This window comes from Algoriphagus locisalis, assembly GCF_900116615.1.
Classification (GTDB): Bacteria; Bacteroidota; Bacteroidia; order Cytophagales; family Cyclobacteriaceae; genus Algoriphagus; species Algoriphagus locisalis.
Genome location: NZ_FPBF01000006.1, coordinates 288,358 through 403,700 on the forward strand (window position 1 = coordinate 288,358; position 115,343 = coordinate 403,700).

100 protein-coding genes (2 of these 100 only partly in view) are annotated in these 115,343 nt (G+C 41.9%); 50 read left to right on the forward strand and 50 right to left on the reverse strand.

All coding sequences use genetic code 11. From position 1 onward, the window contains the following. The 3 genes from BM386_RS17310 to purU form a co-directional block, all read left to right on the forward strand. Positions 1 to 259, forward strand: the 3' end of a protein-coding gene (locus tag BM386_RS17310; protein ID WP_091696566.1) for a shikimate dehydrogenase family protein. The gene continues 479 nt to the left of window position 1, outside the view; the window shows 259 of its 738 coding nt (coding positions 480-738); its start codon lies beyond the left edge, outside the window; the stop codon is at positions 257 to 259. Positions 260 to 385: 126 nt separating this feature from the next. Then, on the forward strand, positions 386 to 658 hold the full coding sequence (locus tag BM386_RS17315; protein ID WP_091696568.1) for a DUF6966 domain-containing protein: 273 nt from the start codon (positions 386 to 388) through the stop codon (positions 656 to 658). A 94-nt stretch (positions 659 to 752) separates the two neighbouring features. Then, positions 753 to 1,607 (forward strand): formyltetrahydrofolate deformylase, encoded by an 855-nt coding sequence (purU, locus tag BM386_RS17320; RefSeq protein ID WP_091696569.1) that lies wholly within the window; start codon positions 753 to 755, stop codon positions 1,605 to 1,607. Here purU and alr read toward each other — a convergent pair. Further along, entirely contained in the window at positions 1,604 to 2,758 is a 1,155-nt protein-coding gene (gene alr, locus BM386_RS17325; protein WP_091696571.1) for an alanine racemase, read from the reverse strand. The genes purU and alr overlap by 4 nt on opposite strands. An 89-nt stretch (positions 2,759 to 2,847) precedes the next feature. Between alr and BM386_RS17330 the strand changes: the two genes are divergently transcribed. Then, entirely contained in the window at positions 2,848 to 3,435 is a 588-nt protein-coding gene (locus BM386_RS17330) for a DNA-3-methyladenine glycosylase I (protein ID WP_091696573.1), read from the forward strand. 3 nt (positions 3,436 to 3,438) lie between these two features. Here BM386_RS17330 and BM386_RS17335 read toward each other — a convergent pair whose 3' ends face one another. The 3 genes from BM386_RS17335 to BM386_RS17345 form a co-directional block, all read right to left on the reverse strand. Then, positions 3,439 to 4,959, reverse strand: coding sequence for a sodium:proton antiporter (locus BM386_RS17335; RefSeq protein WP_091696574.1), 1,521 nt, complete (start codon positions 4,957 to 4,959; stop codon positions 3,439 to 3,441). Between the two features lie 181 nt (positions 4,960 to 5,140). Beyond that, the gene (locus BM386_RS17340; RefSeq protein WP_091696576.1) at positions 5,141 to 6,367 is read right to left on the reverse strand and encodes a Glu/Leu/Phe/Val dehydrogenase dimerization domain-containing protein; all 1,227 of its coding nucleotides are present in this window, start codon (positions 6,365 to 6,367) and stop codon (positions 5,141 to 5,143) included. A 71-nt stretch (positions 6,368 to 6,438) separates the two neighbouring features. Next, positions 6,439 to 7,512 carry an anhydro-N-acetylmuramic acid kinase gene (locus BM386_RS17345; RefSeq protein ID WP_091696578.1) on the reverse strand — a complete coding sequence of 358 codons (1,074 nt, stop codon included), beginning with the start codon at positions 7,510 to 7,512 and terminating at the stop codon, positions 6,439 to 6,441. 104 nt (positions 7,513 to 7,616) lie between these two features. Between BM386_RS17345 and BM386_RS17350 the strand changes: the two genes are divergently transcribed. From BM386_RS17350 to BM386_RS17400, 11 genes are all read left to right on the forward strand, one after another. Then, positions 7,617 to 8,333, forward strand: coding sequence for a type III pantothenate kinase (locus BM386_RS17350; RefSeq protein WP_091696580.1), 717 nt, complete (start codon positions 7,617 to 7,619; stop codon positions 8,331 to 8,333). Further along, positions 8,323 to 9,606 carry a BamG family beta-barrel-assembly machinery protein gene (gene bamG / locus BM386_RS17355; RefSeq protein ID WP_091696581.1) on the forward strand — a complete coding sequence of 428 codons (1,284 nt, stop codon included), beginning with the start codon at positions 8,323 to 8,325 and terminating at the stop codon, positions 9,604 to 9,606. Before BM386_RS17350 ends, bamG begins: the two co-directional genes overlap by 11 nt. 93 nt (positions 9,607 to 9,699) lie before the next feature. Then, on the forward strand, positions 9,700 to 11,001 hold the full coding sequence (locus BM386_RS17360) for a hypothetical protein (RefSeq protein WP_091696762.1): 1,302 nt from the start codon (positions 9,700 to 9,702) through the stop codon (positions 10,999 to 11,001). Between the two features lie 82 nt (positions 11,002 to 11,083). Beyond that, positions 11,084 to 11,629 carry an LPS export ABC transporter periplasmic protein LptC gene (lptC, locus tag BM386_RS17365; protein ID WP_244545557.1) on the forward strand — a complete coding sequence of 182 codons (546 nt, stop codon included), beginning with the start codon at positions 11,084 to 11,086 and terminating at the stop codon, positions 11,627 to 11,629. Between the two features lie 74 nt (positions 11,630 to 11,703). Continuing rightward, positions 11,704 to 11,913: a hypothetical protein gene (locus BM386_RS17370; protein WP_091696583.1), complete on the forward strand. Its 210-nt coding sequence runs from the start codon at positions 11,704 to 11,706 to the stop codon at positions 11,911 to 11,913. 2 nt (positions 11,914 to 11,915) lie between these two features. Continuing rightward, entirely contained in the window at positions 11,916 to 13,193 is a 1,278-nt protein-coding gene (locus BM386_RS17375) for a hemolysin family protein (RefSeq protein WP_091696584.1), read from the forward strand. Between the two features lie 84 nt (positions 13,194 to 13,277). Beyond that, positions 13,278 to 15,389 (forward strand): peptidylprolyl isomerase, encoded by a 2,112-nt coding sequence (locus BM386_RS17380; protein WP_091696586.1) that lies wholly within the window; start codon positions 13,278 to 13,280, stop codon positions 15,387 to 15,389. Positions 15,390 to 15,478: 89 nt separating this feature from the next. Further along, the gene (locus BM386_RS17385) at positions 15,479 to 15,748 is read left to right on the forward strand and encodes a DUF493 family protein (RefSeq protein WP_091696588.1); all 270 of its coding nucleotides are present in this window, start codon (positions 15,479 to 15,481) and stop codon (positions 15,746 to 15,748) included. 12 nt (positions 15,749 to 15,760) lie between these two features. Continuing rightward, positions 15,761 to 15,994, forward strand: a complete 234-nt coding sequence (locus BM386_RS17390) for a 4a-hydroxytetrahydrobiopterin dehydratase (RefSeq protein ID WP_091696591.1) — start codon at positions 15,761 to 15,763, stop codon at positions 15,992 to 15,994. Further along, positions 15,991 to 16,683, forward strand: a complete 693-nt coding sequence (gene rsmI, locus BM386_RS17395; RefSeq protein WP_091696593.1) for a 16S rRNA (cytidine(1402)-2'-O)-methyltransferase — start codon at positions 15,991 to 15,993, stop codon at positions 16,681 to 16,683. The genes BM386_RS17390 and rsmI overlap by 4 nt, the downstream gene beginning before the upstream one ends. Before the next feature lie 19 nt (positions 16,684 to 16,702). Next, the gene (locus BM386_RS17400) at positions 16,703 to 17,506 is read left to right on the forward strand and encodes an inositol monophosphatase family protein (RefSeq protein WP_091696595.1); all 804 of its coding nucleotides are present in this window, start codon (positions 16,703 to 16,705) and stop codon (positions 17,504 to 17,506) included. Here the strand turns inward: BM386_RS17400 and BM386_RS17405 are convergent, their stop codons facing one another. Next, the gene (locus tag BM386_RS17405) at positions 17,507 to 18,415 is read right to left on the reverse strand and encodes an AEC family transporter (protein ID WP_091696597.1); all 909 of its coding nucleotides are present in this window, start codon (positions 18,413 to 18,415) and stop codon (positions 17,507 to 17,509) included. A gap of 103 nt (positions 18,416 to 18,518) precedes the next feature. Here BM386_RS17405 and BM386_RS17410 point away from each other — a divergent pair, with 103 nt between their 5' ends. Next, the gene (locus BM386_RS17410; protein WP_091696599.1) at positions 18,519 to 18,746 is read left to right on the forward strand and encodes a hypothetical protein; all 228 of its coding nucleotides are present in this window, start codon (positions 18,519 to 18,521) and stop codon (positions 18,744 to 18,746) included. On the opposite strand, the gene BM386_RS17415 is transcribed toward BM386_RS17410, so the two are convergent. Then, complete coding sequence (locus BM386_RS17415) at positions 18,743 to 19,117, reverse strand: UDP-glucuronosyltransferase (RefSeq protein ID WP_091696766.1); 375 nt, start codon at positions 19,115 to 19,117, stop codon at positions 18,743 to 18,745. The genes BM386_RS17410 and BM386_RS17415 overlap by 4 nt on opposite strands. Before the next feature lie 147 nt (positions 19,118 to 19,264). Between BM386_RS17415 and BM386_RS17420 the strand changes: the two genes are divergently transcribed. The 5 genes from BM386_RS17420 (at position 19,265) to BM386_RS17440 (ending at position 24,121) form a co-directional block, all read left to right on the forward strand. Then, positions 19,265 to 20,533: a serine hydroxymethyltransferase gene (locus BM386_RS17420; protein ID WP_091696600.1), complete on the forward strand. Its 1,269-nt coding sequence runs from the start codon at positions 19,265 to 19,267 to the stop codon at positions 20,531 to 20,533. A gap of 17 nt (positions 20,534 to 20,550) precedes the next feature. After that, positions 20,551 to 21,402 (forward strand): twin-arginine translocase subunit TatC, encoded by an 852-nt coding sequence (gene tatC / locus BM386_RS17425; protein WP_091696768.1) that lies wholly within the window; start codon positions 20,551 to 20,553, stop codon positions 21,400 to 21,402. 181 nt (positions 21,403 to 21,583) lie between these two features. Next, positions 21,584 to 22,021, forward strand: coding sequence for a ribose 5-phosphate isomerase B (gene rpiB / locus BM386_RS17430; protein ID WP_091696602.1), 438 nt, complete (start codon positions 21,584 to 21,586; stop codon positions 22,019 to 22,021). Between the two features lie 162 nt (positions 22,022 to 22,183). After that, positions 22,184 to 22,906, forward strand: a complete 723-nt coding sequence (locus tag BM386_RS17435; protein WP_091696603.1) for a hypothetical protein — start codon at positions 22,184 to 22,186, stop codon at positions 22,904 to 22,906. A 63-nt stretch (positions 22,907 to 22,969) separates the two neighbouring features. Beyond that, on the forward strand, positions 22,970 to 24,121 hold the full coding sequence (locus tag BM386_RS17440; RefSeq protein ID WP_170857117.1) for a DUF4249 domain-containing protein: 1,152 nt from the start codon (positions 22,970 to 22,972) through the stop codon (positions 24,119 to 24,121). A gap of 128 nt (positions 24,122 to 24,249) precedes the next feature. On the opposite strand, the gene BM386_RS17445 is transcribed toward BM386_RS17440, so the two are convergent. The 3 genes from BM386_RS17445 to BM386_RS17455 form a co-directional block, all read right to left on the reverse strand. Further along, positions 24,250 to 25,884, reverse strand: a complete 1,635-nt coding sequence (locus BM386_RS17445; protein ID WP_091696607.1) for a S8 family peptidase — start codon at positions 25,882 to 25,884, stop codon at positions 24,250 to 24,252. Between the two features lie 527 nt (positions 25,885 to 26,411). Next, entirely contained in the window at positions 26,412 to 26,831 is a 420-nt protein-coding gene (locus BM386_RS17450) for a helix-turn-helix domain-containing protein (protein WP_091696608.1), read from the reverse strand. A gap of 281 nt (positions 26,832 to 27,112) precedes the next feature. Continuing rightward, positions 27,113 to 27,502, reverse strand: coding sequence for a DoxX family protein (locus tag BM386_RS17455; protein WP_091696610.1), 390 nt, complete (start codon positions 27,500 to 27,502; stop codon positions 27,113 to 27,115). 120 nt (positions 27,503 to 27,622) lie between these two features. On the opposite strand from BM386_RS17455, the gene BM386_RS17460 reads away from it, so the two are divergent. Beyond that, complete coding sequence (locus BM386_RS17460) at positions 27,623 to 27,961, forward strand: winged helix-turn-helix transcriptional regulator (RefSeq protein ID WP_091696611.1); 339 nt, start codon at positions 27,623 to 27,625, stop codon at positions 27,959 to 27,961. Between the two features lie 135 nt (positions 27,962 to 28,096). Here the strand turns inward: BM386_RS17460 and BM386_RS17465 are convergent, their stop codons facing one another. From BM386_RS17465 to BM386_RS17570, 23 genes are all read right to left on the reverse strand, one after another. Then, positions 28,097 to 29,257: an alpha/beta hydrolase gene (locus BM386_RS17465; protein ID WP_091696613.1), complete on the reverse strand. Its 1,161-nt coding sequence runs from the start codon at positions 29,255 to 29,257 to the stop codon at positions 28,097 to 28,099. Between the two features lie 262 nt (positions 29,258 to 29,519). Beyond that, complete coding sequence (locus BM386_RS17470; protein WP_091696615.1) at positions 29,520 to 29,843, reverse strand: HNH endonuclease; 324 nt, start codon at positions 29,841 to 29,843, stop codon at positions 29,520 to 29,522. 8 nt (positions 29,844 to 29,851) lie between these two features. Next, positions 29,852 to 30,733: a restriction endonuclease gene (locus BM386_RS17475; RefSeq protein ID WP_091696617.1), complete on the reverse strand. Its 882-nt coding sequence runs from the start codon at positions 30,731 to 30,733 to the stop codon at positions 29,852 to 29,854. A gap of 176 nt (positions 30,734 to 30,909) precedes the next feature. Further along, positions 30,910 to 34,854 (reverse strand): eCIS core domain-containing protein, encoded by a 3,945-nt coding sequence (locus tag BM386_RS17480; RefSeq protein WP_091696618.1) that lies wholly within the window; start codon positions 34,852 to 34,854, stop codon positions 30,910 to 30,912. Between the two features lies 1 nt (position 34,855). Next, positions 34,856 to 35,035 (reverse strand): hypothetical protein, encoded by a 180-nt coding sequence (locus BM386_RS17485; RefSeq protein WP_091696620.1) that lies wholly within the window; start codon positions 35,033 to 35,035, stop codon positions 34,856 to 34,858. A 95-nt stretch (positions 35,036 to 35,130) separates the two neighbouring features. Further along, complete coding sequence (locus tag BM386_RS17490) at positions 35,131 to 36,480, reverse strand: ATP-binding protein (RefSeq protein WP_091696621.1); 1,350 nt, start codon at positions 36,478 to 36,480, stop codon at positions 35,131 to 35,133. After that, complete coding sequence (locus BM386_RS17495) at positions 36,474 to 38,036, reverse strand: contractile injection system tape measure protein (RefSeq protein WP_091696623.1); 1,563 nt, start codon at positions 38,034 to 38,036, stop codon at positions 36,474 to 36,476. The genes BM386_RS17490 and BM386_RS17495 overlap by 7 nt, the downstream gene beginning before the upstream one ends. After that, complete coding sequence (locus BM386_RS17500; protein WP_091696625.1) at positions 38,036 to 41,686, reverse strand: carboxypeptidase-like regulatory domain-containing protein; 3,651 nt, start codon at positions 41,684 to 41,686, stop codon at positions 38,036 to 38,038. Before BM386_RS17500 ends, BM386_RS17495 begins: the two co-directional genes overlap by 1 nt. Positions 41,687 to 41,697: 11 nt before the next feature. After that, positions 41,698 to 45,933, reverse strand: a complete 4,236-nt coding sequence (locus tag BM386_RS17505) for a hypothetical protein (RefSeq protein WP_139235940.1) — start codon at positions 45,931 to 45,933, stop codon at positions 41,698 to 41,700. An 8-nt stretch (positions 45,934 to 45,941) separates the two neighbouring features. Beyond that, positions 45,942 to 49,322, reverse strand: a complete 3,381-nt coding sequence (locus BM386_RS17510) for a ComEA family DNA-binding protein (protein WP_091696629.1) — start codon at positions 49,320 to 49,322, stop codon at positions 45,942 to 45,944. Next, positions 49,319 to 49,732 (reverse strand): GPW/gp25 family protein, encoded by a 414-nt coding sequence (locus BM386_RS17515; protein ID WP_091696630.1) that lies wholly within the window; start codon positions 49,730 to 49,732, stop codon positions 49,319 to 49,321. Before BM386_RS17515 ends, BM386_RS17510 begins: the two co-directional genes overlap by 4 nt. Before the next feature lies 1 nt (position 49,733). Further along, positions 49,734 to 50,012 carry a PAAR domain-containing protein gene (locus BM386_RS17520; protein WP_091696632.1) on the reverse strand — a complete coding sequence of 93 codons (279 nt, stop codon included), beginning with the start codon at positions 50,010 to 50,012 and terminating at the stop codon, positions 49,734 to 49,736. Positions 50,013 to 50,014: 2 nt separating this feature from the next. Next, positions 50,015 to 51,769 (reverse strand): type VI secretion system tip protein VgrG, encoded by a 1,755-nt coding sequence (gene vgrG, locus BM386_RS17525; protein ID WP_091696633.1) that lies wholly within the window; start codon positions 51,767 to 51,769, stop codon positions 50,015 to 50,017. A gap of 1 nt (position 51,770) precedes the next feature. Beyond that, positions 51,771 to 52,562 (reverse strand): CIS tube protein, encoded by a 792-nt coding sequence (locus tag BM386_RS17530; protein WP_091696635.1) that lies wholly within the window; start codon positions 52,560 to 52,562, stop codon positions 51,771 to 51,773. Between the two features lie 11 nt (positions 52,563 to 52,573). Further along, positions 52,574 to 52,729, reverse strand: a complete 156-nt coding sequence (locus BM386_RS23705; protein WP_170857118.1) for a DUF5908 family protein — start codon at positions 52,727 to 52,729, stop codon at positions 52,574 to 52,576. A gap of 3 nt (positions 52,730 to 52,732) precedes the next feature. Further along, positions 52,733 to 53,203, reverse strand: coding sequence for a phage tail protein (locus BM386_RS17535; RefSeq protein WP_091696636.1), 471 nt, complete (start codon positions 53,201 to 53,203; stop codon positions 52,733 to 52,735). A gap of 4 nt (positions 53,204 to 53,207) precedes the next feature. Next, positions 53,208 to 53,642, reverse strand: a complete 435-nt coding sequence (locus BM386_RS17540; RefSeq protein ID WP_091696638.1) for a phage tail protein — start codon at positions 53,640 to 53,642, stop codon at positions 53,208 to 53,210. Positions 53,643 to 53,680: 38 nt separating this feature from the next. Next, positions 53,681 to 55,165 (reverse strand): phage tail sheath family protein, encoded by a 1,485-nt coding sequence (locus BM386_RS17545; protein ID WP_091696640.1) that lies wholly within the window; start codon positions 55,163 to 55,165, stop codon positions 53,681 to 53,683. Positions 55,166 to 55,191: 26 nt separating this feature from the next. Further along, on the reverse strand, positions 55,192 to 56,934 hold the full coding sequence (locus BM386_RS17550) for a phage tail sheath family protein (protein ID WP_091696641.1): 1,743 nt from the start codon (positions 56,932 to 56,934) through the stop codon (positions 55,192 to 55,194). A 14-nt stretch (positions 56,935 to 56,948) separates the two neighbouring features. Then, complete coding sequence (locus BM386_RS17555; protein ID WP_091696643.1) at positions 56,949 to 58,076, reverse strand: hypothetical protein; 1,128 nt, start codon at positions 58,074 to 58,076, stop codon at positions 56,949 to 56,951. Next, positions 58,073 to 58,681, reverse strand: coding sequence for a Pvc16 family protein (locus BM386_RS17560; protein WP_091696644.1), 609 nt, complete (start codon positions 58,679 to 58,681; stop codon positions 58,073 to 58,075). The genes BM386_RS17555 and BM386_RS17560 overlap by 4 nt, the downstream gene beginning before the upstream one ends. Positions 58,682 to 58,924: 243 nt before the next feature. After that, the gene (locus BM386_RS17565; RefSeq protein WP_091696646.1) at positions 58,925 to 60,298 is read right to left on the reverse strand and encodes a hypothetical protein; all 1,374 of its coding nucleotides are present in this window, start codon (positions 60,296 to 60,298) and stop codon (positions 58,925 to 58,927) included. 125 nt (positions 60,299 to 60,423) lie between these two features. Next, positions 60,424 to 61,806 carry a hypothetical protein gene (locus BM386_RS17570; RefSeq protein WP_091696648.1) on the reverse strand — a complete coding sequence of 461 codons (1,383 nt, stop codon included), beginning with the start codon at positions 61,804 to 61,806 and terminating at the stop codon, positions 60,424 to 60,426. An 89-nt stretch (positions 61,807 to 61,895) separates the two neighbouring features. Between BM386_RS17570 and rbfA the strand changes: the two genes are divergently transcribed. After that, complete coding sequence (gene rbfA / locus BM386_RS17575) at positions 61,896 to 62,282, forward strand: 30S ribosome-binding factor RbfA (protein ID WP_091696649.1); 387 nt, start codon at positions 61,896 to 61,898, stop codon at positions 62,280 to 62,282. Between the two features lie 11 nt (positions 62,283 to 62,293). Beyond that, complete coding sequence (locus BM386_RS17580) at positions 62,294 to 63,520, forward strand: FtsX-like permease family protein (RefSeq protein ID WP_211482923.1); 1,227 nt, start codon at positions 62,294 to 62,296, stop codon at positions 63,518 to 63,520. A 13-nt stretch (positions 63,521 to 63,533) separates the two neighbouring features. On the opposite strand, the gene BM386_RS17585 is transcribed toward BM386_RS17580, so the two are convergent. Beyond that, positions 63,534 to 67,184, reverse strand: coding sequence for a hypothetical protein (locus BM386_RS17585; RefSeq protein ID WP_091696653.1), 3,651 nt, complete (start codon positions 67,182 to 67,184; stop codon positions 63,534 to 63,536). Between the two features lie 180 nt (positions 67,185 to 67,364). Here BM386_RS17585 and BM386_RS17590 point away from each other — a divergent pair, with 180 nt between their 5' ends. Together BM386_RS17590 and BM386_RS17595 are read left to right on the forward strand one after the other, a co-directional pair. Beyond that, positions 67,365 to 67,964, forward strand: coding sequence for a hypothetical protein (locus tag BM386_RS17590; RefSeq protein ID WP_170857119.1), 600 nt, complete (start codon positions 67,365 to 67,367; stop codon positions 67,962 to 67,964). A gap of 241 nt (positions 67,965 to 68,205) precedes the next feature. Beyond that, positions 68,206 to 69,993 (forward strand): ABC transporter ATP-binding protein, encoded by a 1,788-nt coding sequence (locus BM386_RS17595; RefSeq protein ID WP_091696656.1) that lies wholly within the window; start codon positions 68,206 to 68,208, stop codon positions 69,991 to 69,993. Here the strand turns inward: BM386_RS17595 and BM386_RS17600 are convergent. Beyond that, entirely contained in the window at positions 69,990 to 70,661 is a 672-nt protein-coding gene (locus BM386_RS17600; protein WP_091696658.1) for a methyltransferase domain-containing protein, read from the reverse strand. The two genes, BM386_RS17595 and BM386_RS17600, sit on opposite strands and share 4 nt — an antisense overlap. Positions 70,662 to 70,853: 192 nt before the next feature. Further along, the gene (locus BM386_RS17605) at positions 70,854 to 71,768 is read right to left on the reverse strand and encodes a universal stress protein (RefSeq protein WP_091696660.1); all 915 of its coding nucleotides are present in this window, start codon (positions 71,766 to 71,768) and stop codon (positions 70,854 to 70,856) included. A 113-nt stretch (positions 71,769 to 71,881) separates the two neighbouring features. Between BM386_RS17605 and BM386_RS17610 the strand changes: the two genes are divergently transcribed. Next, positions 71,882 to 72,424, forward strand: a complete 543-nt coding sequence (locus BM386_RS17610; protein ID WP_170857120.1) for a 2'-5' RNA ligase family protein — start codon at positions 71,882 to 71,884, stop codon at positions 72,422 to 72,424. A gap of 114 nt (positions 72,425 to 72,538) precedes the next feature. Here the strand turns inward: BM386_RS17610 and BM386_RS17615 are convergent, their stop codons facing one another. From BM386_RS17615 to BM386_RS17625, 3 genes are all read right to left on the reverse strand, one after another. Further along, entirely contained in the window at positions 72,539 to 74,047 is a 1,509-nt protein-coding gene (locus tag BM386_RS17615; protein ID WP_091696663.1) for a RagB/SusD family nutrient uptake outer membrane protein, read from the reverse strand. A 17-nt stretch (positions 74,048 to 74,064) separates the two neighbouring features. After that, positions 74,065 to 77,169, reverse strand: a complete 3,105-nt coding sequence (locus tag BM386_RS17620) for a SusC/RagA family TonB-linked outer membrane protein (RefSeq protein ID WP_091696665.1) — start codon at positions 77,167 to 77,169, stop codon at positions 74,065 to 74,067. 308 nt (positions 77,170 to 77,477) lie between these two features. Then, positions 77,478 to 77,969, reverse strand: coding sequence for a DUF6702 family protein (locus BM386_RS17625; RefSeq protein ID WP_139235941.1), 492 nt, complete (start codon positions 77,967 to 77,969; stop codon positions 77,478 to 77,480). Between the two features lie 83 nt (positions 77,970 to 78,052). Here BM386_RS17625 and BM386_RS17630 point away from each other — a divergent pair, with 83 nt between their 5' ends. From BM386_RS17630 to BM386_RS17645, 4 genes are all read left to right on the forward strand, one after another. Then, positions 78,053 to 78,634: a HupE/UreJ family protein gene (locus tag BM386_RS17630; protein WP_091696668.1), complete on the forward strand. Its 582-nt coding sequence runs from the start codon at positions 78,053 to 78,055 to the stop codon at positions 78,632 to 78,634. A gap of 57 nt (positions 78,635 to 78,691) precedes the next feature. Then, positions 78,692 to 81,019, forward strand: coding sequence for a M1 family metallopeptidase (locus BM386_RS17635; protein WP_091696670.1), 2,328 nt, complete (start codon positions 78,692 to 78,694; stop codon positions 81,017 to 81,019). Between the two features lie 373 nt (positions 81,020 to 81,392). Beyond that, a complete protein-coding gene (locus BM386_RS17640; protein WP_091696672.1) occupies positions 81,393 to 82,112 on the forward strand; it encodes a hypothetical protein in 720 nt (239 codons plus the stop codon). A gap of 135 nt (positions 82,113 to 82,247) precedes the next feature. After that, a complete protein-coding gene (locus tag BM386_RS17645; RefSeq protein ID WP_091696674.1) occupies positions 82,248 to 83,027 on the forward strand; it encodes an NIPSNAP family protein in 780 nt (259 codons plus the stop codon). 161 nt (positions 83,028 to 83,188) lie between these two features. Here BM386_RS17645 and BM386_RS17650 read toward each other — a convergent pair whose 3' ends face one another. After that, on the reverse strand, positions 83,189 to 84,313 hold the full coding sequence (locus BM386_RS17650) for an amidohydrolase (RefSeq protein ID WP_091696676.1): 1,125 nt from the start codon (positions 84,311 to 84,313) through the stop codon (positions 83,189 to 83,191). 142 nt (positions 84,314 to 84,455) lie between these two features. On the opposite strand from BM386_RS17650, the gene BM386_RS23710 reads away from it, so the two are divergent. The 6 genes from BM386_RS23710 (at position 84,456) to BM386_RS17680 (ending at position 92,893) form a co-directional block, all read left to right on the forward strand. Beyond that, entirely contained in the window at positions 84,456 to 84,632 is a 177-nt protein-coding gene (locus BM386_RS23710) for a hypothetical protein (protein ID WP_170857121.1), read from the forward strand. 10 nt (positions 84,633 to 84,642) lie between these two features. Next, positions 84,643 to 85,260, forward strand: coding sequence for a pseudouridine synthase (locus BM386_RS17660; RefSeq protein WP_091696680.1), 618 nt, complete (start codon positions 84,643 to 84,645; stop codon positions 85,258 to 85,260). Positions 85,261 to 85,559: 299 nt separating this feature from the next. Next, positions 85,560 to 86,531, forward strand: coding sequence for an AAA family ATPase (locus BM386_RS17665; RefSeq protein WP_091696681.1), 972 nt, complete (start codon positions 85,560 to 85,562; stop codon positions 86,529 to 86,531). 187 nt (positions 86,532 to 86,718) lie between these two features. Further along, positions 86,719 to 88,182, forward strand: a complete 1,464-nt coding sequence (locus tag BM386_RS17670) for a hypothetical protein (protein WP_091696683.1) — start codon at positions 86,719 to 86,721, stop codon at positions 88,180 to 88,182. A 105-nt stretch (positions 88,183 to 88,287) separates the two neighbouring features. Further along, on the forward strand, positions 88,288 to 91,164 hold the full coding sequence (locus BM386_RS17675; RefSeq protein WP_091696685.1) for a TonB-dependent receptor: 2,877 nt from the start codon (positions 88,288 to 88,290) through the stop codon (positions 91,162 to 91,164). A 511-nt stretch (positions 91,165 to 91,675) separates the two neighbouring features. Next, entirely contained in the window at positions 91,676 to 92,893 is a 1,218-nt protein-coding gene (locus tag BM386_RS17680) for a hypothetical protein (RefSeq protein ID WP_091696686.1), read from the forward strand. Between the two features lie 112 nt (positions 92,894 to 93,005). Here BM386_RS17680 and BM386_RS17685 read toward each other — a convergent pair whose 3' ends face one another. Both BM386_RS17685 and wecB read right to left on the reverse strand, forming a co-directional pair. Continuing rightward, positions 93,006 to 93,494 (reverse strand): cupin domain-containing protein, encoded by a 489-nt coding sequence (locus BM386_RS17685; RefSeq protein ID WP_091696688.1) that lies wholly within the window; start codon positions 93,492 to 93,494, stop codon positions 93,006 to 93,008. 1 nt (position 93,495) lies between these two features. Continuing rightward, positions 93,496 to 94,596: a non-hydrolyzing UDP-N-acetylglucosamine 2-epimerase gene (gene wecB / locus BM386_RS17690; RefSeq protein ID WP_091696690.1), complete on the reverse strand. Its 1,101-nt coding sequence runs from the start codon at positions 94,594 to 94,596 to the stop codon at positions 93,496 to 93,498. Positions 94,597 to 94,734: 138 nt separating this feature from the next. On the opposite strand from wecB, the gene BM386_RS17695 reads away from it, so the two are divergent. Genes BM386_RS17695 through BM386_RS17705 form a run of 3 tightly spaced genes read left to right on the forward strand, consistent with a single transcriptional unit; the run spans position 94,735 to position 97,646 of the window. Further along, complete coding sequence (locus BM386_RS17695; protein WP_091696691.1) at positions 94,735 to 95,400, forward strand: hypothetical protein; 666 nt, start codon at positions 94,735 to 94,737, stop codon at positions 95,398 to 95,400. 5 nt (positions 95,401 to 95,405) lie between these two features. Beyond that, a complete protein-coding gene (locus BM386_RS17700) occupies positions 95,406 to 97,109 on the forward strand; it encodes a capsule assembly Wzi family protein (RefSeq protein ID WP_139235942.1) in 1,704 nt (567 codons plus the stop codon). Between the two features lie 21 nt (positions 97,110 to 97,130). Next, on the forward strand, positions 97,131 to 97,646 hold the full coding sequence (locus tag BM386_RS17705) for an FKBP-type peptidyl-prolyl cis-trans isomerase (protein WP_091696694.1): 516 nt from the start codon (positions 97,131 to 97,133) through the stop codon (positions 97,644 to 97,646). A 270-nt stretch (positions 97,647 to 97,916) separates the two neighbouring features. On the opposite strand, the gene BM386_RS17710 is transcribed toward BM386_RS17705, so the two are convergent. Together BM386_RS17710 and rlmH are read right to left on the reverse strand one after the other, a co-directional pair. Continuing rightward, positions 97,917 to 98,735, reverse strand: coding sequence for a hypothetical protein (locus tag BM386_RS17710; protein ID WP_091696696.1), 819 nt, complete (start codon positions 98,733 to 98,735; stop codon positions 97,917 to 97,919). 246 nt (positions 98,736 to 98,981) lie between these two features. Next, complete coding sequence (rlmH, locus tag BM386_RS17715; RefSeq protein ID WP_091696698.1) at positions 98,982 to 99,455, reverse strand: 23S rRNA (pseudouridine(1915)-N(3))-methyltransferase RlmH; 474 nt, start codon at positions 99,453 to 99,455, stop codon at positions 98,982 to 98,984. Positions 99,456 to 99,635: 180 nt separating this feature from the next. Between rlmH and BM386_RS17720 the strand changes: the two genes are divergently transcribed. Then, positions 99,636 to 100,142 (forward strand): fasciclin domain-containing protein, encoded by a 507-nt coding sequence (locus tag BM386_RS17720; protein ID WP_091696699.1) that lies wholly within the window; start codon positions 99,636 to 99,638, stop codon positions 100,140 to 100,142. A gap of 189 nt (positions 100,143 to 100,331) precedes the next feature. Then, positions 100,332 to 100,757: a hypothetical protein gene (locus BM386_RS17725; RefSeq protein WP_091696701.1), complete on the forward strand. Its 426-nt coding sequence runs from the start codon at positions 100,332 to 100,334 to the stop codon at positions 100,755 to 100,757. 57 nt (positions 100,758 to 100,814) lie between these two features. Here BM386_RS17725 and BM386_RS17730 read toward each other — a convergent pair whose 3' ends face one another. Beyond that, a complete protein-coding gene (locus BM386_RS17730; RefSeq protein ID WP_091696702.1) occupies positions 100,815 to 101,288 on the reverse strand; it encodes a YcxB family protein in 474 nt (157 codons plus the stop codon). 149 nt (positions 101,289 to 101,437) lie between these two features. On the opposite strand from BM386_RS17730, the gene BM386_RS17735 reads away from it, so the two are divergent. After that, positions 101,438 to 101,665: a hypothetical protein gene (locus tag BM386_RS17735; protein ID WP_091696704.1), complete on the forward strand. Its 228-nt coding sequence runs from the start codon at positions 101,438 to 101,440 to the stop codon at positions 101,663 to 101,665. On the opposite strand, the gene BM386_RS17740 is transcribed toward BM386_RS17735, so the two are convergent. Continuing rightward, entirely contained in the window at positions 101,662 to 102,069 is a 408-nt protein-coding gene (locus BM386_RS17740) for a Fur family transcriptional regulator (protein WP_091696705.1), read from the reverse strand. The two genes, BM386_RS17735 and BM386_RS17740, sit on opposite strands and share 4 nt — an antisense overlap. 478 nt (positions 102,070 to 102,547) lie before the next feature. After that, positions 102,548 to 105,073 (reverse strand): zinc-dependent metalloprotease, encoded by a 2,526-nt coding sequence (locus BM386_RS17745; RefSeq protein WP_091696706.1) that lies wholly within the window; start codon positions 105,071 to 105,073, stop codon positions 102,548 to 102,550. 107 nt (positions 105,074 to 105,180) lie between these two features. Between BM386_RS17745 and BM386_RS17750 the strand changes: the two genes are divergently transcribed. Then, the gene (locus tag BM386_RS17750) at positions 105,181 to 106,296 is read left to right on the forward strand and encodes an NAD(P)/FAD-dependent oxidoreductase (protein WP_091696708.1); all 1,116 of its coding nucleotides are present in this window, start codon (positions 105,181 to 105,183) and stop codon (positions 106,294 to 106,296) included. Here BM386_RS17750 and BM386_RS17755 read toward each other — a convergent pair. Further along, positions 106,293 to 107,267 (reverse strand): UbiA family prenyltransferase, encoded by a 975-nt coding sequence (locus tag BM386_RS17755; RefSeq protein ID WP_342029148.1) that lies wholly within the window; start codon positions 107,265 to 107,267, stop codon positions 106,293 to 106,295. The two genes, BM386_RS17750 and BM386_RS17755, sit on opposite strands and share 4 nt — an antisense overlap. Before the next feature lie 123 nt (positions 107,268 to 107,390). Here BM386_RS17755 and BM386_RS17760 point away from each other — a divergent pair, with 123 nt between their 5' ends. From BM386_RS17760 to BM386_RS17770, 3 genes are read left to right on the forward strand one after another with little or no spacing between them, the layout of a single operon-like run. After that, a complete protein-coding gene (locus BM386_RS17760; RefSeq protein WP_091696711.1) occupies positions 107,391 to 108,467 on the forward strand; it encodes a type III polyketide synthase in 1,077 nt (358 codons plus the stop codon). Then, on the forward strand, positions 108,467 to 109,171 hold the full coding sequence (locus BM386_RS17765) for a methyltransferase domain-containing protein (RefSeq protein ID WP_091696713.1): 705 nt from the start codon (positions 108,467 to 108,469) through the stop codon (positions 109,169 to 109,171). The genes BM386_RS17760 and BM386_RS17765 overlap by 1 nt, the downstream gene beginning before the upstream one ends. Positions 109,172 to 109,199: 28 nt before the next feature. Next, positions 109,200 to 110,063: a mechanosensitive ion channel family protein gene (locus BM386_RS17770; RefSeq protein ID WP_091696714.1), complete on the forward strand. Its 864-nt coding sequence runs from the start codon at positions 109,200 to 109,202 to the stop codon at positions 110,061 to 110,063. Between the two features lie 53 nt (positions 110,064 to 110,116). Here BM386_RS17770 and BM386_RS17775 read toward each other — a convergent pair whose 3' ends face one another. The 3 genes from BM386_RS17775 to BM386_RS23715 are packed head-to-tail and all read right to left on the reverse strand — an operon-like array spanning position 110,117 to position 111,884. Beyond that, a complete protein-coding gene (locus BM386_RS17775; RefSeq protein ID WP_091696716.1) occupies positions 110,117 to 110,794 on the reverse strand; it encodes a nitroreductase family protein in 678 nt (225 codons plus the stop codon). A gap of 56 nt (positions 110,795 to 110,850) precedes the next feature. After that, a complete protein-coding gene (locus tag BM386_RS17780; RefSeq protein WP_091696717.1) occupies positions 110,851 to 111,681 on the reverse strand; it encodes a hypothetical protein in 831 nt (276 codons plus the stop codon). Positions 111,682 to 111,707: 26 nt separating this feature from the next. Further along, positions 111,708 to 111,884, reverse strand: coding sequence for a hypothetical protein (locus BM386_RS23715; protein ID WP_170857122.1), 177 nt, complete (start codon positions 111,882 to 111,884; stop codon positions 111,708 to 111,710). A gap of 85 nt (positions 111,885 to 111,969) precedes the next feature. Between BM386_RS23715 and BM386_RS17790 the strand changes: the two genes are divergently transcribed. The 3 genes in view from BM386_RS17790 to purE are tightly spaced (at most 44 nt apart) and all read left to right on the forward strand, a layout consistent with a single transcriptional unit that may run on beyond the window. Next, the gene (locus tag BM386_RS17790; RefSeq protein WP_244545558.1) at positions 111,970 to 113,763 is read left to right on the forward strand and encodes a MutS-related protein; all 1,794 of its coding nucleotides are present in this window, start codon (positions 111,970 to 111,972) and stop codon (positions 113,761 to 113,763) included. 44 nt (positions 113,764 to 113,807) lie between these two features. Further along, positions 113,808 to 114,953 (forward strand): 5-(carboxyamino)imidazole ribonucleotide synthase, encoded by a 1,146-nt coding sequence (locus BM386_RS17795; RefSeq protein WP_091696723.1) that lies wholly within the window; start codon positions 113,808 to 113,810, stop codon positions 114,951 to 114,953. After that, on the forward strand, positions 114,950 to 115,343 hold the 5' portion of the coding sequence (gene purE, locus BM386_RS17800; protein WP_091696724.1) for a 5-(carboxyamino)imidazole ribonucleotide mutase. It continues 122 nt past the right edge of the window; 394 of the gene's 516 nt are visible here — the first part of the coding sequence; the start codon lies at positions 114,950 to 114,952; its stop codon lies beyond the right edge, outside the window. The genes BM386_RS17795 and purE overlap by 4 nt, the downstream gene beginning before the upstream one ends.

Here is a 115,343-nt window from a genome sequence, read left to right on the forward strand (position 1 = left end):
AGCTTCAGATCCGGAAATCATGAATACCTATCATCTGATCGTGAATACCACTCCACTAGGTACATTTCCGAATGTGGAGGGTATGCCAGCCATTCCTTCGGAGCAATTGACGGCGTCTCATTTTGTGTATGATTTGGTTTATAATCCGCCAGTTACTACCCTGATGCAGGCTTGCCTGGATGCTGGAGGAAAAGCTAAAAATGGGTATGAAATGCTAATTCTTCAGGCAGAAGCTTCTTGGGAGATCTGGAATTCTTAAATGTTAATCTGATTGTCCGCAATCTTGCCAGAAACCAAAATTTCTTTGCTCACCTGGACAGAAGACCGAAGACAGGTGACCGAAGTAATGTAAATTAAAGTTTTAGGTGCAATCAACTGAAAGAAAGTGACAGAAATAAGTGAGATAGAAAGAATATTAGATAAACTAATAACCTTGTTGCATGAAGACAATCAGAAAAACTGGGCAGAATGGTTTCTTGAGGCAAAAAACTTATTAGGCGAAGATATAGAAAGCTCCGTTTCGAAGATTCTTAGAGCGTATGGTGGTATGGATTCATTTAACGACACATACTTAACGAAAATTACTCGCAATAATGAAAATTTTTCCATACTTAGAACTCAACTATGGGAATTGGCAATGGAAGTCAAAAGGGGATAAAGAAAAAATTGAAAAAGCATCTAGCACACTGTAAAAATCCATTAAATCGCATTTGACAGTAATCGTTTGCCATATCAGCCAATTTTAGCAAAACATGAAAAAAGCTATACTCATCATCCAATGTCCCGATCAAAAAGGGATTGTAGCGGAAGTGTCACGATTCCTTTATTCTTATGAAGGTAATATCCTGGAAGTAGATCAGCACGTAGATGAGGAAATGGGTATGTTTTTCATGCGAGCTGCCTGGGAGTTGGATACTTTCTCTCTGGAAAAAGATCAGATCGCGGAGCGCTTCAAGTCTGAAGTTGGAGAACGGTTTAAGATGGAATTTAAGCTTCATTTCAATTTCCCTAAGCCAAGAATGGCGATTTTTGTCAGCAAGCTTTCTCATTGCCTATTTGATATTCTGGGAAGACATTATGCTGGGCAGCTCGAAGTGGATATTCCTTTGATTGTGTCTAATCATCCTGCGCTTAAGCAAGTGGTAGAGGCCTTCGGAATTCCTTTTCACCACATTCCCATTACCTCTGAGACCAAAGCTGCTGCTGAAGCAAATCAACTGGAATTGATGAAGGCCAATCAGATTGATTTTGTTGTGCTGGCGAGATACATGCAGATCTTGTCTGCGGAATTTATTCAGCATTTCCCAAACCGGATTATCAATATTCACCATTCATTTTTGCCGGCTTTCGTAGGAGCCAAGCCATACCACGCAGCCTACGAAAGAGGAGTGAAAATCATCGGTGCAACGGCCCATTACGTCACTGAGGAGCTAGATGCGGGTCCCATCATCGAGCAGGAGGTGGCTCGGGTAAGACATCACAATACCGTTGCGGAACTAGTGCAAATCGGACAGGATGTAGAAAAAGTAGTGCTTTCCAAAGCCATTAAATATCACATTGATCGCAAGGTCATGCCGATCAATAACAAGACGGTGATTTTTTATTAAGGGATAATTATTCTGGGGATGTCTTTCGGCAAGCGCGTCAGCATTTCATAGTTCACTTGCTGGGTGGATTCTGAAAAAGATGCCACCGTGATTTCTTTTCCGCCTTGCTTCCCGATTAGCACCACCTCGTCGCCTACTTTTAAATTTTTGATTTTGCCTATGTTCACCGCGATTGCATTCATAGTGACTGTGCCTACCACTTGGCAATATTGCCCACTTATTAGTACCATTCCCTGATTACTCAACAGCCTGCTATAGCCGTGCCCATAGCCTACCGGCACGATGGCAAGACGTATATTTTCCAAAGCCATGTAGCTGTTGCCATAGCCGACAAATTCCCCCGTTTTCACGGATTTTAGACTCATAACTGTGCTCTTCCATGTAATCAGTCTTCGCAATGGGTTTTTATTTCCCTTGGGGAGGGAGTTTAGCTTCGCAAAAAAAGTCTCTTTGGTTGGCCAAAAACCATAGCCTGCTATCCCAATTCTCACCATATCCATGATCGTTTCCGGGAAAATCAATGTAGCCGCCGAACAAGCAGTATGATAGATTCTGAAACTCACTCCCTTTGCATTAAAAAAATCCTTAAACTCATGATATCTGGCAATTTGATTTTTTACACGCACAAAATTACTTACTGATTCAGCTCCCGCATAATGGGTGCAAAGTCCCTCGATAGCAATATTATCCTTATTTTCTAGTAGTAATTCTGCCAGCTTCTCCCGTTGATTCCAATCAAAACCTGTTCTATGAAATCCAGTCTCAACTTCAATGTGAACCTTTGCTTGAATACCTGTTTCGGAAGAAATGCCGATGGCTTTTTGGAGTCTTTCGAAATCAAATACGTAGAAGCTGATTCCTTTTCGGATCAACTCTTCCATTTCCTCGGGGTGAAGCATGCCAAGGATCATGATTTCAGATCCTTTCTTTGACTCTTTCCATACCTCCCAGGCTTCATCAGAACTAAAGGTACTGAAATGTCTGATTCCTGCTTTTTCGGCTATTTCTACCATTTGGGAGATTCCATGACCATAGGCATTTCCTTTCACCACAGCAGAAATTGTTGGCTCTGGGCCAATTTCTGAGCGTATGTAGCGGATATTCTGTCTGTAAGCTTTTGCGCTGATTTCGAGCGAGGAAGTGGCAATCATTCTATTCTGTCAATTGAAGTCAAAAAGTAAGGCACTCTGCCTCCTAATCCCAATTCTTGATTAATTTTATTCTTTTAAAATTGACAAAAATGAAAAAGTCCTTTCAAGTAGCTGATCAAAAGTCCCGCTGTCCCTGGTGTCTGGGTTTCGAAGAATATGTAGCCTATCACGATACAGAGTGGGGCGTTCCAGTACATGACGATAAGGTGCATTTTGAATTTTTGATTTTAGAATCTGCTCAGGCAGGCTTGAGCTGGGCTACCATATTGAAGAAGAGAGAAGGCTATCGCAAAGCCTTTGCAGACTTTGACTATAAAGTTGTTGCCGAATTTCCCGAAAGCTATGTGCAGGAATTGCTTCAGGATCCTGGAATAATCAGGAATGCCCTGAAAATCCGCGCCGCCATCAATAATGCACAGCGATTTATGGAAGTACAGCAGGAATTTGGATCCTTTTCCAAGTACATCTGGGGCTTTGTGGGCGGGAAACCGATTCAAAACCGACTCGCTTCCATGAGCGAAGCTCAGGCAACAACCAAGGAATCTGATTTGCTTGCCAAAGATTTGAAAAAACGTGGATTTAAGTTTCTCGGCAGCACCACAGTTTATGCACACATGCAGGCAACTGGGCTTTACAATGACCATCTGGAATCCTGCTTTCGATTTAGCGAGGTTTAGAACTTAAGCGAAAGCAAAGAAGACCAGCCAGACAAGAATCAGTATAGGCAAGAGAATTGGTAGGGAGAATCGGATGATATAGCCAAAGAAGGAAGGCATTTTAACGCCATTTTGCTCCGCAATAGACTTCACCATGAAGTTTGGACCATTTCCTATATAAGTCATCGCTCCGAAGAATACCGATGCGATTGCAATCGCCATCAATTCAAATGCTGAGTCATGGTATCCGTCAGCTGCAAATTGGCGAACCTCCTCGATATTACTGATGGATGCACCTTTCGATGCCATGGCTGCCGCTAGGAAGTTCAGGTAAGTGGGCGCATTATCCAGGAATCCCGAGAGAACTCCTGTGCCCCAATACAAGGTGTTATGAGTGATCATAGCAGCTCCATCTGGTGATTTGGCAAAAGCACCCACAAGCTCTAGCGCTGGCATCATGGTACCAAATATGCCCACGAAAATGAAAGCCACTTCACGAATGGGTTCGAAGTTGAATTCATTGCCTTTGATGGCTCGCTTATCAGCAAATCTATAGGAAAAGAAGGCAACAGAAAGCATGATGATTTCTCTGATGTAGGAGAATTTTTGGCCGTCATAGACGATCGCCGGAACACCCTCTATTACATTTGGATCAAGAAATACCGAGCAGATTATAATGAAAAGCCAGCCGAAGTTTTTGACTCCGATCAGTGACATTTTATTGGTATAGGTAGTTTCTTCAAGCTCAGAGTCATCAGCAGCTCTGCCAAATTTTTTGTCCACGAAATAGAATGCACTCGCGAGAAGAACTAAAGCAAATATCCATGCTGGCCAGTTATGCTCTAAAGTCCAGAAGAAAGGTATGCCTTTCAGAAAACCCAAGAAAAGTGGCGGGTCTCCGATTGGGGTAAGTGATCCGCCTATATTACTTACCATGAAAATGAAGAAAATGATATGGTAAGCCTGAATATTGCCTTTATTTAATCGGATAAATGGACGGATCAATAGCATGGAAGCTCCAGTGGTTCCGATCAGATTAGAGATCAAAGCTCCAATGAGCAATAAAGAAACATTGGCAAATGGAGTAGCTTTTTTGTCTATTTCTATCAAGATTCCTCCTGACGCTATATACAAGGATGCGAGAAGCGCTATGAATTGAATGTATTCGGCTAAGGCGTGGACCGGTGCGTGGACATTTCCAAGTATAAATAAATAGTAGAAAACGACCAGCAAGGCGAATCCAACGGCAATTTTAGGATAATTGTGGTGCCAAAAATGCTCATAAAACAACGGGCCAGTGGCAATCATCAACAGTAAAGCCACAAATGGGATTACCAGCCAAAGTGGAGCTACGTGATGCTCTTCCTCTACTGCTTCTTCCACCAGATCTTCATGGACACCGACTTGATCTGCATCTACTTGATCCACCTGCGCTAGGTAAACTGTCTCAGCGTCACTGGATTGAGCATAGGTGCGCTGCGTGTCTAGTCCACCTAAAAATAAGATTCCGAAAAGTATGGAGAAACTAAAGATAAAATTCTTCATTAGGCTAAATTGGTAAACAGGGGGTTCTTTTCGGTTAATTTAAGCAAATAATTAATTGTTGATGTCCGACGCAGGCTTCTGCTAAACTACAGATTTTGCCTGATACAGCACAATCGAAATGCGCTATCCTGATGGAATTAATCAAAAATTAACTCCATCAGGTGAAAGGGAAAGTATGATTTTACACGAGTTGTGCTAAAGCTATATTAAAGGAGTTTTCAGCTAGTTTAACTTTTTCAGGATTCTTAGCATGTACATCCATTAAGGCTTTTTCTATTGTCGAGCTGACGTCTGTAAATATGGCCATGTCGGTGACTTCTGCGTTATCAGTCATCAGATAGGCAAATACTCTTGCCATCCCACAGTTTGCAATGAAATCAGGAATGACAGAAACGCGTTGATCAGTCCAAACTCCAATAGGTCCAAAGAAAATCTCGGGATCAGCAAACGGTACATTTGCGCCACATGAAATAACTTCCAAACCTGAATTTACCATCCGCTCCGCTTGGTCTTGAGTGATCAGTCTGGAGGAAGCCGCCGGAATGAAAATTTCACTTTTCAAATCCCATATTTTTTCATTGATCTCGTCAAAGCTCAATTGATTTTCCGCTACAAGTTTATTTCCCTTTCTATTGAGGAAAAGCTCGCGCACTTCGTCCAGAGAGTACCCTTCTTCATTAATCACTCCTCCATCCCGATCGATAATCCCTACTATTTTCACTCCTTCCACTGCTAAGAAACAGGCCGCTGCTGCGCCTACATTTCCCCAACCCTGAATCACAGCGCGTTTCCCTTTGATGTCTCCTCCCCAAATAGTGTAATAGTGCCGGACGGCTTCTGCCACGCCAAATCCCGTAATCATATCTGCTACGGTATATTTTTTTGGACCATTTGGCGTAAAGTGCGGATCTTCGAGCACTTTCGATACACCCTGTCTTAGCTGTCCGATTTTCCGGATTTTTTCTGGTTCAGTCGCATGATAGTGTCCATTGACCACACCTTCCTGAGGGTGCCAAAGGCCATAAGATTCTGTAATTGGTATTACTTCATGGATTTCATCGACATTCAGATCGCCTCCAGTACCGTAATAGCTTTTCAACAAAGGAATGACAGCCTTGTACCAGCGTCGAAGCACTTCATCTTTACGCGGGTCATTCGGGTCGAAATTGATCCCTGACTTTGCCCCGCCTATGGCCGGTCCCGAAACGGTAAACTTCACCTCCATGGTTTTGGCTAGGGATTCAACCTCGCGCTTATCCAAACCTTTTCTCATTCGCGTGCCGCCTCCGGCAGCTCCACCTCTTAGAGAATTTATCACAACCCAACCTTCGGCCTCGGATTCGCTATCGCTCCACTCAAAGGTGATTTCTGGTTTCTTGTTCTCAAACTTTTTCAGTAATTCCTGCATGTAACTTGGGTTTATATCTGAGCAAAATTAAAAAAATAAACCAGTGTTGTTACATGAAGTCTGACGGGCGGTTAGCCATAGATTACTCCTCCACTGGAGTCAGTTTGGGCCCCGGTGACTGAGGCCAAGCAGTTACTTTCATTCCGAAGACGCAAAACCCCAAGAAACCCGAAAATCAAAGCTTCCTTAAATTCAATCAATTTCTGCGAGGCAACCGTTTGAACCCATTTATTATCAAGATGTTCGCCCAGTCGGTCTATGAAAAGTGAGTTGTACGCACCGCCGCCTGAAATTAGTACAGCGGGTTGTTCAGTGCTTTTTTGACTCTTGATGACTTTGGCGATCTGGAAAGCATAATGCTCCACCAATGTTCGGAGGATATCTTTTGGGGAAATTCCGCTGGAAGATATAAGAGGCATGAAATCATGCTCCAAATCCTCTCGACCTAAGGATTTTGCCTCAGATTTAGAGTAATAAGGAAGGGAATTTAAGGCCTCAAATAGTTTACTGTTAAAAGTACCCTCTCGTGCCCAGGCTCCGTTTTTGTCGTATTCAGCACCCAGCAGTTTTGCATGAGCATTCAGCAACAGATTAAAGGGGCAGGTATCAAATGCTATTCTTTCTCCGCCTGCTTCCATGCTGATATTTGCAATCCCGCCTAAGTTGATACAAAAGTCAACGGTAGGAAAAAGAAACTGGTCGCCAATGGGAACCAGCGGCGCTCCCTGCCCGCCGAGCTGCACGTCCAGCATCCGGAAATCATTGATGACTTTTTGCCCTGAAGCCTGATGAAGAGCCCAGCCATTGCCAATCTGCAGACTAAGTCCCTTTGCCGGTTGGTGAAAAACCGTATGCCCATGAGAGCATACTGCCAAGGGCTTGATTTGCTTTTCGCCACAGTATTCTTTCACTTTTTCACCCATCCATTTTCCAAAATCAACATCCAGAAGTGCGAGTTCCAGTGCCGAAAGGGTATGACAATTCATGAGCTGCTTTCCTAATTCCTTCGGAAAAGGAAAGGTAACGGCATCTAGAATCTCGTAAGACCACTGATCATAAAGTTCATAGCTGCAATAGGCAAGGTCTAATCCATCTCCGGAGGTGCCGGACATCAATCCGATCATGGTGTATTGGGTAGGGGGCATGGGTTAAAGTTTGTTAAGTAACGACTTGCTCAAAGATAAATTAACAAGTATAAAACACAGTACTTTTTTTGATTGGCTATTTTGCGAAGCGTTAACTAGACTGAATGGCTAATCTTATCATAGATATAGGAAATACGAGAATTAAGTCGGCACTTTTCGAAGGAAATTTGCTACTCAAGGAAGATGTTTTCGATAGGCTTGAAAATGCCTTAACGTGTTGGATTTCACTATCATTTGATCATTGTTTGGTCAGTTCTGTGAGATGGAGTCAGGAAGAATTACTAGACTTGATTCCCTTCCACTTTAAATACTTTACTCCAGAAACAAAGCTTAGGGTTCACAACGCCTACGGCACCCCAGCAAGTTTAGGTTTGGACCGAATTGCAGGAGCAGTTGGCGCTTGGGCAATTAGTGGAAAAGGGCCGGTTCTCGCTATAGACTTGGGAACTTGTATTACTTTTGATCTAATCGATGAAGAAAACTCCTATCTAGGTGGAGCGATCAGTCCAGGGCTGGCTATGCGTGCGAAGGCCATGCACGAACAAACGGCGAGGTTACCCCTGGTGAACCTTAGTGAAAGGCCTGCCGAGCTTATTGGCAACAATACCATCACCTGTATGCAGGTCGGTATTTGGTATGGAATTGAGTTTGAAATACTAGGCCAAATAGAAGCATACACTAAAAAATTTCCAGAAATTGAGGTCTTTGTTTGTGGTGGAGACGCCCAATCTTTTGATTCATTGGCAAAAGACCTCATATTTGTAGTCCCAAATTTGGTCCTTTACGGATTGAATTCTATTCTAAACCACAATGTTGAGTAAAATCAAATTGCAATTGCTGGGTGTACTATGCACCCTTTTCTTATTTACAGAGTCCCAGGCTCAGTCCAGTGCTTCTACTTATAGTGCGTTAGGCATAGGAGAATTTAATTATTCCGGTCTTACCAATAATCAGGCAATGGGGGGGCTTGGTATAAGTTACGGTACACTTTGGAACCCAAACACTGTCAACCCAGCTCTTTCTACCAAAAACACGATTTTTAATTTTGAAGCGGCTCTGAACTATAAAAGAATAGCTGCCAATAACGGATCAGAATCCTCGGATGTAGATGGCGGAGGCTTATCTTATTTAGCGTTTTCTCTTCCTGTGAAAGCGAATAAGTTTACCGTTGGCTTAGGCTTGAATCAAATCACCAGTGTGAACTACCGCTTGCTGATAGAAAGTCCGGTAGCGAATGCAGATGTGGAGGCATACAATTTTATCGAAGGTGACGGAGGAATTTCTGAAGCATATCTCACGATGGGGATGGTTGTTGCCAAGAACTTGAGTGTTGGCGTGACAGGATCTTATCTTTTTGGGTCAACAATTCGCACGGATCAGCTGTCACTTTTTAGTGAAGAAGGAGAGCCAGTAGGAACCACCACAGAATATTATGAAAGATTAACAGTTAGTGATATTGGGATAAAAGCGGGTGCTTATTACTTCATTCCTTTGACCGAAAAGAGCAAGCTCCATATGGGTGCCATTTATCAGCATTTAGGGGATGTTAATGGAAAAGCCTTTGCCAAGCTCGCGGCATTTGGCCAAGCTAGCGATCCGGATTCAGATGGAGACTTGATTTCCAACGACGAACCGGGCAGCATTTATATCCCTAATCGCTACGGATTCGGGGTTTCTTATGAAAAAAATAACAAATTTGTGATCGGACTGGAAGGCCAATATCAGGACTTTAAAAAGTTCAGATCTTTGCTCGATGATCCGCTGAGATTACAGGAGGCAATTAAGTTAGGTTTGGGATTCCAGTTTACACCTGATTACCTAAACATAGACAACCCACTTAAAAGAGGATTTTATAGAGTCGGGTTGGAGTATCAGCAGACGCCATATTACTTGAACGCGACTACGATCAATGACCTTGGCATTAACTTTGGAGCTTCACTTCCTGTAAATCAACTTTCGTTAGTGAATTTCGCGGTGAAGGTAGGTCAGCGGGGAACTACTGAAAATGGCCTGATCCGAGAGAACTATGTGAACGTAACTTTAGGTTTATCATTGAACGATAACAGTTGGTTCTTCAAGCGAGTATTTGAATAATTAATTAACCAAACCATAAATCAAAATGGTTAAATCCGAAATCTTGGATTTAGACATGAAGATTAAATTGTGCCGAATTAAACCATTATGAAAATGAAAATTAAATCTACAATCCTGGGCCTAGGGGCCCTGCTTCTAGCCGGCATGGTCCAAGCTCAAGAGGGATGGAATTTTCCATCTGATCCAGCTCAAGAAGCTAAAGCGAGAGAATTAAACGCAGCTTACACTGATTTCATGAATTCTGATCAACCAGTGGAAGCTACTCACCCACTTCATTGGTTGCTAGTGAACGTGCCTGAGCTGAATGAGTCCATTTACCAGAATGGCGTTAAAATATACGATGCCGCTTCTAAAGTTACAGAAGACGAAGCCCAAAAAAGAATATATCAGGACTCAGTTATTACACTCTTCAATAAGAGGGGTGAAATTTATGACAATGAGAAAAATTGGATAGAAAATAAAGCCTATTACGGTTATCAGTACTATAAAGGCGATAAGGATATGTTAGAAGGCCCTATTGCTGATTTCGAAAAGGCAATGGAGCTCAATGGTACTATTAACTATCAATTAACTGCAGCTTACTTTGACCTTGTCTATAGAAATTATGCTTATCACCAAGCTTATACAGGTGAAGAGATTCTTTCCATTTATGATAAAATCAATAAAATGCTAGATGAGGAAGCTGCTAAAGGAACTGACGTTTCCAGTCAAAAATCTACGCTTGAGACTTTACTTGTCGCTATGGAGCTAATTGATTGCGATTTCATTGAAAATACAATGGGACCAAAACTGGCAGCTGATCCTACCAATGAGCAACTTGCCGACCAGATCTTCAAATATTCTGTACAATACAAATGTTTCTCTTCCAATGCATTCTTGCAAGCATTAGAAATGAAGCATGCCAAAGAGCCTTCTTTCTCTACCTCTCAGGTAATTGCAATGAGATATATGCAGAATGATGATGCTGAAAAAGCTGAAGAAATGTGGAATCAGGCTTTGAGTCTAGCTGAGAATGATACGCAGAAGGCAGATGCTCAGATGGAGCTTTCTAAGATCTATGCCAAGCAAGGCAAAAAATCTGCTGCAAGAGCTGCGGCGAAAGAAGCTGCTAACCTTGATCCGTCCAGAACGTCAGATATATACTCCATGATTGCCGGTATGTATATGAACTCTTTCAATGATTGTAGGGCTGGTAATAGCCGTGTGAAAGATTATTCTATCTACATCGCAGCTTATAATGCCTATCAGAAAGCTGGTGATTCTTCAGGAATGGCAAATGCAAGATCAAGATTCCCTTCCAAAGAAGAGTTATTCACTGAAGGTATGCAAGTTGGCCAGACGGTAAACACCGGATGTTGGATAGGCGAGACTGTCACCTTAGCTACAAGAGATTAATATAATTAGTAAGATAAAAGGCAGTCTTCGGGCTGCCTTTTTTCATTTATAGACTAAAGCAATTTTCAAGTATCTTTGAGCCGTGAAGACTAGCATAATTTCATTTTTATTCTTGTGTTTCCTTTTTATCAACAGCTCCTGCAGGGAGGATGTGGATGCCTCTTTACTGGAAATGTATGAGGGCCCAACGAACATGAGTACCAATTTTCACCTGATACAGAGTGATTCTGCCATAGTCCGATCAGAAATCAAAGCCCCAAAGCAGCTGGAATTTGCCAATGGAAACATGGAGTTTCCTGAGGGAATAGAGATACAGATTTTTGAAAAAGATGGTCAACTCAGCACAACCTTGAGAGCTGATCGGGGCTATTTATTTAAGCAGGAAAACATCTTCAAAGGGGATGGAAATGTGCAAGTTCACAATCTGATTAAAGACCAAAAACTTCAATCAGAGGAGCTTTTTTGGGAACCGAATAAGAAAAAAATATACACAGAGAAGTTTGTAAGAGTTCAGGAGGGTGGTACATTTTTCTATGGGTCTGGAATGGAAGCTGATGATACATTTACGAAATATTCCTTAAAAAATATCCGAGATAGTCAGCTTCCAATTTCTGAAGACGGGATTTAGATGAATCAGATAGAAGCAACCTTCTTTATAAACGAAATAGAACACCGTGCTTTCTTCTCCCTATACAATTCAGCATGAAATTACTTGACGCATTATTATTATCGCTTTCACTTGCCCTTATGATAGTTGGCATTCACCAGACCGTCACCCGCGGAGTGGGAGCTTCCTATGCTATTTTTATGTTTGCGGTAGCTTTACTATTTTGGTTTCAGTACCGCAAAATGCAAAAACCCGAAGAACCTCCCACACCTAAGAAAAAGGCCAAACCCGGCAAAAAACGCTAATTATGGAAGTAAATTATCTGATTTATGTAATTCTTTCGCTTTTGTTTTCTGCCTTTTTTTCGGGGATGGAAATAGCCTTTATTTCCTCCAATAAGCTGCAGATCGAGCTTCAAAATAAGCAAGGGGATCTTACCGGGAGAATCCTAAGCGTGTTTGTGCAGCGTCCAGGGCAGTTCATCGGCACTACACTCATGGGCAACACCATCATGCTGGTGCTCTATGGTATTTTCATGGCATATCTGATGGAAGATCCGCTGAGGATGCTGCTGGATGGCTATGCCAACGATGCGATTGTACTTGTTTTGCAGACGGTGATCTCTACTATTATTGTACTGATTACCGCTGAGTTTTTACCGAAAAGTCTTTTTATGCTGAACCCAAATAGCATGTTGAATTTCTTTTCACTGCCTTTTTGGATCATTTATATCTTGTTTTATCCGGTGGTTTGGGCGGTTGTGGGCCTTTCTAGATTTTTTATTACCAAAATCCTACGCTTAGAATACAGTGAGGACAAGCCTGTTTTCACGGTCACTGACCTGAACAGCTTTGTCCAGAATCATATTCACAAAGGCAGAGAAGAAGGGCATGTGGAGATAGATACGAAGATTTTTGATAATGCCGTAGAATTCAAAACCGTCCGTGTACGTGAGTGTATGGTGCCCCGCACTGATATCGTGTCGGTGGAAGTGGATGATTCCATCGAGGAATTGAAGCAGGTGTTCGAAGAGAGTGGTCACTCCAAGGTGATCGTCTATCGGGAATCTATCGATGATGTGATCGGCTACTGCCATCAGTTGGAGCTCTTTAAAAAGCCAAAAACCATCGAGGAAATCCTCACTCCGATCATCATTGCTCCAGAGTCTGCCCTGGCAAATGAGCTGCTCATCCAGTTTATTCAGGAGCGAAAAAGCCTGGCTTTGGTAGTAGATGAGTTTGGAGGGACTTCTGGGATAGTTTCTATGGAAGATATTATTGAGGAGATTTTTGGGGAAATAGAAGACGAGTATGACTCAGATGATCTGATCGAGCAGAAAATATCTGATCAGGAATATTTGCTCAGTGCACGGCATGAAATCGACTACCTAAATGACAAATATGGCTGGGATTTGCCCATAGGAGACTTTGAGACCCTATCTGGGTTGATTCTTTCGCTTACTGAGAACCTTCCAAAGAAGGGGGAATCGGTGACGTTTGAAGCCTATAATTTTACCGTTGTGACCAAGCAAGAGCATAGAATTGAGACTGTTCGCTTGAAAATTAACAGCTCGGGAATTTTCTAGTTAAGCGTTTGATTCAGAATATATTTTGAATTTCGTTAGTAATGCTCTTATTTTGCGACTCTCTAAAAAAGCGTAGTAACAATAATGGCGTTAATTAAACAAATTAGACAACGGACTGGTCTGATGATCGGCGTGATTGCCGGCGGATTGATTTTATTCCTCTTAGGAGGAGATTTATTGAGCCCAAATTCCTCCCTTCTTGGCAGCAGCCAGAACATCGTAGGCGAGATCGCAGGTGAAGACATCACTTACGAAGAGTACATCGCTCGTGTAGAAGAATTCAAACTTGCTAATCAGCAGCGTACGGGAAGAGTTCCTTCCGAAGTAGAAATGTATTCTATCAGAGAGCAGGCTTGGCAAGCTATGATCGTAGAGCGCGTGTTCAAGGAAGAATATGAGAAGCTAGGCTTGACTATTTCTGATGCAGAATTGGTGGATATGGTTCAGGGCAAAAACATCGTTCCTGAATTACGTCAGCAATTGGTAAATCCGCAGACTGGTGAGTTTGACAAGAGTCAGTTGGTCACTTTTCTTCAGTCACTTGAAACAGCCGATCCGGCTCAGCAGGCATATTGGAACCAGCAAGAGCAACTTTTTGCAAATTCTAGATTGAGAATCAAATATGACAACATGCTGGCAACTTCTGAGTTTGCTACCGAAGCTGAAGCTAAAGAAGAGTACAAAGCAGCAAATACCATTGCTGATGCATCTATTCTTTTCGTTCCTTTCTATGCTGTATCTGATGCAGATGTGACGGTTTCCGAAAGTGAAATGCAGGCCTACCTGGATAAGAATAAAAGTAAATTCAAGTCAGGAAATGCTGCCAGTCTTGAATATGTGACATTTAGCATTCAGCCAAGCGGCGCTGATTCGGCAGAAGTTATTTCTCAAATCAATGAGTTGACTGAAGAATTGAAGAATGCAGAGAATGATTCTCTTTTCGTCTTGAGAAATTCTGAAGGTCAGTCTCCATTTTTGACAGTAAGACCAGGCGATGTATTGCCTGCTAACTTGACTAATAATGTTTCTGACATTCAGGCTGGTGAGACTTACGGTCCATTCATCACTGCCAATTCCACATACGTTTCATACAAGATCTCTGATCAATATGAGGGAACTCCGAGATTGAGAGCTTCGCATATCCTATTCAGCACAGAAGGTATGGATGATGCAGGAAAAGCTGCAGTTGAGGCGCAGGCTGAAGAAGTACTTGCTCAAGTAAAAGCTGATGGAAACTTTGAAGTTGCTGCCAGACAATACGGACAGGACGGTACTGCTCAGACTGGTGGAGATCTTGGGTGGTTTGCTAAAGCTGATTTCGTAACAGAATTTGCTGATGCTGCTTATGCTGCAAAAGCTCCTGGTATTCTTCCAAGCTTAGTAGAAACTGAATATGGCTACCATATCATCAAGGTGACTGAAATGCCGAAAACCACTTACACTAAGGTAGCTACCTTAGAGTTGGATTTGGTAGCAAGTGATGTTACTCGCAATGAGGCTTTCAGAAATGCGGATTCTTTTGCGGCTAATGCTGGCAATAGAAACGAGTTCACTGAAAATGCAACTACTGAGAATTACAGAATTCTTCAGGCAAACAATGTAGATGCCAACGCTAGAAATATCAACAATCTTCAAAACGCCAGAGAAGTAATTCGTTGGGCATTTGCTGATGGCACTTCTACAGGTGAGGTTTCTGATGTATTTGAGCTTGACAATTCCTATATCGTTGCTTCATTAGTGAGCAAGAGAGACGAAGGTGAAGTGAAGTTGGCAGATGTAAAAGAGCAGGTAGAAGCTCAGGTAAGAAATGAGAAAAAAGCTGAAGCGATCAAAGAAAAGCTTGCTGGAAAAACTTCTTTGGAAGATATGAAAGCAGTATTCCCTGACGCAGCATCTCTGAATGAGATTCCTGACTTAAAACTTAGCGCCAATGTGATTCCAGGTGTTGGATTTGCACCACGTGCCATCGGAGCGATTTTCGGAGTGAATCAAGGAGAAATAACTCAGCCTATCCGCGAGGACGTAGGTGTGATCGTGGGTAAATTGAATGCATTGACTCCAGCTGCCGAGATAGGTGACTATACGGCTTACCAAGGTCAATTGACTCAAAATGCTTCTCAGCGTACGACATATTCCGTTATGATGGCTTTGCAGGATCTAGCAGGCGTCAAGGATTATCGATATAAATTCTTTTAATAAAGAATGAAACTAGAATCGGAACCCATGCCTGACAGCATGGGTTCTTTGTTTATATTCGAAACGTAATTTGCCAATAGCAACCTACCATGGATAATAAGAAATTCGACAAGGAAAATTTTAAGGAGAAATTAGAAGCCAGTGGGGAATTTCCACAGCTTTATATGTTTAAATTTATAGTTCCTAATGGGAAAGAAAATGAAGTAGCAGCGCTATTCCCAAAGCATGAAGTGACAACTAAAGCAAGTTCTGGAGGCAAGTACATAAGCGCAACGATTCAGGCAATGATGAAAGATCCTGATCAGATCATCAAGATCTACGAGGAAGCTTCCGAAATAGAAGGATTAATCTCACTTTAAACTCATTCGATTATGTGGAAAGAAGAAGATAACAAACTCAAAAAAACATTTAAGTTCAACGATTTTCAGGAAGCTTTTGGCTTTATGACCCGTGTGGCATTTTTAGCCGAGGGCATGCAGCATCACCCGAACTGGAGTAATGTTTACAATATTGTAGAAATCGAACTGACTACCCATGATTCAGGTAATACGGTGACCGAGAAAGATCGTGAGCTGGCAAAAGCCATAGATAAAATACTTGCATGAGTGAAACCTCTCCAAACCTTTATTTAGTACCCACTCCCATCGGTAACCTGAAGGATATCACGCTTCGGGCGATTGAAGTCCTGAAAACAGCTGATGTAATCCTGGCAGAGGACACCCGCACGAGCGGACAATTGCTTAAGCATCTGGAGATCTCCAGACCGCTTCAGAGCTACCATATTTTCAACGAGCATAAAACCGTGGAGAAACTCGTGGAGCGGATGAACAGGGGCGAAGTATTTGCCTTGATCTCTGATGCCGGTACACCTGCTATTTCAGATCCTGGATTCCTGCTGGTGAGGGAAGTACTTGCAGCGGGGTTAGAGGTACAATGCCTTCCTGGAGCCACCGCCTTCGTTCCAGCTCTTGTGAATTCTGGCTTGCCAAATGACCGTTTTGTATTCGAAGGCTTTTTGCCCCACAAAAAAGGCAGAAAGACCAGAATAGATGGCCTGATGGAAGAGGTAAGAACCATCATCTTCTACGAATCACCGCATCGTCTCCTGAAAACGCTAGGACAGCTTGCTGAAGCGTTTGGAGCGGACAGACAAGCTTGCGTATCCCGGGAGCTCACCAAGCTCCATGAGGAGAACGTAAGAGGCACCTTAGCGGAGTTAATAGAATATTACCAGACCAATACACTAAAAGGGGAAATCGTCCTTACTGTGGCCGGTAAGAATCCCAAAGCCTGATTTCAACCCAACAACTTTTATGATCTCAACAGAAAAACTGACGCTACTTCTAGAGAAAACTCAAGAAATAGCAAAAGAAGCTGGAGCCTTCATCCGCAGAGAAAGACAGCATTTCAAAATGGATAAGGTAGAACACAAGGGCTTTAATGACTTGGTTTCCTATGTGGATAAGCAAGCGGAAAAGATTATTGTGGATAGACTATCCAAGGTGTTCCCGGAGGCTGGTTTTATCACCGAAGAAGGAACAAACACTACCCAAGCAGAAGAATTCAATTGGGTGATAGATCCGCTGGATGGCACGACCAATTTCATACATGGTGTTCCTATTTTTTGCGTGAGTATAGCCTTGATGGAGCATGATGAAGTAATTCTCGGAGTAGTTTATGAAGTCAATCTTCATGAATGCTTTTATGCTATGAAAGGAGGCGGAGCTTTTTGCAATGACACCAGGATAAAAGTCAGTGCTGCTCCTACGCTTGCTTCTTCACTTATAGCAACGGGTTTTCCTTATTCCGATTTTGATATGATCGATAAATACCTCGCCGTACTGAAGTCTATTATGCAGTCTTCGCATGGTGCGCGCAGACTCGGTAGTGCTGCTGCTGATCTTTGTTATGTAGCTGCCGGCCGGGTAGAGGCGTTCTTTGAATACAATCTCAATTCCTATGATGTAGCTGCAGGAGCACTCATCGTAGAAGAAGCCGGTGGAAAAGTGACGGATTTCTCAAATGGAAGGGATTTTATCTTTGGAAGGCAAATTATCGCTACCAATGAGAAAATTCATGAAGAACTATTTACTCATGTAAAAAAATCCTGGGGATAATCAGCCCAAGAAATAATACCAAAACATAATACTTAAGATCGAGATCGGAATGCCTAAGCCTGCCAGAAGCGTAGCGAGCTTAGGCCTGAGATCGTATTGAATGGCCACAATTGACCCTGTGATCATGGGCGCCATTCCACTTTCTAGAACGGTGACTTTGAACTCAAGACTGTCTTCTGGAAGAATATTTCTATAGATCAGCCAGACCATCAAGGGTGCCAGCAATAGGCGATAGCCCATTCCAAACCAATAAAATCTGGAGCTGAGCGAGTCAAAGTCAATGGAGAACTTTAAGCCGATGGCGAAAATTGCCACTGGAGCCATGGTCTTACCTATCAGAGAAACTATGGGAATTAGAAACTCCGGAGTTTGCCAGCCCAAGATGCTCATCGCCATTGTTAGCAATAGAAATCCGAACGGTGGGAATTTCAGGATTTTCAGGGGAATCTCCCTTAGATTTCCCTCTTTGTGAGAATAGATCGAGCCGACCAAAATAGAAAGGGAGGAAACTAGTAAGAAAGACCCACCTTGATCGATCAGAAGAGCGATAGGAAGTGCTTCTTTTCCATAGAGGCCTTCAACTACCGGAAATCCTAAAAAGGAGGTATTGGCTAATCCAGCGACGATCACCAAGCATCCGGTGGTTTGATTATCCCAGTTTAATACTTTGCCCAACATCCCAAAAATCAGCCAAGACAGAAGAAAAGTAAACCAAGCTGAGGAAATGGGAATGAGCAGCTCCAGCCCTGGATTTATCTGCGGTATATACAATAGCGCCAGTGCTGGCAGTACAATGTTTAGTAAGTAAGCATTGACCCATTTGGTGATTTTTTCGAGGGGTAGGTTTGGTTGCTTCTGAAGAAAAAGTCCCAGTAAAAGGCAGAAAAATGCGATAATAGCTCCTGTCATGCGGGTTTTAGTAAAACGTAATTTTTATTAACATAAAAATAATTTTGTATAATTGTACTTTGCTGATTATCAGGATACTTTTAGGTCAAATAATCCAAAGTCTATGACGAAACTTATACCAATTTTTATCAACGGAGGAAAATGGATTCAGCTTTCGCAACTTTCGAAAGAGCAATCCTCTACCTTGAAATCCTGGCTTCCTGTCAACTGTGTGAAGAAAATCATGTTTCAGGGAAATGAAATCTCTGATTGCCTAGAGTTCGAGACTTACGAATATTGGTTTCGTACCCATCAGGTTTCTATGCAAAAGCAGGCCTTACTGGATTTCTAATCCAACCCGAAGCTTTTCCTTTTTTCCTCAAAATACTTTCCTAACTCAGGGTAGAAGTCACTTTCGACTTCCGGTATTCCGTCGAGGATTAACTCCATATTACCTTCCATAGTGTCGGTATTCACCTGCATTCCTTCCAGCAAAAAGACCAATTCTTCCAAAGTCAGCGCTTCATAGCTGGACGATGGGTAAAGCATGTATTCATTTCCATAGAAATCCACCACTTCAAATTGTATTTTTCCCTCCAACCAATGGGCATAAATGCTGATTTGCTCACCCCACTGACTCTCTGGGTAATTCATTTTCACCAATAAAACAGAAGTTGTTTCCTCAGTAAAATAGCTTTCAGGGCGGAATTTGAAATCAATCATCCGCCAAAAATAGCAATTCCTTAGAATAGAAAATCTCAATCCTTTTTTTGGATTGGATAATCGGGACTTTCGGGCTATTTTTGGGCACATTTGCAGGTAGGCCTTCTGGCTACCGATCCATAAAAATTGGCTTTCAAACCCCTGATTATGAAAAGAGACTCGCTTGTTTTCGACCTTATCAACGAAGAAGAAGACAGACAAAAGAGAGGCATAGAACTGATTGCTTCCGAAAACTTCACCAGTAAGCAAGTAATGGAAGCCGCAGGAAGCGTGCTGACAAACAAATATGCGGAAGGTCTTCCGGGCAAGCGCTACTATGGCGGTTGCGAGGTGGTAGATAAGATCGAGCAGTTGGCAATTGATCGCGCTAAAGAGCTATTCGGAGCCACTTGGGTCAATGTGCAGCCTCACTCTGGCGCGCAGGCTAATGCAGCTGTGATGTTGGCTTGTCTCGAAGCAGGTGATGCTATTCTAGGTTTTGACCTATCTCACGGTGGTCACCTGACTCACGGTTCTCCTGTGAATTTCTCAGGGAAACTATATGAACCTCATTTTTACGGAGTGGAAGAAGCAACCGGAAGAATTGACTACGAAAAGCTTCATGAGAAAGCGCTGGAAGTATCTCCTAAAATGATTATATGTGGAGCTTCTGCTTACTCTAGAGATTGGGACTACGCACGATTAAGAGAAATAGCTGACGAGGTAGATGCTATTCTTTTGGCGGATATTTCACATCCGTCTGGCTTGATCGCAAAAGGACTATTGAATGATCCATTGGATCATTGCCATATTGTGACCACTACGACGCATAAAACCCTAAGAGGTCCAAGAGGTGGTATGATCATGATGCGTGAGGATTTCGACAATCCTTGGGGCATCACTACTCCTAAAGGAGAAATCAAAAAAATGTCTGCATTGCTGGATATGGGAGTGTTCCCGGGTACGCAAGGCGGTCCTTTGGAGCATGTGATCGCTGCAAAAGCGGTGGCTTTTCAAGAGTGTCTTTCGGACGAATACATGCATTATGTGCTTCAGGTGAAAAAGAATGCATCCGTAATGGCGGACAAGTTCGTAAGTCTGGGATATCAAATCATCTCAGGAGGAACAGACAATCATATGATGCTTATTGATCTAAGAAATAAAGACCTTACCGGCAAGATTGCAGAAGCAACCTTAGGTAAAGTGGATATCACCATCAATAAAAACATGGTTCCTTTTGATACCAAATCTCCGTTCGTTACTTCAGGAATGAGAGTAGGCACAGCTGCTGTGACTACCAGAGGGTTGAAAGAAGATGATATGGTAAAGATCGTCAACCTGATAGACCGCGCGTTGACAAATCATGAGAATGAAGCCGAATTGGCGAACATCCGTAGCGAAGTAAATGCTTGGATGAATCAGTTTCCATTGTACTAGAATTATACATACCACCCGTGGCGTTAGATCAATACCAAGAAGAGGAAGAAGAAGGAATGTCCTTTTTGGACCACTTAGAAGCTTTGCGCTGGCATTTGCTTCGTTCCGTAGCAGCTATTTTGATTTTGTCTGTTGCGGCCTTTCTTGCCAAAGGCTTTGTTTTCGGAATAGTTATCCTTGGGCCATCCAAGGTGGACTTTGTCACATACAGATGGCTGTGTCAACTCAGCGATGTGGTGGGTTTGCCGGCACTGTGTATTGACGAGTTGCCGTTTACGATCCAAAGTAGGCAGATGACGGGGCAGTTTACCATGCACATGACTTCTAGTTTTGTGGTGGGATTCATTGCTTCCTTTCCCTTTGTTTTCTGGGAAGTTTGGCGATTTATCAGCCCGGGTTTATACGATCAGGAGAAAAATGCCGCTAGAGGAGCTGTTTTCTTTGTAAGCTTACTCTTCTTCATGGGAGCTGCTTTCGGATACTTTATCCTTTCGCCACTTTCGATCAATTTCCTTTCAAACTATCAGTTGGATCCGTCGATTCTGAATGAATTTGACATTACATCCTACATTTCTACCTTGACGATGTTGGTGTTGGCTTCGGCCATCATGTTCCAACTACCAGTGGTCGTTTATTTCTTGGCGATGTCAGGATTGGTGACTTCCAGTATGCTAAAAGCTTACAGAAGACATGCAATTGTGGTTATCTTGATATTGTCGGCGATTATCACGCCTCCGGATGTAATTAGTCAGATTTTGATTGCAATGCCGATTCTGGTGCTTTACGAAGCTGGAATTCAGATTGCAAAACGTCTGGAGCGAAAGAGAGCTAAGAAAAGAGCTGAGGAAGAGATAGATGATGCGCTTTAAGATTAGACATTAGATTTTAGTAGCAAGTAGCTAGATATTAGAATCTAGAGTCAAGAGCCAAGATGACGGCATTGAAGCTTGATTTAAAAGAGTTAAAGATTTGAACATAAAAATTAAAGACACGATAGAAGGCATTAATTACTAATGTCTTCTTTCTAAAGTCTTGAGTCTTCAAAGAATTATGGCAAAGAAAATAGCAATAGGAGGAGATCATGCAGGTTTTGAATACAAAGCAAAAATGATCAGCAAACTGGAATCACTGGGCTACGAGGTAAAGGACTTTGGGCCTTTCTCAGATGCTTCTGTGGATTACCCGGATTATGTGCATCCCTTGAGTTCTGCCATCGAAGCAGGTGAATTTGACTTGGGCATTGTGATCTGTGGATCTGGAAATGGTGTGGCCATCACTGCAAACAAACACCAGGGAATCCGTGCCGCACTTTGCTGGAATGAAGACTTGGCAGCTTTGTGCAGACAGCATAACAATGCTAACGTATTAGCTCTTCCTGCCCGTTTTATATCGTATGAACTGGCAGAAAAGCTAGCTGAGATATTCTTGACTACCGAATTTGAAGGAGGAAGACATCAGAATCGGGTGAATAAGATTGCTTGTAGCTGAAAAGCTGAAAAGCTGGAAGACAGAGGACCGAGGACCGAAGAAGCCCAAACTTGAGAAATCAGGTTTGGGCTTTTTTAGTTTTATTCTAACGGGATGGTTTTCTATGCTTTAATTTGTTCTTTGCAGATGGAGTGAATTTACCCAGGTCTTGAAATAATAGAAATGAACCCAAAACTGGCCCTGATACTTACCATCTTTTTCCTTTTCCAAGGCTTAGAATCATTTGGTCAATCCCAGACATTTCTATCGCTTTATAAGGATCACTTGCCTTATTTTCAAGAGTTGATCACCGGTGCACAATACGAAGATCCACCCGATAATTATATCGGGCACCCGTATCACAAAAGCCCCGATTTTCAGGATGGAGTGCTTAGGATCAATGGTGTGAGCTATACTGCGGTGCCTTTATTATATAATGAGAATGAAGATGAAGTTGTCACTTTTCACCCGATCTACCAAGAGAAGATCAGGATCAAACCGGGTAAAATTGACGAGTTTGCATTTGAAGATGGAGCCCTTTTTCGGAGGTTTTCCGGAAACGAGCTTTATGCCCAGCATAAAAATGGGTTTTACGAGGTACGCTCTGATGGGAGGATAAAAGTACTGGTGAAGAACTACAAGAAAAAAACAGTTTATAGAGAACCAGGTAGGGTGACTTATACTTTTTTAGAAACTCTGGATCATTTCTATTGGTGGGATGAGGATTTTGTGGAGGTTAAAAATGGGAAGCAGGCAATCAAAGCGCTGGGACTGAACAAAAAGGATGTCAAAAAAATGGCGAAACTTCAGAAGTTAGACGCCAAAGCAGACTTGGCGGAATATATGGCAGCTTTGGTAACGATGATTGAGAATACTAGAGAAGATTTTAAGGGTTTTGTGAATTAGATGAGGACGATGACTAAATACCAATTTCTCATAGATAACCCGTTCTGTAAAGCCAACAAGTGTATGATTGGTCTGATGAGCTTACTTTTTCAATTGCTGATAATAGGGTGTAGGGAACCATTCAGTCCAGAGATTCCACCTCAGGATTTACAGGTTTTGGTAGTGGAAGGCTACCTGGATACAGAAGGTTTTCCTAGTGGTTTGAAATTAAGCTATACCAAAAGCTTGGAAACAGAGGAGGGCTCAGAGGCTATTTTTCCGGAAGGGCAAGTGTATTTAAAAGCAGAATCGGGAGGGGAGTTTCCTCTCAGCTATCTGGGGAATGGGGAATATGAATTTGCCCACAACGTCCCTGAAGATGATCAATATACGCTTCATATCTTCACCGATGATGGGAAAAACTACGCTTCAGAAATACTTAACCCAATCATAACCCCTGAAATTGAAGAGTTGGGGTTTGTAAAAGACGAGGAGGGAGTAGAAATTTTTGTTCGGACAAAAGGGGGAGATGCTGCCGAATATTTTATGTGGAACTATGAGGAGACCTATGCATTCAGACCGGCCATTCCTACTTACTTCAAATATGATGCAGCAAGCAAGGACATTGTGTATTTGGAAGAATTTGAAAGAACGGATATCTGCTATCGAGGAGGATCAAATGAAGAACTGATCTCAGAAACATCCATTAGATTTCAAGAGGGAGCAGTTTTCCGCAAAACTTTAAAGAAAATCTTAAATGGAGATGAGCGGCTTGGTATGAGGTATAGTGTGTTGGTCAGTCAAAAAGCCATATCAGAAAAAGCAGCAGAGTTTTGGGCTATCCTAAATAAAAACTCCACTGAATTAGGCTCGATCTTTAGTCCACTTCCATCTCAGATGCCTAGCAACATCGCGCAGGTTGGCAACCCAGAAGCCCCTGTGATCGGGTTTATTAGTATTGGAGTTATGCGTCAGCAGCGACTTTTTATAAGTCTAAGAGAAGTAATTCCATGGGCGATAGATGATCTTCCTGAATATTTTCAGTGTGAAGTGGCCAATGATACCATTCCAATCGCTTCTTATGAGGAGTTTTTTGGAAGTGGGAATTTCGTGCCCGCCACGCCCATATCAGTACCAGGTATTCCCTACGTGGTCGGCTATCAAGGGACAGAGCGACGCTGTGCGGATTGTACGCTAAGAGGTACAAATGTCAAACCTGATTTTTGGGATGATTGAACTGTCTGAGGTATTATTTGCACGCTCTAGTTGGTTTGAGCTATTCCAAACTCTTTCACTAAAGAAGCCCAAACTTGAAAATTCAGGTTTGGGCTTTTTTATGAACAGGGGATATCTAAGCTAGGCTTTTACAGATTTGTACTGCCATTAGCGACTTCACTAGCTAAAATCAGGGCATTGTAGAGATTGGCGATTTTGCCGGATTTGGAGATTTCTGTGAAGGATTTTTCAGGTCCTTCTTGTCCGCCTACTTGAACTTTTACCGAAGGTGAAATGCCGGAATCCATAATGACTTGCTTCACCTGTGCTGCAGTAAGATCTGGGAAATAGGAGCGAATCATCGCTGCCAAGCCCGCAACTGCCGGTGCGGCCATGGAAGTACCTCCTTGAAATTCGTAGGAATCGCCTGGCATGGTAGAGTAGATCTGATCCCCAGGGGCGAAAATGTCCACATTTTCCTTTCCATAATTAGAGAAAACGGCGATCATACCTTCTCCGAATTGAGATGTCAAAGCCCCTACAGTCAGGTAGTGATCGGAGAAATCTGCTGAAAGTCCTTCGGGGCTATCATTGGGGAAGTTTTGATTTTCCGGAGAGTCCAAGTCCATACCGTCATTTCCTGCCGCATGCACAAAGAGTACATCCTTGGAAGCTGCATAGTTTAAGGCTTCGTACACCCATTCTGAATTGGGGGAAAAACCCTTTCCAAAGCTGGCATTGATCACTTTCGCTCCGTTATCAGCCGCATAACGTATGGCCAAGGCAATATCTTTGTCGTATTCGTCTCCGTTTGGTACGGCTCTGACAGACATGATTTTCACGTTGCTGGCTACACCATCCACTCCTTTTTTATTATTTCGGGTGGCTGCGATAATCCCCGCTACGTGCGAACCATGACTTTCATCTGCGTATCTGGAATCAGGATTTCCATTTCCATAGTCCTGATCAGAATAGTCGTATGGATCATCTCCCACGGGAGTTCTGCCATTGAAGTCCACATTTAGATTGTAATTCACTTGCGCTTCATAATACTTGATCCCATCTTGAAGATCCTTGATCGCAGCTGGAATTTCTTCGCCCATGGTCATCACCTGCATCAGCATTCCCACAGTTCTTTCCTCTTGGGTGTTTTTGGGCTTATATTCTTCTAAATCAGCAAGAGAATAATTCTCCTTTCCTAAAGCTTCTTTGATGTTTTCGTCTGCCATGGTTACCATAGCCTCAATCTGCTTGAGTTGTGGAAGCGCTGCTTGAGCTTCAGGGAGTTTTGCATTCAGCTTTTTATTGGCGGCTTCCTGATAAGCCTCGTCACCGATTTTTAGGCGGAGGATTCTAGCCATTTCCATTTGCTCATTATAGGATTCGCCAAGGAAGTTATACCCATGGATATCGTCGATATAACCATTTCCATCATTGTCAATTCCATCTCCAGGCTTCTCACTAGTATTAGTCCAAAGTACGCCTTTGATGTCTTCATGATCTAGGTCTATACCTGAATCGATCACCGCAACGATCACCTCCTCGCCCTTTTTCTTTTTTAGAAGTTCGGAATAAGCACGGTCCACGCTCATACCAGGTACAGTGTCCTTTTGTAAATCTAAATGCCCCCAATGTCTAGATTGCTGATCTGAAAGTTCGGCTACTTTAGGGCTAGTGTTTGTGTAACTGATGGGAGGAGCTGTCAATACTAATGAGGAATTACATCCCATCACTAGCAGGCCAAGGCCTAGTCCTGCCAAAATTTGAATCTTGCTTTTAATCATAGTTAAAAGTAACGCCCGCGCTTCAAAAAGAGTGGATTTTTACCTGTTAAAAATGGTGAAGGGATATTGGATTTACATGAATGGCTGACTCTGGATAGCCAGAGAAAATTAAAGAAAGCTTTTTAATAGGATTCTCAGTACCGCATTTGATTAGTGCCATTCTAAACCTACTTGAGAAATAAAGTATTGCCAATCGCACAGCTTTGTAGCACACCGAATCGAAAGTTACTTCTGGGTGATAGCGAACGGCCTGTACTCCTAATAATTTCTATATCATGTGTAAAAATAAAATCAAAGTAAAATTTTAGATAAACTAGTCTATGATTATTATATGATCATATTAATATTGATTTTTGATAGATCTTAGATTGGTTTAGTATTGGTCATGGTATGGTCATAATATACTTTAAGAATAACATTTTTTAGTCAATAGTATATGGGAAGCCTTATTGAGGAGGGGAGGATTTTGCAGTTTTTGCTATGGAATAAGCTAGGTCATCTGGTTTCCTGAGATAGTTTAGGGGTAATTATTTCCCTATCAACTTCTCGAGTCTGTTCATCATTTCATCTTTCTCCTTTAGCATGCGCTCATATAAAGCGATTTTTTCTTCGTGGAGTTGGATGATTTTTTCAACTGGATGAAAATTGATTGTTCCTTTGTTGAAAGCATTATCGAAAGCGTGATCACCGAATGAATTTGATATAAAATTCACTGCCTGTTCCTCGTCAAAATTCTGGAATGCTTCTACGGGAAGCTTGAGTACTTCAGCGATCTGTGAAAGCAGACTTGCTTCGATTTCTTCTTTTTGCTCAAGCATGGAGATTTTCTTCTGGTTCCAATCCTCCCCAAGCTCATAGGCCAAAGCTTCCTGCTTGATCCCCAGCATTTCCCTAAAGCGTTTGACATTGCGGCCTTGATGGATTTGTTTGGATGGGGAGTCGGTCATGGTTTACTTATTTTTAGTATTCTCTGGGAAGTCCTGCCCTGCAGGCAAGAACAGGCTGAGATTGATTTGTGTCTTAATTCAAATTTAAACCTTTCCGGCATTAGATGCAGGAATGGAGGTTCAATTTCCTAGGTAAAATAGGGATTTGGTAGGGATAATTTATCCGATTACCCAAAAAACCGGACAAGCACTGTCGGAAGAACCATTAAAATAGTATGATGGATCTGAATTGCAGAAGGAATCACTATCATCCCAATTTCCCTGGTTTTGTTAGAAAACTTTTATCCTGTCGGACATTTCTTCCCTCTACCCCAGGCAATAAATGCCGCAGAAATAAGCATGAATACATTAAACCCAATCTGATCTCCTTCTCCTCTCAACACATGAAACAGGATGGCTGAAAGCATAAGTGCGATGGTTCCAAAAGCAGCATAAACAGTCAGCATAGTACGAATTCGAAGCAAGGTAGGTAAAGTCAACCCCAACCCAGCGAGCAAGTCAACTATTCCTGAGATCCATACCAATTCCGGGTTTTCCTTAATCCATAGCCAAGGCAAATCGGCACGGAGAAATAATTTCATAAATCCTGCATAGATAAATGTGAGAGAGAGTAAAATCTGAACTGCCCAAAGTGAAATGTTCAAGAGGTTAAATCTTTTTTGAATCGCCATAGTTTGTAAGTCGGTTTGTTTCCTAGGCACAACATTATATAAATTCGCTTTCCAAATGATATTACTATCCTCGCGGATAGCGCTATCTATTGGGATAGTATCGCAAAAAAAAATGAAGCTATGATATCACAGGGAGGTTGTCCTAAAACCATGCTTTCCATCAAAGACGCCTTGGAGGCATTGGAGGGAAAGTGGAAACTATTGATCTTATTTTCCTTGGCTGGAGGGCCAAAACGCTTTAAGGAAATCAATAGGGAAGTGGGAGGAATTACAGATAAAACCTTGTCCAAGGAATTGAAAAACCTGGAGACAAATCAGTTGGTAAAAAGAGAGGTATTTGATTCCTTTCCTCCAAAAGTTCAATATTCAATAACTCCGCATGGAATGTCTCTCGAAAAAGTATTGGATGAGCTACATTTTTGGGGGTTGCTGCATAGAGAGAAGATTATGGGGAAGTAGATGATAGTTTTTATTTGAATTTCAAATTCAAGGAGATAATAAGGAGAATTTGCAAACACCTAGCTTCGGGGTTGTTTTACTTGAGTGGGCGATTCGGGATAGTCGCTGGACTTTTCTTCCCTCTTACAAAGTTGATTATTCTAACTTTTTCAATTCCTCTACCTTTGCTTTCGCATGCCCATTATTCGGGTTTAGGGAAAATGATTTTTCATAGTTTTCAATGGCTTTTTCAGTATCGCCCAAAACTTCATAAGCCTCTCCCAAACTATCAAAGGTATTGTAGGAGGCAGGGTAATTTTCGGTGTTTAAAATAAAGAACTCCATTGCCTTCGACTTTTCCACTTCGTTTCTGTCCTGAAGTTTGCTATAAGCAATTCTGTTAACGAGGTTTTCCGGAGGAGCAAAAGTCCAGGAAAGCCGCTGCGAAATATCCTGAAAATGCTGAGTGAGTTGGGCTAAGTTATCCACATCCCGATATGAAATCCCATAGCCCTCAAAAATGTTGGTTATTCCGTTGTGGAATGCAATCATGGGAACGGAACTATGGTCCTCATTTTCGAAATATTCCAATTTCGCAGGAAATACTCCATCGTATCTACTGTTTAGCGACTCAAACAAACGCACATGTCGGTCCCGGTTTCTGATATTTCTTTTGCCCCAATTCGCAGTGGCGAAATAAATGTATCTCTTAAATGAATTAGGGCTAACAGCCTCTAATTTTTTGTCCATGGTTTCGGCATCCCAAGAGCCAAAACTTGGATCAATCGCCAGGAAGGAATTGAAAATCGTATTTTCTTTCATGTAAGCATGGGTAGCCAGTAATCCGCCAAGCGAGTGCCCAAAAAGAATTCGGTAAGGTGATGTTTGGTACTCCTGATCCAGTTTGGGAATCAGTTCCTCTTCCAGAAATGCCAAGAAATTATCTCCCCCTCCAAAGTCATTCTCCCGTGCCGTGACGATTTTATCTGGGGTGAAATCTCGGGTTCGACTGACATTTTGAATCCCCACAACAATCATCTCCGGTATCTTTCCAATTCTCCCCATATAGTTCGCCATGCCGCTAATCGGATGAAAAAAGCTGCTTCCATCCAATACAATCAGCAGGGGATATTCTTTATAAGGGGACTCTGGATTGCCATAAGATTCCGGAAGACTGACCCAATAGCTTCTGTCCTCATCCAAAATGCTGGAGTGGATGGTATGAGTGCGGCCGATTTCAATGTTCCCAGTTTCTTGAGATTTTGCTTGTCTGATTCCAAAAAGAAAGAGGATCAGTAGGAGGTGATAGTTACGCATGGTTCTAGTTAGATCAATCAATAATTTCCAGTTCAAGCCATGAAGAACGGGAACAAAATTATTTTAGGTCTTATCCTCTACGTGTTTTTGAACTAGGAAGGTTGAAAAAAGCTGGGTGGCAATACCAAAACGCGCAATATTCTCTTTGTTAAAATCCATTGTTAATTCAAAAATTGCCCTGGTTTGGTGGAAATGCTAGTTGAGTCAATTTAGGGGATTTTGAAGAGTTTTGGTGCTTTGAGGGGAGTTTCTAAATGTTTTTTTATTTCAATTTTGGAGGGTTTAATAATGCATCTTTGACAACTTTAGCAACAGTATTCCTATTAATTTTTTTATGCTTGCAATATTCACTTTGAAACCAATATTCTAGAAGTTTTGCTCCCTTACTTGCGTTGCATGACATACAACAAAGTGAAATATTATTGACCCCGTTGATTCTAATTTCATTAATAATATGTTCCCACGAAGGTTTAGATTTTCTATCTCCATTAGAATCAGAAAACACAATCCCACAGTAAACACAACAGGAGTCTCTTTCTTTTACAAAGTTTTCTACATCTTTTGGTATACCCCATCTGTTTGCCATAATTTCAATTATTCTCCATCAAAAAAGTCATTATCAACTTCTTTTACCTCATAAGTAGTTTTGACTTGAACTCCCACATTGTATTCATGGAGGAGGTCTACAAGCTTAATTCCATCAATAAGAATAATCGTATGGTGAGCATTATTTGCTTTTTTTACAGCACCAGGATCAAATGTGGAGGTGGTTACAAAAACACCTTTTTGGGTATCTCCACTCATAGCTCCTATAAAGTTTCGAATATCCTTTTCACGAACTTTGTTTTCACCATATCTTTTAGCTTGAATATAAATTTTGTCTAAACCAAGCTTGTCTTCATTGATAATCCCATCAATTCCACCATCTCCTGTTTTGGAGGTTTCTACAAAGTCCCCGTATCCCATTTTCTTAAGAAGGATAAGAATTACTTTTTCAAAGTAGAATGGATCGATTGACTTTAATTTCTCTAGTAACTCATCTTTTACTTGAATATCGATTGAGTTAAATCCTTCATCGATTAGATCTTGTGGAGATGCATTTGAAATTTTAGATGGAGTTGAGTCGCGTTTTGGGTTCTCTTCATTATAAAACTTTAAAAAATTATCTGAGTTTTCAACTTGACTCAATGTTAAGTTGGAGGAGCTTTGCATTTTGCCCTTTTCAGTAATTCGGACTAAACCTCTTTTGGGGATCTCTATGTATCCACCCTTTTTTAAATAGGATTTTCCCCAAGCAATTCTATTAAAGATTAAGATATCACCACTTTTTGTTTTTTCTTCTAGTTGTTCTTTTGATAGATTAGAATAGAATCGATCAATAACCATTTGATACATTTCTCTTGCTTGAAGGGTTTCCCCGTTTTCTAGCACTTTGAGAATAGGTATGAATGTTTCGTGGAATTTAGGTATTTCCATAAGGTTTATCTCTAGATGATATTATCCTAAAGTAAATGAAATCATTAAGAACTTAAACAATCAGCTTAGCTCTAATTCCCGGTACAGGCTATTTTTCCATCACCCCCCCCCTCTGATACCACCTAAAACGCAAATACCCAAAGCCTACCAATTCTTAGCTAATTAGGAAAACCTACTTATTCATTTAGCCTCACATTTGGCTCGGCTCTTAACAATGCAACGGTAGATGGGCCTATACCTGGCGCAGCATCTAATTCTGCATAGGTAGTTATGCGTTTTTTATTTCTCTGAGTGATGATTGCCTGAGCTCTGACTTCACCTAATCCCTTTACTCTTTGAAGGACCTCAAGTGGTGAATCATTCAGGTAAACCATAAAATTGAGCCTACCGGTGCCAAAACCCGGAATAGAGGCTTTGTTGTGAGCAATGGTAGGGGGAATATCCCAACTGCTTGGTTGGGAGGAGGCAGGAATCCAATTGTTATTGACATATTCCAACTGCTGAAGACTAAAATTTAAGCTATCGGCTACATAGGTGTCTGGATCAGTTTTCACTCCGTTATTTAAGTTTTGGGAGTAGTTAACTTCAACTTCATAGCGGACGACTTTTCCTTCATCAAGGATGTGCTGCTTGGCAAAACGTTCAAACTTAGCGTTCATCTCAGAATTGGTTTGCTTTGCAATAGGTGTCAAATTCCAAGGTACATTACCTGGGCCGTGAAGTTTATGATTTAGTAAATGCCCCTCTACGATATAGTTGGGGTAGTTCATTTTTAATAATCTTCCCAAACCAGTGGTATAAGTTGGCTGGCTGCCTGCAAGTCCTCCCGGATCTAAACTTAAAGGGTTTACAACTACATGCTTACCCATTTCCATTCCTGCTCCGGTGATTTTATCCTGGGTTTCTAACCTGGTTTGTGGTATGGGTGGACCGCCTATTGCATTTAGTATTGCTACTATTTTTTCAAATTCTCTCATGATGATTTGTCCTTTCTCTACGCCTTGACCTTCTCTGTTTTTGTCAATTTCGCTGGAGGAGGTTTGAAGTTCGGCTACCTTGTCATCAGGAATAGTTTTTCCATTCCAACTTTTACTGGAGATTATCTGTCCTAGTGTTTTAGGGTCTGCGCTAGCGATTATGATTTGGGCTTGTGGCGTGGAGTTTTCAAAATAGGCTTCATGACGTTCTCCATTTGGTAGCGTAAATCTTTTTCTAAAACCAAGCCATCCTAGAACTGCGTCAGCAGCATTTCGTCCAGCTTGTAGAATCGCCCCACCAGCAGAGATGGCCTTATCAATCAACCAATCAATCGCAGCATTTACCCTATCCCTAAGCCCACCGATCATCTCGGCGATTCTGCTTCCTAATCCACGTAAGCCAACTTGATTTGCCAAGAAGCCGATAGCCACAGGAATGGCTCTGGCAAGCGCATTCTCAAGATAATTTGCTGCATCCCCAATCGCTCCGCGTGCTATATTTGCCACTCCTGCAACGAAGGAATTGACGATTTCAAGCATTTCCCGAAGCTTTTCGATAAAGGATTGCACCGCTCTGTAGAATGCGATAAAGCTGTTCACCACAGCCATGATGCCCGTCGGATCAAGCAAGGAAAGAAGCCTAGTCGTGACTTGGGTGATGATTTGTGTAACGACCCAACTCTGAACTTGTTCCAGCACCATGGTCCACAAGTTGCTCAATTGCTCCTGCACATATTCCCAAATAGCAATAGGCCCTCGTTCCCAGACATCCTTGATGAAAGTCCAAATTCCCGAAAGTGTATCAATTGCTCCTCGGATCTGAGCAACCCGCTCTGCACCCAGTTTCATTTCCAGTCTTTCCCAGACATTGTCCATAGTCAGGCCTAGGACATCCAGCACAAAACCTAAAATGCTCTCAAATGTCAGATCAGCTGGTGGATTGATTCCTGCAGAGGCCAATTCACCAAATAGCCAATCCCTTAACCCACCCAGTAAATGAGTCAGGATATTATCAAAAAACTGAACAAAACCCTGTTTGACCGCATTCAACAGATTTCTCAAGAACCCAATTGGATCCCGTTTGATATCTTCAAAAGCACTTTGGGCATTCGCGATTATCTGCTGGACCGTTTCTATCGGGAAGTTCATCACCACCAGGAGAACCTCAATCAGGATCTGGACTATGGTGACCACAAAGGCAAAAAGCCTGCGGATTGGATCAGCGAGAGTCTGGACAATTCTTAAAAAGGCATCGACAGGATGGAAGACATCTTCTATGGAGAAGCCATTCCATAATTCCATAAATAACCCTGTGACATAGGCCCAAGAGAAGTTTAAGGTCTCGACTGCTGCATTGATTCTGGATACGGTTTGCTCTATGGCTCCGGTTTCCTGCATCTGCTGGAACTGCTCTTCTCCACCCGGCATCAATCCCATAAATCCCCGGATGATATTCACGGTAGTTCTTGGCACTACTTCCTCAGTAAAAGGATCTTTTCCCAGCAAAACAGTGACTAAATGGAAGCCCTGCTGTTCTCTCGCATATGCCGAAAGTTGGGATAAAAGAGCATCCTTGATAAACTGCAGGACTTGAATGGCCACATTTGCTGCGAAGGTGAAAACCCGGGTAGTAAATGGAGTAAAAATGGCCACCGTTCGCTGAAATGCACCCATTGGGTCTCGAATGTCATCCAGAGAAAAGGCATTCCAGGCTGTTTCAAAAAGTCCTCGAACTTCTGCAAAACTGAAGTTAAGTGCAGCTAATTCCGCATCTATCCAATCTGCAGTTTCCTGAATGATCCCTTCAGCTCGCATTCGTTCCAGTTCCTGCTCTTTGCCAATCAAAATCAGGAAATCCTCTATTTTCTCAGCGGTGGTGGATATTACTTCTTCCCCTGTCAGTGGATCATGACCGAGCAATTTGGTTAGCAAAGGGTAGCCTGGAAAAGCATCTGCCAACGCTTTGAGCCCTGCCATTAAAGCATCTTTGATCAGGGCAAAAACCTGGTCTTTAACCCTCCCTGCGAAGGTTTCTATGTCTCGATAAAGTTGGCCAAATGTCTCATCCAGAATCTGGATATTCCCATCCCATCCTTCTGTAATGCCCATTCGGTCCCAAGCTTCTTCCAAGGTATCATCAAGTCTGTTTGAAGTGAGATTGAGGGAGGACATTTCACCCTCAACCCAAGTAAATGCATTGTTGATGATGCCCAGCTCATCCAGCTTGTTGTAGAGTAGCATCCCAAAAACAGGGATCAATCCTAAAAGTCCACGAAGGAGATTTGGGCCATTTCTTTCTACACTTCTTCCAGCAAGTGGATCATATCCAATAATTACTGTCAATAGAGAATAGCCAGGAATATAGCTTGCAAATTCTGCTAGACCTTCCCGGACAGCCCATGGCAAACGCTGCACCTGAGGTTCGGCAGAACTGATTTCTGTGATTGGCATTCTTTGCACTTCTGCTGCTCCCTGCTGCACCGTATGGGTTAATTCATGTGCTAAAAGATGCTTTCCTTCCGCAGTTTCCGGCTGGTATTTTCCTTCGTTGAAATAGACATCATTGCCATGCGTAAAGGCTTGCGCTCCGATGGCGCTACTCATCTGCGCCGCATTGGCATCTGAATGCACCCTAACTCCACTGAAATCTGCGCCTATTTTACTGCCCATTTCAGATTGAACTGGGGCTGGAAGGTTTTGGCCTCCGCCCTTGAAACTGGAAATCTGGGCAGAAATGGAAGGAGAAGCTGTCATGCCACCATCTGGAGATAGCTGGATGCTTTCTTCCTCCTCTTCGAGTCTTTGTAAAAAGTTGTTGTTTTCAGGGAAGAGTTGCACAGTTTCTTCCTCCTCTTCCATGGCAGACAGCTGTAGAAAAGGGCCATTGGTAGAAAGAGGCGTCATTTGAAGAGTTTCTTCCTCTTCTTCAGGTTGCATTTGAAAAGTATCCGAACTGGCAGGGCTCATGGCAAAAGCTGGCTCGGAAAGGGCAGGAGCCATTGTCACATGATTAGCGACGGCTTCGGCTTCCTGTTCGTATTTATCTCCCGGTCTGCCGATTTTGAGGCTTGGCTGAATGCTAAGCGATGCCTGGCCATGATGAAATGACGAAGGCATAGGCTTACGTTCAGCTAAAGCGCTCATGTTACTTTTTGTTTTCGGTCTTCATAGGAGATTCTGCCGCCAAAGGAGTCATAGGCTCCTGTTCCTCTTCCACAGGGGTCATTTTTACATCAGGCTTTTTCTCTTCTTCTTTTTCTTTCACAATCACCACTTCCTCTTTTTCAGGCTCCTGATCTGCTTTTTTTCTGACTTTCTTTTTCATGTGTTTATAAAAGATTTTTTATGGTCACATGGAATCTTTGACGATTAACATCATCATTGCTCTGTGTTTTAATGATGATTTTAATCGTGTCGATTTCATATAGTCCTCCCCATTTTGTGATACTCTCTTCTTATTCCTTCTCGTAAATCACCCAACATGACCTGATTGCTTCCTTTGTCCAAAGCCTTCAGCAAACTATGCTGGATCACCTGCACGATCGAACCGCCGGATAGTTCATAGCTTTTAGCCAATTCCTGAAAATTAATCCGCTTGTCCAGTTCGACTTTTTCCGGAAATCCCTTCTGCCAAAGTTTCTTCCGTTCCTCAGGTTGTGGCATTGGGAAAAATACCGAGGCCTGAAAACGCCTCATAAATGCCTCGTCCATATTGCTTTTGAGATTGGTGGCCAAAATCACCAACCCATCGTATTCTTCGATTCGCTGTAGTAAGTAGGAAACTTCCTGATTTGCATAGCGGTCATGAGAGTCAGAAACTGAGGTCCTCTTCCCAAAAAGGGCATCTGCCTCATCAAAAAAAAGGATCCAGCCTTTGCGCTCAGCCCGGTCAAAGATCTTTGCCAGGTTCTTTTCGGTTTCCCCTATATACTTGGAGACTATTCTGGAAAGATCAATTCTATATACATCCAGCCCCAGTTTTTTGCCTAGCAAAGTGGTCGTCAAGGTTTTGCCTGTGCCTGGAGGTCCGTAAAATAAGGCTTTGAAACCTGGTTTTAACTTCTTGTTCATTCCCCAGGTATGAAGCAATTGATCTTTATGTTTCAGCCAAATTTCAATTTCCCTCAGTTCCTCTTCGGTATGTGGATTAAGAACCAAATCTTCCCATTCCATCTCAGTTTGTAGAAGCTGGGCAGGGAAATTGGCACTGTAATCAGGCTTTCGAACAGTTCCGCTTGTGATTTCTTGGAGCGTATCCCGGTTGATAATCAAAGTCCCATTCAGATAGGGTTCGTCAACCTCGGTATCACTTAACTGCAGGTGACCTTCTTTATAAAGCATTGAATTCTTATCAAATAAGCTCAAATACTGAAAACGCTTTTCCAGATTGCTACCTGCGAGTATGAAAAGAACAGTTTCCCCGGTAGGGATAAAGCCATTGTGGTTTTTTCCTTTCCGTCCACCAAATTCTGTGAAAATCTGCTGGGTCAACTGGTTTTTCCCCATAAACACATCTAGCATCTGAGGTTTGATGTGGGGAACAGCTGCCAAAATCAATAGGAATCGCTCCGCATCTGATAGCCCTAACTTTTTGGAAAAATGTGCATAAGCCCCGAGCGGATCATTGAATTCCGGAGCAGGAATCTCCAGCACATCCCGAATTTGATTTCCAGGATTGGCATTCATGGTGGAGCGGGCTTTCAAAATACTTTGAAGCCAATCCAATTCCTGCTGTATGGTGGAGGCGTTATGTTTTGTAGTCCTTACCATTCTACTGAGATTATTTCATCCATCCATGGCAATTTGATGATGCCTATGCTCCAGGGAAGTCTGTCCAATAAAATATCAAAAGCCAAGCGCTGGATTTGTAAGTGATAGCCTCTTTGTACTTTTTTCAGAATTCCTTCCCTCGCGAAAAATCCTTCGGAAATCATTTTTCCAGACTTGCTTTTCAATGCTGTCCATTGGGTCGCCATACTTTCCAAAAGAAGGGTGGTTTCTAGGATCAATTTCGGGTCTAAATCTCCATTGAATTCTATAGTTTCGGCTGGCTCCATTCCGCACAAAAGCTTATTCAGCAGCAAGTCTGGCTCTTCCCATTCACGTTGCTCTGGCATCATGGATTGAAGGAGGACAGCTGCCTGGGATTTTGCTTGATCTGAAATGAATTTTCCACTTTTGACCAAGCCTAGATTCTCAAAAAATCTAGGTAGAAATGCGGCTGTCAGAACAAGCCCTGCATTGTGGATAACTGTCTTTTCTTCTTCTTTTGGATTGAGTTTTTTTAGGACTGGTATTTCTTGCTTCCTTTGATCAGAGATTAATTTTCCAATTGTGGATAAGTCTGTTTTTTCTGAACTACTTCGAAGTAGTACCTTGACAGATTCAGTCCAAAATTTATCTAAATCCCTCCTGGAGCTTGATAGAGTTGATTTTAGAAGTTTGGAAAAAGAATTCAGGAATTTGCGTTTATCGAAAATTGACTGATTTCTGGGATTGGTAGTTATCCACAAAAGCTGGATAAGGAATTCAGCAATACTTACAGTTTTTGATCTGTTTTTTTGCGCTAATAGTTTAAATCCCTCACTGAGAAAGGTCTTTAATTTTCCGCTGTTCCCAAATTCAGAAAAGAGTAATAAAGTTAAGAGTGCTTGCGTTGATTCACTACCGGAAACCCCTGTGATTTTGCCTAATTCTGTTAAAATATTTGTAAGGATTTTAAAATCATTTTCAGCAATGACTTCTTTCAAAAGTGATTGATGAATGACCTTTTTATCTAAACTCCTAGCTAGTTCTGCGATCCGTTTTGCTGTGCTTAAAGAGACGGGGTTTTTACTCAACCAGGGCTTGAGCCGATCTGGATGCTGAACTAGTATTCTCTGGAAAATTTTGGAAATTGAGAAGTCAATCTTAGAGCTTGCAAACCATGGAAGTGTCCCTTTTTGAAGGAAATAGACCAGAACTTCCCAGTCAGAATCCAGGGATTCTTTTTCACTCTTTTGAGGTGAACTTGATCCATTAGATTCACTTAGATTCAGGTAGGTTTGTTCCACATAGATTTTCCGCAATTCTTCCTCCAAGGCTTTCTGTAATCTCTGCTTGATTAGATCTACCGGCAGGTTCTTTGGGATTCTGCCTAAATCCAGGTCTAGTGTTTCTATGCGGATGGACTTTCCCTCCTGATCATATTCATCCATCACTTGCTCCATGACAGGAATCAAATGTTGGTAATAGATTTCCTGAAGGCTTTTCTGCCCGGAAAGTGCCGCTGTTTTGTTTCCAAATCCAGCTTCTATTACCTGAGTATGGATCAAGTGATTGCCCATTATTTGCCCAGTAATTTGTCAATCAACTTCGCCTTGGTGTCTGAACTGTTCACCTCGATGGACTTTTCTTCAGATATCTTGAGAAGAGTGTCCTTTTTAAAGATTTCCAGATCTTTTCTGCTGATCGAGGACTCAGGGGTGGAGGCTTTGAACGTTTCTACCAATACAGTTTTATCTGCTCCAGGGAGATAGGCTACTTTTTTGGCATCCAAGTATTTTTTCAGTTCCTCTTCTGGTATTCGTGTGGCATCGATAATGACGGCTTCTCTTCTACTTGCTCCGCAATGGTAACCTTGATATTCTTCTATATAACTGGCGTATTCTTCAGGATTTACGTTGGAGATGTCAGTCCCAACACTTGCCAAAATCATTTTTAGGAATTCGGGGTAATTTGAAAAGGATTCACGAAGTTCTGTAGATGTAAATCCTGCAGTAGATCGTAGGCTTTCTAACAATTTGGCGAAAGTGTCTTGTAAATTGGTTGGTGAATAGGAGATGTCTCGAAGCCTTGAAATGATTTGAATGAATTCATTGTCCCAACTAGAAATGATTGCAATTGAGTAACATTCTCTGACCGGAGTCGGACTTGGGACCATGGTAATGTTGACCACCTCTTGGCTACAAATCTTTACCTCCTGGCTTTCAAACCCAGCCTGTTCAAATAGTAAGGTTTGATTTGGTGAAGGAAACTTAATTTCATAATTGCCATTATCACTAGTGTAAGTATCTATTTCAGTGCCTTTGATAGAGACTCTAACTTGGTAAATAGATGAGCCGTCAGCTGCGGAAATTTTTCCCCTAACTCCCATAGAAGTGCAATCAGGGGTGATTATGCCACCGCAGTTTTTGGCTTGATGATCCAAAATAGCTTGCTCAGATTGCTCCCAACTTAGATCTTTATTCGGAAGCCCAAGACATTCTAGTAGTTTCAATCGGGACTCGTCTTCTTCCAAAACGCCAGATCGTAATTCTTCAAGTGTGAAGCCATTCGTTTTTTTGAGGCTCTCGAGTAATCGATCAAATGGCTCTGTTTGGGACTCCTTATTGTATTCTATCTGCCTTTCATCAAGTGTTTTTCTTACGAATTCTAATCCCCAACAATTTAATACGGCTATAGAATAGCATCCCTGCTCGCCTCGTACCCAGATCGTCACTTTTCCCTGATCACTTTGCTTGCTCTCTTTATCTCTCAAAATGTACTGAAAGGAGTCAATTCCGGTAAAACCAGCTGCGGAAGTGTATCGGAAACTGTTGTTTTCCGAATCTTTCTCGACTTTGCCTTTCTGCAGCGAACTTTCGCCCACTTGGATCACTTCATATTGCCGACCATTTGTCATGAAATCATTGAGTGTAATATCAATTCTGGTGGTTTTCTCTGTAAAAGCAATTGCGTAATCCGGTCTTGCAAATGGTGGCAGAACGATGCTGTTTTCACCGCAAGGCTCTATGCAAGGTGTACATTCGCAGCAATAATAAGGTAGGCTGAAGTCACCGATTATCCGTTTTTGCTTGGGATCATGAATCAGGAAAAATGTTCCGTTTTTATAAACCCCTGCTTCATGGGTCAGTCCATTGTGTTTTTTTAGATAATTGGCAAACTGATTTGACTCGATCAGGACGTTGATTCTGGATTGATAGCTGACGTAAATTCTTTGCAGCTTCGCAAAGAAAATAAGGTCCAAAATCTGATAAAGGAAAGGGGAAAGTCTGGCCAGAATGCCGTTGATAAATTCAAGCTCCTTCTCATTCCCATCTTTCACTTTTATTTCCTGAAGTAGCTTTTGCTGGATCAACACAAAATCAATCAAAAGCTGCAAGAGTTGTTTATAGCCATTTTGGAATGCTTGCCAGTTTAGATCTTTGAGACATTCTGGAAGAGCCTTTGCCATAATTAAAAGCAATTCTAAAGTCTCAGATGCTTTGATATAGAATTCATCCTTTGTGAAATCATCTTCACCATCCTCCTGTTTTGCATACTCTGTCGCATAATCAAAAAGATCCTTGAGATCCTGAATAAATCCTGCAACAATCCTTCGCTGGAAAGCATATTCTTCCTGCAAGTCATTCCAGCCGCAATCTTCCAGATATTCAGTTTCCTCACTTTCTCCTAAATGAAGCACTTCCACATGAATAGGTAAATTGAACTGCAGGATTAACTTTTTAATATGGTTGACTGCTGTTTTCAACTCCTTGCTGATATGCCCCTCGATTCTGAGAAATGGATAGCTCTCAATGTCATAGAACAAGGGAGTTTCTAATGCAGATTTTGCTTCAGTTACTTCCTCATCGGGCTGATTGTCGTATGATTGAACGCCTGCTCTGTAAGTGGAATGCATTTGCAAATTCCCAGGATCCACCCAGTTTTCTTCTAGTGAGAACCAATTCGAGACGGAGCTTTTCGACTTGATTTCGTAATAGTACGGAATGGCTCGTTTGCCTAATTTTCCCAGCTTTTCTCCAGAAGGAGTGATTTTGATCGGAAATTTTTCGCTTTCTCCTTTCTTGAAAATTCCTGTTTCCAGCTTCTCAAGTAACATGATCATCCTGCGATGTCGCTGAATGCAGGTTTCCGCCAAAAGCTTTTGAAGATTGAAAATCGGCGGCTGAACAAATCCATGTCTATATTTCAGGAATTGGGCTTGGGTTTCTGAACTGGTCCTAGCCCTTCCCAGCATCAGGTGAAGTGGGAAAAGTGAGCTGTCAGTGACGCAGTTGTACCAAAGCTCCATGGCTGAATTTCTGAATTCGCTGTAGGCTTTGATGAGTTCTTTGGCAAAGTCCCAGAGGTATTGAATTCCCTGAATATCATTAGGATCTGCCTCGGCCAAGGCCATGATTTCAGCGATTTTATCCTGAATTGTACCTGATTCGAGTGGATTTGTGAAGCTGTAACTTTTGCTCAAAATCGGCTCGAAAAGCTTATAGGAAAGGGCTAATACCTCAAAAAAGTCTTTGGTAAGTGTTAACCCAATGAACTTTTGGTAGTGCTTGACAAAAGCACCAAATTCATTGGACTCAGGTTTTCCTGGATAGAAAAGGGGTTTTTGAACGGAGAATTCCGGCAAATCTAAAACACTTGGGAAAGGTGATTTGACATTGTGGGACTTATTTTTCAGGATCTTATCCAGATCGCTTCCGTTTACCACCAATCTTCTGAGCGTCAAAAGCCGATCCTGACCACGATCATCGCAGGCATTTCCAAGGCAGGATTTGAGATCTTTGTCGAAAACCTCTATAAAAATCAGTACATATTTATCATTGAGAAAATTCGCAGGATTATTCAGTTTCTTAACCCCAGCGCTGTCTGTTGGAATCTCTGTAAGCAATTCAAATAAGCTTACGGCATGATCCACATCTTTGAAAGGCTTGTAATCCACACCCTCTGGCAGGGAATAAGGTCTATAATGTGTAGCATTAAAATTCCCTGCTTGGATCAGGAACCCCTCCGAAGTGATTCCCAAACCTTTGGTGATTTGCAATCCCTGCGGATAGGGCTGTACCTGCATGCCGCAGACGATTCCCATGCCGATCAACTTCGATCGGGTGAGCCTGCCCTGCTGATCTAAATAGGCTGCGAGTTGGTTCAGCTGGGTGCTGGTGAGCACTTGGCTACCTTCAAAAATCGGATAAGTTGAAATGATCTGGCTCATAATCGTAGTTTTTAAAATTCTCCCAATGATGAAGAGTTGAGAATAATGGAGTTTTCCAAGTTGTCATCCTCATCGCAATCGTGTAGTGTGCCGACAGGATAGACATTTCGGATTTGTGCCAAGGCTTCAATCAGCCCTGTAAGTGATTCTGAGAGCTTTTTGGGCTCTTTCTTGACCTTCAGTGATTCCAGCAGCCATATTTTCCAGGCCAATTCCAGCTCTTTCATGTGAGTCGGATGAATCCAGCAAATCGTCAAAAAGACATGTGCTGGAGTTTCCCGCTTGATTTTTTTCTCAAGAAATCTCCTGAAATCTGTACTGGTAAATCTTCCTGCCCAATAGGGTAGAATCACATGTGCCATGCAGGTATAAGGATCATCCAAGGTGCAGACGCACTCATCTTCCGAATGTGGATCCAGTAAGCGATCCTCTATGGTTTCAGTGACCAAACCACCCATTCCATCAGGTACTTTGAATTTCCCTTTGACCTTCGGGCGCAGTAGTATGTGCTCTATCAAATGTGTGCCTTCATGGCTGAAAAATTCCCTGACGAAAAACTGTTGGACTTTCTGTATGGCTAGTTGCTCTGCTCCTCCTCCTATTCGGAATTGGTCGCCAGAGACTGAGATTACATCAAATTGTCTCGATAAAATCACCATTCCACCAGGCTGTTCTTCCGGGTTTTCGGGATCTTCGATTAGATCTTTTCTTGGTTCTGATTTAGTTACCAAAGTGGTGTTTCCATCGGATTCAGTCACTTCATGAATAGTGTAATAAACTAGATGTTCGGTTTCTCCTAATAGAAATTGAACCTCAAAATCTTCGGAATTTTCGAATAAGGATGCATGAAGACCCGCTATGATAATTTCATGTTTTGGTAGATCAATTCCGATTATTTCAAAGGCTCGTTCGAAATGAATCTGATCTCCTTTTTGTGGGAATGGAGCAGCTTTTAAATCTATAAATGGACCCGTGGCAATTGCTTCTGAAATAGTCAGTTCCAAAGGCTCGAATCCACCCTGAACAAGCCAAGCATCTCCCCAGTCTCCATTTTGTATGGCTGTGGCCAATGGTTCATTGAAATTTGAATTAAAGCTTTTGGCCAAAACACCACCTCGTATCGGGTCAGTTAAGGAAAATCTATAAGGCGCAGTATAAGGGGCTGGATCAGGAACATAGGCCCCGTCAATTACTCCCGCAGTGCAAATCTGCCAAATGATTTCTTCCAAACGCTCTTCAGCCAGTTCCTGCAGTTCTACTTCTGACGTAGCGCCAGGAACTTCCACTTCCAGGCTGGATTCTAAAAGTTGAATTCCAGCTCCAAATGGCGCATCAAAAAGTGCATATTCTAGCAAGTATTTTGGAGGCGCCGGAGCTAAATTGACAGTAATATTCACCTCCCAAAAGGCATCTAAGGCTAAGCTTAAATTCTTCCGGTTTGCTAAAGGATTGTTTAGAAATTCATCTCTTAGAATTCCCCAAAGTTCGGTTAAAGCAAGATCTGCATCTCCTCCGGGTGTATCGTCACCAAAATCAACTTTGGTACTTTTGCCTACTAAATCACCTTCCCAGACCAGTTCGAAATAAAACCCGGCATCTCCTAAGCTGATCTGGAAATTCTCCAGATTTGAACCTAAAAGCAAAGCAATTTCCAATGCTGAAGCGGCTTGTTCCTTGATTGGGAAATCAGCCGAAAGTTCAAATACAACGGTATCCAGCTCATTTTTGACCTGTACTTTCCAAATATCTCCAACTTCTAAGATTTCAAATGCAGGTGAGAATCGAAGCCAGGAAATTGGTTTTTTCCTGATTCCCATCAATCCTTGAATTCTGTTTTCTAAACCAGAAAGATTCTCCTGATGCCAAAAGTTGTTGGCGATTTTATAATCAAAAGCCTTACCTCGTTCGGAAGAGATTTTGGGGTAGTTATTGAGGAAAGCCAGTTTATCTTCAATCAGCCTCGTCTGTCCTTCGGTAGGGTTGAGTCGCAAAGCCAAAAGTCCATAATCTGTAAATTGCTCAGCAAATCTGCCAAGTAGATGATCTAAAAAGCGATTTCTTCTCACATAAAAATCTTCTTTGCTTTCAGTGATTTCAGCCACAGATTCTTTCAGCCCAATCAGATCTTTCCAAAGTGGGTTGGCATCTGGAACCAAGCCTTCAAGACTCTTGGAGAAATACGTGGCATCAATCAGTGGATTTCCAAATGCGTCTTTTTCCTCATTGATGGAAAATAGGTGACGTACATTTTCCAGCTGACTAAGGTAATTCACCAAAAGCTGTTCAAAAACCATGAGAAAGGCCTTCAGCTGTTTCACTTGAGCAGCATCTGGCCTTCCTTGGGATTTTGGAAGCATGCCAGCTTCAGAGATTCCATAGACCAAAGGGAAATCATTTTGGATGGATTCATAATCTCCGGGATTTTTGAAATTCCCTCGTGGTAAATCGAAATCCAGCTTTGGATAGTAGATTTTCTGGCTTCGTTCGGAAGCTCTGTATTCTGTTAAAAGATCTTCAACTTTTTCCCGATTGGCTCGGAAAGGAAGTTCTTCTTTATAATAAGTTATTTTCGAAAGCTCGGTATTCAGCCTTGGTACATAAAACTTGTCCATGGCCAGCTCAAGGCACCAGCGAACGCTTTTTGAGGCAATTTCCCCTGACTCATTGTCTTGGGGCTTATTGGCAATTTGTATGCTTTTCACTGCCTCCACGCCATCAATATCCATGATAATATGAATGAGATCAGTAACATGAATGCTTGATTTTCGATTGGCTTTCGCCAAATCTTCCTCATCAATAAATCCGTGTTTCAACAGTGGACCTTCAAAAAGCTCCTCCGTCGGAATGCATTGAGTTTCTTCCCAATTTCCCAGATACACCTGATCGTCGTCCATCAAAACAGGAGATGGGAAATTGGGTGTAAGGAGAATTTCGCAAAGTGCAGCATTCTTAGGGTCTGTCCGTAATTCTAAAATCTCATAGATTCCTACATTTCCCCCTGAGCCAATAATACTGACTTTGGACTTGGCTTTTGGGTAAGTTTCCCTCGGAATTTCTATCCAGATTTTGGCCGGATTCTGTTGGATTTTAGAAATGGGAAGCGCATCGTCTTTGCAGCGATTCAGCATTTCTTCCAGGGTATAAAAGTTTACCTGAGGAGAAAGAAATGCACTGATTGCCTGAAAAATCAAGGCTTCAGTTTCATTAATCGGAGCATTTGGGGAAAGCTCAATATCAGCGCAAAGGAGTATTTCCTCTACTCTCAAAGCATGGAAATCCACAAAGTCCTCGCATAGGTTTCTATGGGCATTCAAACTCGCCTTTGCCTCATCCAGGATTTGGTTGATCTTGGCAACTTTGGCCAAGTAAAGTGTAAGAATTCCTTCAGGACTAGAGTAAACAAATTGGTTTACCTGATTAGAAAGTGCCGCTAATCCATCCAAAGGATCAAGACCTTCAGCCACCAGTTTTGTCCCTTTTATTTCGATCAGTTTACTGGGACTCAGGTCAAAGTCCATGAAAATGTCATCAGGAACATTCTGAAATTGGATTTCTATGGAATGGATGTTCTTTCGGATCGAAACAGGATCTTCCCAATCTACCTCTGCAGAATCCCATCTTGGAAATTCCACTTGGATGTCGATCACTACTCCGGCTATATCCGGATGCTCATCCACCTCGATCTCCATGCTGAGCTTATTTTCATTGAGGTCGCCAAGATTTTCTGTGGTGTCGAATTCCAACAAAATATCATAGAGAATGCCCAGTTTTAAGTCTTCTTCAGTGTTTGGATAGGGTTTATAAGCGAGTTCTTTTTCCTTTCTATCTGGGAAAATTTTAATCTCATTGGAGTCACGGATGATGATCCAGGCATTTTTTATTCCTGCTCTAGGGCAAATTAAATCTTCCTCATCCACCACTTCCACATCCATCAGAAGTTTGCGGTAATCATTAATCGTTACCGGAGTGCTCGGAAGAATCTGGGATGCTTTGAAAAATTGATTGCTTAAACTTCCGCTTTCATCCGCCAAAAGATCCTGAACTGGAAAATTGCTTCTATATCCCAAGTCAGTAATGGCGTAGCAAAGCACCTCCAAAATCGTAATTCCAGGATCATGACTGTTGTAATCCGTCCAGATTTTGCCTGAAATCCGTTGGATATAGCTGATGGCTTCTGAGCGTAACAGCTCATAATCCATGCTTTTTTGGACTGGTTTAGCTTTCGATATGGTGATTGATTTTTCCATAGTCATGATCAAAATTCTTCATCCAAATCCTCTTCCTCTACCGATGCGATGCTCGCAGCAGGTTTGATTTCATTGTCTTCACACAAGCAGTCCTCGGTTTCCAAAACTTCGATCAAGTGATCTCCATAGCTTCCTAAAGTCCCAACTGATCCCAAAACTGAAACCCCTCGGCTTCCTTTGGCAGCTTCGACCCGGGTGCGGGAAAGGAGTTCTCCGGATACCGGATTAATCACTAAATGATACAATTCGAAGCAGGTCAGGTAATCCACGTAATCGAGTTTTTCCACAAAGTGAAGCACCACAGAACTGTGTAGCGATTCACTGAAAGTCCAATTAAAATCAGCTTCAAATGCCCAAGGGGAAAGAAATGCTTTGAGATCGTCTTCCAGTTTTCTGGCGAAAAAGTTTTTATCGGCCCAGGAATGAAACTTCACTTTGGTTTTCACCTGAATTTCTTCGAAAACCGGATTGACCACATGCAGGTAAACAGCCGGTGGGTAAATGGCAGTGATGAATTCACGAATTGCTTCAATCTGTGCCACACTTGCTTTGGGCCTCAAAGGATCCACAGCGTTTTTATTTTGCACATTGGAAATGATCACTAGCGTCACATTTCTTGGTGCCAATGCTTTGTATTTGGTCAGATCCCCGTCATAGGAGGTATGGTTCAGGCATTTGACTTGGTAAACTTCCGGGAACTGCTCCAATACCAAATGCTCGTAATCCCAAAGGGTAATAGCCCGTTGCTTATGTCGCAATCGCTCGCTGATTCTTTGGTAAAAGTCCTCGGAGGATTCTTCAGTTTTCCCTCCAAAAGAGGAAAATGGCTGTTGAATTTTATTGATGGCACTATTTCCGATTTTCAGCTTGGAAATGGTTTCCGCAGAAATGGATTTCGCTATCCGTAGAGGGTCATTTTCGTTTGACTCGTAAGACGCTTTTACTGCCTGAGCCAGAACGGCGATGAAATCCGGAATGGCATCTGAATCTGCCCTGACTGAAGCTTTGATCCAGGTGGTAGATTCAGGAAGAATGCTGTGCGAGGTGTCTGCTTCCCGAGGCATGGCAAAAGCTAAAAGCCCACTTTGGATCAAGCCATTCGTTTCATCCGTCAGCAAGGAATATTGATCAAATTCCTTCCATTGATTACCCGTCAAATAACTCCATTTGACATCGGGAACAGGCTTTTCAGGATTGGCTGTTCCATCAAGGACTTGAATTAAAAGTTGGATATTCTGGGCTTTCTGATGATCACTCAGGCCTATCATCAACTCTCCCTCATTCTCATATTCTGCCAAAAGTGGAATGGCGTTCTCACCCTGAATTTTTGCCTCACCAAATGCTCCAATATGGAAAAATCCTTCCATCTCTTTTTCGGAGATGTCCAGGGATTCTTCCGAACTGTAATCCAAACTGATTGATTGAAGCTCTGGAGTATAGGGTTCTTTTGGTAAATTTCCTTTTCCATCTGGAACCAATGCCTCTCTGGCGAAAATCAAAGGATAATCTTTATGCCCAAAATCCGGAGAATTTAGCTTCAGACGGATAAATCCCCGGTTGCTGGAAGGTGACCATTCGCTGAATTCCTCTAGGTTAGGATTGGCAGATATTCCTTCCCAAAGCGGCTCAGCTAATGAAATAGTTTTATTTTGGTTTAAAGAGGCATTGTTATTTCCTGAAAATATAGTTTTTGAAGAATTGATGGATTTCCATTCTTTCTTTTCCAAAAAATCTATGGCTGTAGTAAAGCTTTGATTTTTTCTTTCAAGTGTATTCCCATAAGCGCTATAATGATCAGCAAAGCCCTTGGAGCCTTCCGGAAGTGCATGCCACAATAGGTTCAAGTCGAGTGATTTGAGGCTTTTACCAAAAACTTCTTTGCTGCCAATGTAAAAGTTGGATCCTTTGACAGGGCGGAATCCAAAGGGTTTGATGTTTTTTCCGATGGGAAGAATGCTTTGGTCATTTTGGAGAATTAGGTTTTCTACGCCTTCCACTTCTATAGAAAGTGTGGCCTTTTTTAACTGGCAATCTTTCAAAATCTCATACCCATAACTTTGGGAAGTATTGGCGAGATTTATCTTCATCATCGGTGAAGAAGTCTTGAATTTTTGAAGTAGCACTTCCTCCGAATAATTTACTACGCCTGGATCTTCGGGTAAAAGTTGACATTTCAGTGTCAAAGAAATCCCATCCCCATCATTGCTTAACTCATGCTTTGAAAGCCGAAATGTATATTCCAAGTCATGCCATTTGTCCTCACCTATTCCTCTGACTGTCTTGACTTGATCGACAGAAGTGAATTTTGCACCGGACAGAGAATTTCTTCTACTCAGGATATTTTTGGCTGTGATTTCCCCTATATCATACCCTTTGAATGGTCTATGAATTCCCTTTTCCGGGTCGTCTAAAACCGGACCTAACACAGGTTCTACACCAGCGATGTCCTGCCATTTACTGGCTTTATTTAAGAAATCCAGAATTTTACTGGCTATACTATTTTCCTCATTTTCCCAACCTATGGTCGCTGAAATCCACTCTTCCTCCCCACTGAACCAAATCTCAAAAGTATCATTCAGGGGAAGTAGTTTCAGCTGATCCAGCAAACCTTCTGTAGGTTCAAAAGTAAGTTTTAGAGATACTTTTCTGCTTCCTTCGCCCATCAAAAGAATAGGCGATGCCACGGCAAAACCAATGGTGGCTAATTCCCGGTCTTGGTCTGGAAATAATTCGATTGGTCTACCGAAACTTCTCCATTGCTTTTCTTCGGTCAGTAATTCTCCGCCGATACCATCTGAAGAGTTAGCAATGGGGGATTTATAAAACCTGCCGTATTGATCTTTATATAGTGCAAAAATCGAAGTGACTTCGGCTTTATTTAGAACATTCTGATTTTCTGTATAGAAAAGAATTTCCTTTCCTAAGTCATCTTTCCCTGCTTTGAAAGCAGTATCGGATGGTAATAAATGCGCTTGAATATGCTTTGCAAGTTTTAGAATCAGGTATACCTGATCTTCAACAGCTGCTTTTTCTTTCAATCTCAATACATCTCGGTAGTAGAAATCAAGATGTCTTTGGGTAAGTGTATTGATATCTTCCTGCGCAAAGCTGAAAAGTTTCAAAAATGCCAGAAACAGGGCGAAATGAGGATTCGTCACTTGGTTTTCCTCAATTTTTTGATCAAAAAATCCGCTCCAGTCATCACCATTCCAAGTATTGGATGAATTGATGAATTTTAATTCACTTGCTATGTTAACAGCGAAATCCTGCAGATCCTCCATTTTCCTTTCGTCCACACGCACGTATTCCGGAAGCAGACTTTTCAAAAGTCGCTGTGCCCGGCTGGTGCCGTTTCCTGGGAGGGTAAGATCGTTGCAATCTTTGCTCATAATTTCAGATCAGTTGCTTCGGTAAAGAGGTATGGATAGACTAGGTTTCTGCGGTTATTGGTAGCGATAATCAGGTAGCTGACTATGACCTCAATCCTGCCTTCATTGTAATTGGGCCTTAAATCAATGTCCTCAGTTTTCACTCTTGGTTCATGGTAGAGGATCGCCTGTTTTATCCGGTTCGCAATCATATTTGCCGTGGTGACATTGAGCGCTTCGAAGAGCAGATCTTCCATGTTTGCGCCATAATCAGGACGCATGACACGTTCCCCCAAAGTTGTATTGAGCAAAATGATTAGGCTTTGCTGGATATCCTCCTCGTTTTCTGCAAGGCGGACTTGTTGACTTTCCAGACTAAAACTCACTGGAAATGCCCAACCTCTCCCTAAAAATGATTTTTCTTCTTCCATGTCATCCGATGATTACTGTTGGTTCTCCTACCGCCGGTGAGGCGCCACAAACGCATGAATCACCAACTCTTAATGCGGGCACTCCGCCAATCAAAACAGTGGCGCTTCCTGCCAAAAACGGGCTAACGGTAGGCTGATGTGCATTGGGAGGTAAGGCACAAGAATGATTGTCTCCCATAACTGCCGCTGGCATTCCCCCTATCAAAACTGTCGGGACTCCAGGACCTATGATCGATCCGCCGTGTGTACTTAAGTCTCCAAATCTTGCTGCTGCTGGCATAATTAATTGATTTGTACTAATGATCCTGATATGACTGTCTGGCCTCCAGAGGAAACTTCTGCTCCGGCAGATCCTTCAGCTTTCAGTTGTGCACTTGCTTTTATTTCTATTCCTGTGCCTTCCATGCTGATGTCACCACTGGCTTTTAGAATCAGATCTTTGGCACTTTCGATGGTAATTCCATCTGCATTCATGCTTATTTTATTTCCATTTTCATCTTCTAAAAGAATAGCTCCATCCTCATCAGTGAACTGTAGCTTATTCCCATTAGGAGTCTCGATGTCTATAGTTTTCTTTTCGTCATTGAAAACTACTTTGAGCTTTTCCCGCGTCACAATTCCCTTTTCATGGTTGTCGTCGGATGCTTCAAATGGGGCTGGTTTGCTACTGCTGTGAAGCATTCCCAAAACCACCGGATCTCTAGGATCTTCATTGATAAAAGCAACTATTACTTCATCGTCCAACTCTGGTCTGAAGTAAATTCCCCGTTCATTTCCAGCGTCTGGAGATGCATATCTCGCCCAGATTCCATCTTCTTCTAAACTGATCATGGGAAGTTTTACCTGAATTCTATTTTCCCCATCGGGATCTCCCTCCAAGGCGGTAACTATTCCGATGTGAAGTCCTTTTACCGCTGGCAACAAGCCAGAAGCAGCGACATCTATGATGTCGTCATATTCCTGTGAAAACCATTTCGGATCTAGGCCTAAGCCCAGATGGGTGAACCATTTTTGGTTTGGTGAAAACTCGTGATAAACAGAGGAAACAAATGCTTTTCCATTGAACCTGCTTCCAAAACCTTTAAGCTCTACCATATCCCCAGGCTTCACTGTGTTGTCACCTAAGAGCTTGACTCTTCCCTGTATTTTTGCCAATCGACTCCGCATTAATCCTGCGTCCGTCCAGGCCTGTAATTCTTCATCTTCTAAGAGACCTCCATGTTGCATTTGGAAGGATTCCAAGCCAATCACGGCTGCGAGATCATCTCCACTGATATCCCCAGGAGAGATATTGCCGGGATCAGCTCCTTCTTTTTCGGCTATTTCTTGCTTGATAAAATCCCAGCTTAGGCCTTTAGTAGCGCTGTACTGCTGTCGCGCATCCATGTCAGCTTCAAATTCTACTACATTATCTCCGTATTGGAGTCCTAGGACCGGATCCGCACTGGTCTGAGGCTTTTGGATAGTGACTGTTCCTGCTTCTGTGGTAATGATTTTCCCATTTGCATCTGCCCGGCTCATGATAAAATCCCAGTCCGTTGCATGGTATTGCACGATTTCAGCATGAGTCAAACTGGTGCTTTCTACATCTGCTGAGAGATCTGAATATTTTCCGATCAGTTCTTCCATGACATCGCTATCAGAGCTCTCAAAAAAGTACTTGTTCTTTCTACCCACTGTCATTTTGATGACAGGATCCCTAAGCTCGAGAATCAATCTGGAGGCTTTTTCAGGATTGATCTCCAAACCATGTTTGATAATTATTCCTTCAAAAATGGTCTCTTCTAAATTGTGATATCCCGCATCAATTTTAAGCTTTACACCTGGTTTAAAAAGCTCCCCTTCACTCAATTGGAACTCTCCTGTAGCAATATCACCATCAAAAAGCACCAATTTGGCTGTTGGAATTTTATTCACAGCTTTGCGCACAGCGATCATCGCCACCCCTACCGATGGTGGTACTTGCTCACCATCTGAGAAAATCTTAAAGGTGGCTAAGTCTTGCTGTGTTTCAGCTGATGTAGGTACTAAAGGCATACTATGATTTCGCTAATGGTGGAAAAATGAGTTTCTGGCCTGGGATCAGTTTTCTGAAGTTTTTAAGGTTATTCGCTTTTGCGACCTCCAAGTAATATTCTTGGGTTCCGTAAATTCTTTTGCACATGAGAAGTAGCGTGTCTCCTGATTTCACGGTTCTTTCATGAGTAAGGTCAGGCGAGTTTCTGGCTGTGGTCGCGGCTTGCTCCTGTCGTGAAAGTGATTGGTCAAAATTTGCAGAAACGGTCGCTCTTATCGGTAAACCTGATGCATTGAAAAGCTTGTAATTGATGGTTGCAGTGGCCAAAACTCCCCGGAATTGATAGGCCCCCCAGTTGATCTGCAGGTAATTTGGCTTGTGGGTATCAGACTGGATGTTTTGAGTGATATCCAGAAATTTCCGGATTGCCCCATCCACATGTTTGTCCTTGCTGATGATGTCAATCGCATTGATTTTATTCCCACTGATGCTTTCCAGATTGGGTTTGTCATCACCCAGATAATCAAAATTTGTATCTCCCGGTTTATCAGCACTTGGAGGGGAAGCAGAACTGGCGTCAAAAAGAAATTCGAACGAAACTGAATCCGACTCCAATGTTCTGAACTGGTATTGTTTTCCGTCGGCAGGACCTTCTTCGGGAATCCACTTGGATTTGAATTCCTGCGAAAAGGTGGTAGGATTATACATGACCACATAGGTAGCAGTGGCTTCATTGTATTCCTCATCCTTAAAAGCTGTGATTTTTAGCTTTTCAAGTCCTCCTTTTTGAGAAAAAATATCATTCAGTGACATGCTGAGTTTTTTTACCTTTCGTTCTTTTCTTTGATCAATCTGCTGAGTTCGCGGATTCCATCCATTACTGCACTGGTATCAGGTTTCTTATTACCTTTTCCAGTGGGACTGGATTCTGCAGCGTCCACAGTGGTTCTAATGATTAGCTCTTTGATTTCTATGGGCATGATTTATGGCAAAAGATCGTCTGGACTGATTCTTCGATAGTATTGATAAGCGAATTCTATGTTTTCGATCATCATGGTATTTTCCATCGCATTGAAGCCTTCGATGGACCATTTCACAGGCCAGGCATTGACAAAGTTCCAGGCTTGCAAAGGCAGTTTTTCGGGACTCAAGAGAATTACTGTAATGTCCTGCGCCTCAAATTCAAATCCTTCCACACTGTCTTTAAACCATTTTGCAATCTGCGAACTGATCGCCATCCCACGTTTCAAGACCAGGTTGGGATAGGAGACCGGATTTGGCATGCGATGTTTGAAGCGGTTTTCTCCTCCTTCCGCATATTCCTCCACCCCGATTTCTACACTCAAACCGGAAACCTCCTGGAATCCAAAATCCGGCATTGCAGGGTATTTTAGTAGCAACCCTTCAAAGCGTACCAGGAAATGAAAGCCGGTAGGTGGATAAAATAAAGCCATTGGATTATGGTGTCTCTATGGCCAAGCCTTCGTGACACAGTTCAATGCTTTCTATGGCCACTTCATTGCCGGTGGAATTCAGAGATGGGCCTTCTACTTTGCAAGGCCAGGCTTCTTTGACCTTCCAAACCATCACAGGCTCGTGTTCTTCATTGAGTAAGCTGATGGTTAAATCCCGTCTCTCGATGTTGTTCATTTTGACGGTATTGAGCCACTGGAAAAATTCATTGTCGGCTCGGAAAATGCCTCTTTTCAACGTGATATTGGAGTATTGAGGAATACCTGGCATTTTGCTCACATGATATTCTAAGGAACTACCTTCCCGATAATCTATGCTCTGAAGCTCCACAGTCAGGCCAGATACTTCTGTGAAACCGATGCGTGAACCGCCCCATTCTACCTGAAAATGAAAGACGGAAACTGGATATGCTACTGCCATAATTGTATGATTTTAATTACTGTTCTTGATTTTTTAGCTTAGGATTCCTGAAGTTTATGAGAGAATTTCAGGATGATAAATTCGGCAGGCCTAACTGCTGCCAATCCGATTTCTATATTCATTCTACCTTCCAAAATGTCCTGAGAGGACATGGTCTGTCCAAGTCCAACCCGTACAAAAAATGCTTCTTCCGGCTTTGCCCCGGCCAAAGCACCATCTCTCCAAAGTTTGGAAAGGAAGTTTTCGATCATGGTTTTGGTTCTTAGCCAGGTATTAGCATCATTTGGCTCAAAGACCACAAACTCAGTTGCCTTTTTGACTGACTCCTCAATAAAAATGTAGAGTCTTCTCACTGGCACATAGCGCCATTCATTGTCGTTACCGGCAAGTGTCCTCGCTCCCCAGACCAAAGTTCCTTTGCCAGTAAAAGTTCTGATGGCATTAATGGATTTTCCGGAAGTGGCATCAACATTGAGATCTGCTTGCTGATCATGTGATACTTTTCTTGATGGACCGATTACAGTTCTCACATCTACATTTGCAGGTGCTTTCCATACTCCCCGCTGCCTGTCAACTCTTGCGTAAATCCCTGCAACTGCGCTTGACGGAGGTAAAGTGATGTAGTTTTTATTGATTTCTGCCAATACATTTCTGTACAAGCTAGGATCATTTTTGAGCACACTTGGGTCAACAGGGTCACTTGCTTCTAAAGGCAAGGTGTCATGGACTCCTGCGTCATTTGCACCACCTCCAGCATAAATATTGGTATGAGTGATCGTTTGGTCAGTCGGAGAGAAGGCGTAGTTTAATGCGCTACTCAAGTTGGGATAATAAGCAGCTCCATATTTCAGATTTGAAATCCCGATGCAATTGTCCCTGAAATGCTGTGCATCTGCAAAAGGGTCTGCGGTGACATCTTTGACATCGACAATAACAAATCTGTCTTTTAACGATTCGCATTGTGCCAAAGCGGCATCGTAAATGTCCTTATAAACAGTGCCTGTGGTTTCTGGAAGTACAGCTTCAATGACATCTGGAAAGACGATCAAAGTAGGTTCATCCACTCCTTTTAAAGCTTCCAAACCACCCATAAGAGAATCCTCGTCTGTGGGGTCTCCTTTCGCAGGAAAATTGTCAAAGTCATTGACAGAGACGATGTAGCAAGGTCCTCCTCCATTGGAAAAGTACATTTGAAGGGAGTAATAAAGCTTGTAGGGACTTGGTGTGGCAGGAGGAACTGCGGTAATCTTTCTGCTATCCAACTTTCCTGGAGTTCCTTGTGAACCCGGGAAGGTGTCTTCGACAGTAATGGTAAAAGCCTCTGGATTTGCTTTCCCAAAAATCGCCTCAAACTCCAGCATGCTGGTAATTCTTGTGGGAATTGTTTTGACGCTTTCTCCATCCTTGACAGCGATTTCGGTATGTCCGATAAAGGCAGGGATGGCAGTTTCCACAGATGCTATAGAAGCAGGAAGTGTGGAAATCTCTTGTATGTAAACACCGGGGGTAGATTGACTTGCCATGGCTTTTTTACTTAATGTTTAAAAGATTAGGATTTCTGTAGCTTATGAGAAAACTTCAGGATGATGAATTCTGCCGGTCTTACTGCCGCCATTCCGATTTCTACGATGAGTCTGCCTTCCAAAATATCCAAGGCTGTCATGGTCTTGCCAAGCCCTACGTTGACGAAAAATGCATCTTCTGGCTTTGCTCCAGCAAGAGCGCCGTCTCTCCAGAGGTTACTCAGGAAGTTTTCTATCATGGTTTTTACCCTCAGCCAGGTATTGGCATCATTGGGTTCGAAGACCACGAACTCAGTGGCTTTTTTCACGGATTCTTCCACAAAAATGTAAAGCCTTCTAACTGGGATATACTTCCATTCATTGTCATTTCCAGCCAGGGTTCTTGCTCCCCAGACCAAGTTTCCTTTTCCCTGGAAGAAGCGAATGGCATTGATGGATTTTCCGGAAGTAGGGTCCACATTGAGCAGGCCTTGATCTTCGGCATTGACTAGAACTACAGGTCTGCTTACTCCCCGCACATCCACGTTGGCAGGAGCTTTCCAAACCCCTCTTTGACGGTCCACTCTGGCGCAGATTCCTGCCATGGAAGCACTTGGATATAATTCCATTTTTTTAGCCTGAAGCTTCGCAATGATGGTATTGTAAAGAGTCTTGTCAGGCGTTTGCCAAGAGAATGTACCAGATCCTGAGATTACTGCCCCTCCGTCATCATTGTCGTCTACATAAGTCAATGGAATGGAAGCACCATCCCCGCCGGGAGTAGTTGCCACCAAGATAAGTGTGGAGGTAGAAGGTGTTCGGGATGCAGTAAAGAGTGGGTCTGCTGTGTCATTGATTGCATTCAGCAATGCGTCAGCAGTATTGATGTCTGTTACTCCAGGAGTAAATGAAGTGCCTGCTGTATAAGCTGTTCCTCCAATTGTGAATACATCGCCAGTTATATTTGCAGTATTATTTATGCGTATTGTAGCTGTCGCAAAGGCATCTCCATTGCCCAAGGCATTCAGGCTTTTGTTGTGAAATGGCCCTAGCCCCGCTCCACCACGATTATCTGTAATCGTAAGTTTGTTTTCGGAATAGTATTTATAAAGTGAGGTTTTCAAAGAAGGATAGTAAGAAGCACCATACTTTAAATCACTGGTCCCAACTTCTGCTCTGAAGGTAGCGCCGTCCTCCGCGACACTTTGTCCGGTAATATGAAGGGCATCCATCAATGCAAATCTATCCTGAAGCTTGGCACATTGGTTAAGAAGCCTTTCGTGGACTGTTTTTCTATCGATGGTGCTTAAGATTACCGCTTCTGGCACTACCAGTAATGTGGGTTCATCCTCTTCCTCCAAGGCGTTTATTCCTGCTATCAAAGCTGTAGCTACGATAGAGGTGGGCGCCGGATTTGGACCAGGCACCATATCTCCGACTGATACGATATAGCAAGGTCCACCGCCATTGTTGAAATACATATAAACCTGATAGGTCATCCGGTATGGCGAAAAATTAGTAGGGTCATTAATTGTGACCTGGGTATTCCCATCTGCATCTAAGGTCAATGTGACTCCATAATCTTCAGGATAGGATTCACCAAAAATCTCCTTGTATTCGAGGTAGGAAGTAACGCGCACCGGTTTGTTGATGGGGAGTGTTTCTCCGTTTTTTTCACGCTGTGCAGTATAACCGACAAAGGCCGGGATCGCCGTGGCAACCGGAGCAATAGATGCGGGGAGGGTTGATATTTCCTGAACATAAACCCCTGGGGTTTTAAAGTCTGCCATTTTCGATTTATTTACTAGATGAATACATATATTTCTGTGTTGGTTTCACCCCCAAAATCCTTCGTAGGCGCTGAGCGGGAAGGGTTTGGAAGGCTTGGTATCAATACCTGATTGCCAGGGGATTTGACCAGTTTTAGATTTAGTTTTGGAAGTTCGAAATAGGGAATCTTGGATTCGGAGCGGAAAACCACTGTCTCTTTGCCGTTGAGCTTGATATCGGCATTCGGACTAGCTCCAATTTGGCTAAAATTGTAAGTGCCGTATGGAACTGTCCCCTCATTCCCATCATCTTCAATGGATAGATTATTTGTGACCAAATCAATTTTTTGGTTGCCATTCACCACAAAATACGTCCACAGGCTTTCCTTGCTGGTAAACTCAAGGCTATAGTATTCCTTAGGCCCATAAAGATGAACGGGAGCAGCTACATAGCGGAGTTCCATTAGCCCAATGCTTTTACCGGAAAAGTTATCAGACAAAAAGTAATTCTTCGTCCACAAATCAGTGGTATCCCCTTCATCCCTGAGAGTAAATGTGTAAATGCCCTCTTTTCGGCCGTGCAGGTCAAAAATGAAGCGGAAATTCCCTTGGGAATCAGGAAAGACTTCGGTCAAATCCGGTAGCCATTCTCCAGTTTGCGATTTGCCCGGAGAAATAAATTCATTATTAGCATTGCGGATTTTGATCCGTACGGAGGCAGGAGTAGGATTTAACTGCAAATCCAGAGAGAATATTTTTGGTCTGGACCCATCCAGTAATCGATAGGAAAGCACTTCAGGAGCAGACTCATCACTGGAAGCCTGGGCTGGGGTATTAAAGAAATATGGAGTTTTCCCAGCTCCAAAAACAATGCTTCCCTCATCCAAATCTGTGATCTGAAAAAAGGATCCCGGGTTTTCTGAATCCAAGTAAAAGAAGAGAGACAAGGGTATGTTTAGTGGACTGATAGGAGTGCTTTCATCTTCCTCAGTTCGGTATAGCAATACTCCGCCACCTGGAGTAGTTTTAAAAAGTATTCTTCCGTTTCTAAGAAGATTTAGGGTATCTGCAGTTGGGCGCAGCTGTATTCCTTTGGCTATGCCATCTTTATAGAAATCATGGCGAAGCGCTACTTCGCCGAGGCGTGTGTAGATGATGCTCATGATTTGTGAAGGGGATTAAGATGGATTTTTTCAATTGGGTCACCCGTTTCTAGGAGTTGATTTTCCTGAATGCGGAGAGTCTTGACTTTATAGAGGACAGATGGCAGATATTTAGCACCGACTACTGTCCAGAAGTTATAAAGCTGCTCAAAGGAATAGCTATAGAGTTCTACCACAATTTTGGTCAGGCCAGGGTCTTTTCCAGAAAGTGAAGGGCTGTTTTCTTTGGTAAAAACATTTTTCGCCTGAAAGAAAGAAATCGCATAACCCAGTTGCTTGAGACCTTCTACATAATCATCCGAACTGTCATTAGCATTTTTGTTTTGAAAATTTGCGGTGATGAGTACATAGAGATTGAGTTGGATTTCAGGATTCCTTTTTTCTGTTTTTCCTACGACGTTGATATAAGTACTTCGCTGCTCCTTGATGGTCCGTTCTTCTTCAATATTAATCAGGGAAAGCCCTAGGCTTTTGTCTGGAATAATGATGCCCGTTTCATTTGTGACGGAGGACAAAACGATTCTTTCCCCTACAGGGTCACCAACCTTTAGTTTTATAAAGGCATTCAATTCGGCTGTTAAAAATTCCAGGGTGGAATGAATCATATCGCTAGAAAAATGATGTAAAAAAGATGGCTAAAAACCTTCATCAAGGTATTTAACTTTGCTAGCAATAGACAGGAAATTATATAGCTGATTTATGCGGTTATTAAGAATTAAAAATTTACAATTAGCTGAAAATCATTTGAATGCCTAAAATAAGACTGTAACTGTTGACATTAAAGATTCTTAAAAATCAAGAAATTGCTGAGCCTATCAGCAGATTCTATGTTTTGGTGGCTGTAGAAGTTAAGAAATTTGGCGCTTGAGGTTTGAAATGATCCAGCTATCGTATCGAATTAATTCAAAGGAGTTAGGATTCCATTCTAAGCCCTCTTTTTCTTGGAGTAGATCAAGAAGAATGGGATCTCTGCTGAAGTCACATTGCTCAGGTTTGAAAAGTGATTTTTGCAATCTGGCAAAAAGTTGATAAGCCAAATGAATTCTACGGCTCGCTCGGAATTTATACCTCGAGATCAGTTTTCGCAAATTCTCAATTTTATATTCCAACCAGTCTTGATCATTTTGATCAAACAATACCATGATTTCCAGCATTTTTGAACCCAAGAAATAATCAGGAATACTCTTCATTGATTTCTGATTGGCATGGATTAGCTTCAAGGTGGTTTTTAGATTTCCCAGTTTGAAATTAATATATGCTTCCAAATAGCTCCATTTGGGCTGCTGACTTGGGTCTAGCTTCATCAGTTTTTTGCGGAGGATTTGATAGGCCTCTTCAGTTTTGTCTAAGTGGAATAGCGCATGCCAATAATTCAAGGAGTAGGTTACTGCGTTTTCTTGTGACAAAGATTCTGTGTCGAGCGCTTCGGTACACTCGTCTATTAATCTACTGAATTCCCGTTTGGCAAGACGGATTGACATTTTTGCGATCAACAGCTCATTCTTTGCATTCGTCTGTGAGGAATAGATGACTTCTGCTTCATTTACTTGGTATAAGGCAGTTTCATATTCTTTATGCTGTATGGATTGGTTGATGTCGTCTATTAGAAGCCAGGAATTACGGCTATGATCCAATTGCTGGATCATAGTTTTTAAGTACTGGTTTTTAGACTCTTTATGGTCTTCGGTATTTTTATAATTTTTCCTGACTAACAATTGGAGATGGCTTTTGATTGCAATCTCAAGCTCTGGAAGATCATTATTGTTCAAAACCTCGCAAATTCCAAATCTAGCAGCTGTACTGTAAATAGTCAGAACTAAGTCGTGAAAGCCGTTCTTAATCGCCATTTTGAGCCCTCTTTCCAGTAATTTTGACCCTTCGGCACGAATCCCTCGTGCAAGAATAAGCTCACTTTTCAAAAGCAATTCGGAGCATTCGATATGGAGCTGGTTTTCCTTCTTTGCGCATGTTGGTTTTAACAAAAGGAAAAGTTCTTCAAACTCATCTTTCACCCTTTTTTTGAGCTGAAAATAGGCAGCACCCTCTGGTTTATTGTAAATTTTTTGAGCGTATTCGGTATCTGATAGCCCTGGTTGGCTCACAAAAAGTTTCATAAGCCTCAGTTTTTTGGAGCTGGGAGGGTTTTTGATTTTAGCAAACTCTACCAACTGCGTCTTTTCGGGCAAAGAACATGCGTCCAGCAACTGGTGGATTGATTCCATAAAAAAAGTAGTGTAGGTGTGAAAAAAGCAAAGTTGAAGACTAAAATAGGCTTTATCCACTTGGAAATCAAATGATTAAAACATAAGTTAACCTATTGATTTATAAATCCAGCGAACTCTTAATTCTATTTTTTCAAAGTATAAACGCCCACTGAAGTCTGGCTGTATTGGTCTTCCAAAGCTGGAAATTGCTTGAGTAATTTCTCAAAATCTCCATTTGGATCCAAGACCGTAGAGGGGAGTTGTTTTTGAAGCATCTGAAAAAGCCTCGCCTTTTCTCTCAGGTCCCGATCTTGATCAAGGTATAGCTTGCTCAGGCGATAGTTTAGAAAGGGACCGCCGATTTTGGCCCCAAGGTAAGGGTTGAGATCATCTCCCATCACGAGAATATCACCGGTATATTTTACCTCATTTTCGCTGACGAAATATTCCGAATCTGTGATTCTTTGCTGCCAAAACCAAAAGCCAGCCACCGGGAGTCCAAGTACCAACAGGTAAAATGCGGCTTTGGCAATGATCTCTTTTTTGATATTCAGGAAAAACTGGGTAATCAGGTAGGTGAGCCCTGGGATCAAAATTACTAATTGATAAGCTGCTTGCTTTTTGATAATAAAGAACTCGGCCGCAGAGAAAAGCAACCAAATGAGGATAAGCTGTCTTTGTTTTTGCTGGTTAATCGTTGATCCCCGTAAAACTGCAGCCATAAAGTAACCTGCTACTGCTAGAAAAAGGGGGAAAACTCCGAGAATCAACCAATTTATAAGTGATTGATATTCATATTTTTCAGATAAAAAGGTAAGTGGCCAGATCTGTATCGCTTCTTCCAGACCATCATTCCAAAAATAGAAAACTGTTATTAACAATAAAGGCAGGAAATACCCAACAAGAGAGAGCATTAATTGGCGGAACGAGAAGCTACTAATGGCAATTCCGGTAAAGATCATGTAGGGCAAAAAGAGGATGTAATTGGGCTGAAAACCTGTCGCCAAGCCGGCATATATCCCAATTAACAGTGTAGATTCACTGGTGTCTTTTTGTAATACGGTTTGGGAAAAAAGCTGACCTAGAGCCAAAATCAGAAATGTACTTCCTAATAAGGCAGGACTTAGGCTTAGTAGGTCAAAAGAAAAGTGAAATAGCGCGGCCATGATAATCGCCGGCAGATAGGTATTGATGTCAAAAGCCTTAAACTTGATCAGCATGGAGTTCCAATACAGAATCTGGAACGAAATTAGTATTCTTCCCACCACTTCATAGGCGATCAGGCTTCGTCCGAACAGCATATCCATGAATGTGAAAAATCCTGCGGAAAGTGGCCCATTGTCGTCGATGATATCTTGGTAAAGAAAATACCCTTGCTCCAGTCGCTCTCCAAGAAGCATCCACATCAATTGTGGGTTGGTAATTGGGAAGGCATCTAGCGTCAAATAGACGATTGTCAGCAAGAGAATGTATATTCCTATGCCGATTAGCCTGAAGGGATCATTTAATTTGAAAAAGCTGAACAAGGTGAATTGGTGAAGAGTGTTTGGTTGGTTTTGCCCGAAATTAAAGCTTGCCCAACTATTTCGCTAAATTTGTACCACAAATACTTCTTATGGAAAGTAAAAGACAACAAAAATACGCTAAGCTGATCCAAAAAGAGCTTGGTGATATATTTCAAAAAGAATCAAAACACCTAGTCGGTCGTGCTATGGTGACGATTACTCGCGTGATGATGAGCCCGGATCTGGGGTTGGCAAAAGTTTATCTGAGCTTTTTGCTAGCTGATCCAGAAGCCACATTCAACCTGATCAATGAGCACAAAAAAGAAATCAGGCATCAACTGGCCAAGCGAATTGGAAAATCCGTGCGGGTAATTCCTGAAATAGCTTTTTTCCCAGATGACTCTGCAGCCTATGCGCAGCACATGGATAAGGTGATTTCAAATCTATCCATTCCTCCAGCTCCGCCTGAAGAAGAGGATCAAGAGGAGGAGGATTAATCCAGCTATCGTTGAATCTCAGTTTTTTCATAGCAGCCAGATATTTCCGCAGCAAAAAGAAGCGGAACTTCATCACCATTTTGTCCCGGATTTCTATGATAGGAGTCGCAGTGGGCACGATGGCGTTGGTGATTGTGATGTCTGTTTTCAACGGGTTGGAGGATTTGATTCGAGGGATTTTTGCCAGTTTCGACGCGGAACTGAAGATAGAGGCGGTAGTTGGGAAAAGCTTTATGACCAACGAAGAATGGCTGGATAGTATCAGAAACTTGGAAGGGGTCGCAATATTAACAGAGGTCATCGAGGACAATGCCTTGCTGGATTACGATGGCAACCAGATGATAGGTCGGATCAAGGGCGTTTCGGATAACTTTCTCGACCAGGATCGTTTCTCTAGGGGCTATTTCTGGGGAGATACCACGCTAGGAACGCAACTTAATCCTGCGGCAATTCTCGGAAGAGGTGTAGGATTCTTCCTATCGGTCAATCTCGATAATGTCAATGTGCCCTTGAAAATCTATTATCCCAAAGCGCCCAGAAGTGCAGCTACGATCGATCCTTCCCAATTCTACGAAACGGCCACCTTAGATCCTGTAGCCTATTTTGCGATAGACCGGCAGTTTGACGATGAGTATGTAATTGCACCGCTTTCCTTTGTCAGAGACTTGCTGAAATATGGAGATAAGAGAACCTCGCTAGAAGTGAAAGTGGCCGAAGGTTATACAATAACTGAAGTGCAAAAAAAGCTGAAGGAATATCTCGGCGACGACTTTTTAGTCAAAAATGCAGATGAGCAGCATGCGGGATTGATCCGTACTGTTCAGATGGAAAAGTTATTTGTATTTCTCACGTTGACTTTCATTTTAGCGATAGCTTCTTTCAATATTTTCTTTTCGCTAAGCATGCTGGCTATCGAAAAAAAGAAAGACATAGCTGTGCTGAAGGCTATGGGAGCGCCGGAGAAACTGATCAGGAGAATATTCCTGAAGCAGGGAGCGCTGATCGCTTTTAGTGGTGCTGTGATTGGGCTGGTGCTTGGGTATTTGGTTTGTTTTCTTCAGCAGACATTCGGCTTGGTTTCGCTAGGGATTTCATCAGCAGTGGTAGATGCGTACCCGGTCAAAGTGATCTGGAGTGATTTTTTCTGGATTAGTATTGCTATGATCGGGATCACTTTATTAGCATCCTACAGACCCGCATGGATAGCTTCCCAAGTAGATACCGTGAAAGAAGTGTAAAACACTAATTGGGCTAGGCTGGTGCCTCTCCTTTTCCAAATTTAAAACTTGAAATACCTCGGTTTAGGAGTGCGTAAAGACTACCGAGCAAGCCCAGCGTTCCGGTCAGGTAGGCATAGATTTCGTTCAGGAAAGTTCGGTCAAATATGCTGATCAAGGCAAAGCAAATCAGCACAAAGCTCACAGCCGATACTTGAATCATCCTGGAATTGCCGTTTTTACTTTCGAAATCCTGGAAGCTTTTGATCTCCTCTTTACTAATATGTGTCAAAATGTAGGTTTGGAACAGTCTGCTGAAAAACTCATATCTCTGCCATTCCAGGGAGCTGTGCGTAGTATCTTCTTCCAGGAACTTTTCGCCTTCATCTTCCTGTAGTTTTTCGGCCTCATCCCCGTACGTCGCTTTTATCAGGATTCCTTTTCGGATCAATTCATGAATGGCATTTTTACGGGATTTATTTAGAAATCGCTCATTGGAAAAGGAGTAACACACAAGTTTTTCCTGAAAATTCAATTCAGACCAGATGTCCGCAAACTGGGCAATTCTCAGCTGCATTTTCTCTTCATTCTCAGCCTTATGGAGAAGTGCATGCTTCTTCTCATTTGGTTCTGCTTTGAAGCGCTGCAGATTAATAGGAAGCATATGGAATTCGAATTCGGTGAAGGTTTCCGAATAAATTACTTGATCGTCAATCTCTTTTAATCTAGAGAAAAGCTCATCCCAGCTTTTGCCAGAACTGATGATTATTGATTTTTTTTGATCTATAAGCTTGTTTAAAAGAGGCACGATTTCCAGTTGATTTTTCAGACAATGTATGTTCTGAATATGTACGTGAGAAATCTCTTCGGACACAGGATCTGCTTTGTCCAGACTTACGTCTAGTAAATTTATCGTCTGAATGCGGGCAACTTTTAATTTCTTTTGGAGAGTTTCAGCTGATACTCCGGATTGTGGACAGCAAATGAATAGTTTAGGCTTGGAGAAGTCAATCCCTTTTCTTTTTAGACTAAAAAATGGATAGAAAATGATGTTTTGGATGATGTTTGCGAATAGGATAAATAGGAGGATCATGGTCAGCAGTACCAGCACGTTGTAAAGAATCCCTGAAAAGCTAGGCAAATTGATGTCGCCTTTTTCCATTGCCATTTTGAATACCTGTTGATTTGGCGCGATAAAATTTTCTATTTTTTGGTCAAAAGGATCCGCTATCAAAGAGAGCATTGTTCTTCTGGTAAATTCATACTCGGTGTAAAATGATTCCGAATCAGTTTTAGCTTCTTGACTATCCGATGTAGGAGGTTGATTTGAAGCATTCCAGATGACCTGCTCATAGATCTGGGTTTTGGACTGGATAAAATAGCCTGGAAGAAAGCCGATGATAAGAAACCAAAGTGCTATAAAGGAGGGGATGGTGATGCTTTTTGTTTGTTTTTTAAAAGTAGTTTTGGGTTTGACTACCAGAAACCATAACCCAACTATACCATAGCCCACGAGGGTAAGTATTAAGGTGGGCACGATGATTTCACTGTTCCAAAAAGTGATGAAAAGAAGGAGAACTACATTGATGCCAAACAAAATGATGGATCTCATGGAATATCTTTGCACCTTGAATTCCGTGAAGTCATCAAAAGTCATCGAATTTATTGATGTAGAGAGGTTTACAAAAGAGATCAGAAAACTAGAGTAAACCAGTAAAAGCAGCATATCTGTATGCGAAATGGCTACTGCATAGTAGATGCCGAGCAGGACAAAAGCATAGCAAGTGTAAGCAAGGATTAGGTAATTGAGTCTAGGTAGATTGACAGCATTAGGCTCAAGCCACGAATAAAGAAATGCCTTGGTACCCTGCTTGTCAAAGGAGCGTCTGGAGTACTTTTGGATCAGGAGGCTGATCAGTAAGCTAAGAAAATAGATCGCCAATAAGGTGATGGATTCTGCTGAGCTGATGGAGGCAAATGAGTGGCTAATATTTTCATTAACTAGAAATAACAACCAGATATTTTCATCAAAATCATCCGTTTTGACTTTTTTGAGAACACCCGTGTAAAAATTCCCATTCAAGTATAATGAGGTGCTGATTTGGGCATCTGAGCTGAAGTTATTTTTCATGAGTGATTTGATTTCACCCCATTTTTCAGCGTTTATACCTTCCTGAATTTCGGCTATAGGAGAAGAGATTTTATTGCTTTTCAGCAAGATTTTTCCATTCTCTTTCATGGCAATAAACCGGTATTGCTCACTTAGCTCCTGATTGACTTTGTATTTAAAGGTGATTGCGTTGATACCTTTGATTGCGGATTCTTCTCCTGAGTTCCCGAAGTCTCTAGAGATGACTGACTCTAGCTGTCCATCAGAGCGGCTATAATGTGAGTTGAGAAAGGTAAGCGTATCGGTTCCACTGGCCTGAAAAAAAGTGAAGTACTCCCGCTGGCTCAAATCTATCGCTGAAGTATCCATTGAGAAATCAATCAGGTTTACTGACGTTGGACTGTTTTTGAAAAATATTTTATCTACATAACCTGTCGGTTTGAAGGCGATAATCTCATTGAAATTAGCGGGTTCTTTCTGTAGCTGCTTAAAGTCTTTGATCGATTCCAGGGCAGTTCTATACACTGTCAGCGTATCCCTCAGGCTACTTTCCAGCTCATCTACAAGAGAGGATTGTTCCGCTACCGGATCCACTTCATTTTTAAATTGTGAAAGTGAAAAGCCGATGATAATAGTCAAACTCACCAGTGAAATGCCTACTTGCGTTACTTTGTTTTGTGTGAGATTATCTCCTGGAGATAGGTTCATCACACCGAGTATGGGAATGAGCGCGATCAGGATCAACAAGAAAAGAATCAGTATGCTCAGTTTACCAAAATCCAGGCGCATCCCGACTTTTTGGAAGGAATCTTCCGAAATCAACCCTACGGCGTAGAGTTGCTGACCTTCCATAGGAATAGGAGAAACATAAGCTCTTGAGGGATTTCTCGAGTAATTAAGCTGAATCATACTAGTGCCGGAATTAATCACTCCAAGTGAATCAATTTCTATGTCGTTTGGCATAAATAGTTTGATTCCAGCTTCCGATGGGGGATACAGGATCGTCCCATCATTGAAGGTGATGAAAAAATGTTCAAAGATTTTATTGGTTGCCTGCTTCCGCAAAAGCTCCGAAATCGGAATTTCCAAATCAACTATTAAGTTGCTGGGAGCCTCGTTTTTTTGGCTTTCTGATATGTCAAAAGCCTTTCTAAATTCCTCTAGATCATAGTCTGATTGCAGGTTGTCGATATGAATTTCCAATCCATTTTTGATGATTTCCCCATTTTTAAAGCTCAGGGAATTATCAAAATCTGCAGAAGCTGGAAGTAGTCTCGGGTTGGAGTATTTAAACTCCCAATTAATGATTTGGGCGACCTTTTGCGCTTCAATTCTGGTTCGTGCAGCAGGCCGGAAGGTCGCAGCGTTTGCAGCTCCTGCTCTTACAAAATATGCTTCTACCCGAGTATAGTAATCAGAGAGAGCCCGAACTATATCATTTTTGGAGGCCTCCACACTTCGTGTCAGCTGATTTTCGAGTTCTTGCTGATTATTGTGAGATTGTATGTATAGCACTACCCCGATAATCAATATTACGGGCAATAGAACAAGCCAAATCTTTACCGTTTTTACCATTTCAAAAATTATCTTAAAAAATCTTAATCAATTTAATTTATAATACACTGAAAATCAATGGAAAGTAAGAAATATGTTGCTGGACTGTTGCTGAAGTCCTAAAAAATGACCCTAAATTGTGACCTAGGCATGTTTATTGAAAAACAGACTTGTCACCCTAGTTTGTAAATTAATTCCCCGATGAAGCGAATACTGCCCCTATTCTTAGTCATGATTTTCATGATTAATTTTCCTTCTTTCACCTTTGCCCAAGACACATCCGGAGATAAAGGATCACTTCAGTCTGGCACCATTGATAGTCAGTTTGAATATATCTACAGCGTATCAAATAATTTTCAAGAATATAAAGTTGTAAAAAGGACAAATCTGGATCAGCTCAAATCCAATATTCTGGATTCCATGCGTACCATGAGAACTGAAGTCGGTGATCTTAAATTGTTGATAGTCAATGAAAAAGATTCTATCAACAACCTCAATTCAATTCTGGAAACAGCCGAAGCTGAAAAGTTAGCAGCCATAGCTGAAAAGGATAATTTTACTTTTCTCGGCATGGGAATACACAAGGCTGTTTATTCCTCTATGATGTGGATTTTGGTTGCAGTGCTTGCAGGAGCACTTGCAATTTTCTCTTTTCAATACTTTACCAGCTTCAAAAAGATCAAGAAAGCCCAAAAGGATTTGGCTGATGTGCAGGAAGAATTTGACAATCACCGCAAGAATATGCTAGACCGGGAGCGTAAACTCAAGCGAGAGTTGGTTGATGCGCAATTGGGCAGATAGCTGTCTTTTTCCACAGATCAGTATTTCAATATGCCACCTCAATGAAGAGGTCACCGTGAGGAATGCCACGTCGAGTAGAAGTGCGATGATCGGTTTCAGCCTCTTTCATAGCCCTATTAAGCATGAGAGCCTATTTTGATTTGAGAAAGTAGTTGCGGGTGAATCTCAAACCTTTCACTTTTACTGAGGCAATCCTTGCAAAAAAGCCTTAAGTTTGTGCCCGCATTACCAAAATCAACGGATGGCTAAAAAAAGAGGAACTGCTCTAGACGAAACTGAGAAGAGGAAGTTGAATAAGCAGAATTTAAGTAAGCTGGGAGGCATTTTTCAATTTTTGATGCCTTACAAGGGAGCCTTCTTTTTAGGATTGGTTTTCCTTGTTTTTTCCTCGCTCACGCTACTTACATTTCCATTTGTTGCCGGTAAATTGATAGATACCGCTCAAGGTACAGGCTGGATAGTGAATGATATCAATTCGATTGCCCTGATATTGGTAGGAATCCTCGCGGTACAGAGTGTTTTCTCTTTCTTTCGTGTTTGGCTGTTTGCTTTGGTATCTGAGCGTTCGATGCGGGATATACGTTTGGCATTGTATTCTAGAATGGTCCGCTTGCCAATGACCTTTTTTGACAAGCGCAGGACAGGTGAGTTGATCAGTAGAATCACATCCGATGTAAGCATGCTTCAGGATACCTTTTCTGTCACCCTGGCAGAGCTTTTCAGGCAGGTGGTTACGCTGATTGCTGGTGTGATTTTCCTGATGGTGAATACACCTAAATTGACCTTGTTTATGCTGGCTACTTTCCCGGTTTTGGTGGTAATAGCCATGGTCTTTGGGAAATTCATCCGAAAACTATCCAAGAGTACTCAAGACGAACTTGCTGCGGCAAATGTGATCGTGGAGGAGACCCTTCAGTCTATCAGTACTGTCAAATCATTTGTTGGAGAAGCGTTTGAATCTGCCCGCTATGGAGCTGGACTGAACAGAGTAGTTGGAGTTGCCCTGCGCGCCGCCAAATACCGTGGAGCATTTATTTCATTTATCATTTTTGCCTTGTTTGGCGGAATCGTAGCAGTGATGTGGTACGGTGCGAGCCTGGTCAGCTCAGGCGAAATGAGCGTGGGCGAACTGGTTTCCTTTGTATTGTACACCACGTTTATCGGTGGATCCATAGCTGGTTTGGGGGATATTTATGGACAAGTCCAAAAAGCCATAGGTTCATCCGAGCGCGTACTGGAAATATTAGATGAGGAGCCTGAGTCAGTGGCCGGACAAAAGACAGACAATTTCCAGGGTAAAATCTCTTTTGATCATGTAGGTTTTCATTACCCGACCCGTCCTGAAATGGAGGTGCTAAAAGACCTGACGTTCTATGTGAATCCAGGCGAAAAAGTTGCGCTGGCAGGCCATTCAGGCGCTGGGAAATCTACGATTATCCAATTGCTGATGCGCTTTTACGATGTTCAGAAAGGATCAATTCAGGTCGATGATCGTCAGCTGAGCGAATGGGATCTGGAAAATCTCCGCTCGCATGTAGGAATGGTACCTCAGGAAGTATTGCTCTTTGGAGGTTCGATCCGGGAGAACATAGCTTACGCAAAACCTGGAGCAACAGAGGAGGAAATTATCTTAGCATCTAAAAAAGCCAATGCCTGGCAGTTTATTTCCCAATTCCCAGAAGGCTTGGACACGCTGGTAGGCGAAAGAGGTGTGAAGCTTTCTGGTGGTCAAAGGCAGCGTGTGGCAATTGCCCGGGCTATTCTTAAAGATCCATCTATTTTGATCTTGGATGAGGCTACTTCTTCTTTGGACGCAGAGTCAGAGCACTTGGTACAGGAAGCTTTGGACGAATTGATGAAAGGGCGGACCACTATTATCATCGCGCACAGATTAGCGACCATTCGCAAGGTGGATAGAATCTATGTGCTCAGCGATGGGGAAATTGTGGAGCAAGGCAATCACGTGGACTTGCTCACTCGCGAAGATGGCTTTTATGCCAATTTGGTGCGCTTACAATTTGCCGATTAACTCAGGTTGTGGGCACAGATCGATTTGACCATTCCCATGAATTTTTCCAAATAGAGTTTAGAATCAGGGAAAAGCAGCTGCATTTCCTTCTGATCCAGTAATCGGATTTCATCCAGGTATTGCTGCGCATGGGTAGGATCCCATTTTTGCAGTCTGCTCATCTTAGTTTTGGTCAAAAAAAAGTAAAGCACTTTCTGAGGAAGGTATTGTGCAAATGGAATCGCGTAATGTGCTTCAATCGGAAACCTTCGGTTTGGCGTTTGGATAAAGTGCTTTTTTCCCACACGCATAATCTCATTGGCCATTTTCTGCTGGTTCTCCCAGGTATATAAGTGCTCAATTACAGAGTTGGAGAAGACCAGATCGAAGCTTTTGTCCGCGAATTCAGGCATGCTGGTAGCATCACCAATTACGGATTTTATTTTAGGATGCGTAGTTTCTTCTTTGCCTAGATTGAGTAAGGTGATTTCTACCTTAGGCAAAGAAGGGAGGCTGCTGGTATCCCAGAAATAAGAGGCACCACCTACATCAAGGACTCGAATTGGGTCACTCTTCGAAAAATTCTGAAAGAACAGATTTTCAAAATCTTTTTGTCTTTGGTTTCTAAATTTGGCTCCCAGAGAATTGGGATTGTCGGAAGGTGAAAAGAAATTGGAAATAAAACTCATGCGTTGCCTTTGAGGCGTTTCAGCTAACAAATATTCACAAAAGTAATCAGCCTTGGGGATTCTTTGCTTAAATCTAGAATGATAACCATCTTATTTTATTAAGTGGATTAATTTTAAGCATAAAAAAAACCTCCTATTTAATTAGGAGGGTAATTTGTAATAGTTCTGTTGTCGTAGAATTATTTATTCAGCTTAAACTTTAAATAGCGCCTCAAAGAAACCCATTGTTTCACCTTTTTTCTTAAAGATCAGCATGGGTAGGATATTATTAACCAAGACTAATTTTTCGGCAACGCTTCCAAGTAAAATAGAAGCAGATTTAGTTTTTCCGCGCGAACCAAGCAAGATCATATCTGCACCGACTTTTCCGGCTTCTTCGAGCAAGGCTTTACCCTGTCCCTCCCCGTTATTCAATACGAACCGACATTCCAGTTCCTTGTGATTGAATTTTTGGATAAACCGCTTAAAATCTTCTTGGGCATTTTCTTTCATGATTTCCGCAAACTCTTCAAATGATTTGCCGGTTTTAGAGTAACCGTGCGGCACTTCATATAAGTGAACAGGAATTAGTTCGGCGCCCAATTCCTCGGAGATTCGCTCCCCGAAATCATAAATTAAGTCGGTATGGTCAGAGAAATCCGACGGAATCATAATTTTCTTAGGCAAGCCAGGTGGCCGACGTTCCTGTAGGAGTAAAACTGAGCAAGGGGCCTTTTTGGCTATACCCTTAGCTAAAGATCCTGATCCTTCAAGCTCTTCTTTCCTACCCATTATGATCAGATCTACATCTTTGATCTTGGCCCATCGGAGTAGGGTGTCTAGGGGATGCGCTCCCTCCTCGGCAAACACCTCGATATCCATGCTCTCAGGAAAATCAAACTCTTCCAGTTTTGACTTGATTAAAGCTTCGATGGACTCATCTCCTGGGGCTAAAAGTTCCGGGTGATTTTTAAGAATTTCATCAGGAACTGCTAGGTTTTTAGCCACATGGACAAAGTAGCATTTATCTATTCCTAAGAAATTTAGGTACACTATTGTCTTTTTGATCAGGATATCATCCATCTCGGTGAGATCAAGACCAATCATGGCCTTATAAAAATACTTCATAGTTGTTTGGCGTTTATTCCCCTTAATTTAAAGCTTTGATCCAGTTTAACGAATAGTTTTTATGTTTTTACTTGATGATTTGCTTTTCGAGGTAGATTTGTATGATGAAGGTAATGCAAAAATATTTTTTGGCTATTGTGCCTGAAGGAAAGTTTCAAGAGCAGGTTACTCAGTTGAAATGGGATATTAGAGAAAAGTTTCAGTCAAAATATGCCCTTAAATCACCGGCTCATATTACAGTAAAAATGCCTTTTAGCTATAATGAGGCGAAGGAAGAAAAGTTGTTTGAGAAGCTCCAAGGGTTTATTGCAGGCCATAGACCTATGACTATGAATATAGCAGGAGTGAAGACATTTGGCAGCCGTGTGATCTATCTGGGGGTAGAGGCAGGGCAGGATTTATTTGATTTTCAGAGTGATTTGAAGACCTTTTGTAAAAGGGAGTTGAATCTGGTAGATGAGCTGAGCGATCGGAATTTTCATCCCCACATGACTATAGCCTTTAAGGATATTAAAAAGACTCAGTTTCAGAATATCTTGGAATTTGCCACAGAAGCGCGCCTAACTAAAGATATGAGTGTAAATGAAATAGTCCTTCTGAAAAAGGTTGCCGCTAGTTGGGTAAGTCATAAAAAACTAAGTCTGAAGGATGTCTAAGCACTTTTAACTCATGATTTCAGGTAATAATATACAGGGAATCAGTAAATATCTATGGCAAAAAAAATAGCCGAGTCGCCCCGGCTATTTAAAATTGTTTAGAAGAAAGATTACTTAGTATCCAGGATTTTGATCTGCATTGGTAAGAGCAGAATTGTTATCCAACTCTACAGTAGGAATTGGCAACAAATCATACCTGCTTTGGTAGCCAGCTATAGGCTCATTTGATAGGTAGCCCATTCTTCTCCATCTTCGGATATCTCTATTTCGAACTTGCTCTCCAGGCATTTCTACCCGTCTTTCATGCATAATGGCCAGTCTGGTTTGCTCTTTTGTTCCTGTTGGAAACTGAGCCGTAGGATATTCTGGCATTTGTACATCAGCCCTGTTTCTAGTAGCATTAAGGTAAGGTAATGCCGCTGATGGTCCAGTGAGTTCATTTTCCACTTCAGCCATCATTAGCAGAACATCTGCATATCTGATAGACCGGAAGTTGATGCCAGACTGTTGGTTTTCATTTGCTCTCTTGTAGATCGTCTGGTATTTTCTCCAGCTTGGCTTAGTGAAATCCCCCTGTACTGTTGATTCATCAAGCACACTTTCCCCTGCATTAAAGGTGTCTCCCAGACGGTAGAAATTGTAGCTCTTCCTAGGGTCTTCTTTTGGAGTGGTTTCAAATTCGTTTACTAGACCGGTGTTTGGAATTAAGTTTCTCCAGGCATTAGGACCATATTCCTGACCTCTAAATGTGATTTCCGCAATTCCAGTACCATCGGCATTCCATCCTCCTGCATTCCCCTGAGACTCAGTAAACTGGATTTCCCAGATTGACTCGGAATTGTTTTCATTTTCCTCTTCGAAATTATCCAAATAACGATCTACCAGCGAATACTGGTTTGAGTTGATTACCTCAGTCAAATATGGTCTTGCACCGGTATAATCACCTTGGAAAATAAGTAGTTTGGCAGCCAATGCCTGCGCAGCTCCTTTGCTTGCCCGTCCTACATCAGAACCTGAATAAGTGCTTGCCAGTGGAAGGCGTGAGATCGCTTCATTGAGGTCGTTTAAAGACTGAGCATAAGACTCTGCCTGAGTAGATCTAGCCAAACCATCAGGAGAAGTAGCGGAGGTAGTCATTAGCGGAACTCCACCCCACAGGGTGGACAATTCGTAGAATGCTAAACCTCTCAAGAAATAGGCTTCACCTACAATTCTGCTTCGTAAATCGTCTGTAATATCGTCAGTAGCATTTTCTGCATTTTCTATCACCAGGTTTGCTCGGTGGATTAGTCTATACCATCCTCTCCAGTTTGCTTCTACCTGAGGGTTGGAGCCATCAAAGACATAGTTGAGTACCTGAGCTCTAGGGGCTTCAAGCTGTCCCCCTCCAGACTCTACATCATCCGAAAGTAAGTCGTGTAAAAAGAAATACTCTCTGTTATATAAGTTGTTTCCTTGGAGTGTAGCATATACAGAGTTCACTGCCGCTATGAGTTGAGGTCCTGTTTTGTAGAAAGTCTCCGTACCCAATTGATTTGGGTTCACCGGATTCAATACTTCCTCATCACAGGCCACTAAGCCCACAGCCATTATCACTGCCAAAAACGTGGATCTTGTTTTCATGATTTCTTTATTTATAATTAAAATGAAAGTTGAATACCTCCCATGATCGTGCGAGCTGCAGGGAATTGACCATAGTCAATACCTGTGCCAAGGGACGAGTTGATACCCGTACGAGCAGCGACTTCAGGGTCATAACCTGAATAATCTGTGATTGTTAGCAGATTCTGCGCTGAGAGATATACTCTTACTTTTGAAATGTTTCCTTTGCTCCAAGTGTTCAGTAGGCTACTTGGAATACTATATCCTACGGAGATGTTTTTCAATCTCAAATAGGAACCGTCTTCTACGAATCTTGAGCTAGCTCTAGCATTTCTATTTGGATCGCCTGATATAGCTCTAGGTACATCCGTATTGGTATTGGATGGTGTCCAACGATCCAGTACAACATCACTTGCACCAAATAGCCTTGTCATACCTTCAGTGTGGTAGCGAAGATTGTTGAAAATCTCATTGCCAGAGACTCCTTGCCAGAACATGGTAAAATCAAAGCCTTTGTAAGAAGCATTCGCATTTAGTCCATAGGTGAAGTCCGGTAAATAATGTCCAAGGTTAGTTCGGTCATTGGCATCAATTACCCCATCGTTATTGATATCTCTAAATCGAATATCTCCGGCTGCAGTATGCGTAGTTGGATCATATTCAGCTGGGTCGTCTGGGAGGATTTGTCTTGGAGCTGCTTGCGCTTCCTCATTGGTCTGGAAGATTCCATCCGCTATCCAGCCTAAGAAATAAGCAATAGGCTGTCCCTCTTCAGTTAGAGTCATCGCATCTCCCTGAAAAGCTGGTCCAAAGATGGTGTTTCCTGTACCCAAAGACACTAATTCATTGTTAACAAATCCCATATTTCCATCTATTGACATCTGGAAATCTCCAGAGCGAAGTTGATAACCCGCTGTAATTTCAAGTCCGGTGTTTTTAACTGTACCCACATTGGCTACTGGCGCACCATCAAAACCTAATGATGGAGGAATAGGAACTCCCAGAATCATGTCCTCAGTAGTATTTTCAAACCATTCCAAAGAAAGATTGAACTGGTCATTAAATAACCCCAAATCCAATCCAATGTTTTTCATGATCGTAGTTTCCCACTTCAAATCCGCATTTGCCAAGGCGCTGATGGTACTTCCTGTCAGTAAGTTGTCATCAAAGTTGTAAAACAAGTTGGAGTTGATTGTTGCTTGATATACGTAATCACCGATACGGTCATTTCCTGTTTCTCCATAGCTTGCGCGTAGTTTCAAGTCACTTACAGCTTCGACACCTTGCATAAAACCTTCTTCACTTACTCTCCAGCCCACAGACAAAGAAGGGAAGGTACCCCATTTATTATCCGGGCCAAATCTGGATCCACCATCACGTCGGATACTTGCACTTATCAAATACTTTTGCGCGTAGTCGTAGTTAACTCTACCCACATAGGATATAAGTCCATATTCTGTTCGCGTACTGGATGTGGTTTGGTTCTCAACTCCTTGAAGTTCTTTTACCTCGTTGGTTAGCGAGTTTTGACCAGAGCCGGTTAAGCTTGAAAAGGTAGAAGTTTGTCGCTCTATTACGCCGAGCGCGTCTAGATGATGCTTCCCAAAGTCAGTAGTATAAGTGAACTGATTACTGATCAATGGAGATACAAAAGTAGATCTCGTCTGGCTGATGGCAGCAAATGGCTGAACGCTGAAGTCGCCGGCGTTGAAGCTTGGCGTATAATCAAAGGTATTGCCTAATCCTATATCCATACCTACCAAAAACTTATAATCAAGACCCTTTAGGATATTTACAGTCACATAGCCGGAACCAAGGATTTTGTAATCCTCAACATTGTTTCGTCTCAATTCTGCATTGAGAACTGGGTTTTCAGGATCCGAGCCATCTACTCGATCTGATGCTCTAAAGCCTCCTAATCTTGATGCATCACGTACAGGGATGTACGGAATGGACTTCACAATATGTTCCAGTTGGCTACGTCCCCCAGAGAATGGTTCATTTTGCCTGTCAGAATATGCTACGGTCAAGGTCTGACCAATCTTTATTCTATCATTGATTTTAAATTCAGTATTTGAGCGCATAGAAACCCGCTCGAATCCTGTACCTCGCATGATACCATCTTGAGCAAAATAGCCCACTGAGAAATTATAAAGGGCATTTTCTGTACCACCAGCCACGTTGAGGTTATAATCCTGAATCGGGGCTGATTGGAACATTTCGTCCTGATAATCTATGTCATTGTTGGCAAATTCTCCCAGATTATCAAATCTGGCTGGGGCATCTTCTCCCGCATTTCCTAGAAGATCTCTACCAAATGCGATGTATTGATCGCGATTAAGGAGATTTAGCGTTTTCCAGGCATTTTGTACGCCATAATAGGCATCCAGAGAAACTACTGGTTTGCCTATTTTACCTTTTTTCGTGGTTACCAAAATAACCCCATTTGCACCTCTTGAACCGTAAATAGCGGCTGTGGAGGCGTCTTTCAGAACTTCTATGGATTCGATGTCTGCCGGGTTGATTTGATTCAGTCCACCCGCTGGCATTCCGTCGATCACATAGAGTGGTTCATTGTTACCTACCGTACCCACACCACGGATTCTTACTATGGGGTTGGTTCCTGGCGATCCAGAATTGGTTACGTTGACACCTGCAGCTCGACCCTGAAGTGCCGAAGCTAAGCTTGGAACTGGTAGGGCCCGGATCTGCTCAGAGCCTACCGAGGAAATAGCGCCGGTTACTTTGGCTCTTTCTTGAGTACCGTAGCCGACTACCACAACCTCTGAAAGTTGGGAAAGATCCTCATCCAGAGTTACATTGAGCTCACTGGAATTTCCTACACGTACTTCTCTTGAAGTGTAGCCAATAAATGAGAAAACTAGAATTGATTCGTCCGATGGGACGGTTAAGCTAAAGTTTCCATCGATATCCGATGCCGTACCGATAGTGGTACCTTTAACCAGTACATTCACACCGGGCATGGTTTCGCCGGTGGATGATTTAATGACTCCGCTAACAGTTTTACTTTGGGCGAAGGTGCTTCCTGATGCTATAAGAAACAGGAATAGTGATAGCACAAATCCATGAAGAATTTTCCATGGGGGTAGTGCACGAGATTTTGGGTAAATCGTTTTACACATAAGTTTAAGAAATTTTTAACAGGTTCTTTTAACCTGTTAGGTTTGAGATGGGTAAATTGTATTGCTTGTTACAGCAGTATTATGCCGTTAATGTAAAAATCTTTTTTTGGTTATAATTATTATTACGTAAAAATCTTTTTTACCACTAAAAATGAATGTGCTGACATGTAAATTCAAAAAATTCTATTTTTTTACTTGAAAACACCTACTTTCATAAAAAATATAGGGCCAGTAGTTGATCTTAATTGAAAAATATTTCTTCTCTATCAAAATATAAGAAAAAAAATTTCAGTTGACTCCTTTTTTACCTATTTATTTAAGATTCCAGTTTCACTTCCTTTTCCCAAAATTAAGCTTTTGGGTGAAGAGTTTTCAAAATAAACTTGAACAACATTCTTTTGATCTGGGAAATCATTTATTAATACACTGTTTTTCACTTTAACCAAACTAGGCTCTTTTACTAGTTCTGATTCGAAGTAAAACCAAGCCGCATCATCTTCGACTTCATAGCCAAGGAATTTGAGTTTCACAGCTTTGTCTTCAATCCAGATTGTAGTTTGGTCTGCCAAGTAAGTTTCAATTTGCTTATTCAGTTTTTCTTTAATGGCGGGATTTAGAAAATCAATGGATTCATCATGGTAAGCACTTAATGCGATTTCCAGATCATCCCAAAAAATCTTCTGTGAGATCTCCAGATGTTCGGTTTCCTCATTCCATTTTATTTCCGTGAGACTGAGGTGAAAAGGGTGGGCAAATACCAGCCATCCCAAACTGATCATGTATAAGTAAAACTGGTGCATTTGGTATTCTGTAGTCTGTCTTTTCTGGGAATAATCCTGTATAATTGCGCAATTTACTTCTTTAGAGGTATTTCACCCTTTCTATGAGTCCATTTCAACTTTATTTTCGTCTTGGCCTTCAACATATCCTGGATATACAAGGTTACGATCATATTCTTTTTGTATTGGCACTATGTGCAGTCTTTATTCCTAGGGATTGGCGCAAAGTCCTGATTCTGGTTACAGCCTTCACTATAGGCCATTCTTTGACCTTAGCTTTGGCTACCTTCAAAGTAGTCAATGTAAATTCTGATCTGATCGAATTTCTGATCCCGGTGACCATAGCGATTACAGCGTTTATTACAATTCTCCGGCCAAGACCCTCTTCCGGTAAGGGCATCTCGGTCAACTATATCTTTGCATTGGTATTTGGCCTGATTCACGGTTTGGGTTTTTCCAATTATCTCAGAAGTCTATTAGGAAAAGAAGCGAGTATCTGGCAGCCTTTGCTTGCCTTTAATCTTGGACTTGAAGTTGGGCAATTGGTCATTGTGGCTGTTTTCATGCTTCTCACTTCCATCTTGGTAGGAATAGCCGGAGTGAGCAGGAAGGAATGGACTTTGGTAGTAGCGTCCATGGTATTCGGTGTGGCGCTGATGCTGATGTTGGAAACGAAATTTTGGTAGAAAAAATGTTCGGTTTCGGGAGACCGATGTCCGATGAATTAAGAAAATAAATTGCTTATGAGAAAAATACTATTACTTACAGCATTCGCAATCTTGGGGATTTTCCCTGCTTTTGCACAGCACTCGGATCAGAATCATGCCGAGCGATTTGAGCAGCTCGGTCCTATGCTTCGCACACCAAATGTTTACCGCACTGCCTCTGGAGCTCCCGGTCATATGTATTGGCAACAGCAAGCAAATTATGTGATTAACGTGGAGCTGGATGATGAAAATCAGTCTATCAAGGGTTCTGAAAAGGTTACTTATATCAATAATTCTCCTGATCAATTGACTTACCTATGGGTGCAACTGGAGGAGAATCAGCGTGGAGCAGATTCGGATACGCCAAAGGCAGCGGAAAGCTCAATCGGCTCAAGAATGACCCTTCGTAGTCTTGAAGGTCTTATTTGGGCTAATGAAGATTTTGGTTATAAAGTATTGGAAGTGAAAGATTCCAAAGGAAATCCTCTTCCGGTCACTGTCAATAAAACGATGATGAGAATTGATCTTCCTACTCCGTTGAAAGCTGGAGATAGCTTCACCTTCGGAGTAGATTGGACTTTCAACATTACCAATAGAGTTGGTTATATCTCCGGCCGTCCAGGATACGAATATTTTGAAGGAGATGACAACTACTTGTACACCATGGCCGAGTGGTTTCCAAGAATGGCTGTTTACTCAGACTTTGAAGGCTGGCAAAACAAGCAATTCATGGGCTCTGGTGAGTTTGCGTTGGTTTTTGGTGACTATGAAGTAAATATCACCGTTCCTGCCGATCATATGGTAGGCGCAACTGGCGAGCTTCAAAATGCAAGTCAAGTTCTTTCTTCAACAGAATTGAATAGATGGAATACAGCAAAGAAAACTTATGATAATCCAGTTGTAATCCGTACGCAGGATGAAGCTACTGAATTAGAAAAAAGTAAGTCATCTGAGAAAAAGACCTGGAAATTCAAAGCTGAGAACGTTCGTGACTTTGCCTGGACATCCTCCCGTAAGTTCATCTGGGATGCGATGGCTGTAAAGCAAGGAGGCAAAGACGTGATGGCCATGTCGTACTACGCCAAAGAAGCCAATCCGCTGTGGGGTCAGTATTCTACCCGAGTGGTAGCGCATACGATCAAATCGTACTCTGCCCATACTTTCGACTATCCGTATCCAACTGCGATTTCTGTAGAGGCTGCAAATGGCATGGAATACCCGATGATTTGTTTCAACTATGGTCGTCCTGATTCTGACGGAACATACTCTGAAGCAGTGAAAAATGGAATGATTGGGGTGATTATTCACGAAGTAGGACATAACTTTTTCCCAATGATTGTGAATTCTGACGAGCGTCAGTGGACTTGGATGGATGAGGGACTGAATACCTTTATGCAGTTTATGGCTGAGCAGGAATGGGATCGCAATTTTCCTTCTCGCCGTGGTCCTGCGCATAAGATCGTGCCTTACATGAGAAGCTCAGTGAATACACTTGAGCCGATTATGACCAACTCGGAGAATATCATCCAGTTTGGCCCAAATGCCTATGCAAAACCAGCAACAGCCTTAAATATCCTTCGTGAAACAGTGATGGGAAGAGAGCTGTTTGACTACGCTTTCAAAGAATATGCACGCAGATGGATGTTTAAGCATCCTACTCCAGATGACTTGTTCCGTACGATGGAAGATGCTTCGGCAGTTGATCTGGACTGGTTTTGGAGAGGATGGTTCTATGGTACTGAGCCTGTGGATATTGCTATTGAGAATGTAGCGCTATACAAAATGGAAAACCGTACTCCTGCAGAAATAAATGCGGAACGGAAGGCGGAAGCAGACCGTGAGGAAGATTACGTTTCCAAAGAATTCAATAGAACCGACGTGAAAGAAACGGTGATTGAAGCCAATTCTGCAACACGAGATTTCTACACGACTTACAATCCTTTCACCGTGACTCCTGAAGATGAAGCAAGCTATCAGAAATTTATGGCTAGTCTTTCTCCTAAGGAAAAGGAGTTGATGGAAAAGGATTTGAATTTCTATGAGATCACCTTCAAAAATGTTGGTGGATTGGTCATGCCGATCATTTTGGAATTCCAATACGCTGATGGTACTTCTGAGATCGATCGAATCCCTGTGGAAATCTGGAGAAAAAATGAGTCTCAGGTGACTAAGGTATTTGTGAAAGAGAAAGAGGTCACTCAAATCATTCTTGATCCAAAAAGAGAAACAGCCGATATCGATGAGTCCAGCAATTACTGGCCAAGACAATATCAGCCGACTCGATTTGAATTGTTCAAAGGCTCGGGAGCTGCGCGGGGGACATCTACAGGTAGTAATCCTATGAAAGAGGCACAGAAGAAGTAATCTAAGACAGTATAACTAACATGGATATACGGAATGATGCCAGTAACCAATATTTCTTTGCTCCCCCGGTCAGAAGACCGATGACCGAAGACTCCCGCATTGGCGGGACAGGCTGAAATTGCCTCAATTCTAAAGTTTAACATATGCTATATTGCTTTGGCTTCCTTACTGGCAGAAAAGCGGATATACATAATAACTAATCTAAAAAGCCGGCGAAAGTCGGCTTTTTTACCTAGATCTGAATATTGTTGTTGAAAAGGGCCTTATATATACCCGATATTGGGTATTTCTTTTACTGATTCTCTTGACTAGGTTTAAGAAGTGAAAATTTAAAAAATAATGAAACCACAAAACCACAAACTATAGAATCTTGATGAGGCTATTTTATGAAAAGCTTACTTTTTCTATTCTCTTTCTTTTTCTTCTAGGATTTTCTCCTGCTTATGCTCAAAATTCTTTTGGGTTGGAGTTTGGGCACAATTGGAGAAGTATTTCTGGTGGAGCCTTTGATTATGACAGTATTCGGATTTCTACGATTTCGGGAGGCGATACTGGAGAACCATTTGGGGGTATTTTCTATGAGTACCAAATTGGGAAAAGGATTTCACTTCATAATAAACTCAACTACGGATCGAGATTTATAGGCTATGCTGTATATAACAACTTTGCTGACTGTCAATTCTGCCCGGTACGGAAGATCGCTACAGTAGGAGTAGGCAGTTTAGCATTTGAGATTTTACCACAGGTTACTATTCTATCCTATTCTAATTTCAAATTGAACATTTTTGGAGGAGTCAATTCAACATTCAATTTCGTCAAAAATGAAGCTGATTTATATTTTCAAAACCAGCCAGGAGTTAGTTCGGTGTTTAATTCTTTGGATAGTGTAGTGGATCCGATCACCTTTAGTTTTGCCTATGGTGCCTCCTTAGAAATATGGAGAATCATGTTGTGGGCTAAAGTAAATCCTCCGGCCTCTTTTACTAATTCAATAGAAATCAATGATCAGGAATATGACTTTGATAACTCTTGGGGATTTGTATCCTTTTCGCTAGGGTATAAGTTTTTTAGTTTAAAAAGGCGACATTACTAATCAAGGCTCAACGCTTGGATATAATCAAAACTAGGCCGGCGAAAGTCGGCTTTTTCCATTTCAGGAATTTTCATGGTGTTTGTTGCGCACTTTAATTACCTTGAAAATCAATTGAAATAACCCAAACCCATACCTATGAAAAAGATCAATCTGATTACGAGTCTACTTATTCTCGCAGTTACTTTTCTTAGCTCGACTTCTTTTGCGCAAAAAAGAGATTTCTACGAGCTGAGGACTTATCACTTTGAAAATGCTGAGCAAGAAGCGATGCTGGACGATTACCTGGCCAATGCTTTTATACCTGCTGCACACAAATACGGAATTGCCAAAGTGGGTGTATTCAAGCCCATAGCTTCCCAGCCGAATGCAGGCAAGGCAATCTATCTATTTCTGCCATTCAAGTCCATGAATGATTTCGTGGCTTTGGAGGGAAAACTGGCAAAAGACCAAGCCTATCAGACTGCCGGATCTGCCTACATCAATGCTTCCCATACCAATCCACCTTACAAAAGAATTGAAAGCTCTCTACTTCAGGCGATGAGTGGACAGCCGAAGTTTGCCGAATCTAAGTTGACAAACGCCAAGAAAGATAGAGTCTATGAATTGCGTAGCTATGAAGCTGCTACGGAGCGTCTGTATCAGGCTAAAGTGAAGATGTTCAATTCCGGTGAAATGGATATTTTCGAAAAGCTGAATTGCAGTCCGATTTTCTATGGTGAGACGATAGCTGGGGCGAATATGCCAAACTTAGTCTATATGACTACCCATGAAAATATGGACATCAGAAATGAACACTGGAAGCAATTTGGTACTGATCCTGATTGGTTGGGCATGAGGGACTTGCCTGAATACGCCAATACGGTATCCAGAAACGACACGAAATTGCTTTATCCGGTAGAATATTCAGAGTTGTAATGGAATGTGAAAAGCCGGCGAGATTCTGTTTTTTTTAACCGCAATGCGCACAGGACTTTATCATGTGCCTATTTCTTTATAATTGCTGAGTTAACCCAAATCTCCAGTAGCGGGGATTTTCGCAGACCTTCCAGGTTTTGAAAACTTGGAAGGTCTTCTTTTTACCCATTCACTTTTCTCACAATTCCTTCAAAAATGCTCACTCCTGTGTCTATCAGTTCGTCCGGGAAATCATAGGTAGGTTCATGAAGCTGCGGACAATCTTCACCAGCCCCCAATCCAAACAAGTACGATGGGCAGCTCTGGCTAAACAATCCAAAATCCTCTGACCAGCGGAATGGCTCAGGTTTCTCTAGTACATCCAGTTCTTGCTCTTTCATTACTCCTTCAGCAATTTCAGCTGCTTTTGGATTATTTTTGGAAACAGCGAATGACTCGACGAAACTGAATTCGCAGTCTAGCTTTTCTGCTGAAGCAATTCTTTTGGCTTGCTCGGTAATCATTTCAATCAAAATTTCCAGTTCTGCTTGATCAAATGCGCGGATAGTCAAACTCAGACTTCCCTTTCCTGCACTTGTTCCAAAAGCTAGGCTTCCAATCTCCGCATGGATAACTGTGACCAAAGCAAAAGAGGAAAGCTTATCCGTAAGCTTTGGAAGGGTTTGGATTAATTGAGCGATTGCCTGAGCTGGATTGATACCGGCATCTGGATGAGCGGCATGGGAAGTTTTCCCCGTCAGGGAAATAGTCAATCCTGTGCTGCCCGCAGCAAAAGTTCCTTTTCTGGTCACCACTTGATGAAGTGGAAATCCGGGGAGATTGTGAAGTGCAAAGGCAAAGTCAGGTTTGATCTGCTGGAATTTTGGATCATCCAAAATCCAACGCGCGCCTTCACCTGTTTCCTCAGCTGGCTGAAAAAGCAAAACAACTTCTCCACTTTCAGGTCTTTGCACAGCAAGCTTTTCTCCCAATCCACAAATGATGGTCATATGTCCATCATGACCACAAAGATGGGCTTTGTCTGGAGTTCGACTTTTGTATTCAGGGTCTCCTGTTTCCTGGATAGGTAGTGCGTCCAATTCCGCCCGAAATAAACTTCTTGTTCCGTTTTTTTTTCCTTTGAAAACGAATGCAAGGCCATTTCCTCCCAAATTTTGAATGATATGGTCTGGATTGAGTTTTGCAAAAAAGGCTAAAATTTTCTCTGATGTGGCTGATTCTTCACCTGCGATTTCTGGATGTTGATGAAGGTTTTGTCGGAAAGAGATTAGCTCTGAAATCGGCATTTTATTTTAATATTTTTGGAAGGTAAGTTTCTACTGATCAGTTGGAATCATTTTTGACGAAAAAAATGAGGCTTTGATCAGGAACTTTTCAGGATCACTGGCTATTTTAGGATATCAATTCAACCATTCAACTGTAACTTTTATGAACGAGACACAAATTCAAAACTACAACGAGCAAATCCAAGCTTTGGAATCACAAATCACCGGTGACATGTTTGCAGACATGGAGATTCGTGATAAAATCCACAATTTGAAAATGGAGCGTGATGGCGTGAAACCTACGGATTCCAGCATAGACTGCGTAGGTTGCGGAAGTTAATCCACTGACTTTGGCTAGATACTTTATCATTTATAAGCCTTTCGGGGTTTTATGTCAATTTTCTGGAGAGGGGCAGACACTTGTCTCTCTTTTTGATTTTCCAAAGGAGGTATATCCGGTCGGCAGGCTGGACAAAGACTCCGAAGGACTCCTTATTATCACAGACGACAAATCCTTAAATCATCATTTGCTGAATCCTCGCTTTGGTCATCAGCGCACTTATTATGCTCAGGTGGAAGGAGCTCCCGAGCCAGAATCCCTAAAAGCATTGATGCAAGGAGTAATGATCAATGTGGATGGACGAGACTATAAAACCAAGCCAGCAATAGCAAAGATCTTAGACCCAATTCCTTCACTTCCAGATCGGGATCCACCGATTCGCTACCGAGCTTCCATTCCAGATACTTGGGTTTCCTTGACTTTGATAGAGGGGAAAAATCGTCAAGTCCGTAAAATGACTGCTGCGATCGGACATCCTACGCTAAGATTGGTTCGCTGGTCCATGGAGAAACTGACCATTCAAGGATTTAAAGTTGGTGAAGTGCTGGAGCTCGATGAACAAACGATTTATCATAAGTTGGGATTGACAGGTTTTAAGAAGACGGAGGGGAATAAATCAAGGCGGTAGGGTTTTAATTTCTCGCGGCGACGCAGCGGCGCTGCGAAAAAAGGAGCATTTAGAGTCATTTTTGATCTTTAAATTTTTGTATGCCTACTGCGCCTTGGCGACTTTGCGGGAGATAAAACGCTGCGCTTCCGCGCCGCTGCGAGAAATAATTATTCGCTTCTTCGAGAAATAACCTTCTTAAAAAATCATAAAATCCCTTTAATCGTAAGGCATTACCGCTTCTAAGATTTAAGATTGTCCTTTGGGACAAAAACCTCTATTTTAGTCTCCAATTAATACCACTCAAAGATTTAGATTCCATGCATCAGGAAAAAATAGCAGACGTAATACAGGAAGTAAAGAAGGTAGTCGTAGGCCAAGATAGAATGGTCAGCAGACTTTTGATTGGACTTTTTACCAATGGACACATTCTTTTGGAAGGTGTGCCGGGCTTGGCAAAGACCTTGACGGTAAATACACTGGCCAAAGTGCTTCACCTTGATTTCAACAGAATCCAGTTTACTCCGGATTTGCTTCCGGCAGATTTGATAGGTACGATGATCTATAATCAGCAGGCGGCTAATTTTGAAGTGAAAAAAGGCCCTATTTTCTCCAATTTGATCTTGGCAGATGAAGTCAACCGATCTCCTGCTAAAGTTCAATCGGCACTTTTGGAAGCCATGCAGGAAAAGCAAGTGACTATCGGTGACACGACCTATATGCTGGATAGACCTTTTTTGGTACTTGCTACGCAAAACCCGGTCGATCAGGAAGGAACTTATCCACTACCAGAAGCGCAAGTGGATAGATTCATGATGAAAGTGCACATCGATTACCCTAGCAAGGCTGACGAGATGGAAGTTATGCGCAGAATGGCAAATATGTCTTTCAGCTCTGAGGTGAATGCAATACTGTCTAAAGATGAGATTTTTGATATACGAAATCAGATCAATGCGGTGAAAATGGCAGAGCCACTGGAACACTATATTATCGAGTTGGTTTTTGCGACCAGATTCCCTGCACAATACGGTTTGAAAGAAGAAGCTAAGTACATTCAGTTTGGAGTTTCACCGCGTGCCAGCATCAATTTGAACCTGGCATCCAAGGCAGTAGCATTCATGGATGGGCGGGATTACGTGCTACCTGAGGACATCAAAGAAATAGCAGAAGATGTGCTGAATCACCGGATTATTTTGAATTACGAAGCAGAAGCAGATGGGATAAATACAAGAGATCTTGTAAAAATCCTGATGGAGAAGGTTCCAATTAACAAATCCGTAACATTGAAATAATAGCTATTTCACCATTAAAAAGGCTTTTCGAGGGAGAAGCCTTTTTTTATGCCCTTTTTGTTATTCCAATATTAAATTCGGCACTCTTTATTAAACAAAGGATAATTCCGATAATTCTTTTGAGGTAAAAAATTGAGACAGATTTGCATCGTCAAATAAGGCAAACCATAATCAATTTTATATTTCAATGAAAAAGTTCAATTATTTACTCATGTTGTTTTCAGCTGTGTTGATCACATTCTCCAGCTGTGAAGATGATCCAGAACCAGATGACAATGGTGTAACAATCACGGGTGTACCTGCTACTGCTACTATTGAAGCTGGTGGAACAGTTGGTCCAGTGACTGCTACAGCTACAGCACTTGACGGTCTTAGAGATCTAGTGATCACTAAGGACGGAGCTGCTTTTGCTACTGTACCTTTGACTGGAACTACAGCTACTGCTCCATTTGAATACACGGCCCTTCCTGAAGATGCAGGAAAGAACGTTGTTTTTGAATTTACTGTATCTGACGTAGATGGTGACCAAGCTAAAGTTAGTCACGTATTGACAGTAGGTGCAGAAGCAACCACAATCAGAGTAGATGAGGACATTACTGCTGAACTGACGACTTGGGAAACTGGCAAGACTTACATCTTGGGTAGTAGAATTGTAGTTGAATCAGGGGCTACACTTGTTATCGAGCCAGGTGTGATTGTTAAAGGTGAAGTAGGAACTGGCGCCAATGCTTCTGCTTTGGTAATAGCTAGAGGGGCGAAGATTGAGGCAGTAGGTTCTGATACACAGCCAATTATTTTTACATCGGTTGCAGATGAAATTATGCCAGGTCAAATAGCATCTCCAAATCTTGACCCAGAGTTGAATGGTCTTTGGGGCGGGTTGATCGTTCTTGGTAGAGCAAAAGGATCTTTTGCAGGAAACGTAACTGAAATTCAAATCGAAGGTATTCCACCTTCCGATCAGCGTGGTCTTTATGGAGGTTCTGATGACGAAGATGATTCAGGAACATTGAAATATATTTCTATCCGTCATGGAGGAGCAAATATCGGTGAAGGAAATGAAATCAACGGTCTGACACTTGGTGCTGTAGGATCTGGAACTGAGATCGAATTTGTAGAAGTAATCGGAAACCAGGATGATGGAATCGAGTGGTTCGGTGGTACTGTAAATGTAACCAATGCAGTAGTTTGGAATGCAGGTGATGACGCGATTGATGCGGATCAGGCATGGAACGGTACACTTGACAATTTCATTGTAATCAACGCTGGTGATAAGTCATTTGAACTTGACGGTCCTGAAGGAGCCTATGTTAATGGAAACTACACCTTGACGAATGGTTCTGTATCAGGAGGAGATGCTGCTGGATTAGTTGACAATGATGATAATACTAATGTTGATATGTCTAATATCTACTTCTTTAATATCAAAGCAGGTCAGACATTTGATCAGACCCCAACCGTACCGGTTGCATTTGCAAACTTCCAGGTAACACTACCTGACGGAACAGCAATTGGTGATTTCTTCAAAGGAACTTCTGCTGCGGCTACAACTGCTGTTGCTGAGGGTGAAAATACTGTAGGAGCTGACAAAGCGCCGTTTGCTACTTGGTCTTGGGCAGCGGTATCCGGATCATTGGATGCGTTCAAATAAGATATAAGCTTTTTAATAAAGGGAAAGGAAACAGCTTGCAAGGCCATTTCCTTTCCCTCTTTATTAGTATAAAATATTGCTGTACACATTAATCAAAATTTGTTCATGAAAAGAACATTCTACTTCTTCCTGGCAATCTTCATTCTGTCTAGTGCAGGATTTGCCCAAGCTCAAAATGGAACCATACGTGGGACCATTTTTGAAGAATCTACCGGAGAGCCACTATACGGCGTTTCGGTTTTAGTTAAAGAACTTTCCACAGGAGCTGTCACTGACTTTGATGGCAAATTTGAAATCCAGGCTGCACCTGGAACTTACACCCTTCAGGTTTCATACATTTCTTACAGCTCCATTGAATTGACTTCCGTGATAGTCACTGCTGGTGAGGTCAATGTATTGAACGATATCCTAATGAAGGATCAGGAATCTGAATTGGAGACTGTAACCGTACAGGCGTCAGCCATTCGTACGACAGAATCAGCCTTGATGTCAGTCAAAAAGAATTCTCCAAATGTAATGGATGGCATTACAGCAAGTACTTTTCGCCAAGTCGGTGATGGAGATGCTGCATCTGCAGTGAAGCGTGTAACAGGTGTTTCCATAGAAGGAGGGAAATATGTTTATGTCCGCGGACTGGGTGATCGATATACGAAGACTATTTTGAATGGAATGGATGTGCCTGGGTTGGATCCGGATCGAAATGCCCTTCAAATGGATATTTTTCCAACTAATGTGATTGATAATATTATCATATCTAAATCATTTACTGCTGAGCTCCCTGCAGATTTTACAGGGGGAGTAGTGGATATTGAGACCAAAGATTTTCCTGAAGAGAAAACCGCTAAGTTAAGTATCTCAGGAGGAATCAATCCTTCCATGCACTTTAATGATCAGTACCTTTCTTATGAAGGTGGTAAAACTGATTGGCTGGGTTTTGATGATGGCACCAGAGATATTCCTACTGGTGGGCGTACAGATATTCCTCAATTCGGGGATGTAGTTGGTAACCCAAATAGTCCAGAGGGGCAAGAGTTCCAATCCACACTTCGTGGATTCAATAAAACCTTGGGCGGAATTAGAAATAGTAGCATGATGGATTATGGGATAGGGTTTTCATTGGGAAATCAGATCGCAAAATCAAAAGTAACTTGGGGCTATAATTTGGCTTTTACTTATAAGAACGAAACAGAATATTACAAAGACGCTGAGTTTAATCTTTATGCTAAGCCAGCTGATCCAAGTATCAATGAGCTTGAGCCGCTAGAAGAGCAAAAAGGTGATTATGGCGTTAATAGCGTCCTTTTGGGAGGATTGGCTGGGATAGCCATGAAGACGGACGCTTCCAAATTCAAGCTTAATTTCCTTCACTTACAGAACGGAGAATCAAAAGCAGGGGACTTCATGTTTGTCAATACCAATTTGGGTGCTGTCTTTGAGGCAAGACAATATAACTTAGAATACAGCGAAAGAGCTTTGACGAGTGTTCTGCTTTCAGGTACTCACTATTTAAAGGGTAGAATTTGGGAGGTAAACTGGAAACTTGCCCCGACCCTTTCAAAGATTAATGATCCAGATATTCGATTTACTAGATTTAGAACCCCAAACAATATCATAGGTACAGAAGTAGGACTTCCTATGAGAATATGGAGGACGCTTGATGAAACCAATCTCGTGGGTAAACTCGATCTAAACCGCCAAACCAACCTATTTAGAAGAGACGGAAAGATTAAATTCGGAGGCAATTACGTGTATAAAGAAAGGGATTTCAATATCCAAAGCTTTCAATTCACTCCAGGTAATGTCACATTTACGGGCGACCCGAATGCTGTTTTGAATGAAGAAAACCTCTTTGATGCGGAAAATAGAAATGGGTTAAGACACAATCCTGATTTTATTCCAAACAATCCGAATGCGTACCAGTCCAATCTGACAAATATCGGCGCATATGGATCTGCAGAATTGAACCCAGCTGAAAAACTTAAGGCAGTGGTAGGTTTGAGAATGGAGAAATTCACGCAGTATTATACCGGGACTAATGCAAATGCTACCATTGTGTTGGATAACGATAAGGTATTGGATGATTTGGATTTCTTCCCTACGCTGAACTTAATCTATTCCTTGAAGGAAAATCAAAATCTAAGATTATCAGCGACCAGAACAATCGCCAGACCTTCTTTCAAGGAACTATCCTATGCTGAAATCCTTGATCCTATTACCGGTAGATCGTTTGTCGGAGGCCTATTCCCGGAGACGACCAATGGAGGAACGGAAGTGTTGTGGGATGGAAATTTGATAGCGACCCGAATCAACAACTTTGATTTGAGATGGGAGCTTTTCCAAGAAAGAGGACAAATGTACTCCGTGAGCGCATTCTATAAGACGTTTAATAGTCCAATCGAAATGGTTCAATTCCTATCAGATCCGGGTTCTTTCCAGCCAAGAAACGTAGGTGATGGAACCGTATTGGGTGTGGAGTTTGAATTCAGAAAATCACTTGAACTTATTTCTCCTAAGTTGGAGAACTTTACTTGGACTTTCAATGCTACAATTACAGAGTCTTCCATTCAGATGTCTGATACTGAACTTCGTTCCCGTCAATTAACAGCCCGAGAAGGCCAAACAATTGACAATACACGGGAAATGGCTGGTCAGGCTCCATACATTATCAACACTGGAGTTTCTTACAACAACTTCCTAAATGGGTGGGAAGCTGGCTTGTTCTACAACGTTCAAGGACCAACGCTTAATTTGGTAGGATTTGGAAATAGAACGGACACATTCACTGTTCCTTTCAATTCTCTTAATTTCAATTTGAATAAATCCTTTGGAGCCGATGAGCGAATTCAGGCAAACTTCGGAGTAGATAATATTCTGAATTCCAAAAGACAAATCGTCTATAGGTCTTTTGAAGCTCAAGATCAATTCTTTACCAACTTGGCACCGGGTACCGAAATTAAATTTGGATTTACCTACGCATTTTAAAGTATGACCCCAGAAAATGGGGAAAGCTGTCTCAAAAGCTAGATTAAAAGGCTTGAGAATTAAAAAGTAGGTGTTTAATATGGATCTATTTAGTATAAAAAGAGGCTGTTTCATAGGAAGGTACAGCCTCTTTTTTATGTCAATTTCGCTATGATTTCTGAAGAAACTGGAAATTATGTAGAAGATCAACGGCTTCAACATAGTTGAAATCCTCAAAAGCATAACTTCAAAACACTGCAGAGGAAACTTTAGCATAGCTGATGGTTACCTTGTGGAAGGTTGCAAGGGGCTCTGCTCAGATAAGGCGTGAACCGTCAATTTAATTCCTTCGTGGAATGCCCAAAGCCCGTCGTTCTTGATAAGATGAAATTTGGATATATTGTCAAAGGTAAAGGATGAAATAGCAGTTGTAACATCTCTTCAAAGTTAAAATGAACGGAAATATTCTTTTGAGAATAATGGTTCAGGACTTTAGAAGAAATGGAATCAGGAAATTTATCTCTGAAGAAAAATGAAAAACTTCAAAAGACTATCTTTCATCTTCGCTTTAGCAATAATAGCATTTGCGAGCTGCGTTGATAGCAACGGCAAGCCAGAAAATCCTATTATAATAGATGGTGATGGCATCTTGGTAAATACAAATATCACTAGAAATACCATTTGGGAGACCGGGAAAACCTATGTTTTAGATAGAAGAATTACAGTCACCGCAGGGAATACACTAACTATTCAGCCAGGGGTAATCGTAAAGGGAGCTGCTGGTTCTGGCTCTGATGCCAGCGCCTTAGTCATAGCTAGAGGTGCCAAAATTGATGCCCGAGGAACCTCTACTTCTCCTATTATTTTCACTTCTGTGGCCGACGAAATTGTAGCTGGGGAAATAGCATCTCCAAACCTAAATCCAGAACTCTCTGGCCTATGGGGTGGTGTGATCGTGCTTGGTAAAGCTAAAGTTTCCTTAGCTGGCGATTTTATTGAATCCCAGATAGAAGGTATCCCGCCATCTGATACAAATGGACTTTACGGAGGAATTGATGATGCTGATAACTCAGGTATCCTAACGTATGTTTCTATCCGTCATGGTGGTGCTAATATCGGTGAGGGCAATGAAATAAATGGACTTACTTTAGGAGCTGTTGGATCTGGTACGGTGATTCAAAATGTAGAAATCATCGGTAATCAAGACGATGGCATTGAGTGGTTTGGTGGTTCTGTAAACGTTTCAAACGTAATAATTTGGAATCCAGGTGATGATGGTTTGGATACAGATCAAGCTTGGTCCGGTACTTTGGATAACTTCATTGTCATTGCTGGAAATGAAACAGATCATGCTTTAGAAATTGACGGTCCAGAAGGCTTTTATAGTGCCAGTCATACCTTAATAAACGGCACCATCAAAGCTAATCAAACCGCAGGGCTGGGAGATTTTAGGGATGGGGCAAAAGGTTCTTTTGAAAATATTTATTTTTTTAATTTGAGTGAACCATCCGAAAATGAAGGAGTTGGTGACTTTACTTTAAGTGGAAATAAAACCTTAGCGACTTTTGCTGATGGAGAATTGAAATTTGCAAATCTTCAAGTAACACTTAACGAAGATGTGGAGCTGTCTCAGGTATTTAAAAATGGAACTGACGCTTATGCCAAAATCGTGGCTGATGGTGAAAACACCGTTGGTGCAAACAAGGATGCTTTCGCTAGCACTTGGTCTTGGGCTATCTCTGGACTATGAGTAGGTCATGGTTCAGTGGTTTCTAGGTATAGAAATGATTTTAGTTTATTACTTTTCCAGATTTGTTGTATTAATTGATCGATTCGATCATTGATTAAAATACAAAGTCTGCTTATGTCAATTTGGAAATGATTTCAATTGCTTCCGGAAATTGCTGAATAAGATCATCGACTGCAAATAATTCAAAATCCGCAAAATCAAAACCTGGAGATACAACACAGGAAACTAGTGCATAGCTGTTTGGCTCATCGACAGAGCTGCCAAAAATTGTGTTGGCCTTCACTAAGTGTTGGGGAGCTGATTCATTGTTAGGTGAGGGATATCCAAGTGAAAGCTTTTGATGGCCATGCTCCCTTAAAACATGGACTGTCAAATTGCTTCCTTCGTGGAAAAACCAAAGCTCGTCACTCTTAATTCTATGGAATTTGGAAACATTGTCCGAAGTGAGCAGGAAATATATAGCAGTAGTCAGATTTCTATTTCCCGGATCAGTTTCAATGCTAATTTCAGATCGATAAGTCTCCGAATAGAATCCTCCTTCTGGATGTGGTGTGAGCTGTAACTTTTCTACTAAAAAGGCTATTCTTTGTTCAACCTCCATATCAGTTTGCTGGATATGAATCAATTAATATATCCACAATACGCGCTGACGTTTTTCCATCCCAAAGTGGGATTCCCTGGTATTGTTTCCATTCTCCTTTCATGATTTTTTCTAAGTATGGCTTCAGCTTAGCTGGATCAGTTCCGACCAACTCGTTGGTGCCAAGGTGTATCGTTTCGGCACGTTCTGTATTATCCCGAAGCGTAATACACGGCACATTCATGACTGAGGCTTCCTCGGTAATTCCTCCGGAGTCGGTGATAACGCCTTTGGCATTTTTCACCAAATAGTTGAATTCCAAGTATCCCAAAGGATCACACAGATGAAGGTTAGGGGCATCGATTCCTATTGCCTGCAGGTTTTTGGCAGTACGCGGATGAACCGGGAATAGGATAGGAAGACCCTTCGTTCCTTCCAATATCGCGTCGATCATTGCTTTGAGTTTATGCTCCTGATCCACATTGGCGGGACGATGCATGGTCATCACAAAGTATTCTCCGGCAACGAGATTTTCGAATATTTCTCCTTCGGGTTTTTGGAACCTTGGCATTTGAGCCATTAAGGTATCGATCATGGTATTGCCGACATAGTGGATTTTTTCCTCTGCAAAACCACCTTTTCTTAGATTAGAATTGGCAATCTCAGAAGTGGTGAAAAAATGGTCAGTGATACTATCCGTCACCATTCTATTGATCTCTTCTGGCATAGTCAAATCTCCTGAGCGAATTCCACCTTCTACATGAGCTACGTCAATTTGAAGTTTTTTGGCAGCAATAGAGCAGGCTAAGGTACTCGTGACATCACCTACAACCAGTACCAGATCTGGACGGTTCTCCAGGAGTTCTTTTTCAAATGCGACCATGATAGCCGCGGTTTGTTCTGCCTGCGTTCCACCTCCCCCGCCTAGATTTGCATGGGGTTCAGGGATGTTAAGTTGCTCAAAAAAGTCGCCAGACATCTTTTTATCGTAATGCTGCCCGGTGTGAACCAGTCGGAAATTGACGTCAATGCCTTCCTGCTGCTTTTTGATAAACTGGTGGATGATGGGTGCGATTTTCATGAAATTGGGTCGCGCACCTGCGACTATGGTAAAAGTAGCCATTGCTTAGATTTATTTTCGACCCAAAAATAGCAAATCCTTTTGGAGGCATTAGTTAAAAATAGCGTTCTTTTAGTAAGTCTGTTTTGGCTCCTTTTTTGTTTCTTTGTGCCATTATATTTTCTTAACTAATTGAATTTGATGGATTATAATAACTGGTCAAAAGGAGTAAAAACCTTTCTTCTGCTTGTGACCTTAGTATCCTTTTTCTCGTGCACCGAAACGCTGGAGTCAGAGCAAGTGGCCTATTTCAATGATTTTTCCGATTTGGATTTGGCAGGCTTTGAGAATGGTAGGCTTGAGATCTTCGAAAATGATACCGTAGTAGGATATTACCACAATGAGGAGGTGGCACTTACTGTGTCAAGCTTGCCGGGTCATAATTTGCTTAAAGTGACCATTGAGATATTGGTACATGATACATGGGATGGTAATACTTCAGATGGAGTAGGTGGTCCAGATCAGTGGTTTTTTGGAGTGGATAGTGAAGAGATTTTCAGAACTACCTTTTCCAATACCCCTTGTGAATCCACGTATTGTCTCTATCAGTCTTTTCCTGATGTTTTTCCCAAAACAAACCGGCCTAAAACGGGTGCTATTCAGACTAACCTTCCTGGACTTTGCTTATTTGGCTCTGCTCCCAATTACACCTCTAGATATAGCATCTCTAAAATTATTGAGCATAGTAAGTCAAGCGCAAGAATTTATATGAATACAGAGTTGACGGCAGCGAATTCTCCCGACCCCAAGTGTGACGAGTCTTGGTCTCTTGCCAGCATACAAGTAGAAGCCCTTACCTTGAATTGAGCATGATGAAGACAAGGAAATTTTTGAATAGCTGTTTTGGAGCGTCGTTGTTGGTCCTACTATTGAGTCATTATTCATTAGCACAGACTGTTCCGGTGGGGACACCCGTGCTGGATGACTACCTGAGACGAGCTCAATTGCTCGGTGATGTAGATTCTGCCTCATCTTTTATGATCAGGCCTCTTTATCCGGTTTCTGCTTTCGGCATGAAGTATGGTTTTGATCTGGATAGTTCTGTTGTTGATATGGATCAATCAACGGTCCATACGGTTTTTGGCAAGGATAAGCAGGGTAAGTTTTTGATGATGCCTGCGGTAGTGAAATTACAATATAATTCTACCTATGCTTTCGGGGTCAATGATGGTGCTTTTATTCCCAATCGTGGGCTACAGTCCATACTAAGCCCAGGAGCGTATTTGGAATATGGAGGACTAAGTGTGCAGTTCCAGCCGGAATTATTGATGGCTCAAAACCAGGATTACCTAGGTTTTCCAATTGAGCATGACCCTACCATTTTATTCTATTATGATTATATGAATCGGATAGACATGCCAGAGCGATTTGGTACTGGCTCATATATTCAAGGGTATTTGGGACAATCCAGTATCAGGTATAATTTCAAGGAATATTCCATAGGAGTTTCATCAGAAAACTTATGGTGGGGACCAGGAAGAAGAAATTCACTTTTACTTGGAAATAATGCGCCAGGCTTTGTTCACCTTACAGCGAATACCCGTAAGCCAGTCAAAACAGTGATCGGTTCTTTTGAGGGGCAATTGATAGGAGGATTTTTGAAATCCTCAGGCTACCTTCCCCCTTGGCCAGATTTCAGAGTACAGGAAAATAATGTACTTGTCCCCAAACCTGCGGATAGTAAGCGCTTTTTATCAGGGTTAGTCCTGACTTATCAGCCTAAATGGGTGCCTGGATTATTTTTGGGGTATGGATCTACCAGCCAAATGTATCGAAGTGATATCTCAGGTTTGGGTGATATTATTCCGATTTTTAACGGGAGAAAAAAAGCTCAGAACATTGCAGATCCTATTCAGGAAAAAAGGCAACAGTTTAGTTCCGGCTATTTCAGATGGCTAAGTCCGGAAGGTCACTTTGAATTCTTTGGAGAATATGGCACCAGGGATAATGACCGCACACTAAGTGATTTCATGATCACACCAGAGTCTGGTAGAGCATTTACTTTTGGCTTCTCACACTTGATGAGTCTAAAAAAACCAGGCCATTATTTCCAGATAAGTTCTGAAATGACTCAGACTGGACAAACTATCAGAGAGGATATTAGAGCCCTGCAAACTTGGTACATCCATGATCATGTGGTAGATGGTTATACGCACAATGGTCAAGTACTAGGAGTCGGTAATGGCCCGGCTAGTAATGTGATCTTTGTGGAAATGGCTTGGGTCAATAAAATGAATAGAATTGGCTTCCAAATGGAGCGAATTGTCTATAACAATGACTTTTATTATTACCGGTTTGAAGCATCTAAGGACTGGAGAAACAAATATGTTGATCTGGTGCCTTCCCTTATTGGAGATTGGAAATTCGGAAATGTTTTGTTAAATGCCCGCCTGCAATACGTGAATACCTTGAATTATAAATGGTATCTGGAAAACGTTCCAGATCAGTATTTTGTGCCAGGCTATGACAGGAAGAACTTTGTGGGTCAGGTAGGATTTGCCTATATATTTCAATAGAAGTAAGAATTCAAAAGCAATATGAAAGTAGAAAAGAATAAAGTGGTAGCCGTATGCTATGATTTGAAAGTGGATGATGGCGAGACTGGGATGGTCCCTTACGAGTCTGTACCAGAGGATAAGCCTTTTTACTTCTTATTTAATGCGGGAGAGGTGTTTCCAAAATTTGAGGATGCCTTGCTAGGGAAGTCGGCTGGAGACACGTTCACCGCAGATTTGGGCTTTGATGATGCCTATGGGGATTACATGGAAGAGAAAAGGACCATTATTCCCAAAGCTAATTTTAAAGAGAAGGGAAAAGTCAATAAGAACCTTCTTCGTATTGGAAACGTGATTCCAATGCAAGACAATAACGGCGGACAGATCAGAGGTGAGATTACCAAGATTGACTATAAAGGCGTGCATATGGATTTCAATCCGCCACTTGCTGGGTATGATTTATCTTTCGCGGGTAAAATCATCTCTGTAAGGGACGCACTTCCCGAGGAACTTGAGCATGGGCACGCACATGGCCCAGATGGTCACCATCATCACTAAGTTTATCAAATGCCCTGTTCCAAGAATAGGGCATTTGTCGTATAGGGAGAATCATCCATCGAGGATATTTTTGAAGTAACGTTTGATCTTGATTTATGACAAAGGAGGTTATTATCGATTTGATTAAAAAAGCTTCGTTGATTGGGTTCTTTATCGCGTTTATGGCTTGAGTATTACCAAAAATCTGGAGTAAGTTTTTTCAATGGGCTGTTTGGACAACAGGGGTGATTGATCCAGCAGATTATGGCCTCCGCTAGGAGGTCATTTTTTTTAGTTAGAAGCCAGAAGGCTTGCTTGTTCTTCAGCTAAAGCTTTCAGCCCCTCGATTCGTTCGGAATTATAAAGCTGCAGCGCTTTATGCAACTGTGCAGAAGCCTTGTCAAAGCTTTGCTCATTGAAGTGGGAGATCGCATCATTGTAATATTGCAACCCTGCCAATTGCGTTAGGTTGACTTTTCTGAAAATAGCATTGTCCGAGAGATCTATTTTCGGTGCTCCCAGCCGCTGGTTAAGTGACTTTAATGCCACAGATTCATCTGCTTTGTACCCTTCCAAATAGCTTACAACTTCAGAGGCAGCTGTGATCATCCCTCCAATCGGCAGGGTGCTTTCCAAGATGATTTCGTTTCCTTCATGATTAACCACGATAAAAACATGATAGTCTGTTTCTACCACTTTATAATGAAAGCCATAGCGGTCTAATAGAAGCGCCAAGGCAGCGGATGCGCTGACGCAATCGTATTTTCCGACTATCATCATATCATTAAATGTGGAGTGTTGCTCGTAGGTTTTGAACAGCTGCTGATGGGATTTTTCGAAGATATTGCGAAGAACATTCAGATGCGTCCCTTTTTTCTTGAATTTCTTATCCAGTATAGCTACCAGGTCATCCCATTTGTCATCAGACAGGGAACCCTCGGCTTCTACAGCCCTAAAAAGTAAGTACGGGTTTTGTTGACCGGCTTCCCAAAGTTCTTTTTCCGAACTACTATCAAAGTTTAATCCCTCGGATATTCCAATAGCCTCCTGCGCCAAGGCAAGGAAGCCAAGTGCTGAGATTAGAATATACGTGAGGAAGACTTTTTTCACCTTGAATGAAGCTAATGTTACCTTATAACGACGAATGTTACGTAAAGTTAACAATTTGGTAACATTAAAACATGTAGTAATCCAAAACTTAACATTGGGGAAATATTATCGATTGATTTTCTCCATCAGCTGCCGAAATGAAGCAGTACTTTTGAAGGTTACGGCTAGAATTCTTGATGGAAGTAGCAGGGTTGACTTAGGTTAGCATTGATAGGGTGCGATACTGGACCTATACTAGACTCAGGCCTATTCGTGATGATAAGGCTCATTTCTAAGGATTGTAAATCCTCGGTAAAGCTGTTCGATAAAAAATGGACGGATCATCTGATGCGAAAAAGTCATCTTTGAAATGGATAATTTTCCGTTGGCACGGGCATAAACTGCGTCTGAAAAACCATAAGGCCCTCCTATTACAAAGATCAATTGCTTCAATCCCGCATTCATCTTCTTTTGAATAAATTGAGAAAAATCCATTGAGCTATAACTTTTACCCCGTTCATCAAGCAAAATCAAGTCGTCAGCAGGGATGATTTTTTTCAAAATCAGTTCACCCTCTTTTTCTTTCTGCAACACTTCAGAAAGCGACTTAGTGTTCTTTAGGTCTGGGATGACTTCAAATTCAAACTTGATGTAAAAATTAAGGCGCTTGTTGTACTCTTCTATCAGAGAATTAATTGCTGAATGATCCGTCTTACCTATCGCTATCAGTTTGATTTGCATTACCAAATATCTAAAATTTCTAACTATTATCTCAACTAAAAAAGTTGGCAAATGCCTCCTCTTAGTACTAATAGCCAGTTTTATATTTTTTTTATAGCTGTGATTATAAATCTGAAAAACAATTACTTAGCCTCTTTGTTGTAAGTGTATAAACACACTAAACACAAAAATTTAACACCAATGAAAAAATTAGGAACAGTAATGATGCTGATGATGCTCGTAGTTGCATCATCCTTTACATCAAAAACAAATGCAGTCCATGAGACTAAAATTGAAGCGGATATTGTTGATTTGGCGATTTCCCAGGACTTCTTATCTACATTAGTTGCCGCAGTCAAAGCTGGCGATTTAGTAGATGTTTTGAAAGGAGATGGTCCATTTACAGTTTTTGCACCGACAAATGATGCTTTTGCAAAACTTCCAGCAGGGACGGTTGAAAACTTGCTAAAGCCGGAGAATAAGGCTCAATTAGTAAAAATCCTTACGTATCATGTGGTACCAGGTAAAGTTATGTCGAAAGACCTATCAAACGGACAGATGGCAAAAACAGTACAAGGAAGTTCTGTGAAAGTAACCATCATGGATGGAAAAGTAATGATCGATAAAGCCAATGTGACTGAGGCTGATATAGAAGCTGACAATGGCGTGGTTCACGTGATTGATTCAGTTATTATGCCTTCAATGTAATTGCGATTTTGCTCTTAAACCTTAAAAGCCTGTCCAATTGGATGGGCTTTTTTGTGGAATACGGACTCTAAGGAATATATACTCTCGTGTTAGTAACCAGGTCTTATTAAAGTCACCTCGAATTAGCTCGGAATGCAACCTCATGTATCACTCCGCTATTTTTCTTCGTCAAGGTAGAAATCCACAACTATGAAAAAGCTACTAGCTCTTCTTGTGATCTTTATTTCCTGCTTTCAACTTTTGTCCTGTGTGGAAAATGATGATCTCCCACTAGCTGATTCAAAGGTGTTGATAGATTCAGATGCCTATCTTTCAGCTTCCGCTGATGGGGTTGTGATTAATTCATTAGATATCAAAGGTGACCTTTTGATCGTAAATTTTAGCGCAAGTGGATGTAATGGGGAAAGCTGGGAGGTGAAATTAATTGACTCTGGAGCATTAATGTATTCTAATCCCCCTCAACGAAAATTGATTTTGTCCCTTAAAAATGAAGAAGTCTGTGCAGCTTATATAACCAAAGAACTGGTTTTTGATATTTCGGAACTGAAGGTACAAGGGGGTAGGGTTTGGCTTAATGTCACTAATTCTGATCAAGTAATCCTCTATACCTTTTGAACAGAAACGGAAAAAGCCTCCCAATTTGAGAGGCTTTTTCTATAGATTGGGTAAGACTTATTTAATTAGCTCCTTGCGCTTCAGGATAGTTTCCATAAATTTTCGCTCATTCTCAGAGTTGAAAATTCGGAATGGAAGATGGATAAACTGAGCCTTGGACATGTAGAGTACATAGGCGTCTTTTCTCACTTCTGCATTTTTAATCATGTTCCACTGTACAGGCATACCTTGTTTCGTATTGATTTTCATCAGAATTTGACGGCTGTCGATCTCATAGGCCATTTTATCAAAAATCACTTTGTTTTGCTCCATCTGCGTCACTCCGGTAAACTGAATCGCCCAGAATAGTACATAAAGGCCATATGCGATCAATGCGCCAATGATCCACCAAATCGATGGTATCCAGAAATATCCGCACATGATTACTAGTGCTATTGGAATAACCCACCATTGCTCCTTCAATACATTGACCAAAGCCATTTTGATGTAGGTGCCAGTTGGGAGTTGATATTTTTTTGTTTTTACGATCATCACTTTTCTTTTTCAGAGCGCAAATATCCACCTATCCAAGGGAATTAGCAAGTGAGATTAAATCATAAAAAACTTCTTTCTCACAAACAATTCGGCATTAGCTTTGATTTAATTCTTCTATTCAATTATCTTATCTCAAACTTTTGGCGATGAGTAGTCTTGTAATCGATTTGGTTCTTTTTGGTTTGGCGTATGTCATCTTGATATACCTGATGGCCACTATGACTAAAAATTCCATAAAAAAGAAGGGCAGCGGGGAAGATGATGGAGATGGAGGGATAGAGGACTTTACGCCGCCAAAAATAGATTTGCCTCCTGGAGTACAGTGGCCAAGTGATTCCCCTAAATCAAGGCGTCCCGAACCTGTCGAATATTAATGACATTTGACGCAAACGCCCTGCACCAAAAGATTCATTTCTTTCTTTTTAAAGCCTTTGGGTAGTTTGATGTTTGGAAGGGTGATTGATTCCAAACAGGTAGTTTCCCCACAGATTTCGCATTTGAAATGGACGTGCTCGTGATTGTGCACCTCTTCTTCATGTGAGCATAGCGCATACTTTGTAGCTCCGCTATCGTCCAAAACTTTATGCACTACATCTTTATCCACAAAAGTTTTTAGCGTTCGGTAAATCGTAACCCGGTCAAATTGGCTGTCCAAGGAATCCTCTAAGTCAGAATGAGCTAGTGCGACTTGCTTATCCAGAAATTCACGGATAATTTCTTGACGACAGTCTGTAATCCGCAGCTTATGACTTTGAAGTATTGAAAGTGGTGATGACATATTCATGTGTTTGAAACAAAACTAATCAAAAATTGATTTCAAGTGGTGAATATCCCGCAAAGGCACTAAAGAGCAAAGTTTTTTGGAAAAAGAGCCAAATCGGTAATTATTGGGAAACAAATTTCAATTTTTCGGAGGAGCTGAAAGCTAATCCTTTGTGGTATAGACTTATATGATTTTTTAATATGTATATCCGCTTTTCTACCAGTAAGAAGGTAATAGCAGAATAGGATATTTTAAACTTAAGAATTGAGGCCACTTCAGCCTGTCCCGCCAATGCGGGAGTCTTCGGTCATCGGTCTTCCGGCCGGTTGAGCAGAGAAATATTGGTTACTGGCATCATTTCGTATATCCATATTTTTTAATAAAATAATTGCACCTCTGCGCCTTTGCGGGATAATGGATTTGTGAGAGACCTTTAAAAACAAAAAATGGGCACCAAAACTGGCACCCATTTGAACTTTGTGTTTTCAATCTCTTATTTAGGATCAAGAATAGTTGTTACTCTTTCAAGCGCATCTTCCAAGTGAAGCTTAGACATTCTGTCTGAAGTTCTGGCGATCGCTGATCTGATATCTCTCTGTAAGATTTTCAATTCTCCTCTAGCCATTGGTCTAATATCCGACTGTGAGGCATTGATCTGAGGGCCTACATACCTTCTGAATGAAGCTGGGATCGTTGGTCCATCAGTTGTCATCAGATACTCCATGCGCTCGATATAAGCTCTCTGTAGCGCTCTTCTATGCACGTCGATTGTCTTACCGGACGGAAGTTCTGACCAGATACCTTTTCTCAAGTCATCAAATAACTCCGTGATCTTGTAAGCTTCATCGCCATTCAGGGCTTCGTTTTCGATCACTCGACCAAGTCTTCCTAGGTCAAGGACAGAGTTCAACGTGCCAGCCTGCACACCACGGATTCTTTCCAATGCTCCGAAATCTTCTGTTCTAGCGAAGATATCATCTTGCATCATCCATTCTGGAGTAGTGAAAAGTTCTTTATTTAAGAATGCAACGGCTGACTTCTGAAGGTCTTTTGAGGTATGGGTATAGATCGGCAGATCTTGGCCTACGGCTCTGTAAACCTCAGCCACACCACCAATGTTGGTTCTCACGTGCCCCATGTATCTGTTGAATTGAGTGATCACCTGACCGTACATTTCGCCCAAATCCTCAAAGTCTTTATAAGGTTTGTTTGGCTCAGAAGTCCATTCCATCAAGTTTGGCATGATACGCTTCAAGTTAGCGATACCGTACTCAGAAGCCTTCATAGAATTATCACCCAAATCTTCGCTTTGTGCAGTTGGGTCATAGCTGTTGCCCTGACGTCCATATCGGTAGATCGGGTCGCCTTGTTTTTCTAAAATCCACTTATCCAATGTCTCTAACTCATCTTCCGGTGTAGCAGCATCTGGAATCGGTCTGTAGCCCCAAGCCACGGCATATTTGTCATAAGGGCCTACGTTTGGCATCAAGCTGACACCTTCATCACCTGGCTGTGCGATGTAGTTAAATCTCGCGTAATCCATGATAGATGGAGCGGTTCCCATTTCTTTTGTGAAGGCTGCATCTCGTAGCTTTTCTACTGGGTAGGCATGAGAAGAGGCAAAGTTGTGAGGAAGACCAAGCGTATGTCCTACTTCGTGAGAAGAAACAAACTGTACCAAGCGACCCATTACTTCATCTTTGAACTGTACGCTCTGAGCTTCAGGATTGATAGCAGCAGTTTGGATGAAGAACCAGTTTCTCAATAGGTTCATTACGTTGTGATACCATCCGATATCGGACTCTAAGATTTCACCTGATCTAGGATCTGATACGTGAGGGCCGTATGCATTCTGGATATCAGAAGCAAAGTATCTGATTACAGAATAGCGCGCATCTTCTGGGCTCCAATCTGGATCTTCTTCTTTAGTAGGTGCTAGTTTAGCTACAATTGCATTTTTGAAACCAGCCGCTTCAAATGCTACTTGCCAGTCATTCACTCCAGCGATCAAGTATGGAATCCACTGCTTAGGTGTTGCTGGATCGATATAGTAAACAATCTGCTTCTTAGGCTCTACTAATTCACCTGCTTTGAATTTCTCCATATCCTCTTCCTTCACTTCCAGTCTCCATCTGTCAAGGAAAGTACGGCTTTCTGCCTTTTGAGCATCAGCTCCGTAGTCCACGATAGAGCGACTGAACCAGCCTACACGCTGATCAGCCAGTCTCTGCTTCATTGGCTCTTTAGGAAGTAGAAGCATGGAGGAATTCATCTCCAAAGTAATGGATCCGGTAGAGCTGTTTGATGGAGGATCATTTGCAAGATAAGTCATTACATACCTCGCCTCGATGTTAATCGGATAGGTGTGGATATGCTGAATGTAAGATCTGTCAGTATCTAATCGGGATACTTTGTACTGCGTACGCTCTCCTTTAGGAAGGCCTAGCGCCTGCACATCTTTTGCCCATAAATCTGTTGCTTCAATTACGATTCCTGTTGAATCAGTAGCTAGGGATTTAATAGCAAATTTCTGCAATAGTGGTTCTAGGTTGGAGTTTTTCACTGCCAAGGCAATTGGCAGCGAATCTGCCGCATAGTTGTTGACAGAGACAACCTTTAGATGGATATCGTTGTTGTACTTTTCCCAACGAAGCATCAGTGTATTGGTACGCTCCCCGCCATAGCCTATTCCATCGGCAGTTTTGGCAATGGTAGTGACCATTAGCATGTCTCTTCCTAGTAGGGAATCAGGGATTTCGTAGTAGTATTTGTCCTCAATCTGGTGAACTTTGAAGAGGCCGTCTTTAGATTTTGCCTTAGCAGTGATTACATCCTTGTAAGGTTTTGGATCTGAATCATTACCTTTTGGTTTGGCTGGAGTAGTTGGGGCAGCAGTTTCCTTCTTGGCATCCTTTTTCTTCTTTCTCTGAGCAAAAGTATCCGTAGAATAAAACATAACTCCCATTACACCTACCACAAGAGTTAATCTCCTAAGTAATTTGGGTATGGTATTTCTCATAGTTATTATTTGGTTAAGTATTTTCTAAACCGTGAATTTCCTGAAAGGATCTGTAAGGAATGGTCATTTTTGATGAACGGTATATATATAAAGTTAAAGGTGGTTAAGTGAAGGAAAAGCGAACAATAGTCGTGATAGGAGGAGGTCTGGCGGGACTTGTATCTTCCTATTTGTTAGCCAGCAAGGGGCTAGAGGTCATATTGATTGAAAAGAAGACCTATCCTTTCCACCGGGTTTGCGGAGAGTACCTTTCCAATGAAGTGATTGATTTTTTGATAAGGGAAAAGCTCATGCCTACCGAATTTGAACTTCCCAGGATTAATACTTTTCTATATTCAGACACTTCTGGCAAAAGTGTTTCCACACCATTGGATTTGGGAGGTTTCGGGATTAGTAGGTATGTGCTTGATGATTTTCTATTTCAAAAGGTCTTAGAGAAAGGTGGAAAAGTAAAAACTGGTGTGCAGGTGGAATCTGTGCAATTTGACGAAAACGAAAATCAGTTTATACTCGACTTAGCTGGAGGAGAGTCTTTGGTGGCCGATTATGTAATTGGAGCCTTCGGCAAAAGATCCAAACTGGATAAAGCCTTAAAGCGGAGTTTTATCGAAAAAAGAAGTTCCTATATCGGAGTGAAATATCATATAAAATCCGATTTCGATAGAAACTCTGTAGCCCTGTACAATTTTGAAGGAGGCTATTGCGGCGTTAATGCCATAGAAGATGAAAAGTCAAACTTATGCTATCTCGGAAATCGCGAGCATCTCCGGCAGTATGGATCCATCGCTGCAATGGAGCGGGAAATATTATGGAAAAACCCTGCGCTAAAGTACTTTTTCACAGAAAGTGAGTTTCTCTTTGACAAACCGGAAGTGATCAACGAGATCAATTTTGAGCGAAAAAAACCTGTGGAAAACCATATCCTGATGGCAGGGGATTCGGCTGGATTGATCACCCCGCTTTGCGGGAATGGTATGGCAATGGCGATTCATGCTGGAAAGTTGGCAGCCGAAGCGATTTTGGAAGGAGAAGATAGGAGGGAGATTGAGCGTAAGTACAAGACTTCATGGAAAACCCAATTTGAGAGCAGGCTTTGGCTAGGTCGTCAAGTACAAAATCTATTTGGCACTCATCAGGCTTCGATTTTTACCAGAAAACTAATTCAACATGTTCCTTTCGTTGCAAAGCAGCTTATCAAAAACACCCACGGAAAGCCATTTTAATAACCCAATGCCTGAAGGATTTGTGTGTTCTCCAGAAAATAGTAAATGAAAAAGGCATTGAGGGCAATTGCGGAGAAATAGTTCATGCCCATTGCCCAATTGTAATTCGCGTATTTTGTTGCGTTTAGCCGGATAAAACTAAACCAAGTCAAAAAATACAACATGATCGGAGCCATGGCAGCGAGGTATATCCAGAGGATTTGGGTTTGGTTTCGATCAAGGAAAAACCAGGCAAATGCTGCTCCTGTGACCATAAAAGCCAGTGCTGAAAAGAGAAAGGTACCTTTGATTCCAAGTACTAAACTTAAGGTACGATCTCCTCTTCTACTATCTTCCCTGTGCTGATACACTTGGGTAAGGGGGTAGTTTCCCCAAAGCATAAAACTTGTCAAGAGTCCTGGAATCATCACATGAGGCTTGATCAAGACATCCCAGCTCAACGCACTCAAGCCGGCGTAAACCATTGCGAAAGTGAAATATCCTTGGAATAGTCCGGCAATGAACCAACTCAGCCATGGGTATTTTTTGATACGGATGGAAGGATGCGAATAGGCCATGCTCACCAATCCATAAATAAGTAGCATAGCAGCAAAGCTGAAGTTAATCGTCGCTCCAATGCCAATTGCAATCAAGAAAAAAACTTGAGAAAGCCAATAGAGATCTTTGGTGACTTTTGGCGGGTTCTTTATGCCGCCAATGCTTTCTTCATCCTTATCAAAGTAGCTGTTGTATCCATTGCTAGACGGATATAAAAACAAGTGAACCGCCAGAAAAACCCACAGGATTCTGGAGTCATTGTGGTTAGGGGTCAGAGCAAGCGCAAAAAAATACACGGGCATCAGAAAAAGTGAAAACGGAATGCGCAGATGCTTAAGGCTAGAAAGAGTAATCATATCGTAAATAAGGTTGGGACTATAACTTTTCAGCGTGGTGATGGTTACAATCCATTCAGCCAATTTAGATATATTCAAGTAACTTAATCGATTCAACTATCCATGGGAAGAAATATTTCGGCATCCTTTTAGAATTCAGCTACAGACTGAAATGAACATTTAATTCATGAGATCGCATTCTTCGAATCCAACTTTCCTCCTATGAAAACTAGTCTTGTAAGTATCGGTGTGGCAAATCCGGGCAAACCTATTGAACAGTCGGTAATTGCTAGTTTTATGCAGAGAGCACATCAACTGGATGAGTTGGAAGCTAGAAAGTTGAGTTTTCTGTATCGAAAATCAGGTATTTCCAGTCGATACAGCGTGTTGACTGATTTTGAGAAAGCTGATCCTGCCGACTATACTTTCTTTCCAAAAACTAAAAACTTTGAGCCTTTTCCCGGTACCAAAGCCCGAATGGAAGTTTTTCGTCACACCGCGCCTCAGCTCTGTGAAGAGGCAGTAACCAACTGCCTTTCCAAAACCAAAGTCCAAGCTTCAGAGATCACCCACTTGATTTTGGTGTCTTGTACAGGAATGATGGCTCCGGGCGTGGAGTTAGACTTGATGAAACGAATGAAATTGGACGATTCTGTAGAGCGTTATTGTGTGCATTTTATGGGATGCTATGCTGCTTTTACCGGGTTGAAACTGGCAGATAAACTAGTGAGGGCTGAGCCTGAAGCCAAGGTCATGCTGGTGTCTGTGGAGCTTTGTACGCTACATTTTCAGAAGGAATATGTAGAGGATAATATATTGGCTAATTCACTTTTTGGGGATGGAGCAGCTGCTGCTCTGGTAATGAATTCTGACTCAGGATTGAAGATTAAATCTTACCTGAGTCAGGTCCTTCGGGAAGGTGAAGAAGATATGGCCTGGGGGATCGGAGATTTTGGTTTTGAAATGCGTCTGAGTAAATACGTTCCGACTTTGTTGGATCAGGGTATTAGCCAGCTGAAGGAGAAATTTGAAGAGAAATTTAAGTTTTCCACTGTGGATAACTTTGCAATACACCCTGGCGGAAAGCAAATTCTTCAGAAAGTTCAGGAGGCATTTGGTTTGCCTGTATCGGTGAATGCACATGCCATGAAGGTGTTGAATGAATTTGGAAATATGTCTTCGGCTACCATACTTTTTGTGTTGGAGCGAATGATGGATGATGCTGAAATTCAGGGAGATATACTTTCCATGGGTTTCGGGCCTGGACTGACTTTGGAAACGTTACTTTTAGAAAAGTGATGGGAAAATTTGCGCAGCGTAGTACTGAAAAAGAACTGATGGATGACCTCAATTGCTCAGGAGAGGAACTAGAGCAAACTTTGCGCGAGCTAAAAACCATCAATCGCTGGCTGGGTGGAAACGATGTGACCACATCTGGCTTGGCTCAGATTTTTGAAAGATATCCACAGGATTCCTACACCGTTGCAGACATTGGCTGTGGAGGAGGAGATATGATCCGCGTGATGGATGATTGGGCAAAAAGTTTAAAAAAAGACATTAACTTTACAGGAATCGATGCCAATAGGAACATTATAGACCTAGCAAAGGTTAGATTAGCAGACTTACCCAAAGTTGCCTGGAAAGTTCAAAACGTTTTTGATTCCGAATTTTCCGAAGACAAAGTAGATATCTCTACTTGCACGCTCTTTACACATCATTTTACAGACAGCGAATTAGTTGGACTTTTGAAGTCGCTGCAAGCCAAATCCCGCTTGGGGATTGTGATCAATGATCTTCACAGACATTGGTTTGCTTATGGCAGTATCAAATTTCTCACGCGACTTTTCAGTAAATCGCCCATGGTGCGCCATGACGCTTGCTTGTCTGTGCTTAGGAGTTTTTCCAGAAGTGACTGGGAACGAATTTTAAACAGAGCCGGCATAGTTGATTTTTCAATTTCTTGGAATTGGGCTTTTCGCTGGCAAGTGAATGTTATATTTTAGTAATTCATCAACCAAAAAGTAAGTAAAAATGGAAGAATTAGGAATTTCCCAAGAGACAATGGATGGGCTTTATGCCGATGGAATTAGCCTTGCAGTAGAGGTTGTGCTAAGGCTGGTAGCTGCGTTAGTTGTCTATTTAATTGGCCGATATATTGTCAAAAGAGTTCTCAACTTCATCAAACATTCGCTTGAGAAAAGAGAAGATTCTCCATCCTTGAATGATTTCCTTTTTGGATTTGCCAAAGTGATGCTCTTCGCAGCCCTGTTTATCTCGGTCGCAGTTACCTTAGGAATCGACGCAACCTCATTTTTAGCTGTGTTTGGTGCTGCAGGTTTGGCTATTGGTCTGGCCTTGCAGGGTTCCTTATCCAATTTCGCAGGTGGGATTTTGATTCTTGCCTTCAAACCTTTCAAAGTAGGGCATGTCATCGTGGCTCAAGGCCATACTGGAGTAGTAAATAGAGTTCAGGTACTTTACACGCATCTGATGACCTTTGATAATCAAGAGGTGATCATACCTAATGGAACCTTGGCTAATAATGATATTGTCAATATGAGTACACAAGAGACCAGAAGGGCAGAACTGAAGGTGGGAGTTGCTTATGGAACCAATATCAAGCAGGCTAAAGAAATCATTTTGAATATTTTTGAAAATGATCCAAGAGCGTTGAAAGATCCCGCTCCTTTTGTTGCATTAAATAATTTTGGCGACAGTTCACTTGATATAGTAGTAAGAGTTTGGGCGAAATCAGCCGAAATGTGGCCTATGTATTTTGATGGAATGGAAGCAATCAACACAGAGTTTGAAAAGCATGGAATCGAAATTCCTTTCCCTCAGCGTGTGGTGCATCAGATCAAAGAAAAAGCAGCTGAAGAGGGAGCTGATTCTTAAGAAAATCAACATTAAAGCAAAAAGGCGGTCAAATTTGATCGCCTTTTTGCTTGTTAGAACTTTTTCATGACCTCATCCAAAGATTTTCTTTGGATGTCCGGCACGTAGGTTTCTGCTTTGGGATACCCCACCGGAATCAATAAATAGGGCTTTTCATTGAAAGGCCTATCTAGTATTTCACTTAGAAAATTCATCGGACTCGGAGTGTGCGTGACTGCGACCAGCCCTGCCTGATGTATGGCAGCTATCAAAAACCCACAAGCAATCCCCACGGATTCGTTTACATAGTAGTGTTGTACTTTTTCACCATTTTCCATTCCATAAGACTGTTTGAAAACGATGATTAAATAAGGAGCATCTTCCAGAAATGGTTTTTCCCAATTAGTCCCCAAGGGTTTCAAATCCGACTTCCATTGTTCTGGCATTCTAGTAGAGTAACTGATTTTTTCCCCCTCTTCGGCGGCAACTCTGATTTTCTTCTTAATCACAGGGTCTGAAATCAGGCAAAATGTCCAAGGTTGTTTGTGTGCTCCAGATGGAGCAGTGCTTGCTGTTTTGATGATGTTTTCCAAAACCTCCAGTGGGACAGACCTCGTATCAAATTCCCGCACTGTCCTCCTTTGATCCAAATCTTGATAGAACTCTGCCGAGCGCAGGATCATTTCTTCATGGCTACGCTGAGGCCTTTCGTATCGTATATGTTCAAAACCTTCTACTAATTTCTTTTCCATAAAAAAACGACTACCTCGAAAGATAGCCGTTTTGAATTTATTTTGCGTAAGCTGGATTAATCAAAGGTCACCGGTAAGGATCCATTTGGATAAAAGATCGTGGCTTCCTTGTCGCAAGAACCGTTGCCATAATCCACAGATGCCTCAATGTCTCTGAATTGGAACCTCAAGATTCCTGAAATTGGAAGTTTTACTCCAGATTCAAGACAGCTTTTCGTGTAGATGAGTGGCTCTATGACCAAGGAAGTGTAGGAAAATCCTTCTCTGCTTGTACCAGTGGCAGTACCAGTAATAGAAGCTTCGTATTCACCTTGAGTTCCAAGTTTGATCTCGCGCAGCTGATCACTGGCGATCGTGACAAAGCTGTCATCAGGCCAAGTTACTTTGCCATTTTCGATGGTTACTGCTAGACTGATGGAATTCGAAGCTAGTTCAAAACCTTTATTTGTAATCGTTCTGATTCCTTCGACTTTATAGCCATTCACTTCATAGTTTTCAAAAGTAGTTGTAATCTCAGCTCCGGTCAGCAGTAGATTGCCTGTATAGGTGAAATTGATGATCCCTTTTCTGGTAGTCCCACTACTAGAAGTACATCCATCTCCAAAATCGACCTTGATAGTCTTGGCACTTTCGTCTATAGTCACGACTGCACCATCACAAATATTCCCTGCTGGAATATCTACTGATGTTCTGGCACTAAGGCCAGAGTTGCTAAGTACGGTAAGCGTAAGATTGTCTAAATCTTCAAACGCCATGTTGACTTCAGCATCTTCTTCTACCACAGATAAATCAGGGACAGGAGGTGCATCGTTCATGTTGTCGCAACTGGAGATTAGCATGACTCCCATAATCATGGCTAATAGAGAGGGGTAAGATGTAATTTTCATTGGGGTGTTTTTTTGGTAAAGTATAGCTATTTGTTAGATGATTTTGAATTCGTTTTGCCCTGCTTTTTGGTTTTACCTCTTGCACAGCCAATATTCTGAGTTAGCTGAATGTCGTCAGGAAGTATCCCCATACCTTGAGACAGGTCCCAATCTTCAGCTTCAGTTTCTTTTTCAGAGGATTTTTTCCTTTTACTATTGTCCATAGGCATAGTGGGTATAATGTTAAACGAAAAAGACACGCTTAAAACATGAATAGTGGCAAGGATTGAGCCAAATTGATTAGTTAGCTTGATTCAATTCCTATCTTTGGGCATGAAAGGATTTGATTTTGAAAATTCCGGGCTCTCAGAGAAGTTAGGCACGGTAAAAAGTAAAGCGGGAACTTTGTCCTTTTTACGCTTACTTGCTTTTTTCGCAATGGGCGGTTTCTTTGTTTTGTCTGTAGCCGAAAGTCCGATTTGGTTTTTGTTTTTCGGCGCTTCTGTGGCTGCTTTTATTTCTTTAATTAGAAATTACAACGATCAGAAAGACCAAGAGGCTATTTATATGGGGCTCCAGCAGATGAACCTACAGCAGGAGCTGAGAATCTCTCGAAAGCTCAAAGACCTGGATTCGGGCTCGGAATTTCAGGAAAAGGCGCATCCTTTTTCCAATGATTTAGATCTTTTCGGTGATCATTCACTTTTTCAATTGCTAAACCACACGGTTTCAGTGGATGGCAAAAATGCGTTGGCCGAGGCTATGAAATCTGCCTTTGATTTGGAAAAAGCAGCGACTTTGCGGAAAGCTTCTGCAGAGTTATCCACAAAACCTAGCTTTATACAAGCGATGGAAAGCATAGGAAAAGCGTTCTACTCAGCCGAAAAGTCAAATTCTGGATGGGTAAGTTGGCTGAACCAAGAAGATAAAATCACAATTGTCATCTCTATTTTTGCTTTCATCGGACCTCTTGGAGGGTTAGCCCTTGCTATATTGGCTTATGTAGGAATTATACCTGGTGCAGTTTTAGGTATTTGGATAATACTAGGGATGATATTTCTGGGGATGGTATTCAAGCCCTTGAAAAAAGCTGCTGATTCTATACCGAGTAGAAACCAGCTTAAGACCTACCGGTATTGGTTGGCAGTATTAGAAAAGCAGAAGTTTGATGCTTCATTATTGAAGGAAAAGCAAGCCCCATTTCTGACCAAGGAGGTTAAAGCTTCTACACTTTTTGATCAATTAGACAGCCTTGGATTATGGATTCAGAATAGAATCAATATACTTTACATTCCATTGAATTTACTTTTCTGGACTGATCTTTATCTATACCTCAGGTTGGTTTCCTGGAAGAAGAAGCATGGAAACCTGGTTGCTAATTTCCCAGCACACTTAGTCGAGTGGGAGGTTTTGGTTTCTCTTGGAGCTTTTGAGAATGAAGTTGGAGGAAAAGGAAAAGTTATAGAAGTGGAGAAAGGATTGATTGCTAAGGAGGTTTCCCATCCATTATTGGTACCTGGAGTAGCAGTTCCCAATACCTTTCTAATAAACGATAAGCAGCGGGTAATTTTACTTACCGGTGCAAATATGAGTGGAAAAACCACCTTCATGCGAACGCTAGGGACCAATTGTGTGTTGGTCAATCTGGGCTTGAGTCCTTTTGCGCAAGAGTTTGGTTTCTCGGGATTTCAACTCTACACGAGTATGCGTAATTCGGATAACCTGGGCGAAAGCGTAAGTTCCTTTTATGCAGAACTCAGTCGCATCAAAAAGTTGATCGATAGGATAGAGTTAGGAGAGCAAATCTTCTTTCTCTTGGATGAAATACTGAAAGGAACCAACACGGAAGATAGAATTGCCGGATCTGAAGCTTTGATTAGACAAGTGGAGCGTACGAATGCATTTGGTGTGATCAGCACACATGATATCGAACTCTCAGAATTGGAAGATAGAATTGAATCGGTATCCAATTTCAGTTTTCATTCAGAAATCCACGATCAGAATATTGACTTTGATTACAAAATTAAACGGGGAGCATGCCCGAGTTTCAATGCACATAAACTCATGGAATTGATGGGGATTCGTTTTCAAACGGAAAAATAACCTCCCTTTACTGAGATTATATTATTTTTGATTTCAAATAAACTATGGCTACATCATCGCAATCACCCATTTTGGGAGTCCTCGGAGGAGGTCAATTGGGCCGAATGCTTATCCAATCGGCGATCAACTATAATCAAGATATCCACATTCTGGATCCTGATCCAAATGCTCCCTGCAAAGACTTATCCCAGCGATTTATTGTAGGTTCACTCAAAGACTTTGATACCGTCTATGCTTTTGGACATGGCTGTGATGTGATTACTGTGGAAATAGAAAGTGTTAATACAGAGGCTCTTGAAAAATTGCAAAGAGAGGGAAAGAAAGTTTATCCACAGCCAGATATTCTCAGCTTGATCAAGGATAAGCGTAAGCAAAAGCAATTTTATCAACTACACGGGATTCCCACAGCTGAATTCATTCTGACGGCAGACAAAGCTGAAGTTATCCACAATGCTGATTTCCTTCCGGCAGTCAATAAATTGGGAAAGGAAGGCTATGACGGACGCGGGGTTCAGGTATTGCGAACTGAAGCAGATCTGGAAAGTGCCTTTGATGAGCCCGGCCTCTTGGAGAAATTGATTGATTTCGATAAAGAAATTGCGGTGACGGTTGCTAGAAATGAAGCTGGAGATTTGATCGCTTATCCAGCAGTGGAATGTGCTTTTCACCCCACCGCCAATTTGGTTGAATTCCTTTTTGCGCCAGCAGAAATAAGCCAAGAAATAGCTGAGAAAGCTGAGAAAATAGCGAAAGATGTGATTTTGAAATTGGGAATGGTTGGCATACTTGCGGTTGAAATGTTCGTGACCAAAGAAGGGGAAGTATTGGTGAATGAAGTGGCTCCAAGACCACATAATAGTGGTCACCATACGATTGAAGCTAATTTCACCTCACAATTTGAGCAGCATCTTAGATCAGTGATGAACTGGCCGTTGGGTAATCCAGAACTACGTTGTCCAGCTGCAATGATCAATTTGCTAGGCGAAGATGGTTTTACTGGCCCTGTAGTGGTGGAAGGGCAGCAAGAGGCACTTACTGAGCAGGGAGTTTACATTCACATGTATGGAAAGAAAATCACTAAACCATTTAGGAAAATGGGCCATGTGACTATCCTTTCAGATACGGTGGATGGACTGAAGGAAAAAGCACAGAGAATTAAGGACTTAATCAAAATCAAAGCGATACAATGAATCCACAGGTAGGTATTATTATGGGAAGCCAGTCAGACCTTCCGATCATGGCTGAGGCTGCGCAGATGCTGGAAGAATTAGGAGTAAACTATGAATTGACAGTCGTTTCTGCGCATAGAACCCCTCAGCGTATGATTGATTATGCACATTCTGCCAGAGAGCGTGGCATCAAGGTCATTGTGGCTGGAGCTGGAGGAGCAGCGCATTTGCCGGGTATGGTTGCCTCTATGACCAGCCTTCCTGTGATTGGTGTCCCTATCAAAAGCTCCAATTCTATCGATGGTTGGGATAGTATTTTGTCTATTTTGCAGATGCCAGGTGGCATACCCGTTGCGACAGTTGCGTTGAATGGAGGAAAAAATGCAGGTATTCTAGCCGCTTCTATCGTAG

What these genes read in the sequence shown, in the direction of transcription:
- purU (WP_091696569.1), top strand. Translation starts at nt 753, where the DNA reads ATGAAAAAAGCTATACTCATCATCCAATGTCCCGATCAAAAAGGGATT.
- alr (WP_091696571.1), bottom strand. Translation starts at nt 2,758, where the DNA reads ATGATTGCCACTTCCTCGCTCGAAATCAGCGCAAAAGCTTACAGACAG.
- BM386_RS17330 (WP_091696573.1), top strand. Translation starts at nt 2,848, where the DNA reads ATGAAAAAGTCCTTTCAAGTAGCTGATCAAAAGTCCCGCTGTCCCTGG.
- BM386_RS17335 (WP_091696574.1), bottom strand. Translation starts at nt 4,959, where the DNA reads ATGAAGAATTTTATCTTTAGTTTCTCCATACTTTTCGGAATCTTATTT.
- BM386_RS17340 (WP_091696576.1), bottom strand. Translation starts at nt 6,367, where the DNA reads ATGCAGGAATTACTGAAAAAGTTTGAGAACAAGAAACCAGAAATCACC.
- BM386_RS17345 (WP_091696578.1), bottom strand. Translation starts at nt 7,512, where the DNA reads ATGCCCCCTACCCAATACACCATGATCGGATTGATGTCCGGCACCTCC.
- BM386_RS17350 (WP_091696580.1), top strand. Translation starts at nt 7,617, where the DNA reads ATGGCTAATCTTATCATAGATATAGGAAATACGAGAATTAAGTCGGCA.
- bamG (WP_091696581.1), top strand. Translation starts at nt 8,323, where the DNA reads ATGTTGAGTAAAATCAAATTGCAATTGCTGGGTGTACTATGCACCCTT.
- BM386_RS17360 (WP_091696762.1), top strand. Translation starts at nt 9,700, where the DNA reads ATGAAAATTAAATCTACAATCCTGGGCCTAGGGGCCCTGCTTCTAGCC.
- BM386_RS17370 (WP_091696583.1), top strand. Translation starts at nt 11,704, where the DNA reads ATGAAATTACTTGACGCATTATTATTATCGCTTTCACTTGCCCTTATG.
- BM386_RS17375 (WP_091696584.1), top strand. Translation starts at nt 11,916, where the DNA reads ATGGAAGTAAATTATCTGATTTATGTAATTCTTTCGCTTTTGTTTTCT.
- BM386_RS17380 (WP_091696586.1), top strand. Translation starts at nt 13,278, where the DNA reads ATGGCGTTAATTAAACAAATTAGACAACGGACTGGTCTGATGATCGGC.
- BM386_RS17385 (WP_091696588.1), top strand. Translation starts at nt 15,479, where the DNA reads ATGGATAATAAGAAATTCGACAAGGAAAATTTTAAGGAGAAATTAGAA.
- BM386_RS17390 (WP_091696591.1), top strand. Translation starts at nt 15,761, where the DNA reads ATGTGGAAAGAAGAAGATAACAAACTCAAAAAAACATTTAAGTTCAAC.
- rsmI (WP_091696593.1), top strand. Translation starts at nt 15,991, where the DNA reads ATGAGTGAAACCTCTCCAAACCTTTATTTAGTACCCACTCCCATCGGT.
- BM386_RS17400 (WP_091696595.1), top strand. Translation starts at nt 16,703, where the DNA reads ATGATCTCAACAGAAAAACTGACGCTACTTCTAGAGAAAACTCAAGAA.
- BM386_RS17405 (WP_091696597.1), bottom strand. Translation starts at nt 18,415, where the DNA reads ATGACAGGAGCTATTATCGCATTTTTCTGCCTTTTACTGGGACTTTTT.
- BM386_RS17410 (WP_091696599.1), top strand. Translation starts at nt 18,519, where the DNA reads ATGACGAAACTTATACCAATTTTTATCAACGGAGGAAAATGGATTCAG.
- BM386_RS17415 (WP_091696766.1), bottom strand. Translation starts at nt 19,117, where the DNA reads ATGATTGATTTCAAATTCCGCCCTGAAAGCTATTTTACTGAGGAAACA.
- BM386_RS17420 (WP_091696600.1), top strand. Translation starts at nt 19,265, where the DNA reads ATGAAAAGAGACTCGCTTGTTTTCGACCTTATCAACGAAGAAGAAGAC.
- rpiB (WP_091696602.1), top strand. Translation starts at nt 21,584, where the DNA reads ATGGCAAAGAAAATAGCAATAGGAGGAGATCATGCAGGTTTTGAATAC.
- BM386_RS17435 (WP_091696603.1), top strand. Translation starts at nt 22,184, where the DNA reads ATGAACCCAAAACTGGCCCTGATACTTACCATCTTTTTCCTTTTCCAA.
- BM386_RS17440 (WP_170857117.1), top strand. Translation starts at nt 22,970, where the DNA reads ATGATTGGTCTGATGAGCTTACTTTTTCAATTGCTGATAATAGGGTGT.
- BM386_RS17445 (WP_091696607.1), bottom strand. Translation starts at nt 25,884, where the DNA reads ATGATTAAAAGCAAGATTCAAATTTTGGCAGGACTAGGCCTTGGCCTG.
- BM386_RS17450 (WP_091696608.1), bottom strand. Translation starts at nt 26,831, where the DNA reads ATGACCGACTCCCCATCCAAACAAATCCATCAAGGCCGCAATGTCAAA.
- BM386_RS17455 (WP_091696610.1), bottom strand. Translation starts at nt 27,502, where the DNA reads ATGGCGATTCAAAAAAGATTTAACCTCTTGAACATTTCACTTTGGGCA.
- BM386_RS17460 (WP_091696611.1), top strand. Translation starts at nt 27,623, where the DNA reads ATGATATCACAGGGAGGTTGTCCTAAAACCATGCTTTCCATCAAAGAC.
- BM386_RS17465 (WP_091696613.1), bottom strand. Translation starts at nt 29,257, where the DNA reads ATGCGTAACTATCACCTCCTACTGATCCTCTTTCTTTTTGGAATCAGA.
- BM386_RS17470 (WP_091696615.1), bottom strand. Translation starts at nt 29,843, where the DNA reads ATGGCAAACAGATGGGGTATACCAAAAGATGTAGAAAACTTTGTAAAA.
- BM386_RS17475 (WP_091696617.1), bottom strand. Translation starts at nt 30,733, where the DNA reads ATGGAAATACCTAAATTCCACGAAACATTCATACCTATTCTCAAAGTG.
- BM386_RS17480 (WP_091696618.1), bottom strand. Translation starts at nt 34,854, where the DNA reads ATGAGCGCTTTAGCTGAACGTAAGCCTATGCCTTCGTCATTTCATCAT.
- BM386_RS17485 (WP_091696620.1), bottom strand. Translation starts at nt 35,035, where the DNA reads ATGAAAAAGAAAGTCAGAAAAAAAGCAGATCAGGAGCCTGAAAAAGAG.
- BM386_RS17490 (WP_091696621.1), bottom strand. Translation starts at nt 36,480, where the DNA reads ATGGTAAGGACTACAAAACATAACGCCTCCACCATACAGCAGGAATTG.
- BM386_RS17495 (WP_091696623.1), bottom strand. Translation starts at nt 38,036, where the DNA reads ATGGGCAATCACTTGATCCATACTCAGGTAATAGAAGCTGGATTTGGA.
- BM386_RS17500 (WP_091696625.1), bottom strand. Translation starts at nt 41,686, where the DNA reads ATGAGCCAGATCATTTCAACTTATCCGATTTTTGAAGGTAGCCAAGTG.
- BM386_RS17505 (WP_139235940.1), bottom strand. Translation starts at nt 45,933, where the DNA reads ATGGAAAAATCAATCACCATATCGAAAGCTAAACCAGTCCAAAAAAGC.
- BM386_RS17510 (WP_091696629.1), bottom strand. Translation starts at nt 49,322, where the DNA reads ATGAGCAAAGATTGCAACGATCTTACCCTCCCAGGAAACGGCACCAGC.
- BM386_RS17515 (WP_091696630.1), bottom strand. Translation starts at nt 49,732, where the DNA reads ATGGAAGAAGAAAAATCATTTTTAGGGAGAGGTTGGGCATTTCCAGTG.
- BM386_RS17520 (WP_091696632.1), bottom strand. Translation starts at nt 50,012, where the DNA reads ATGCCAGCAGCAGCAAGATTTGGAGACTTAAGTACACACGGCGGATCG.
- vgrG (WP_091696633.1), bottom strand. Translation starts at nt 51,769, where the DNA reads ATGCCTTTAGTACCTACATCAGCTGAAACACAGCAAGACTTAGCCACC.
- BM386_RS17530 (WP_091696635.1), bottom strand. Translation starts at nt 52,562, where the DNA reads ATGTCACTGAATGATATTTTTTCTCAAAAAGGAGGACTTGAAAAGCTA.
- BM386_RS23705 (WP_170857118.1), bottom strand. Translation starts at nt 52,729, where the DNA reads ATGCCCATAGAAATCAAAGAGCTAATCATTAGAACCACTGTGGACGCT.
- BM386_RS17535 (WP_091696636.1), bottom strand. Translation starts at nt 53,203, where the DNA reads ATGGCTTTATTTTATCCACCTACCGGCTTTCATTTCCTGGTACGCTTT.
- BM386_RS17540 (WP_091696638.1), bottom strand. Translation starts at nt 53,642, where the DNA reads ATGGCAGTAGCATATCCAGTTTCCGTCTTTCATTTTCAGGTAGAATGG.
- BM386_RS17545 (WP_091696640.1), bottom strand. Translation starts at nt 55,165, where the DNA reads ATGGCAAGTCAATCTACCCCCGGTGTTTACATACAAGAGATTTCCACA.
- BM386_RS17550 (WP_091696641.1), bottom strand. Translation starts at nt 56,934, where the DNA reads ATGGCAGACTTTAAAACCCCAGGGGTTTATGTTCAGGAAATATCAACC.
- BM386_RS17555 (WP_091696643.1), bottom strand. Translation starts at nt 58,076, where the DNA reads ATGAGCATCATCTACACACGCCTCGGCGAAGTAGCGCTTCGCCATGAT.
- BM386_RS17560 (WP_091696644.1), bottom strand. Translation starts at nt 58,681, where the DNA reads ATGATTCATTCCACCCTGGAATTTTTAACAGCCGAATTGAATGCCTTT.
- BM386_RS17565 (WP_091696646.1), bottom strand. Translation starts at nt 60,298, where the DNA reads ATGGAATCAATCCACCAGTTGCTGGACGCATGTTCTTTGCCCGAAAAG.
- rbfA (WP_091696649.1), top strand. Translation starts at nt 61,896, where the DNA reads ATGGAAAGTAAAAGACAACAAAAATACGCTAAGCTGATCCAAAAAGAG.
- BM386_RS17585 (WP_091696653.1), bottom strand. Translation starts at nt 67,184, where the DNA reads ATGGTAAAAACGGTAAAGATTTGGCTTGTTCTATTGCCCGTAATATTG.
- BM386_RS17590 (WP_170857119.1), top strand. Translation starts at nt 67,365, where the DNA reads ATGAAGCGAATACTGCCCCTATTCTTAGTCATGATTTTCATGATTAAT.
- BM386_RS17595 (WP_091696656.1), top strand. Translation starts at nt 68,206, where the DNA reads ATGGCTAAAAAAAGAGGAACTGCTCTAGACGAAACTGAGAAGAGGAAG.
- BM386_RS17600 (WP_091696658.1), bottom strand. Translation starts at nt 70,661, where the DNA reads ATGAGTTTTATTTCCAATTTCTTTTCACCTTCCGACAATCCCAATTCT.
- BM386_RS17605 (WP_091696660.1), bottom strand. Translation starts at nt 71,768, where the DNA reads ATGAAGTATTTTTATAAGGCCATGATTGGTCTTGATCTCACCGAGATG.
- BM386_RS17610 (WP_170857120.1), top strand. Translation starts at nt 71,882, where the DNA reads ATGCAAAAATATTTTTTGGCTATTGTGCCTGAAGGAAAGTTTCAAGAG.
- BM386_RS17615 (WP_091696663.1), bottom strand. Translation starts at nt 74,047, where the DNA reads ATGAAAACAAGATCCACGTTTTTGGCAGTGATAATGGCTGTGGGCTTA.
- BM386_RS17620 (WP_091696665.1), bottom strand. Translation starts at nt 77,169, where the DNA reads ATGTGTAAAACGATTTACCCAAAATCTCGTGCACTACCCCCATGGAAA.
- BM386_RS17625 (WP_139235941.1), bottom strand. Translation starts at nt 77,969, where the DNA reads ATGCACCAGTTTTACTTATACATGATCAGTTTGGGATGGCTGGTATTT.
- BM386_RS17630 (WP_091696668.1), top strand. Translation starts at nt 78,053, where the DNA reads ATGAGTCCATTTCAACTTTATTTTCGTCTTGGCCTTCAACATATCCTG.
- BM386_RS17635 (WP_091696670.1), top strand. Translation starts at nt 78,692, where the DNA reads ATGAGAAAAATACTATTACTTACAGCATTCGCAATCTTGGGGATTTTC.
- BM386_RS17640 (WP_091696672.1), top strand. Translation starts at nt 81,393, where the DNA reads ATGAGGCTATTTTATGAAAAGCTTACTTTTTCTATTCTCTTTCTTTTT.
- BM386_RS17645 (WP_091696674.1), top strand. Translation starts at nt 82,248, where the DNA reads ATGAAAAAGATCAATCTGATTACGAGTCTACTTATTCTCGCAGTTACT.
- BM386_RS17650 (WP_091696676.1), bottom strand. Translation starts at nt 84,313, where the DNA reads ATGCCGATTTCAGAGCTAATCTCTTTCCGACAAAACCTTCATCAACAT.
- BM386_RS23710 (WP_170857121.1), top strand. Translation starts at nt 84,456, where the DNA reads ATGAACGAGACACAAATTCAAAACTACAACGAGCAAATCCAAGCTTTG.
- BM386_RS17665 (WP_091696681.1), top strand. Translation starts at nt 85,560, where the DNA reads ATGCATCAGGAAAAAATAGCAGACGTAATACAGGAAGTAAAGAAGGTA.
- BM386_RS17670 (WP_091696683.1), top strand. Translation starts at nt 86,719, where the DNA reads ATGAAAAAGTTCAATTATTTACTCATGTTGTTTTCAGCTGTGTTGATC.
- BM386_RS17675 (WP_091696685.1), top strand. Translation starts at nt 88,288, where the DNA reads ATGAAAAGAACATTCTACTTCTTCCTGGCAATCTTCATTCTGTCTAGT.
- BM386_RS17680 (WP_091696686.1), top strand. Translation starts at nt 91,676, where the DNA reads ATGAAAAACTTCAAAAGACTATCTTTCATCTTCGCTTTAGCAATAATA.
- BM386_RS17685 (WP_091696688.1), bottom strand. Translation starts at nt 93,494, where the DNA reads ATGGAGGTTGAACAAAGAATAGCCTTTTTAGTAGAAAAGTTACAGCTC.
- wecB (WP_091696690.1), bottom strand. Translation starts at nt 94,596, where the DNA reads ATGGCTACTTTTACCATAGTCGCAGGTGCGCGACCCAATTTCATGAAA.
- BM386_RS17695 (WP_091696691.1), top strand. Translation starts at nt 94,735, where the DNA reads ATGGATTATAATAACTGGTCAAAAGGAGTAAAAACCTTTCTTCTGCTT.
- BM386_RS17700 (WP_139235942.1), top strand. Translation starts at nt 95,406, where the DNA reads ATGAAGACAAGGAAATTTTTGAATAGCTGTTTTGGAGCGTCGTTGTTG.
- BM386_RS17705 (WP_091696694.1), top strand. Translation starts at nt 97,131, where the DNA reads ATGAAAGTAGAAAAGAATAAAGTGGTAGCCGTATGCTATGATTTGAAA.
- rlmH (WP_091696698.1), bottom strand. Translation starts at nt 99,455, where the DNA reads ATGCAAATCAAACTGATAGCGATAGGTAAGACGGATCATTCAGCAATT.
- BM386_RS17720 (WP_091696699.1), top strand. Translation starts at nt 99,636, where the DNA reads ATGAAAAAATTAGGAACAGTAATGATGCTGATGATGCTCGTAGTTGCA.
- BM386_RS17725 (WP_091696701.1), top strand. Translation starts at nt 100,332, where the DNA reads ATGAAAAAGCTACTAGCTCTTCTTGTGATCTTTATTTCCTGCTTTCAA.
- BM386_RS17730 (WP_091696702.1), bottom strand. Translation starts at nt 101,288, where the DNA reads ATGATCGTAAAAACAAAAAAATATCAACTCCCAACTGGCACCTACATC.
- BM386_RS17735 (WP_091696704.1), top strand. Translation starts at nt 101,438, where the DNA reads ATGAGTAGTCTTGTAATCGATTTGGTTCTTTTTGGTTTGGCGTATGTC.
- BM386_RS17740 (WP_091696705.1), bottom strand. Translation starts at nt 102,069, where the DNA reads ATGTCATCACCACTTTCAATACTTCAAAGTCATAAGCTGCGGATTACA.
- BM386_RS17745 (WP_091696706.1), bottom strand. Translation starts at nt 105,073, where the DNA reads ATGAGAAATACCATACCCAAATTACTTAGGAGATTAACTCTTGTGGTA.
- BM386_RS17760 (WP_091696711.1), top strand. Translation starts at nt 107,391, where the DNA reads ATGAAAACTAGTCTTGTAAGTATCGGTGTGGCAAATCCGGGCAAACCT.
- BM386_RS17765 (WP_091696713.1), top strand. Translation starts at nt 108,467, where the DNA reads ATGGGAAAATTTGCGCAGCGTAGTACTGAAAAAGAACTGATGGATGAC.
- BM386_RS17770 (WP_091696714.1), top strand. Translation starts at nt 109,200, where the DNA reads ATGGAAGAATTAGGAATTTCCCAAGAGACAATGGATGGGCTTTATGCC.
- BM386_RS17775 (WP_091696716.1), bottom strand. Translation starts at nt 110,794, where the DNA reads ATGGAAAAGAAATTAGTAGAAGGTTTTGAACATATACGATACGAAAGG.
- BM386_RS17780 (WP_091696717.1), bottom strand. Translation starts at nt 111,681, where the DNA reads ATGAAAATTACATCTTACCCCTCTCTATTAGCCATGATTATGGGAGTC.
- BM386_RS23715 (WP_170857122.1), bottom strand. Translation starts at nt 111,884, where the DNA reads ATGGACAATAGTAAAAGGAAAAAATCCTCTGAAAAAGAAACTGAAGCT.
- BM386_RS17795 (WP_091696723.1), top strand. Translation starts at nt 113,808, where the DNA reads ATGGCTACATCATCGCAATCACCCATTTTGGGAGTCCTCGGAGGAGGT.